This is a genomic window from Collinsella tanakaei YIT 12063 (assembly GCF_000225705.1).
In the GTDB taxonomy this organism is placed as follows: domain Bacteria; phylum Actinomycetota; class Coriobacteriia; order Coriobacteriales; family Coriobacteriaceae; genus Collinsella; species Collinsella tanakaei.
This window is the reverse complement of sequence record NZ_JH126468.1, coordinates 56,166-169,360: the sequence shown is the minus strand read 5'-3', so window position 1 is coordinate 169,360 and position 113,195 is coordinate 56,166. Positions and strand designations below refer to the sequence as shown.

110 protein-coding genes, 1 tRNA gene and 1 pseudogene are annotated in these 113,195 nt (G+C 59.4%); 96 read left to right on the top strand and 16 right to left on the bottom strand.

Annotation, left to right across the window (positions count from 1 at the left end; translation table 11 throughout):
• Positions 1-70 precede the first annotated feature (70 nt).
• The 3 genes from HMPREF9452_RS04145 (at position 71) to moaC (ending at position 3,068) form a co-directional block, all read left to right on the top strand.
• The gene (locus HMPREF9452_RS04145; RefSeq protein ID WP_147568224.1) at positions 71-640 is read left to right on the top strand and encodes a hypothetical protein; all 570 of its coding nucleotides are present in this window, start codon (positions 71-73) and stop codon (positions 638-640) included.
• Positions 641-876: 236 nt separating this feature from the next.
• The gene (locus tag HMPREF9452_RS04140) at positions 877-1,845 is read left to right on the top strand and encodes a GTP 3',8-cyclase MoaA (RefSeq protein WP_147568231.1); all 969 of its coding nucleotides are present in this window, start codon (positions 877-879) and stop codon (positions 1,843-1,845) included.
• A gap of 95 nt (positions 1,846-1,940) precedes the next feature.
• Complete coding sequence (moaC, locus tag HMPREF9452_RS12330) at positions 1,941-3,068, top strand: cyclic pyranopterin monophosphate synthase MoaC (RefSeq protein ID WP_009140857.1); 1,128 nt, start codon at positions 1,941-1,943, stop codon at positions 3,066-3,068.
• Between the two features lie 53 nt (positions 3,069-3,121).
• On the opposite strand, the gene HMPREF9452_RS04130 is transcribed toward moaC, so the two are convergent.
• Together HMPREF9452_RS04130 and HMPREF9452_RS04125 are read right to left on the bottom strand one after the other, a co-directional pair.
• Positions 3,122-4,360, bottom strand: a complete 1,239-nt coding sequence (locus tag HMPREF9452_RS04130; protein ID WP_009140856.1) for an MFS transporter — start codon at positions 4,358-4,360, stop codon at positions 3,122-3,124.
• 95 nt (positions 4,361-4,455) lie between these two features.
• A complete protein-coding gene (locus HMPREF9452_RS04125) occupies positions 4,456-5,304 on the bottom strand; it encodes a histidinol-phosphatase HisJ family protein (protein ID WP_009140855.1) in 849 nt (282 codons plus the stop codon).
• 186 nt (positions 5,305-5,490) lie between these two features.
• On the opposite strand from HMPREF9452_RS04125, the gene HMPREF9452_RS04120 reads away from it, so the two are divergent.
• The 13 genes from HMPREF9452_RS04120 (at position 5,491) to hypB (ending at position 15,814) form a co-directional block, all read left to right on the top strand.
• Positions 5,491-6,435, top strand: a complete 945-nt coding sequence (locus HMPREF9452_RS04120) for a DHH family phosphoesterase (RefSeq protein ID WP_009140854.1) — start codon at positions 5,491-5,493, stop codon at positions 6,433-6,435.
• Positions 6,436-6,779: 344 nt separating this feature from the next.
• On the top strand, positions 6,780-8,192 hold the full coding sequence (nhaA, locus tag HMPREF9452_RS04115; RefSeq protein WP_009140853.1) for a Na+/H+ antiporter NhaA: 1,413 nt from the start codon (positions 6,780-6,782) through the stop codon (positions 8,190-8,192).
• A gap of 289 nt (positions 8,193-8,481) precedes the next feature.
• Positions 8,482-8,736 (top strand): hypothetical protein, encoded by a 255-nt coding sequence (locus tag HMPREF9452_RS04110; protein ID WP_009140852.1) that lies wholly within the window; start codon positions 8,482-8,484, stop codon positions 8,734-8,736.
• 9 nt (positions 8,737-8,745) lie between these two features.
• Complete coding sequence (locus HMPREF9452_RS04105) at positions 8,746-9,162, top strand: hypothetical protein (protein ID WP_009140851.1); 417 nt, start codon at positions 8,746-8,748, stop codon at positions 9,160-9,162.
• 189 nt (positions 9,163-9,351) lie between these two features.
• Complete coding sequence (locus tag HMPREF9452_RS04100; RefSeq protein ID WP_009140850.1) at positions 9,352-10,653, top strand: aminotransferase class I/II-fold pyridoxal phosphate-dependent enzyme; 1,302 nt, start codon at positions 9,352-9,354, stop codon at positions 10,651-10,653.
• A complete protein-coding gene (locus tag HMPREF9452_RS04095) occupies positions 10,654-11,358 on the top strand; it encodes a ubiquinone/menaquinone biosynthesis methyltransferase (RefSeq protein ID WP_009140849.1) in 705 nt (234 codons plus the stop codon).
• Between the two features lie 142 nt (positions 11,359-11,500).
• Positions 11,501-11,980 carry a hypothetical protein gene (locus HMPREF9452_RS04090; RefSeq protein ID WP_009140848.1) on the top strand — a complete coding sequence of 160 codons (480 nt, stop codon included), beginning with the start codon at positions 11,501-11,503 and terminating at the stop codon, positions 11,978-11,980.
• Between the two features lie 6 nt (positions 11,981-11,986).
• Complete coding sequence (locus tag HMPREF9452_RS04085) at positions 11,987-12,700, top strand: tetratricopeptide repeat protein (protein ID WP_009140847.1); 714 nt, start codon at positions 11,987-11,989, stop codon at positions 12,698-12,700.
• 54 nt (positions 12,701-12,754) lie between these two features.
• Entirely contained in the window at positions 12,755-13,069 is a 315-nt protein-coding gene (locus tag HMPREF9452_RS04080) for an STAS domain-containing protein (RefSeq protein WP_009140846.1), read from the top strand.
• 141 nt (positions 13,070-13,210) lie between these two features.
• On the top strand, positions 13,211-13,861 hold the full coding sequence (locus HMPREF9452_RS04075) for a Sec-independent protein translocase subunit TatA/TatB (protein WP_009140845.1): 651 nt from the start codon (positions 13,211-13,213) through the stop codon (positions 13,859-13,861).
• On the top strand, positions 13,861-14,646 hold the full coding sequence (gene tatC, locus HMPREF9452_RS04070) for a twin-arginine translocase subunit TatC (protein WP_009140844.1): 786 nt from the start codon (positions 13,861-13,863) through the stop codon (positions 14,644-14,646). The genes HMPREF9452_RS04075 and tatC overlap by 1 nt, the downstream gene beginning before the upstream one ends.
• A gap of 9 nt (positions 14,647-14,655) precedes the next feature.
• Entirely contained in the window at positions 14,656-15,126 is a 471-nt protein-coding gene (locus tag HMPREF9452_RS04065) for a hydrogenase maturation nickel metallochaperone HypA/HybF (protein WP_009140843.1), read from the top strand.
• Between the two features lie 13 nt (positions 15,127-15,139).
• Positions 15,140-15,814, top strand: coding sequence for a hydrogenase nickel incorporation protein HypB (gene hypB, locus HMPREF9452_RS04060; protein WP_009140842.1), 675 nt, complete (start codon positions 15,140-15,142; stop codon positions 15,812-15,814).
• Positions 15,815-16,106: 292 nt separating this feature from the next.
• Here hypB and HMPREF9452_RS04055 read toward each other — a convergent pair whose 3' ends face one another.
• Positions 16,107-16,541: a hypothetical protein gene (locus tag HMPREF9452_RS04055; RefSeq protein WP_009140841.1), complete on the bottom strand. Its 435-nt coding sequence runs from the start codon at positions 16,539-16,541 to the stop codon at positions 16,107-16,109.
• Positions 16,542-17,391: 850 nt separating this feature from the next.
• On the opposite strand from HMPREF9452_RS04055, the gene HMPREF9452_RS04050 reads away from it, so the two are divergent.
• A complete protein-coding gene (locus tag HMPREF9452_RS04050) occupies positions 17,392-19,980 on the top strand; it encodes a DNA topoisomerase I (protein ID WP_009140840.1) in 2,589 nt (862 codons plus the stop codon).
• A gap of 141 nt (positions 19,981-20,121) precedes the next feature.
• Here the strand turns inward: HMPREF9452_RS04050 and HMPREF9452_RS04045 are convergent, their stop codons facing one another.
• Positions 20,122-21,057, bottom strand: coding sequence for an HAD hydrolase family protein (locus tag HMPREF9452_RS04045; RefSeq protein ID WP_009140839.1), 936 nt, complete (start codon positions 21,055-21,057; stop codon positions 20,122-20,124).
• A gap of 177 nt (positions 21,058-21,234) precedes the next feature.
• Between HMPREF9452_RS04045 and tmk the strand changes: the two genes are divergently transcribed.
• The 15 genes from tmk (at position 21,235) to HMPREF9452_RS03970 (ending at position 35,278) form a co-directional block, all read left to right on the top strand.
• Positions 21,235-22,011 carry a dTMP kinase gene (tmk, locus tag HMPREF9452_RS04040; RefSeq protein WP_009140838.1) on the top strand — a complete coding sequence of 259 codons (777 nt, stop codon included), beginning with the start codon at positions 21,235-21,237 and terminating at the stop codon, positions 22,009-22,011.
• A complete protein-coding gene (locus tag HMPREF9452_RS04035; RefSeq protein ID WP_009140837.1) occupies positions 22,008-23,177 on the top strand; it encodes a DNA polymerase III subunit in 1,170 nt (389 codons plus the stop codon). The genes tmk and HMPREF9452_RS04035 overlap by 4 nt, the downstream gene beginning before the upstream one ends.
• Positions 23,168-24,820, top strand: coding sequence for a PSP1 domain-containing protein (locus HMPREF9452_RS04030; protein ID WP_009140836.1), 1,653 nt, complete (start codon positions 23,168-23,170; stop codon positions 24,818-24,820). The genes HMPREF9452_RS04035 and HMPREF9452_RS04030 overlap by 10 nt, the downstream gene beginning before the upstream one ends.
• A gap of 85 nt (positions 24,821-24,905) precedes the next feature.
• A complete protein-coding gene (locus HMPREF9452_RS04025) occupies positions 24,906-25,676 on the top strand; it encodes a ComF family protein (RefSeq protein WP_009140835.1) in 771 nt (256 codons plus the stop codon).
• 486 nt (positions 25,677-26,162) lie between these two features.
• Positions 26,163-27,197 (top strand): substrate-binding periplasmic protein, encoded by a 1,035-nt coding sequence (locus HMPREF9452_RS04020; protein WP_009140834.1) that lies wholly within the window; start codon positions 26,163-26,165, stop codon positions 27,195-27,197.
• 148 nt (positions 27,198-27,345) lie between these two features.
• A complete protein-coding gene (hpf, locus tag HMPREF9452_RS04015) occupies positions 27,346-27,933 on the top strand; it encodes a ribosome hibernation-promoting factor, HPF/YfiA family (protein WP_009140833.1) in 588 nt (195 codons plus the stop codon).
• 76 nt (positions 27,934-28,009) lie between these two features.
• Positions 28,010-28,966, top strand: coding sequence for a DegV family protein (locus tag HMPREF9452_RS04010; protein WP_009140832.1), 957 nt, complete (start codon positions 28,010-28,012; stop codon positions 28,964-28,966).
• A gap of 40 nt (positions 28,967-29,006) precedes the next feature.
• Positions 29,007-30,089: an NAD(P)-dependent oxidoreductase gene (locus HMPREF9452_RS04005; protein WP_009140831.1), complete on the top strand. Its 1,083-nt coding sequence runs from the start codon at positions 29,007-29,009 to the stop codon at positions 30,087-30,089.
• Positions 30,090-30,095: 6 nt separating this feature from the next.
• Positions 30,096-30,509 (top strand): hypothetical protein, encoded by a 414-nt coding sequence (locus tag HMPREF9452_RS04000; RefSeq protein ID WP_009140830.1) that lies wholly within the window; start codon positions 30,096-30,098, stop codon positions 30,507-30,509.
• 4 nt (positions 30,510-30,513) lie between these two features.
• Entirely contained in the window at positions 30,514-31,209 is a 696-nt protein-coding gene (locus HMPREF9452_RS03995; RefSeq protein WP_009140829.1) for a hypothetical protein, read from the top strand.
• A 6-nt stretch (positions 31,210-31,215) separates the two neighbouring features.
• Positions 31,216-32,310: an isocitrate/isopropylmalate dehydrogenase family protein gene (locus HMPREF9452_RS03990; protein WP_009140828.1), complete on the top strand. Its 1,095-nt coding sequence runs from the start codon at positions 31,216-31,218 to the stop codon at positions 32,308-32,310.
• A gap of 83 nt (positions 32,311-32,393) precedes the next feature.
• Positions 32,394-33,602 carry a SurA N-terminal domain-containing protein gene (locus HMPREF9452_RS03985; RefSeq protein WP_009140827.1) on the top strand — a complete coding sequence of 403 codons (1,209 nt, stop codon included), beginning with the start codon at positions 32,394-32,396 and terminating at the stop codon, positions 33,600-33,602.
• Positions 33,603-33,766: 164 nt separating this feature from the next.
• Positions 33,767-34,240, top strand: a complete 474-nt coding sequence (locus HMPREF9452_RS03980; protein WP_009140826.1) for a YhcH/YjgK/YiaL family protein — start codon at positions 33,767-33,769, stop codon at positions 34,238-34,240.
• Positions 34,241-34,274: 34 nt separating this feature from the next.
• The gene (locus HMPREF9452_RS03975; RefSeq protein ID WP_009140825.1) at positions 34,275-35,093 is read left to right on the top strand and encodes a purine-nucleoside phosphorylase; all 819 of its coding nucleotides are present in this window, start codon (positions 34,275-34,277) and stop codon (positions 35,091-35,093) included.
• A 109-nt stretch (positions 35,094-35,202) separates the two neighbouring features.
• Positions 35,203-35,278 (top strand) — tRNA-Thr (locus HMPREF9452_RS03970).
• 1,112 nt (positions 35,279-36,390) lie between these two features.
• Here the strand turns inward: HMPREF9452_RS03970 and HMPREF9452_RS03965 are convergent.
• Positions 36,391-38,310 (bottom strand): BglG family transcription antiterminator, encoded by a 1,920-nt coding sequence (locus tag HMPREF9452_RS03965; protein ID WP_009140824.1) that lies wholly within the window; start codon positions 38,308-38,310, stop codon positions 36,391-36,393.
• Between the two features lie 191 nt (positions 38,311-38,501).
• Between HMPREF9452_RS03965 and HMPREF9452_RS03960 the strand changes: the two genes are divergently transcribed.
• The 5 genes and pseudogenes from HMPREF9452_RS03960 to HMPREF9452_RS11530 all read left to right on the top strand — a co-directional run.
• A complete protein-coding gene (locus tag HMPREF9452_RS03960) occupies positions 38,502-38,831 on the top strand; it encodes a PTS sugar transporter subunit IIB (RefSeq protein ID WP_009140823.1) in 330 nt (109 codons plus the stop codon).
• 3 nt (positions 38,832-38,834) lie between these two features.
• Complete coding sequence (locus tag HMPREF9452_RS03955) at positions 38,835-40,136, top strand: PTS sugar transporter subunit IIC (protein WP_009140822.1); 1,302 nt, start codon at positions 38,835-38,837, stop codon at positions 40,134-40,136.
• A gap of 9 nt (positions 40,137-40,145) precedes the next feature.
• Positions 40,146-40,496 carry a PTS lactose/cellobiose transporter subunit IIA gene (locus tag HMPREF9452_RS03950; RefSeq protein WP_009140821.1) on the top strand — a complete coding sequence of 117 codons (351 nt, stop codon included), beginning with the start codon at positions 40,146-40,148 and terminating at the stop codon, positions 40,494-40,496.
• Entirely contained in the window at positions 40,483-41,946 is a 1,464-nt protein-coding gene (locus tag HMPREF9452_RS03945) for a glycoside hydrolase family 1 protein (RefSeq protein ID WP_050797619.1), read from the top strand. Before HMPREF9452_RS03950 ends, HMPREF9452_RS03945 begins: the two co-directional genes overlap by 14 nt.
• A 398-nt stretch (positions 41,947-42,344) precedes the next feature.
• Positions 42,345-42,437 (top strand): annotated as a pseudogene (locus tag HMPREF9452_RS11530) (hypothetical protein); the annotation flags it as partial.
• An 833-nt stretch (positions 42,438-43,270) separates the two neighbouring features.
• On the opposite strand, the gene HMPREF9452_RS03940 reads toward HMPREF9452_RS11530, so the two are convergent.
• The gene (locus tag HMPREF9452_RS03940; protein ID WP_009140818.1) at positions 43,271-44,140 is read right to left on the bottom strand and encodes a MurR/RpiR family transcriptional regulator; all 870 of its coding nucleotides are present in this window, start codon (positions 44,138-44,140) and stop codon (positions 43,271-43,273) included.
• 243 nt (positions 44,141-44,383) lie between these two features.
• Between HMPREF9452_RS03940 and HMPREF9452_RS03935 the strand changes: the two genes are divergently transcribed.
• The 6 genes from HMPREF9452_RS03935 (at position 44,384) to dagF (ending at position 48,942) form a co-directional block, all read left to right on the top strand.
• The gene (locus HMPREF9452_RS03935; RefSeq protein WP_009140817.1) at positions 44,384-44,794 is read left to right on the top strand and encodes a PTS sugar transporter subunit IIA; all 411 of its coding nucleotides are present in this window, start codon (positions 44,384-44,386) and stop codon (positions 44,792-44,794) included.
• 91 nt (positions 44,795-44,885) lie between these two features.
• Entirely contained in the window at positions 44,886-45,377 is a 492-nt protein-coding gene (locus tag HMPREF9452_RS03930; RefSeq protein ID WP_040362359.1) for a PTS system mannose/fructose/N-acetylgalactosamine-transporter subunit IIB, read from the top strand.
• Between the two features lie 10 nt (positions 45,378-45,387).
• Positions 45,388-46,155: a PTS mannose/fructose/sorbose/N-acetylgalactosamine transporter subunit IIC gene (locus HMPREF9452_RS03925; RefSeq protein ID WP_009140815.1), complete on the top strand. Its 768-nt coding sequence runs from the start codon at positions 45,388-45,390 to the stop codon at positions 46,153-46,155.
• A complete protein-coding gene (locus HMPREF9452_RS03920; protein ID WP_009140814.1) occupies positions 46,148-47,014 on the top strand; it encodes a PTS system mannose/fructose/sorbose family transporter subunit IID in 867 nt (288 codons plus the stop codon). The genes HMPREF9452_RS03925 and HMPREF9452_RS03920 overlap by 8 nt, the downstream gene beginning before the upstream one ends.
• Before the next feature lie 66 nt (positions 47,015-47,080).
• A complete protein-coding gene (locus tag HMPREF9452_RS03915) occupies positions 47,081-48,199 on the top strand; it encodes a DgaE family pyridoxal phosphate-dependent ammonia lyase (RefSeq protein WP_009140813.1) in 1,119 nt (372 codons plus the stop codon).
• A gap of 5 nt (positions 48,200-48,204) precedes the next feature.
• Positions 48,205-48,942: a 2-dehydro-3-deoxy-phosphogluconate aldolase gene (gene dagF / locus HMPREF9452_RS03910; RefSeq protein ID WP_009140812.1), complete on the top strand. Its 738-nt coding sequence runs from the start codon at positions 48,205-48,207 to the stop codon at positions 48,940-48,942.
• 209 nt (positions 48,943-49,151) lie between these two features.
• On the opposite strand, the gene HMPREF9452_RS12290 is transcribed toward dagF, so the two are convergent.
• A complete protein-coding gene (locus HMPREF9452_RS12290) occupies positions 49,152-49,487 on the bottom strand; it encodes a tyrosine-type recombinase/integrase (protein WP_332247766.1) in 336 nt (111 codons plus the stop codon).
• Positions 49,488-51,265: 1,778 nt separating this feature from the next.
• Between HMPREF9452_RS12290 and HMPREF9452_RS03900 the strand changes: the two genes are divergently transcribed.
• The 10 genes from HMPREF9452_RS03900 to HMPREF9452_RS03855 all read left to right on the top strand — a co-directional run bounded on the left by HMPREF9452_RS03900 (position 51,266) and on the right by HMPREF9452_RS03855 (position 60,148).
• Complete coding sequence (locus tag HMPREF9452_RS03900; protein ID WP_009140810.1) at positions 51,266-51,712, top strand: PTS sugar transporter subunit IIA domain-containing protein; 447 nt, start codon at positions 51,266-51,268, stop codon at positions 51,710-51,712.
• On the top strand, positions 51,712-51,996 hold the full coding sequence (gene yajC / locus HMPREF9452_RS03895; protein ID WP_009140809.1) for a preprotein translocase subunit YajC: 285 nt from the start codon (positions 51,712-51,714) through the stop codon (positions 51,994-51,996). The genes HMPREF9452_RS03900 and yajC overlap by 1 nt, the downstream gene beginning before the upstream one ends.
• A gap of 75 nt (positions 51,997-52,071) precedes the next feature.
• On the top strand, positions 52,072-52,554 hold the full coding sequence (agaV, locus tag HMPREF9452_RS03890) for a PTS N-acetylgalactosamine transporter subunit IIB (protein WP_009140808.1): 483 nt from the start codon (positions 52,072-52,074) through the stop codon (positions 52,552-52,554).
• 92 nt (positions 52,555-52,646) lie between these two features.
• On the top strand, positions 52,647-53,444 hold the full coding sequence (locus HMPREF9452_RS03885; RefSeq protein WP_009140807.1) for a PTS mannose/fructose/sorbose/N-acetylgalactosamine transporter subunit IIC: 798 nt from the start codon (positions 52,647-52,649) through the stop codon (positions 53,442-53,444).
• The gene (locus HMPREF9452_RS03880; RefSeq protein ID WP_009140806.1) at positions 53,434-54,516 is read left to right on the top strand and encodes a PTS system mannose/fructose/sorbose family transporter subunit IID; all 1,083 of its coding nucleotides are present in this window, start codon (positions 53,434-53,436) and stop codon (positions 54,514-54,516) included. Before HMPREF9452_RS03885 ends, HMPREF9452_RS03880 begins: the two co-directional genes overlap by 11 nt.
• Positions 54,517-54,663: 147 nt before the next feature.
• Positions 54,664-55,395 carry a GntR family transcriptional regulator gene (locus HMPREF9452_RS03875; protein WP_009140805.1) on the top strand — a complete coding sequence of 244 codons (732 nt, stop codon included), beginning with the start codon at positions 54,664-54,666 and terminating at the stop codon, positions 55,393-55,395.
• Between the two features lie 112 nt (positions 55,396-55,507).
• Positions 55,508-56,674, top strand: coding sequence for an SIS domain-containing protein (gene agaS, locus HMPREF9452_RS03870; protein ID WP_009140804.1), 1,167 nt, complete (start codon positions 55,508-55,510; stop codon positions 56,672-56,674).
• 208 nt (positions 56,675-56,882) lie between these two features.
• Positions 56,883-58,043, top strand: coding sequence for an N-acetylglucosamine-6-phosphate deacetylase (gene nagA, locus HMPREF9452_RS03865; RefSeq protein WP_009140803.1), 1,161 nt, complete (start codon positions 56,883-56,885; stop codon positions 58,041-58,043).
• Between the two features lie 218 nt (positions 58,044-58,261).
• Positions 58,262-59,137 (top strand): aldose 1-epimerase family protein, encoded by an 876-nt coding sequence (locus HMPREF9452_RS03860; protein WP_009140802.1) that lies wholly within the window; start codon positions 58,262-58,264, stop codon positions 59,135-59,137.
• A 75-nt stretch (positions 59,138-59,212) separates the two neighbouring features.
• The gene (locus HMPREF9452_RS03855; RefSeq protein WP_009140801.1) at positions 59,213-60,148 is read left to right on the top strand and encodes a hexose kinase; all 936 of its coding nucleotides are present in this window, start codon (positions 59,213-59,215) and stop codon (positions 60,146-60,148) included.
• A gap of 214 nt (positions 60,149-60,362) precedes the next feature.
• On the opposite strand, the gene lacG (HMPREF9452_RS03850) is transcribed toward HMPREF9452_RS03855, so the two are convergent.
• The 3 genes from lacG (HMPREF9452_RS03850) to HMPREF9452_RS03840 form a co-directional block, all read right to left on the bottom strand.
• Positions 60,363-61,793 carry a 6-phospho-beta-galactosidase gene (lacG, locus tag HMPREF9452_RS03850; RefSeq protein ID WP_009140800.1) on the bottom strand — a complete coding sequence of 477 codons (1,431 nt, stop codon included), beginning with the start codon at positions 61,791-61,793 and terminating at the stop codon, positions 60,363-60,365.
• Between the two features lie 139 nt (positions 61,794-61,932).
• Positions 61,933-63,819 carry a lactose/cellobiose PTS transporter subunit IIB gene (locus HMPREF9452_RS03845; RefSeq protein WP_009140799.1) on the bottom strand — a complete coding sequence of 629 codons (1,887 nt, stop codon included), beginning with the start codon at positions 63,817-63,819 and terminating at the stop codon, positions 61,933-61,935.
• Positions 63,820-64,436: 617 nt separating this feature from the next.
• The gene (locus HMPREF9452_RS03840; protein ID WP_009140798.1) at positions 64,437-64,622 is read right to left on the bottom strand and encodes a hypothetical protein; all 186 of its coding nucleotides are present in this window, start codon (positions 64,620-64,622) and stop codon (positions 64,437-64,439) included.
• Between the two features lie 816 nt (positions 64,623-65,438).
• Here HMPREF9452_RS03840 and HMPREF9452_RS03835 point away from each other — a divergent pair.
• The gene (locus tag HMPREF9452_RS03835; RefSeq protein ID WP_009140797.1) at positions 65,439-66,482 is read left to right on the top strand and encodes a LacI family DNA-binding transcriptional regulator; all 1,044 of its coding nucleotides are present in this window, start codon (positions 65,439-65,441) and stop codon (positions 66,480-66,482) included.
• A 153-nt stretch (positions 66,483-66,635) separates the two neighbouring features.
• On the opposite strand, the gene lacG (HMPREF9452_RS03830) is transcribed toward HMPREF9452_RS03835, so the two are convergent.
• Positions 66,636-68,045 (bottom strand): 6-phospho-beta-galactosidase, encoded by a 1,410-nt coding sequence (gene lacG, locus HMPREF9452_RS03830; RefSeq protein ID WP_009140796.1) that lies wholly within the window; start codon positions 68,043-68,045, stop codon positions 66,636-66,638.
• Between the two features lie 127 nt (positions 68,046-68,172).
• Positions 68,173-69,933: a lactose/cellobiose PTS transporter subunit IIB gene (locus tag HMPREF9452_RS03825; protein ID WP_009140795.1), complete on the bottom strand. Its 1,761-nt coding sequence runs from the start codon at positions 69,931-69,933 to the stop codon at positions 68,173-68,175.
• A 344-nt stretch (positions 69,934-70,277) separates the two neighbouring features.
• Between HMPREF9452_RS03825 and HMPREF9452_RS03820 the strand changes: the two genes are divergently transcribed.
• A complete protein-coding gene (locus HMPREF9452_RS03820; RefSeq protein ID WP_009140794.1) occupies positions 70,278-71,291 on the top strand; it encodes a LacI family DNA-binding transcriptional regulator in 1,014 nt (337 codons plus the stop codon).
• A gap of 166 nt (positions 71,292-71,457) precedes the next feature.
• Here HMPREF9452_RS03820 and HMPREF9452_RS03815 read toward each other — a convergent pair whose 3' ends face one another.
• Complete coding sequence (locus HMPREF9452_RS03815) at positions 71,458-71,796, bottom strand: PTS lactose/cellobiose transporter subunit IIA (protein WP_009140793.1); 339 nt, start codon at positions 71,794-71,796, stop codon at positions 71,458-71,460.
• A 267-nt stretch (positions 71,797-72,063) separates the two neighbouring features.
• Here HMPREF9452_RS03815 and HMPREF9452_RS03810 point away from each other — a divergent pair, with 267 nt between their 5' ends.
• The 27 genes from HMPREF9452_RS03810 (at position 72,064) to HMPREF9452_RS03680 (ending at position 92,671) form a co-directional block, all read left to right on the top strand.
• On the top strand, positions 72,064-72,828 hold the full coding sequence (locus HMPREF9452_RS03810; RefSeq protein ID WP_040362308.1) for a DeoR/GlpR family DNA-binding transcription regulator: 765 nt from the start codon (positions 72,064-72,066) through the stop codon (positions 72,826-72,828).
• Between the two features lie 79 nt (positions 72,829-72,907).
• Complete coding sequence (gene lacA / locus HMPREF9452_RS03805) at positions 72,908-73,336, top strand: galactose-6-phosphate isomerase subunit LacA (protein ID WP_009140791.1); 429 nt, start codon at positions 72,908-72,910, stop codon at positions 73,334-73,336.
• A 12-nt stretch (positions 73,337-73,348) separates the two neighbouring features.
• Complete coding sequence (gene lacB, locus HMPREF9452_RS03800; protein ID WP_009140790.1) at positions 73,349-73,867, top strand: galactose-6-phosphate isomerase subunit LacB; 519 nt, start codon at positions 73,349-73,351, stop codon at positions 73,865-73,867.
• Between the two features lie 619 nt (positions 73,868-74,486).
• Positions 74,487-75,578 (top strand): membrane protein, encoded by a 1,092-nt coding sequence (locus tag HMPREF9452_RS03795; protein ID WP_009140789.1) that lies wholly within the window; start codon positions 74,487-74,489, stop codon positions 75,576-75,578.
• A 1-nt stretch (position 75,579) separates the two neighbouring features.
• Positions 75,580-75,846, top strand: coding sequence for a hypothetical protein (locus HMPREF9452_RS03790; protein ID WP_009140788.1), 267 nt, complete (start codon positions 75,580-75,582; stop codon positions 75,844-75,846).
• A 15-nt stretch (positions 75,847-75,861) separates the two neighbouring features.
• Entirely contained in the window at positions 75,862-76,158 is a 297-nt protein-coding gene (locus HMPREF9452_RS03785) for a BMC domain-containing protein (RefSeq protein ID WP_009140787.1), read from the top strand.
• Between the two features lie 9 nt (positions 76,159-76,167).
• Positions 76,168-76,479 (top strand): BMC domain-containing protein, encoded by a 312-nt coding sequence (locus HMPREF9452_RS03780; RefSeq protein ID WP_009140786.1) that lies wholly within the window; start codon positions 76,168-76,170, stop codon positions 76,477-76,479.
• A 15-nt stretch (positions 76,480-76,494) separates the two neighbouring features.
• A complete protein-coding gene (locus tag HMPREF9452_RS03775) occupies positions 76,495-78,027 on the top strand; it encodes an aldehyde dehydrogenase family protein (protein WP_009140785.1) in 1,533 nt (510 codons plus the stop codon).
• A gap of 14 nt (positions 78,028-78,041) precedes the next feature.
• The gene (cutC, locus tag HMPREF9452_RS03770; protein WP_009140784.1) at positions 78,042-80,579 is read left to right on the top strand and encodes a choline trimethylamine-lyase; all 2,538 of its coding nucleotides are present in this window, start codon (positions 78,042-78,044) and stop codon (positions 80,577-80,579) included.
• Between the two features lie 63 nt (positions 80,580-80,642).
• Entirely contained in the window at positions 80,643-81,587 is a 945-nt protein-coding gene (cutD, locus tag HMPREF9452_RS03765; protein ID WP_009140783.1) for a choline TMA-lyase-activating enzyme, read from the top strand.
• Positions 81,588-81,599: 12 nt separating this feature from the next.
• A complete protein-coding gene (locus tag HMPREF9452_RS03760; RefSeq protein WP_009140782.1) occupies positions 81,600-81,938 on the top strand; it encodes a BMC domain-containing protein in 339 nt (112 codons plus the stop codon).
• Positions 81,935-82,375 (top strand): EutP/PduV family microcompartment system protein, encoded by a 441-nt coding sequence (locus HMPREF9452_RS03755; RefSeq protein ID WP_009140781.1) that lies wholly within the window; start codon positions 81,935-81,937, stop codon positions 82,373-82,375. Before HMPREF9452_RS03760 ends, HMPREF9452_RS03755 begins: the two co-directional genes overlap by 4 nt.
• Positions 82,376-82,422: 47 nt before the next feature.
• A complete protein-coding gene (locus HMPREF9452_RS03750; protein ID WP_009140780.1) occupies positions 82,423-83,013 on the top strand; it encodes a hypothetical protein in 591 nt (196 codons plus the stop codon).
• Complete coding sequence (eutJ, locus tag HMPREF9452_RS03745) at positions 83,006-83,851, top strand: ethanolamine utilization protein EutJ (RefSeq protein ID WP_009140779.1); 846 nt, start codon at positions 83,006-83,008, stop codon at positions 83,849-83,851. The genes HMPREF9452_RS03750 and eutJ overlap by 8 nt, the downstream gene beginning before the upstream one ends.
• Positions 83,852-84,157, top strand: coding sequence for a BMC domain-containing protein (locus tag HMPREF9452_RS03740; RefSeq protein ID WP_009140778.1), 306 nt, complete (start codon positions 83,852-83,854; stop codon positions 84,155-84,157).
• Positions 84,144-84,413 (top strand): EutN/CcmL family microcompartment protein, encoded by a 270-nt coding sequence (locus tag HMPREF9452_RS03735; RefSeq protein WP_009140777.1) that lies wholly within the window; start codon positions 84,144-84,146, stop codon positions 84,411-84,413. The genes HMPREF9452_RS03740 and HMPREF9452_RS03735 overlap by 14 nt, the downstream gene beginning before the upstream one ends.
• 14 nt (positions 84,414-84,427) lie before the next feature.
• Positions 84,428-84,826 (top strand): hypothetical protein, encoded by a 399-nt coding sequence (locus HMPREF9452_RS03730; protein ID WP_009140776.1) that lies wholly within the window; start codon positions 84,428-84,430, stop codon positions 84,824-84,826.
• Entirely contained in the window at positions 84,819-85,454 is a 636-nt protein-coding gene (locus tag HMPREF9452_RS03725) for a phosphate propanoyltransferase (protein ID WP_009140775.1), read from the top strand. The genes HMPREF9452_RS03730 and HMPREF9452_RS03725 overlap by 8 nt, the downstream gene beginning before the upstream one ends.
• A gap of 34 nt (positions 85,455-85,488) precedes the next feature.
• A complete protein-coding gene (locus HMPREF9452_RS03720) occupies positions 85,489-85,776 on the top strand; it encodes a BMC domain-containing protein (protein ID WP_009140774.1) in 288 nt (95 codons plus the stop codon).
• Between the two features lie 168 nt (positions 85,777-85,944).
• Positions 85,945-86,229: a BMC domain-containing protein gene (locus HMPREF9452_RS03715; protein WP_040362354.1), complete on the top strand. Its 285-nt coding sequence runs from the start codon at positions 85,945-85,947 to the stop codon at positions 86,227-86,229.
• 47 nt (positions 86,230-86,276) lie between these two features.
• Entirely contained in the window at positions 86,277-87,890 is a 1,614-nt protein-coding gene (locus HMPREF9452_RS03710; protein WP_009140772.1) for an acetaldehyde dehydrogenase (acetylating), read from the top strand.
• 54 nt (positions 87,891-87,944) lie between these two features.
• A complete protein-coding gene (locus HMPREF9452_RS03705; RefSeq protein WP_009140771.1) occupies positions 87,945-88,211 on the top strand; it encodes a BMC domain-containing protein in 267 nt (88 codons plus the stop codon).
• A gap of 2 nt (positions 88,212-88,213) precedes the next feature.
• The gene (locus tag HMPREF9452_RS03700) at positions 88,214-89,026 is read left to right on the top strand and encodes a tetratricopeptide repeat protein (protein ID WP_009140770.1); all 813 of its coding nucleotides are present in this window, start codon (positions 88,214-88,216) and stop codon (positions 89,024-89,026) included.
• Between the two features lie 12 nt (positions 89,027-89,038).
• The gene (locus HMPREF9452_RS03695) at positions 89,039-89,971 is read left to right on the top strand and encodes a DUF4037 domain-containing protein (RefSeq protein WP_009140769.1); all 933 of its coding nucleotides are present in this window, start codon (positions 89,039-89,041) and stop codon (positions 89,969-89,971) included.
• 19 nt (positions 89,972-89,990) lie between these two features.
• A complete protein-coding gene (locus tag HMPREF9452_RS11240) occupies positions 89,991-90,677 on the top strand; it encodes a DUF4125 family protein (RefSeq protein WP_009140768.1) in 687 nt (228 codons plus the stop codon).
• A 2-nt stretch (positions 90,678-90,679) separates the two neighbouring features.
• Positions 90,680-91,540, top strand: coding sequence for a MerR family transcriptional regulator (locus tag HMPREF9452_RS03685; RefSeq protein ID WP_009140767.1), 861 nt, complete (start codon positions 90,680-90,682; stop codon positions 91,538-91,540).
• Between the two features lie 30 nt (positions 91,541-91,570).
• Positions 91,571-92,671: a 1-propanol dehydrogenase PduQ gene (locus tag HMPREF9452_RS03680; RefSeq protein WP_009140766.1), complete on the top strand. Its 1,101-nt coding sequence runs from the start codon at positions 91,571-91,573 to the stop codon at positions 92,669-92,671.
• 624 nt (positions 92,672-93,295) lie between these two features.
• On the opposite strand, the gene HMPREF9452_RS03675 is transcribed toward HMPREF9452_RS03680, so the two are convergent.
• A complete protein-coding gene (locus tag HMPREF9452_RS03675; protein ID WP_009140765.1) occupies positions 93,296-94,096 on the bottom strand; it encodes a DeoR/GlpR family DNA-binding transcription regulator in 801 nt (266 codons plus the stop codon).
• 391 nt (positions 94,097-94,487) lie between these two features.
• Here HMPREF9452_RS03675 and HMPREF9452_RS03670 point away from each other — a divergent pair, with 391 nt between their 5' ends.
• From HMPREF9452_RS03670 to HMPREF9452_RS03650, 6 genes are all read left to right on the top strand, one after another.
• The gene (locus HMPREF9452_RS03670) at positions 94,488-95,336 is read left to right on the top strand and encodes a class II fructose-bisphosphate aldolase (RefSeq protein ID WP_009140764.1); all 849 of its coding nucleotides are present in this window, start codon (positions 94,488-94,490) and stop codon (positions 95,334-95,336) included.
• Positions 95,337-95,552: 216 nt separating this feature from the next.
• Complete coding sequence (locus tag HMPREF9452_RS03665) at positions 95,553-96,707, top strand: aminotransferase (RefSeq protein ID WP_009140763.1); 1,155 nt, start codon at positions 95,553-95,555, stop codon at positions 96,705-96,707.
• A gap of 199 nt (positions 96,708-96,906) precedes the next feature.
• On the top strand, positions 96,907-97,032 hold the full coding sequence (locus HMPREF9452_RS12260) for a hypothetical protein (protein ID WP_009140762.1): 126 nt from the start codon (positions 96,907-96,909) through the stop codon (positions 97,030-97,032).
• Between the two features lie 426 nt (positions 97,033-97,458).
• Positions 97,459-98,682: a DMT family transporter gene (locus HMPREF9452_RS03660; protein WP_009140761.1), complete on the top strand. Its 1,224-nt coding sequence runs from the start codon at positions 97,459-97,461 to the stop codon at positions 98,680-98,682.
• Positions 98,683-98,827: 145 nt separating this feature from the next.
• Positions 98,828-99,634, top strand: coding sequence for a 4Fe-4S binding protein (locus tag HMPREF9452_RS03655; RefSeq protein ID WP_009140760.1), 807 nt, complete (start codon positions 98,828-98,830; stop codon positions 99,632-99,634).
• A 50-nt stretch (positions 99,635-99,684) separates the two neighbouring features.
• Entirely contained in the window at positions 99,685-100,305 is a 621-nt protein-coding gene (locus HMPREF9452_RS03650; RefSeq protein ID WP_009140759.1) for a flavodoxin family protein, read from the top strand.
• 457 nt (positions 100,306-100,762) lie between these two features.
• Here HMPREF9452_RS03650 and HMPREF9452_RS03645 read toward each other — a convergent pair whose 3' ends face one another.
• On the bottom strand, positions 100,763-101,839 hold the full coding sequence (locus HMPREF9452_RS03645; RefSeq protein WP_009140758.1) for a threonine aldolase family protein: 1,077 nt from the start codon (positions 101,837-101,839) through the stop codon (positions 100,763-100,765).
• A 228-nt stretch (positions 101,840-102,067) separates the two neighbouring features.
• Between HMPREF9452_RS03645 and hisS the strand changes: the two genes are divergently transcribed.
• The 3 genes from hisS (at position 102,068) to HMPREF9452_RS03630 (ending at position 107,757) form a co-directional block, all read left to right on the top strand.
• Positions 102,068-103,381, top strand: a complete 1,314-nt coding sequence (gene hisS / locus HMPREF9452_RS03640) for a histidine--tRNA ligase (protein WP_009140757.1) — start codon at positions 102,068-102,070, stop codon at positions 103,379-103,381.
• Between the two features lie 316 nt (positions 103,382-103,697).
• Positions 103,698-106,436 carry a phosphoenolpyruvate carboxylase gene (locus HMPREF9452_RS03635; RefSeq protein WP_187116496.1) on the top strand — a complete coding sequence of 913 codons (2,739 nt, stop codon included), beginning with the start codon at positions 103,698-103,700 and terminating at the stop codon, positions 106,434-106,436.
• A gap of 331 nt (positions 106,437-106,767) precedes the next feature.
• Entirely contained in the window at positions 106,768-107,757 is a 990-nt protein-coding gene (locus HMPREF9452_RS03630) for an ATP-binding protein (RefSeq protein WP_009140755.1), read from the top strand.
• 270 nt (positions 107,758-108,027) lie between these two features.
• On the opposite strand, the gene HMPREF9452_RS11525 is transcribed toward HMPREF9452_RS03630, so the two are convergent.
• A complete protein-coding gene (locus HMPREF9452_RS11525) occupies positions 108,028-108,597 on the bottom strand; it encodes a TraX family protein (RefSeq protein ID WP_083821737.1) in 570 nt (189 codons plus the stop codon).
• Here HMPREF9452_RS11525 and lpdD point away from each other — a divergent pair.
• The 5 genes from lpdD (at position 108,484) to HMPREF9452_RS03600 (ending at position 113,133) form a co-directional block, all read left to right on the top strand.
• Positions 108,484-108,876: a prenylated flavin chaperone LpdD gene (gene lpdD, locus HMPREF9452_RS12325; protein WP_009140753.1), complete on the top strand. Its 393-nt coding sequence runs from the start codon at positions 108,484-108,486 to the stop codon at positions 108,874-108,876. The genes HMPREF9452_RS11525 and lpdD overlap by 114 nt on opposite strands.
• Before the next feature lie 168 nt (positions 108,877-109,044).
• Positions 109,045-110,526: a UbiD family decarboxylase gene (locus tag HMPREF9452_RS03615; RefSeq protein WP_009140752.1), complete on the top strand. Its 1,482-nt coding sequence runs from the start codon at positions 109,045-109,047 to the stop codon at positions 110,524-110,526.
• Between the two features lie 93 nt (positions 110,527-110,619).
• On the top strand, positions 110,620-111,366 hold the full coding sequence (locus tag HMPREF9452_RS03610) for a DUF554 domain-containing protein (protein WP_009140751.1): 747 nt from the start codon (positions 110,620-110,622) through the stop codon (positions 111,364-111,366).
• Positions 111,367-111,512: 146 nt separating this feature from the next.
• Positions 111,513-112,085, top strand: coding sequence for a UbiX family flavin prenyltransferase (locus tag HMPREF9452_RS03605; RefSeq protein ID WP_009140750.1), 573 nt, complete (start codon positions 111,513-111,515; stop codon positions 112,083-112,085).
• A gap of 211 nt (positions 112,086-112,296) precedes the next feature.
• The gene (locus tag HMPREF9452_RS03600; protein WP_009140749.1) at positions 112,297-113,133 is read left to right on the top strand and encodes a MerR family transcriptional regulator; all 837 of its coding nucleotides are present in this window, start codon (positions 112,297-112,299) and stop codon (positions 113,131-113,133) included.
• Positions 113,134-113,195 lie beyond the last annotated feature (62 nt).

Below are 113,195 nucleotides of genomic sequence, written 5' to 3'. Positions count from 1 at the left end.
ATCCTTTGGCATGGTTCCGCCCGTTATGACTGGTCGTACTCGACCCGTTCGAGAGGGGTATAGCGTCGCTTTGGTTATGGCGGGACTGCCTTCTGATGTTGCGGATCTTATTGCTGGCGAGCGCGTAACGTCTTTAAGCCGCGCACGCCAGCAGTATATAGGGCGTATCGAAGATGGCGAGGTGAAACTTGCGCTGCGTCGCACTGTCGAAGCGGTCGGCAAAACGATTGAGCGCGAGGCCCTTGAACTTTCCGCAGCTTCTATTGGTGGCTTTGCGTATATGTTGCAGCTTGTCGGCTACTTCATGTGGGAAGAGGCGTGGACGTCGCAGGTGATTACGGCTGAGGATGCACGGCGTGGCATCGCTGAAGCGCGTGAGGATTTTAGGCGTGGCGTTCTCGAGGCAACGGTGCGTGAGATGTCGGAAAAAGACCTGGCATTTGCACTGGCGATGTTGGATGATTCCGACGGCAGTCGGCTTGTTGACATAGCTGCTCGTATGGATGTGACAAACGGGTACGCGTCAACCTATAAGCGACGCCTGCTCAAGCAAGGCGTTGCTCGTGAGCGTCCCGGCGGGCGCTTGGATTTCGATACTTCCCTTTTACGTGAGTATCTGGACGAGTTCTATACGGAGTGAGTTTTCACCAGTACGTTTCAGATAGGCACAACGCGATCGCAGCGCCGCCAACCCATCTTCTGGTTGACGCCGCAACTCAAATATGGGTTATGATTCCAGACGGAGAATAATGACCTGTGTTGCGGCGAACGGGGGTTCACGTGGTAAAACATGCGCTTCAAGATGGCTTTGATAGAAAGATAAGCTACCTGCGCATCGCCGTTACGGATAAATGCAACTTTCGCTGCGTGTACTGCATGCCCGCCGACGGCGTGCCTCCGCGCGCGCATGGCGAGTTGTTGAGTGCCGAGGAAATAGCCCGCTTTGTGCGTCTGGTCGCGGGCGAGGGCATTACGCGCGTGCGCTTAACCGGTGGCGAGCCGCTGGTAAGCCATCGCATCATTCCGTTGATTGAAGAAATCCGTGCAATTCCGCAGATAGAGGACATATCGCTTACTACCAATGGCGTGCTTCTGCCGCGTTTTGTATCGCAGCTCAAAGAGGCGGGGCTTGATCGCGTCAACATCTCGCTGGATACATTAGATCCCGTCCAGTTTTCTAAGATCACCCGCTTGGGACGCCTGGAGCAGACCCTTGCGGGCATAGATGCGGCGCTGGAGTACGGGTTTGATCCCGTGAAGGTGAACTGCGTGGTGGTTCGCAGACTCAATCAAGACGTGTTTGGCATGGCGAGGCTTTCGATCGATCGTCCCGTACACGTGCGCTTTATTGAGTACATGCCCATTGGAAGCGATGAAAATCGCGGGTTTTGCGCAGCGGATGCTGGGGAAAACCCGGATGGCGAGCTTTGTCCCGAGCAATGGGACGCCAGCGATACCGTGCCCTCTAGCGAGCTGCGCCAGATTATCGACGCCGCTGCCAGCGCTGCGGGGGTAGGTGGGCTTGAGCCGGTGGATAACGCGCTTTTGCCCGACGGGGCTGGGCCGGCTCGCTATTGGCGTTTTCCGGGCGCTGCGGGCACGGTGGGATTCATCTCTGCCATGTCGAACCATTTCTGCAGCAGCTGCAACCGCATGAGGCTTACCGCGGACGGCTCTATTCGCCCATGTTTGTTTTCCGATGCGGAGTATCACGTGCGAGAGGCTTTGCGCTCGGGCGATGACGCGCGCGTTGTCGAGATTTTCCGCGACGCCGTCGCGCATAAGCCGCAAGAGCATGAGGTGATCGAAGGCACGGAGCGTTTCATGTCGCAGATCGGCGGTTGAGAAGGCGCGTCTTGCGCGGCAGTTGCGCAGCGGCGCGCTGGGTAGAATGGATGCACATCAAGACGGGCCCCGCCCGGGTTCTAGGGAGAACGCACATGACTCAGAACAATCCCCGCGATGCATATCGTGACGAGCTGACGCACGTTGACGAGTCCGGTGACGTCCGCATGGTCGATGTGGGCGATAAGGCCGTGACCCGCCGCATCGCCGTGGCGGAGGGCAGCATCCTCATGCATCCGGAGACCCAGGCCATGGTGCTCGAGGACCGCGCAAAGAAGGGCGACGTACTCGCCTGCGCGCGCGTGGCCGGAATCATGGCGTCCAAACGGGCCAGCGACCTCATACCCATGTGCCATCCCCTCAACATCACTAAAAGCAAGGTGGAGATCGAGCCCATCCCCGCTATGGGCGAGGGCGCGCGCAAAGACGGTCGTGTGGGCTTTCACGTGCTGGCAACCTGCGGCGTCACGGGCGTGACCGGCATCGAGATGGAGGCGCTGACCGCGGCGAGCACGGCCTGCCTCACCATCTACGATATGTGCAAGGCGGTCGATCGCGGCATGGAGATCGTCGACGTGCGCCTGCTGCTAAAAGAGGGGGGACGCTCCGGCGTGTGGGAGCGCGAGGGCGCCAGTGCCGCGGCGGTTGAGGGCAAGGACGGCGCGGACGCTACCGCTTCTGACTCCAGTGAAGATGCCCCCGCCGCTCCCGCCCCTGCAGTTGCATTTATCGGTTACCAGAATTCTGGAAAGACCACGCTGGTAGAGAAGGTTATTGCCGTGCTAACGGCGCGCGGGCTGCGCGTGGGGTCCATCAAGCACCACGGGCACCACCGCTTCGACATCGATGTGCCGGGCAAGGATTCCTGGCGTCACGCGGAGGCGGGCAGCCGCCATGTGGGCCTCATCTGCGCCAATCGATACGCGGAGTACGCGGATACGGACCAGGAGTTTCCGCTTGATGACTTGTTGGCGCGTTACACCGATGTGGACGTGGTCATTGTGGAGGGGTACAAGACCGCCGGCCTGCCCAACGTGGTAGTGGCTCGTTCCGGCGTCGACCGCCTGCGCGGTTCGAGCTCGCTGGATTTAGTGGACGATGCGACGCTGGCGATTGCCTGTAACGACACCCTGGCAAACCATATCCACATCAATCTGCCGGTTGCCGACATTAACGATGCGGCGACGGTCGCCAACGTGGTGGAAGGTTATCTGGCCCGCTAAGGGTTCCCAAAAGCCCGGCGCGCATGCCGACAGGTACACGCGCCGGCAAAATCCTATGACTGGTTTTCGCGCTTGTCGGTGGTCTGGCGGCCGGATTCCGCGCATCGGCGAACGGCGACCTCAGCCAATACAACGTCGGCAGCAAGCAGGCCGGCGATCATAAACGGGATAAGCTCCGGATGGCTTGATCCCGCGACCATGCCAAAAAGGGGCGGTACAACCATAGCGCCCGTATATGCGCACGCCATCTGCAGGCTGACCATGCCTTGCGATGCGCGCTCGCCAAAGCGCCCAGGCGTAAGCGCGACAATGCTGGGGTAGATGGGCGCGCAGCCAAGGCCGATGACGGCAAGGCTTGCCCAGAGCACGGGGACGGCGTCAAAGAAGATGAGGGTGACAAGGCCGCCGCCAATAAGAAGCTGACCCAAGCGGACCTGCTGTTCGCTGCTCATCCATTGCGCAGCGAATCCAGAGAGCAAGCGACCGGCGGTAATACCGATGTAGAACAGCGAGACCATGGATGCCGCGGTTGCCGTATCGACGCCGCGCGCCATGACCAGGTAGGTTGCGCTCCAAAGGCCGGTCGCGCCTTCAAGCGCGCAATAGAACCCAAAAGAGCCTATGGAAGCGGCCGCGCCCGGGAGCGCAAGAAGCTGACGATTGGTAAGGGGTTGCTCCTGGTTAGCGGAAGCTTCGCTGGAATCTGGCAGTTTGCCGTCGCTTGCGGCGGATGCGTCCTCGTCCACGCCGCGCTTCCACAAAGGCAGGGAAAAGAACAGAGCAAGGGTGATAAGGGTTTGGATCGCGCCTATGGCGAGATAGCCGCCGTGCCAGCTTAGCGGCCCCGCAAGGGCCCAGCCCATTACAATGGGGCCCGCGCTGGCGCCAACACCCCAGCAGCAGTGCAGCCAACTCATGTGCTTGGCTCCGTAGTTAAGCGCGACGTAGTTGTTGAGCGCGGAGTCAATAGCGCCTGCGCCCAGGCCGTAGGGGATCGAGATCAGGCAGAGTTGCCAAAAGGAGCCCGTAAACGCAAAAGCGAGGATAGCGGCGGCGGTAAGGCCAACTGAGAGGGCGCACAGCCTGCCCGTGCCCAGCTTGCGCACCAGCCGCGCTGTCATGAGCGAGGATACGATGGTGCAGCACGAGATGATGATCGAGATCGCGCTTTGGGCTGCGACGGGTGCGCCCAGGTCGAGATGCATGACCGGCCAGGCCGTGCCCAACAAAGAATCGGGCAGGCCAAGCGAGATAAAGGTGAGGTAGATGATGGGGATGAGAAGAGAGGCCATGGGGTACCTGTTCAAAATCTAAGGGATATCGGCGATTTGTTTGATGGGGGCGCGTCCGCCGGTTGTCGTCTGGCGTGCGGGGGCGCCGCAGTTTCCTAAAGGGCGTGAAACACGGGCTGCATGCGGCGGTACGTGCAAAACTCGGTAAAGCCAAGATTGCGCAGGCGCTCCCGTACCTCTGGAATATGAGCGCCCAGATGCTCGGGTTTGTGCGAGTCGCTGCCAAAAGTGATCACGCGTCCGCCCGACTCGCGATAGAGCTTGAGGATCTGGGTGCAGGGTTGCAGGTCCGGTAGACCATAGCGGAACGAGGAAGTGTTGACCTCGATGCCCCTGCCCTTCTCGATGGTGCGGACAAGGATTTGGCGCACAAGCTCCTCGCTTTTCTCGTGCGGCCAAATACCTGCGGGATCGTAGCGCTTGATAAGGTCAAGGTGCCCCAGTACGCTCCAGTTATCAAACGTATCGACCACGTGAAGCATTTCTTGGTAGTACGCGGTGTTGTACTCGTCCTGCGTGCGCCCCCGCTGAAACTCGCCCGTCCAAAACTCCTTGTTGCCCACCTGGTGGATGGACAAGATGATGAAGTCGAGCGAGCTCGAGAGGCGGTCGAACAAGGCGTTGTAGCGGTCCTGCGTGTGCGACTGCACGCCAAATTCCAGACCGCAGCGCACTTCAAGCCTGCCGGCGTAGCGCTCGCGTGCCTGCATGATGGCGGGGATGTAGCGCTCGTAGTCCACATTGGTGGTGGGTATGCCTTCGACTACGGGCGCCAGCGACGGGTCGCGGCGGAACTCGTCCACATCCGGCTTGATGCCGTAATCGACGTGATCGGTGATGCAGATCTCATCGAAGCCGCGGTCTATGGCGTCGCGGCAGACCGTGTCGAGCGGATAGACGGAATCGTCAGAAAACTCGGTATGGACATGGTAGTCGGCAAGCATATGATCCCCCCCCTTAAAACAATGCAGCATAGAGAAGGATACCGATTGCATGAACAGGGCGCGGACGAGAAGGATTAAAAAGCAAAAGGTTCCCGACATTAAGATGGGGCGATGCAGCGGGTGGCCCTGCTGTAACGTGCTAGGATAATGAGCATCCGAGTACCATCTGTTTAACGGAGGGAACCAATGAGCAACGTTCTAGTTTTTGGTCACCAGAACCCCGATAACGACGCCATCATGTCGTCCGTCGTGCTGTCCCAGCTGCTGAACCAGGTTGAGTTCGATGGCAACACCTACCAGGCTTGCTGCCTGGGGCCGCTGCCCGCCGAGTCCGCTAAGCTGCTTGAGGACAACGGCGTCGCCGCTCCCACGCTGATCGACGCTATCGAGCCCGCCGCCGAGGGCGAAGAGGCCCAGCTGGTGGTTCTGTGCGATCACAACGAGCCCGGCCAGTCCGTCACCGGCCTTGAGAACGCCGTGATCGCCGGTGTTGTCGACCACCATCGTTTTGGCAATTTCACCACTGCCGCCCCGCTGCACATCGTCGCGCTGCCCTGGGGTTCCTCTTGCTCCATCGTCGCCAAGCTGTTCGAGGTTCTTGGCGTCGATCCCACGGACGTTCAGGCCAAGCTCCTGCTCTCCGCTATGATGACCGACACCCTCATGCTCAAGAGCCCCACCGCCACCGCCATCGACGCCGCCATCGCTAAGAAGCTGGGCGACCAGATTGGCGTCGACCCGGTCAAGTTCGGTATGGAGGTCTTCCTCACCCGTCCGTCCGGCTCCTTCACCGCCGAGCAGATGGTCGGCAACGACATCAAGATGTTCGAGGTTGCCGGCAAGAGCCTGCTCATCGGCCAGTACGAGACCGTCGACAAGACCCGCGCCCTTGGCATGATTCCGGAGATCCGCGAGGCCATGCGCGCCTATCAGGCCGAGAAGGGCGCCGACGGTATCGTGCTCTGCCTCACCGACATCATGGAGGAGGGTTCCCAGGTGCTGCTGGAGGGCGATACCGCTGCTGCCCAGAAGGGCCTTGGTATTGCGGACGAGTCCGACGGCGTGTGGATGCCCGGCGTGCTTTCCCGCAAGAAGCAGGTTGCCGCTCCCATCCTGGCTGCTGCCGAGTAGCTTCTGCTCGCTATAAAACTGTTTAGCCCCGGATACCTTTGAGGCCGACGCGTGGTCTCGCTGGGTATCCGGGGCTTTGTACCCGGGGTGGAAACCTTATGGCACATGCGCCCGCCTCAGACTAGGTCTCTTCATAGATAATCGTCAAAAACGCGTTATCTGTGGAGCGAATTTTGTAATCGCTCTGTAGTCGCTTTTGAGGGCGCGGGTCGCCTATGGGTGGGATGGGTACCATAGATTGGTCAAGCGATTGACGCCGATGCCTCGCGCGATGCGGGGCTTTTTGTTTTTTATCCCGTAGCGCGCGGTGACGCGGGATAGCGTCCAACAAGATGGGAGCCGCCATGGCAGCAAGCCCGCACCTGTTCAACGAGACTCAGCGCAAGCGTATCAAGCGCCGCTACGCATACGAGGTCATCACGGAAAACGGCACCGTTTCCGCCGCCGTCATGGTTATCGCTGCGATCGCGGCGGTGATCTGCGCCAACACGGATGCCTATGAGCCCATCCATCAATTCTTGTCCGAGCCCATAGGTATAGGCATCGGTCATTTCTCGGCTTCGATGTCCGTTGAGTTGTTTGTGAACGACTTTCTCATGGCGATCTTCTTCCTCTTGGTTGGCATCGAGCTCAAATATGAAATGACGGTGGGCGAACTCAAGAAGCCCCGTCAAGCCCTGCTGCCCATGTTGGCGGCCGTGGGCGGCGTGGTGGTGCCCGCGTGCATCTACTCGTTTCTCAACAAGGGCGGTATGACCCAGGGCTGGGCGATTCCCATGGCGACCGACATCGCGTTTGCGCTGGGCGTGCTCTCGCTGCTGGGCAACCGGGTTCCTGCCGGCGTGCGCGTGTTCTTCACCACGCTTGCCATTGCAGATGACCTGATCTCTATCTTGGCGATCGCTATTTTCTACGGGCACACGCCGGATCTTTTCTGGCTTGCCATGGCCGTGCTGGTGACGGTGCTTTTGGTCTTGCTGAATATACGCCAGTACTTTCGCCTTGCCCCCTATATGGTGCTTGGCCTTGTGCTGTGGTTCTGCCTGTTTAAATCTGGCATCCATGCAACCCTTGCAGGCGTTATCGTGGCGTTCGCCGTTCCGGCGCGCTCAGGCGTTCAGCTGAGCAACCTGTCCAACTGGTTGCAAGAGAGCCTGCCGGATTTGGCGGATAAGTATGATGATGACGCGCACGTGTTGGGTCAGCATGATTTTACCCGCGCGGCCGTGGGCGTCGAGCGCATCATGCATCGCGTGTCGCCTCCGCTGGTTCGCTTGGAGCGCGCCATCTCTACGCCGGTGAATTTCTTGATTCTGCCCATCTTCGCTTTTGTGAACGCGCAGGTGCGCTTGGTGGGCGTTGACCTGGTCGCTCTGGCGACCGACCCCGTTGCGCTGGGAACCTACTTTGGCATGCTGCTGGGCAAGCCCATCGGTATTGTGGGCGTAACGTTCATCCTGGTGAAGAGCGGCATCGCCGAGCTGCCGCGCCGCGTCACCTGGGGCCACATCGCCGGCGTGGGCGTGTTGGGCGGCATCGGCTTCACCATGTCCATCCTCATCTCCGGCCTGGCGTTTCCCTCAGAGCCCTTCGAGCTGCTGGCGGCAAAGGCCGCTATCCTGTGCGGGTCGGTGACCGCCGCCGTGCTGGGAATGCTCGTGATGAGCAGGGTTACTCGTCCAAAGCTTCGCGCGCCGCAGCCTACCTCCAAGGATGCTCCCAAACCCCAGCAGGTGCATGTCGAGGCTGCGGAATAGGCTTCGATCGCACGGGCAAAACGAGCGGGTTTTCGTTGACCGGCTCATGGGTATAGCGATATATGCAAACGGTCCGGTTGCCTCGACGGTTGCCGGACCGTTTATATTTGAACGAGGAACAGCCGTTTTCTTGGGCTGACGATACCGCGGCGGGGCTGGTCGCGTCTGCATGGTAGATTATGCTGCGAGCGCGATCGCGGCCTTCTGCAGGGAGGCGTCAGGCGTGGTCGCGCATTCAGATGGGTGCGCCCGTGGATGATGGCGACTGTCGATAAAGGAGGAAGCGCGTATGGATATCGGGTCGTTTCAGGCCGAGGAGTTCGGTGAGCTGCAGCGTTTGGTAGATGGCCTGTACGCGGGACGCCAGACGGTCGACCGTCTGGATATGGTGGTCCAGGGCGAGATATTGGATCTGTCCTCTGACCTTATGGAGATTATCAACCTGCTTCCCCCCGGGGTATACGAGCGCCAGCGCCTGTGCGACCAGCTCAATTCGGCGCTTGCGGCCCACGGCTGGGGCGGTATGTACGGAACGGTCGAGTAGGAGAGTGCCATGAAGACACCTCAACAGCAACGCGACGAGGCCGTCGCCGCCGCGGACGCAGCGCTGGGCCATCTTGAAAGCGCCTATGACACGCTGAGGTCCGCCGGCAGATGGAGTATTTTCGACATTTTGGGTGGAGACCTGTTCGCGGCTTTGGTCAAGCACGGCAAGATCGACAAGGTCAATACCGAGCTTGATGCTGCGCGGGATGCGCTGCGCGCGTTTGTCCAAGAGGTCCAGGACGTGGATCTGGGATCCGCGCTTCGCGTCGAGCTGGACGACTTCCTTACATTCGCGGACTTCTTCTTCGATGATCCCTTTAGCGACCTTATGGTCCATGCGCGTATCAACGACCTCAAGGGCGAGATCGAAAACGCGATTGTGCAGGTGCGCTCCGTGCGCGAGCGGCTACTGCGGTTGGCGTAGGGTTTTGGTCGCGGACGCTTCTGCGGCCCCTCGCCCTGGGCGCCCCGTGTTCATGTTGAAGACGTTACGCGTGCGCGTGTGCGGTGACGCCGACGCGCGAGGCGGGTATACTGCGACAAGGTGTTATGTATTGGCGCCGGGGCGGGTGCAGTGCGCATGCCCGCCCCGCGCTCTGTCGAAAGGCTCATCATGCAGACGATGTATCAGCAGATGGATGCGGACGCCCTGGCTCAGGCCATCGAGGCCCTGCGTGCCCAGGTTGAAGAGGTCAAGGCCCGCGGCCTCGCCCTGGATATGGCGCGCGGTAAGCCGTCGCCCCAGCAGGTGGACATTTCTCGTCCCATGCTCGACATCTTGAGTTCGGACGCGGACCTGCACGATGGCAACGTGGACTGCTCCAACTACGGCTTCTTCGAGGGAATCCCCTCTGCTCGCGCGCTCGCAAGCGAGATGCTGGGCGTGCCTGCCGAGCAGACCCTGGTGCTGGGCTCTTCCAGCCTGCTGCTCGAGCATGATATCTGCGGCCAATTCTGGCGCTGCGGCAGCCTGGGCAGCGAGCCCTGGGCGGATTATTCGGCCAAGCATAACGGCGAGACCGTCAAGTTCCTGTGCCCCGCTCCCGGCTACGACCGCCATTTTGGCATCACGGCCGACCTTGGCATCGAAAACGTTCCCGTTCCCATGACCGGCGAGGGCCCGGATATGGACGTGGTCGAGGCCATGGTTGCAAGCGACGCCAGCATCAAGGGCATGTGGTGCGTTCCCAAGTATTCCAATCCCACGGGCGAGACCTACTCCGAGAAGACCGTCCGCCGTCTTGCGACCATGAAGACGGCCGCTCCGGATTTCCGTATCTTCTGGGATAACGCCTATTGCGTGCACGACCTCTATGACGAGACCGATGACCTCGCCAACATCTTCGATTACACCCGCGGCACCGAGAACGAGGACCGTGTGGTTGCCTTTGTCTCCACTTCCAAGATCACCTTCCCTGGTTCCGGCGTTGCTTTCGTCGGTGCGTCGCCTGCGGTCATCGCCGAGGTCTCCGCGTTCCTCAAGATGGGCCTTATCAGCGCCGATAAGATGAACCAGCTGCGTCATGTGCGCTTCCTGCCCAACCTGGACGCGGTTCGCTCCCACATGAAGAAGCATGCGGAGTTCATGCGCCCGCGCTTCGAGGCCGTAGAGCGCAAGCTTGCCGAGGGCCTTGGCGGCACCGGCTGCGCCACGTGGACCCATCCGCGCGGCGGCTACTTTGTCTCCTTCGATGGTCCCGATGGCTCTGCTAAGCGCGTCGCCGCCCTGTGCGCCCAGATGGGCGTCAAGCTCACCCCGGCTGGCGCTACGTGGCCCGGCGAGGATCCGCGCGATACCAACATTCGCATCGCCCCAAGCTATCCCAGCGTAGAGGAGCTCGAGGCGGCTCTCGACGTGCTGGTGCTCGCCGTCAAGCTGGTCGCGGCCGAGCTCGCAGCGGAAGAGCGCGCGTAGATGGCTGACGCCCACGCGGAGCGAGTAAAGGGCATTTTTTCCGAGATCGCCCGTCGATATGATCTGTTTAACGCGTTGTCCAGCTTTGGTATCTACCGAAGCTGGCTTCGCCGTGTCGCTCGTACTGCCGCCTGCACGGACGCCGATTGCGTTTTGGATGTTGCGGGCGGCACGGGCGACGTCGCCTTCGCCTTGTGCGAAGCGTGCCCCCCGGCTTCCATCGAGCTTACGGACTTCACGCCCGAGATGCTCGAGGTCGCAGCCGAGCGCATAACGGCTGGCGCCAACCTTGGCGTGCCATGTGGCCTCAACGTGGTCGATGCCCATAATCTCCCGTATGGGGACGAGGAATTCACGGTAGTCACGTGCGCCTATGGCCTGCGCAACTTCTCTGATCGCCGCCGCGCGATGCGCGAGGCCGCGCGCGTGCTGGCACCCGGCGGGCGCTACGTGGTCCTGGAGTTTGGTACGCCGCCTAACGCGGTGTGGCGCGCGTTGTATCGCTTCTACCTCACCCATATGATCCCGTTTATTGGCGGAGTGGTGACGGGCGACCGCTCGGGTTTCGACTACCTGCGCGACTCCATCAAGGCTTTTCCGCCGCAAGACGCTATTGCCCAAGAGCTTTGTGATGCGGGGTTCTCGCAGGTGGAGTATAAGAACTGCACCGGCGGCATCGTCGCGGTCTATGCCGCGGTGAAGTAGCGGCGAAGTATCGCTGGGGGGTTGGGCCTTTTTGCCAGGCCGTGCAGAACTGCTGCAAATCGCACGCCGTCATAGGGCTTATGCCACGGGGCAGCTACAATAATCCAGGTATGTACCCGAGATAACTGACTGGATTCAAAGCATGACCGATGATTTCTTCGATGACGAGCAAGAGCTGATAGAGGCAGACGCCGCTGCGGCTTCGTCTGATGCGGATATGGTCGAGCAGGAGGCTGCGGCCGTATCTAACGCAAGCGATTCCGATGATGCGGCGGACCAAAAGCCCGCTTCTGGCAATGCCGCTCGTCGCAATGACGCACCGCCCTTCTGGATGGTGCTGGCGATTGCCGCCATCGCGCTTATCCTGGGCGTGGTGATTGGCTACATGATCGGCACCTCCGCAACCTTGGCAGAGCTTGGTAGCTCTAGCGAGCAGATGGCCCAGCAACAAGACCAGTCTGCTGGCGAGCTCGATTCCACCCAGCTGCCCGAGGGCCACCCGCAGCTGTCCGTCGATCAGGATGGCAACGCGACCGTGGTGGACTCCGGTTCCTCGTCCGCAAACGACGCTTCCGCAGACTCCTCGTCCGCAAACGCGAACGCCGACGCGAGCCAGGAGTAGAGTGCCATGGCATTCAACGCAGAGCAGACCAAGCGCACCCGCGCCGTTATAGTGATCTTGCTACTGGTGGCGGTTATCGCCCTTGCCGTTGTGGTGCTGTCCGGCGCCCTGACTCCTGCGGGGTCCCAGGGCCAGCAGACATCGCAGCAAAGCGAGCAGACGGGCGGCAACGCGTCTTCTAGCAGCCAGGCTGCATCTGATGACGCCCATACCATGGACGATGTCGACGCCACGTACGGTACCGCGGCCAAGCAGCTTAAAGCCAAGTACGAGGCCAACCCCGCCGACCCGTCGACCCTGCTGAACCTGGCCAACGGCTACTTTGATTGGGGCACCGCCGCCATGAGCCATGCTCAAGGGGACGAGGATCAGCAGCACGCCATCGACCTCTTTAAGCAGGCGATCAGCTACTACGACACCTATATCGAGCGCAATCCCGGCTCTAAGTCCGCCGAGGTCGACCGCGCGATCTGCGTCTTCTACTCGGGCGACCATACCGCGGCCATCGCGGCGCTTGAGGATTTTGTGGCAGCCGATTCCACGTTTGGACCCGCTTGGGCCAACCTTGGTATGTTCTACGAGAACGAGGGCCGCATCGATGACGCCAAGGACGCCTACAACAAGGCGATCGAGGCTGATCCCGAGGACACCTACCAGGTCAAGACGTATGCCCAGCAGCGTCTGACTAACCTTGAATCCACTCAAAGCGACGCTGCGTAGCGCGGCTTTGGAGCCCGGTATCTTACTAACACTTCGAGTGCAAGGAGCATCAACATGGAGCTGGTAATTACCACCAATCCCACCCCTGAGTGCTATCTCATCTCCGTGACCGGCGAGGTCGACATCTCCAACGCGTCCAAGCTGCGCGACGCCATCGACTTTGCCCTTGAGCAGCCCACCGAGGAGGTCAAGCTGGACTTTGCCGAGGTCTCCTACATCGACTCCACCGGCATTGGCGTGCTGGTTGGCGCGGCTCATCACGCGGAAGAGCACGGTAAGCGCTTTGTCGCCGTCAACGCCCAACCCGGCGTCTTGCGCGTGGCGCAGCTGCTTGGTCTTGACAAGGAGATCGGCATCACCGCTGCGTAAGGTTCGCCTCCGCGCAGCGTAAAGCTTGCGTAAGTCCATGCTCGGAAGCGTAAGCGTTGGTTATACTAATAAAGTTGTCTATTTTCGAGGCCCGGCGCCCTTGCGACGGGTCTTGGTGTACCGAGAATTCTTGGAGGCGCCGTGTTTGGAATCAGTTCCACGGAGCTGATGATCATTGTGATCTTTGGTTTCCTGCTATTTGGACCCGACAAGCTCCCGCAGATTGGCCGCACGCTTGGCCGTGCCCTTCGCCAGTTCCGCGAGACGCAGGAGAAGATGACCTCTGTGGTTCAGTCCGAGGTCATCGATCCCATGACCGCAGCTGCAGCGGCTCCGGTCAAGCCGAAGAAGAGCGGATCCTCGTCCACCTCTTCCACGGCAGAAGACGATAGCGACCTTGATTCCGTGGGCGAGCCCATGCCGCGCCGCAAGGAAACGTTCGCCGAGCGCCGCGCCCGCCTCGCCGCCGAGAAGGCCGAGAAGGAAGCTGCTGCCGCCCAGGCGGAGGCCGCCGAGTCCGGGGACGCAAACGGCGCCGCCTCGATCGATGCCGCTTCTGCAGCAGGTGACGCTGGCGATGCTAACGTTTCCGCTCCGACTGCGACCGCCGGTCAGTCCGTCGATGCTGCCGACCAGCCTGAGCCCGCTGAGGAGGAACCCGCGGTCCGCACCACCGAGGATCTCTACGCCCGCCGTCCCCGCAAGCGCAAGGCCGCTGCCGATGCGCCTGCGACCGATGACGCCGCCGATTCCTCGTCCGCCGACGCCTCTGCAGAAGGGGGTGAGCAGTAATGCCCATCGGACCCGCGCGAATGCCGCTGTTTGACCACTTGGGTGAGCTGCGTCGCCGCCTGACCATTGTGGTGGTCTCCGTTCTTTCCGCCTCCCTTGTTCTGTACTTCGCCACGCCTACCGTGATCGATATCCTGCAGGATCCCATCCGCGAGTTCGCGGACGAGTTCTACGTCATGACGGCGCTGGGCGGCTTCAGCCTGCGATTCTCCATCGCGTTCAAGCTTGCCCTTGTTATGTGCACGCCCATGATTATCTGGCAGATCCTCGCGTTCTTTTTGCCCGCGCTCAAGCCCAACGAGCGCCGTTGGGTGGTTCCCACCATCGTGAGCGCCACCGCGCTGTTCTTCCTGGGCGTCATCTTCTGCTACTTTGTGATCATCAACCCCGCCTTTGGTTTCCTTATCGGTGAATCCGAGGCGATCGGCACGGCCATGCCCATGCTGGAGGACTACATCAATATCGAGCTTCTCCTCATGATCGGCTTTGGCGTTGCGTTCGAGTTGCCGCTTATCGTCTTCTACCTTGCGGTGTTCCACATCGTCCCGTATGTCAAGTTCCGTGAGGCATGGCGTTACGTCTACGTTGTGCTGCTGGTTGTTGCCGGCTGCGTCACGCCCGACGCTTCGCCTGTCACCATGGCGTATATGTACGCGGCAATGCTGGCGCTGTACGAGATCGCGCTTGCCGTGACCCGCATCGTCATTGTTAAGCGCGAAGGCAAAGCCGGCCTCAAAGAGGGCCGCTTGAGCCTGTTTGATGATGACGAGGACGAAGAGGAGTAATAAAGACGCATGCATGAACTCGGAATTGTTTCCGGAATTCTAGATGTGGCTTGCAAGACGGCGCGTGAGGCGGGAGCTTCGCGCGTCGTTTCCGTTACCGTGCGAATCGGCGACATGTGCGAGACCGTTCCGGAGGCCATGGATTTTGCTTGGGAGGCCTTGCGCGAGGAGGACCCCCTTACCCTTGAGAGCGAGATGATCGTGGAGCGGGTGCACCCTCGCAGTGCCTGCGTGCAATGCGGCGAGGAGTTCGACCACGACCGCTTCCATTGCCGGTGCCCTAAGTGCGGCAGCGGGCAGACCATGTTGCTGCGCGGCCGCGAGTTGGATATTGTGTCGCTTGAGATAGAGACTCCGGACGAGGATGAACCGTCCGCGGGCGACGCGGCTGCGGGCGACGTCGATTCCGCGTGCGTCGCCGCGCCGAGCGATGCCGCGCCGAGCGATGCCGCCGATCCTCGTCCACAAGCCAATCTGTAAGAAAGAAGGATCCATGTCCGAGAAGACCATAGGTATCGAGAGCCCTATCCTGTCGCGCAATGAGCGCCTGGCGACCCAGCTGCGCGAGCGCTTTGCCAAGCACCAGATCTTTGTGGTGAACGTGCTTTCCAGCCCTGGCTCCGGCAAGACATCGACCATCCTGGCGACCAACGAGCGCCTGCGCGACCGCTACCGCTGCGCCGTGATCGAGGGCGACATCGCCTCCGACGTCGACGCCATCACCATGAAGGAAGCGGGCATGCCTGCCATCCAGATCAACACGGGTGGGCTGTGCCATCTTGAGGGTAACATGATCAACCAGGCCGTCGATGCATTCGAGGCAGGCGTTGGCCTGGACAACATCGACGTCATCTTTATCGAGAACGTGGGCAACCTGGTGTGCCCCGTGGACTTTGATTTGGGGGAGAACCTGTCCATCATGATTCTCTCCGTGCCGGAGGGCGACGATAAACCGTTGAAGTATCCCGGTATCTTCCAGCACGCGGGCGCGCTGCTGCTCAACAAGGTCGACGTCGCCCCCGCGTTCGATTTCGATATGGACGAGTACAACCACACGCTCGACAACCTCAACCCGCAGGCGCCGCGCTTCAGCGTGAGCGCGGTGCGCGGACAGGGTATGGACGAGTGGTGCGCCTGGCTGGCTGAGCAGATCGAGGCCGCGAAGTAGACTCCGTGTATTACTTCTGACCACAATGAACCGCTTCAAATGGTTCCATTTAATACCGATCAAAAAGTTGGTATTAAAAGGAACCGTTTGTTTGGAAAAAAGTGGCACAAAGTAATACAAATTTCAGAATCGGTATTACTTTGAACCATTTGAGACGTTAAAAATGGTCTCTTTTAATACCTGAGGAATTACCGTGCTGAGGAGCCAGCGCGTGACCCGTAACGGCATGTGAGCGGTCCGCGCGCGACTTCATGCCTGCGGGCGAAGCGTCGCGACGCCCTAGGCGATCTCCTTAAGAAGATATGGGTGTAGTTTCCTGCACGCTGGAGAGCAGGAGTAGCTTTTGGAAGTAGTCCGTTGTGGACGAAGTAGAGCTGGCTTGATCGAGGACAATGCAGTGCTCGTCCATAAACGGGCTGCCCGTAGAGTTCAGATTGAAGAAGGTGTCCTGGCCGTACCAGGGCTCAAAGTCGGAAAGGTTAAGGTCGCTGGTGCAATCTGCAAGCTGGTCGCCGGAAGCGTAGGCGTATTGGATGGTGCAGATTTTTTCCGAGAGAGAAGAGTCCTCATTAAGCAGCGTTGCGAAGGGCTTGCAGCTATCTAGATCACCAACCTGCGTGTTTGCTTGGGTCTTGGTTGGGCTTTGCATGGTGTGGGCGTAGCCAAGCTGGCCAAAGTAATTCATTGTAGGATTGGCCTCGCGGATGAAGGCGAATGCCTTGGCCATCCATTGATCTCTCAACCCAGTTTCTAGTTGACTAGAGTCCGACATTGCGTGGTATTCGACTGCGCGCTCGTGGCTGGTGCAGAGCATTTAACTGTCGAAAGGTCGTCTCCAAAAAACTTGCCACAAGCTTGAGGTTGCTCATCCAGAGCGAACCGTAGATTGCTAAAGGCGGCTGAGCTGAGCGGGTCTTTGGGGGACTCGGTGCTGGTATGGCCTTTCAGCTGGTCGAAATCGACGAGATGGCTTCAGCAATCGCGTCTGGCGCGGCGCCATGCTGCTCGACTAGTTGATCGTGCTGTTCTGGTCGAGATACTGCGAGGGAGTAAGGTTGGAATCGAGCTGCGCGCACCCACTGAGCTGAGGACAAATGCAGGAGACGGCTGCAAGGCAAAGGGATGATAATAGAGTCCGTCGAGTTACTACATGGTACATAAGGTGGTCCATATCCTTTGGCTGCGCGGTGAAGAGGGCGCACACAAATAGTAGTCCTGGCATTGGGCGCGCGTCTTGTGGCGCCAACATATTAAGCATCCCTTAATGAGAGCGCATGATGAGATTTGCGTCGCCGGTGTAAAGGGAATTTACGTTACGGTGCGTGGCATGCTGGACCCCATATGCATCCAGGTTCTTGTCTAGCTGCCATCCCGAGCGGGGACGGTTTGTATCAAGGCTTGGAAACGCCCTGGCAACTGGTCTGCGAGGCCCCATGGTCGGCGATCGAACGCCTCGTGGGCAGCGCGCGGGCTTGCCGCGGGCGGCCGCTTGCTTCATAACTTCATGCGTGTTTCGCGAACTCGCGTTTAGTCGCTATACTGCTGACCATACATGAACGTATATCGAAGGAGCCCCGTTGAAGCTCGTCATTGCAGAGAAAAACATCGCTGCGCAGAAAATTGCGCAGCTTCTAGCTACCGGCAAGCCTAAAAACGACAAGGTTTACAACACGCCCGTCTATCGTTTCGACGTGGAGGGCGAGGAGTGGGTGTCCATGGGCCTTGCCGGCCATATCCTGGCGCCGGACTTTCCAGATGAGATCCTCTTCGATAAGAAGGAGGGGTGGTACTCGCTGACCGAAGACGGCGAGGTGCTGAACGCCCAGGTACCGGACGGTCTTGCCCGCCCGCCGTACGACACCAAGCGTAAGCCGTTCCTTGCCAACGGCATCAACATCAAGGGTTGGAAGGTCGAGAGCCTGCCCTACCTTACGTGGGCGCCCATCATCAAGAATCCTGCGGAGAAAGAGATCATCCGCGTTCTCAAGAATCTGGCGAAGAAAGCCGACTCTGTGGTGATCGCGACGGACTTCGACCGCGAGGGTGAGCTCATTGGATCGGACGCCTTGTCTTGCGTGCGCGAGGTGGCGCCCGATGTGCCCGTGAGCCGCGCCCGTTACTCCGCGCTTATTAAGGGCGAGGTGACCGAGGCGTTCAACAATTTGGTTGAGCTCGATCAGAACCTGGCGGATGCGGGCGAGAGCCGTCAATACATCGACCTTATCTGGGGCGCGGTGCTGACCCGCTACCTTACGCTCGCCAAGTTCGGCGGTTTTGGCAACGTTCGATCCGCTGGCCGCGTGCAGACGCCCACGCTTGCCCTGGTGGTAGAGCGCGAGCGCGAGCGCATGGCGTTTGTGCCAGAGGATTACTGGCAGATTCGCGGCATGGCGGCAGCCAAGGGTGCGGACTTCAAGATCAACCACGCAACGGCGCGCTTTACGGACAAAGATGCCGCTCAAACCGCTTTTGGCCATGTGGACGGCGTCGTAGCCGGAACCGTTACCGATGTCGCCAAGCGCTCGCGCAAGCAGCAACCCCCGGTGCCGTTCAACACCACCTCCTTGCAGGCGGCGGCGGCCGCAGAGGGAATCAGCCCCGCTCGCACCATGCGAATCGCCGAGAGCCTCTATATGAGCGGTCTTATCTCCTACCCGCGCGTCGACAACACCGTCTACCCGCGCTCACTCGACCTCGAGGGCATCGTGAAGGGCTTGGCGGCGAATTCGCCGGCTCTGGCACCCGTGTGCAAGAAGGTCTTGGCCGGCCCCATGAAGCCCACGCGCGGCAAGACGGAGACCACCGATCACCCGCCCATTCACCCTACGGGCCAGGGCGACCCCACCACGCTCGATAGCGGTCAGCTCAAACTCTACAACCTCATCGCCCGCCGCTTCCTGGCTACGCTTATGGGTCCCGCGACCATCGAGAACACCAAGGTGTCCATCGATGTTGCCGGCGAACCCTTCACTGCCTCCGGTGACGTGCTGGTGGATGCCGGATTCCGCGAAGCCTACCCGTATGGCCTCAAGCGCGACGAGCAGCTGCCCGCGCTGGACGCCGGCGATGTGGTGGACGTGCACGACGTCAACCTGGAGGCCAAGCAGACCGAGCCGCCCGCACGCTACAGCCAGGGCAAGCTGGTCCAGGAGATGGAGAAGCGCGGCCTGGGCACCAAGTCCACGCGCGCGAGCATCATCGAGCGCCTGTACCAGGTTCGCTACCTCAAGAACGATCCCATCGAGCCCAGCCAGCTGGGTATGGCCATCGTCGATGCGCTCTCGCAGTTCGCGCCTCGTATCACCACGCCGGAAATGACGGCGGAGCTGGACGAGGACATGACGCATGTGGCAGAGGGCCAGGACACGCAGACCCATGTGGTCGACCACTCCCGCGCGCTGCTGGCGGGCATGCTCGACAACCTTATCGAGCATAAGGACGATCTGGGCGAGGCCATCAGCGACGCCGTCACGGCAGACGCCCGCGTGGGCGCATGTCCCAAGTGCGGCAAGGACCTGGTGATGAAGCAGAGCGCCAAGACCCGCGGCAGCTTTATCGGTTGCATGGGCTGGCCGGATTGCGACGTCACCTATCCCGTGCCCAGCGGCGTCAAGGTGAGCCCGCTTGAGGGCGACGCGGCGGTGTGTCCGGAGTGCGGCGCCCCTCGCATCAAGTGCCAGCCGTTCCGCCAAAAGGCCTATGAGCAGTGCGTGAACCCCAAGTGCCCCACCAACTACGAACCCGACCTCAAGGTTGGCGAGTGCTCCGTGTGCGCCGAGGCGGGCCGTCATGGCGACCTGATCGCGCATAAGAGCGAAAAGAGCGGCAAGCGCTTTATCCGCTGCTCCAACTACGAGGAGTGCGGCGTGTCCTATCCGCTGCCCGCTCGCGGCAAGCTTGAGGCGACTGGCGAGGTCTGCGAGCACTGCGGCGCGCCCGTGGTTGTGGTAGAGACCGCTCGCGGTCCGTGGCGCATCTGCGTCAACATGGACTGCCCAGGCAAGGAGAAGAAGGAAAAGCCCGCCCGCGGTGCCAAGGGCGCTGCAGCCAAGGGGTCTACAGCCAAGAAGACCCCGGCAAAGAAGGCCTCCTCGTCCAAAAAGACAACGGCGAAAAAGCCCGCCGCTAAAAAGACGACGTCCAAGAAGTCCTCGTCCGCTCAATAGCCTCGTTAGAATGCGGGCCGTCCAATCAGGGCGATTTGCAGCAAGAAGAAAGCCCGCCGGGTCCAAATAGTCCGGCGGGCTTTCTTGTGAGCGTCTTTTGGCGGTTCGCGTATGGACGAGAAATGGCCGCCGTACGCAGAGTTAGTTCAGCAGATTCTTCTCGATCCATGCCGCGACGCCGTCTTCTTGCACCGTTGCGGTGATCTCATCGGCGCGCTCTTTGATGAATCCGTCCGCATTGCCCATGGCGACAAAGTGGTTGGAACGGCCCGTCAGGGAAATGTCGTTGCCGGAATCGCCAAAGGCAACCGCGCGAGCGGAATCTATGCCAAGCTTCCAGCACAGGAGCTCGAGGGCCGACCCCTTGTTGACGCCGACCCCGGTAATCTCGAGTTCCGTGGCGTTGAGGATGGCGATATCGAGGTCCTTGTGAACGCGCGTGAGCTCGGAGAAAGCGGCATCGGTGTCTTCGGCGGAGTCGAAGGCGCATCCGAACTTCTGCACCTTGGATGTCTTGGGCAGGTCTTCTACCAGCTTGTAGATGGAGGGGACGATATTCATATCGGTGCGGGACGCGAACGCCTCGATGGGGTTGAAGCCAAAGCGCTCCATCACGCTCTTGCCCTCGCCGGTATCCGTATCGCTCGCATCGGCGGCGGCCGACGTCACGCCGGGGTCGGAGAAGGCCCCCAATCCCATCTCTGCCATGTGAAGGACCTTTTTCTCCTCCACATAGGGGGTGTCATCGATAAATGTGCTCCAAGAGACCTTGTCGCCAAGTTCACGCATTAGCTTGAGCGCCAGCTGCTTGTCGATTGGCCGGCAAAGCGAGGGCTGATCGCCCTGCATGTCGACGATCTGGGCGCCGTTGACCGTGATGCCCCAATCGAGCCACGGCGCGCTTTTAAGCTGATCGCCCAGCATGGCGACGGGACGGCCCGTGGCGACGGCGATGGTGATGCCGCGATCATGCGCGGCTTGAAATGCGCGGTAGACGCGCTGGGTGATCTTTTGCTTGAATGGGATACCAAAGACGGTTCCATCGAGATCGAACGCGATGAGGTCAAATGCAGCCATAGTTCCCCCTGCTTAATTCCCCTGGCAGACACAATCCATGCAATGGTACTCTGCGAAGCGGCGCGGGCGGCGCACAATTGGCGTAACCCATGAGAATGCCCATAGCTTGCGTTGCGTGTCCGCTCATCGCGTATCATGGATACATGACTGAAAGCAAGCGAGATTGATTGGAGCCCCATGTCCTCGCTTTCGCATATACAAGACGGCGCGCATGCCCCCTTGCGTCTGCGCGATGCAGCGGGCGAGCGCGAGCTGCCACCATTTATAACCCTTGAGGGCGTAGACGGCGTGGGTAAGTCCACGCAGGCGCGGCTTTTGGTGCTGGCGCTCGAGCACGCCGGCATCGACGTGCTGCATCTGCGCGAGCCGGGCGGTGCGGCGATTTCTGAGAAGATCCGCGCGTTGTTGCTCGATCCCGCTAACAGCGAGATGGGCGATGTGTGCGAGCTTTTGCTGTACGAGGCCGCTCGCGCGCAGCTGGTGCACCAGGTGATAGAGCCCGCTTTGGCGGCGGGCACGTTGGTGGTGTGCGACCGCTTTTATGATTCGACCACGGCCTACCAGGCGCATGCCGCCGGCCTTGATGCGGCTATGGTCGAGCAGGCGAACAGTTTAGCCGTCAACGGGTGCCATCCCGCGCTGACGCTCGTCTTCGATCTGGACCCCGTTGCCGCGCAGCGCCGGTCCGCGCGAACCGATGCAGACCGCATGGAGGCCAAGGGCATGGTCTATCAGCAGCGCGTGGCAGGTGGGTTTAGGAAAATCGCCAAGCAGGATCCCCAACGCGTGAAGATCATCGATGCCTCGGGCGATATCAAGTGCGTATTTGCCCAGGTGCGCGCCCAGCTTGGTGCCGCGGGCATTGATTTGGACGAGGAAGACGTGGCCTATGCCCTAGATAGCTTTGGGGATTCGGCCGCCTTGGGCAGGGCGGGGGAGGCTGATCGCGCATGACCACGGTCCCCGATCACTCGCTGCTTGCCCGTCTTGACACCCAGCCCCGCGTGCGCGATTTCATCTCCCGCGCGGTGGCATCGGGCAGGGCGAGTCATGCCTACCTCTTTTTGGGCGCCCCCGGTTCTGGAAAGCTCGATGCCGCTTGGGCTCTTGCCCAGGCCCTGCTGTGCGAGCGGGCGGGGGAGGACGGCGATGCATCGTCCACATTAGCGGGCGCTGCGTGCGGCAGTTGCGACGCGTGCGTTCGCGTGGCGCGCCATACGCATCCGGACGTTCATCTGCTGGCGCCTGAATCCGCGACCGGCTACTTGATCAACCAGACCCGTGAGCTGCTGGAGGACGTTGCCCTGGCGCCCATCCGCGCCCGCGGCAAGGTCTACATCATCGACCGTGCCGAACAGCTGCGCGCCAACACGGCCAACGCGCTGCTTAAAACGCTTGAGGAGCCGCCGGCGGGCGTGACGTTTATTTTGCTGGGAACAAGCACAGAGGTGATTTTGCCCACCATTGTGTCGCGCTGCCAGTGCGTGCCGTTTCGCACGGTCTCGCCGGTGCGCGCCGCGGAGGCGGTCGAGCGCGCTACAGGCACGTCCCCGGAGCGCTGCCGCATGGCGGTGTCCGTTGCCGGCAGCCCCGCGCGCGCTATCGAGTTTCTCAAGAACGCGGAGAGACAGGAGGCCCGTCGTCAGATGGTGAGGGCGATAGATTCGCTGCGCCATGCGGACGAGGCGGACGTTCTTTTGATTGCTAAAGACCTTATGGTTGCCATCAACGCGCCGCTCGCAGAAGTGAAGTCGACCCAGCAGGCGATTTTGGAGCAAAATGCCGATTATCTCTCACGTGGAGCTATGAAGCAGCTTGAGGACCGCAATAAGCGCGAGCTGTCCGCCCGTGAGCGTTCGGGTATCATGGAAGCGCTGGCGAGTGCTCGCTCGCTTCTTCGAGACGTGCTCATGCGGTTGCAGGGCGTTCCCGCTCCGGCTATGAACGGAGACGTGGAGGACATCATCGACCGCTTGTGCTCGGCCGCAACCGTAACCGGCGCGACCGCTGCCTTGGACGCCGTCGCCTCTGCCGAGAGATGCATCGCCCGCAACGTAACCCCCCAGCTGGCCATCGAGGTCATGCTTTTCGATATCAGGAAGGCTCTCACATGCCCGTAGTTGTTCCCGTTAAGTTCGCGTTCGCGTCGCGCGACCTATGGTTCGACCCGCAGGGGATCGATGTCCTGGCCGGCGATCATGCGATCTGTTCAACTGAGCGCGGAACCGAGATAGGTTTGGTTACCGCCGATCCCTTCGACGTTCCCGCATCTGAGCTCGCAGCTCCCTTAAAACCCGTTTTGCGCGTTGCGTCGGACGAGGACCTTGATCATGCCGACGATCTTGCTCGCATGGGCGAGGACGCCATGTATGATTTCCGCCGCTTGGTGGAGCAAAACGAGCTCGATATGAAGCCCGTGGGCGTTGAATACCTGTTTGGCGGTGAGAAGGCGGTCTTCTACTTTGCCGCTGAGGACCGCGTCGATTTTCGCCAGCTGGTCCGCGACCTGTCCGCTTTCTTCCATATTCGTGTCGACATGCGCCAGATTGGCGTGCGCGACGAGACCCGCCTTATTGGTGGGTATGCCACGTGCGGTCAGGAATTGTGCTGCGCGCGTTTTGGCGGTCAGTTTGAGCCCGTCTCCATCCGTATGGCGAAGGAGCAGGACCTGCCGCTGAACTCGTCCAAAATCTCTGGTGTGTGCGGCCGCCTCATGTGCTGCCTGCGTTATGAGTTTGAGGCGTACAAGGACTTTAAGAGCCGTGCTCCCAAAAAGAAGGCGATCATCGATACGCCGCTGGGCAAGGCGCGCGTGCAAGAATACAACACCCCGCGCGAGGAGCTGATCTTGCGCCTTGAGAGCGGCAAGGTCTTCCGCGTGAGCCTGGCGGACATGACATGCTCGGACTCCTGCAAGAAGAAGTCCGCGGAATCCGGCTGTTCTTCTTGCCGTCCGGATTGTGTGACGCGCGACGTGCTCGAGAAGATCGAGTCTCCCGACATTGCCCTGGCGCTGCTGGAGCTTGATCGCGAGCGCGGCGTGGACGTGGGCGACGGCCTGGATCGCGCCGATCGCATTGTGGCTAGCGGTCCCACGCCTCGCCGCCGTCGCATGCGCGAGGAGGAAGCTGCCAAATTTGGCGGCGGTGCCGCCGCGGACAAGCCCAAGGCCGCTAAATCCGCCAAGGCAAAGCAGGCAAAAGCCGTCGAGTCAGCGCCGGAGGGCGCCACGCCGCGCCGCCGCCGTCGCCGTAACGCGGGCGAGGCCGCGGAGCAGGCCGCGCAGCAGGGCCAGCAGCGTACATCCACGCAGGGTCAGCGCGGTCCGGCGCGCTCCCAGGCGTCCGATCAGCAGGCACAGCCCTCGCGCCGTCGCCGTCGCCATCTATCCGGCGAGGAGCGAGACGACGCGTTCCGCGCGGCAGCGATGCGCGATGAGGTCAAGCGCGCAAGCAAGGCATCCGAGGATAAGGGCGAGGGCGCTTCCACGAAGAGCCGCCGCAAGCATACCGCTCAGAAGCCCGATGTGCCTTCCGTTGCCGAGCAGCTTTCTTCTGGCAAAGTCAAGGTGACGCGCAGGCGTCCCGGTGATGGTGGCGGCGTGGCCGCGGAGAAGAAGTCTCCCGCTCCTCAGGACGGTTCGCGCCAGGATGCGGCGCCCGACCAGCAGGCGCAGAAGCGTCGTCGCCGCCGTCGTTCGCGCAAGCCAAAGCAAGATGGCGGTGCGTCGAACGGGGACGGTGCTTCTTCAAGCGCGGAATAGCACCTTTGAATAACCCCTTTGCCGCCGGGGTACATGAACATGCAACGACCTCTCCCGCACCTGTGTACGGGGGAGGTCTGTTTGTATGGATACCAGCTGGCTGCGTTCGTCATTCGAGGAGTTGAAGGCCTGTTCTGGAGCATCGCGCGAAGCGTTGTTGGAGACACTGTCGCCCACGCGGTGCGCCGGCTGCGAAAGGCCCGGCGTGCTATTGTGCGATGATTGCCTAAATAAGCTTGTTCTTATAGATCCGGAAGAGTCTTGCGCGCTGTGCGGCGCCCCCTATGGGCGCGTTTTGTGCACGGAATGTCGCGGCGTGGCTTCATCGCTCGATCGCTGTTTGGCTTGCGCGCTTTTTAGCGGCGCCCTGCCGCGGGTGATTCGCGCGTATAAGGATGGTGGCGAGCGCCGGCTTGCCCGCGTGATCGCGGAGCTCTTGCTTGATACGGCGCTGCACGCGCAGGCTGCGGCGCCCGATCGCTACGGGGGCATTCTCGCAGATGCGGACTTCATCACGTTTGTCCCTGCGACCAAAAGCGCGTATCGCCGCCGCGGGTTTGACCACATGGAGGCCATCGCGCGCTCGCTGGGCTCCATGGCGGGCGTTGCCGTGTGCGACTGCATAATCAAACACGGCAGCTCTGACCAGAGAAAGATGGGGAGAGAAGGGCGCTTGGCAACGGCGCGTAGTATCTACGAGGTGCCGGATATCGTCCAAAAAAACGTGTACGGCGCGAGGCTTCTGCTGATAGATGACGTCATTACCACCGGCGCCACCATGACGGCAGCGGCGGCGGTGCTCAAAGGGGCGGGGGCGGCCCATGTCGACGGGCTCGCCGCGGCGCGCGTGCTCTGATGCGATGCCCCAGCGCTTGCCGTCCTGCGCGCAGGCCCGCGTGTGCGGTGGGCGTGGAAAAGATTACACACCCCTTCTACCTGCGATAATTGAACAAAACCTGTTATAATTGCCCCTTGTTCCTCCCAGGCTGTGGTTGCGGACGGATGCCGACGGCGCCGTCTTAGTCCATGACAGACGCGGTCAAAGGGATCCACGTAAGCGTCCGCGTGCGCGCGGAAGCGATCATGGCGCGTCCTAGAAGTAAGCCGTACCGTCCGTTTTATTCTTATGGGGCAATAGGTGCCTCGCGGGCGAGCGGGCTAGTAGTGATGCCGTCGCGGCGGTTGAGCGAACGTTCCGGTGCGCAAGTGTGGGGTCAAAGATCAGGTCAGCTGGGAGGACGCTTTGCAAGCATGCCGCGCCCGCGCTGCTGTCCGTCGATTGCCTTGCGGCTGCGCGGAAGGGTCCGTCGGGCGCGAAGAAGGACATAAAGGAGCGGGCGAGATGTCGCATGGCTGGGTTGGAACGAGTAAGACGGGTGCCCGCAAGGGGTCGCGCGGGATGGCGCGCGCCGTTGCCGTCGCGATGACATGCGGTTGCATCGCCGGTATGTCTGGCTGCACGTTTCTCATCCCAAGTCGCGCGGAGGTTGCCCCCAAAGAGGTGCTTGTGCGCGTGACCACGCCGGCCGTCTCGACCGAAGGCGTGCTGGCCGTCGCCCTGGACGATGCCAACGCCCCGCTTGGTATGAACGACGCCAAGGGCGATCTGACTGGATATTTGACAGATGTTGCGTACGCGCTCGGCCAGCGCCTGGGCGTGAGCGTTGAGTTTGTTACGGACGAGACCCCGTCTGACATGGCATCTTCAAGCGACGCCGACTTGTATATAGGCGCTGCAAGCGATAGCGACGCGGATAAGGTTACGGTTGTTGGCAGCGTGCTGCATGATGCCCCCGCGCTGTTTGCCAAGGGCGCGGCAAGCGCACCCATCGATTCGTCCGCCCTTGCCGGGACGACCGTGGGCGTGCAGTCCTCTTCTGCCGCGCAGGACATTTTGACCGCGTGCGGCATAGGCGCGGAGCAAAAGACCTTTAGCAACGCCAACGAGCTGTTTGAGGCCTTGGACGCGGGCGAGGTGGACTACGTGGCGTGTGATTCCGCCATTGGCGGATATCTGTCGCGCGCGTACCCGGACATCTCTTTTGCCGGCGCGCTCGACGAGCCCGATTCCTTTGGTATCGCGCTGCGCTCCACTAATGATGACCTGCAGGAAAAGATTACCGAGGTGCTGGACGAGCTCCAGGCGGACGGCACGCTCGACGCGGTATATCGCAGCTGGTTTGGCGGACTGCCCGTTGACCTGTCCGATATGCTGCTGGACGGTATCACCACCTCAGCCGAGCGCGAGCAGCAAGAAGAGCAGCGTCGCGCTCAAGAGGAGGCTCAGGACGAGGACCAGGGTGCGGACGATACGGATTCCAATGGCTCCGCCACCCTGGAGGACCCTGTCGTCGATAGCGAGGCGGAGGCCCTCTAATCCAACGGCGCGCCTTTCCAATCGAACAATCGGCGTCTGGCTGGATATGTTTCGCAAATGGACAAGCGAATATTTCTGGTTGAGCCTTGCATGAATGTGGGTACAACGAGAGTACGAAGTCATATCCCCGGATAGATTGGAGTCACGTATGGATATCAAGGTTTCTGGGCGTAAAACCACAGTTACCGATGCTCTGCGTGCTCACGTCGATGAGAAGATCGGCGAGGCTTGCAAGGTGTTTGACATCGAACCCATGACGGTCGATGTTGTTCTTCGTTATGAGAAAAACCCTTCAAACCCCAATCCCGCCATCGTCGAAGCTACCGTTCGCGCTCGCGGTTCCGTCATTCGCGTTGCCGAGCACGGTGCAGATATGTATGCCGCTATCGATCTGGCAGCTGATAAGGTGACCCGCCAGCTCCGTAAGTTCAAGACCAAGGTTGTCGACAACCGCCAGCAGGGTCTGTCCGCCGCAGAGGTCGCTCCCGTCCCGCGCGTTACCGACCTCGCCGACCTGCTTATTCCCGAGGACGAGGAAGACGGCCAGCTTGTTCGCGAGAAGTACATCGAGCTCACGCCCATGACCGAGGAGCAGGCGTTGGTCCAGATCGACCTGCTGGGCCATGACTTCTACGTCTTTGAGGACGCCGTTACCGGTTTGACGAATGTGGTGTATCACCGTAAGAATGGTGGATACGGCATCATCAAGCCCAAGTATGAGGTTCCTACCGAGTAGAATGCCATTACGTGCATGAATAGGGTGGCGGTCATCCCGTGCGGGGTGGCCGCCATTTTTAGCTTGGAAGGACTGCATGAACACTACGCATCAGAGCAGCGGCCACGAGCATAGGTGCCGAATCGTTGTCGATACCTGTTCGGACATCGCCCCCCAGGTTGCCGGGGCGCTGGAAGTTGATATTTTGGGATTCCCCTATATTCTCGACGGCGTTGAGTATACGGACGATATCTGGACGTCTATCTCGCCCAAGGAATTCTATGACAAGCTGCGCGATGGAGCCCGCGCCACCACGTCCGCCGTATCCCTCGGTCGCTACCTGGAATTCTTTAACCAGTGCGCCGAGGAGGGCACGCCGACGGTGTACCTGTGCTTCACGAGCGCTCTTTCGTCCAGCTACAACTCTGCTGTCAACGCCGCCGAGCAGGTGCGCCGCGAGCATCCTGATTTCGAGCTCTACGTGGTCGACAACTCGCTTCCATGCGCATGCGGCGAGCTGCTCGCCATCGAAGCCGTTCGCCAGCGCGCCGCGGGCCTTAGCGCAAAGCAGTTGGCGCAGTGGGCGAATGAGGCGAAGACGTGCGTTCACGGATATTTTACGCTGGACAACCTCGATGCCCTCGCTGCGGGCGGACGCATCCCTCCCGCTGCCGCCCAGCTGTCGAGCAAGCTCGATATCAAGCCGGAGCTCTCCTTTGACCTGTCGGGGTCGCTGTCCCTTTTGGGCGTCAACCGCGGTCGCAAGAAGGCGCTCAAGGCGCTGGTCAAGTCTTTTAGGGAGAATTACGTCCATGACCCCATCATGCCCATAGTCATTATGTCGACGGATGCCGAGAAGGACGCGGATTGGCTGGAGGCGGCTATCCGCAAGGAGGACGGCTGCTTGGATATCACCGTCATCCGCGGCTCCGTGGGCCCCAGCATTGGTTCGCATGTTGGCCCCGGTATGGTTGGCGTTGGCTTTTGGGGTATAAACCGCGCGGACAAGATCTCCCTGTCCGATCGCATTGCCAAGCGCGTGCGTGCGTCGTAGTCACATTTCATCTATAGGTCGTATTGAGATAGGAGCCAGTATGGCAGACAAGAACCTTTCTGTTGCATTCATTGGAACCGGCATCATGGGCGCGCCCATTGCCGGCCATATTCTGGACGCGGGCTATTCCGTGCGCGTCTTCACCCGCACCAAGTCCAAGGCCGCGGGCCTTATCGAACGCGGTGCCGCGTGGGCGGAGAGCGCCGAGGCCGCGGTTGAGGATGCCGACGTTGTCTTCACTATGGTGGGCTACCCGCAGGAGGTTGAGGAGATCTATCTGGCGGGTGACGGCCTGCTGGCAACCTCTAAGCCCGGCGCGTACCTGATCGACCTCACCACTAGCTCCCCGGAGCTTGCCCGCGACATTGCCGAGGCTGCCGAGGTTTCCGGCCGCCACGCGTTTGATTGCCCGGTTACCGGCGGCGAGTCCGGCGCCATTGCCGGCACGCTGACGTTGATCGCGGGCGCTACCGAGCGAGATATCGAGCCGGTCCGTGAGGTTCTCGAGTGCTTCTCGTCCAACATCTTCTGCTTTGGCGGCGCCGGCAAGGGTCAGGCTGCCAAGCTTGCTAACCAGGTGGCGCTTGCCTCTTCCATGGTGGGCATGGCGGATGCCATGGCGTTTGCCCAGCAGAGCGGCCTTGACCTTGAGCAGACCCGCCAGATGATCTGCGGCGGCACGGGCAAGTCCGGCGCTATGGAGCAGCTGGCGCCCAAGGCTCTCGACGGCGATTACAAGCCGGGCTTCATGGTGCAGCATTTCCTGAAGGACCTTGGTTTGGCCCTGCAGGTTGCCGAGGAGAAGGAAATCGCCCTGCCCGGTTGCGACACCGCGTTTACCCTGTACGACATGCTGGACGCCATCGGCGGTGCTCGACTGGGCACGCAGGCTATCACCTTGCTGTACCAGGAGGAGGCAGATTCCGTCGCCGCCGGCCTGGATTGGTCTTTGTACACCTCCCAGCATGAGGAGGACGAGGAGTGCGGTTGCGGTTGCGGCCACGATCACGGCCACGATCACGAGTGCGGCTGCGGCCACGATCACGGTGAGGACCACGAGTGCTGCGGCGGCCACGGCCATGGCGAGGACCACGAGTGCTGCTGCGGCAACCATGGAGCGTAGCGCGGCATGACGGGTTTTTCGTTTATTGTTCTTTCCGTCCTGCTGTTTCTGTTCAGCGTGTATCTGGGTTTTCAGATTGGCTGCTGGGCGGGCGATCAGGCCGTGACATCCCGTGATTACTGGAAGATGAACATTGCCGCCGTGGTCATCGGCGTGGTGGGTTCCGTGATAATCTCGCCCTTACCGTTGCTGTACTCTGCGGTGATCGGTCTTTTGGCCGGCTGTATCGTGGGCATGAAGATGGCTTTTGGCGAGTCTACGGGTCCGTGGCGCTTCCTGGACCGCGCCCTGAATATCAACCGTTCTCACCGCGAGACCGCAAAGCGAGGCACCGGTGATGCCCGCCGTGCACGCAAGAAGACGGGCGAAAAGGTCCCCGACCTTATTTCGGTTGAGGGCGATAAGAAGGATTCGAGGTAGTTTTATGGCAGACACGTTGGAGCATGAGCTCACGCCCGAGGAGATGGAGCAGCTTACATTGGTCGAAGAGAGTCGCGATGCGCTTTCCGCGATGGTCGAGGACCTTTCTAGCCATAGTCGCCGCAAGCGACAGACGGCGGCGCGCGTGATCAAGTTGCTTGCGGAGCGCGATGCGGCCAAGCTGGTTCCCTTTGCTGAAGAGCTGGTCGACGCGCTGTACAGGCCCGAGGCCCAGACGCGCTGGGAGATTCTCGATGCGCTTACCCTGCTGATGCCCGCCGCCGGCGATGTCGACTTTGACGCTGCCTACGACGGTGCCGAGGACGCTTTGTTCGATGAGCTTTCCGCAACGTTGCGCCTGTCCGCATTCCGCTTTATGGCGGCTTGGGGCGCCGTAACGCCCGCACGCTCCACCAAGGTGTGGCCCGTAATCGACGAGGCCATCCAGTGCTATCACGGCGATCTTGAGTATCGCGATATGCTGGGCAGCCTGTACGAGTTCGCCCGCGGCGATATCGATGCCCAGGTGGCAGCCGAGCTCGCCGGCCGCATTCGCTTCGATGCCGAAAACGGTAAGGGCGCCTACCTTAAGGCGCGGTCGTCCGAGATCTACGGAACCCTTCTTGAGCGTTTTAAGCTTGAAAAGCCCCAAAAGCGCACGCGTGCAGCAGCGAAAGCGGATGACGAGGACGAGGAGTAAGGCTACATGGCACACAAGGTCGCACTTATACCCGGCGATGGCATTGGCCCGGAGATCACGGCGGCGATGCGTCGCGTTGTCGACGCCACGGGAGTCGAGATCGAATGGAACACGGTGGATGCCGGCGCCGGCGTAATCGAGGAGTATGGCACCCCGTTGCCCCAGCACGTGCTCGATGCGGTCGAGGACGCGAAGGTAGCGATCAAGGGCCCCATCACCACGCCGGTTGGAACGGGCTTTCGCAGCGTCAACGTGGCGCTGCGCAAGCACTTCGACCTGTATTCGTGCGTCCGACCCTGCCTTTCGCAGCCGGGCGACGGCTCGCGCTACGAGGACGTCGACCTTGTCATCGTCCGTGAAAACACCGAAGACTTGTACGCGGGCATCGAGTTTGACGAGGGGGATCCCCGCGTCGCGGAGATCTCTCGCATCGTGGAGGAGTCTGGCCGCAAGACGTTCCGCGCTGATTCCGCTCTTTCGCTCAAGCCGATCTCCATCACCGGTTCGCAGCGCATTGTCGAGTACGCGTTTGAGTACGCCCGTCGCTGCGGTCGCCGCAAGGTGACCGCCGTGCACAAGGCCAACATCATGAAAGCGACTGACGGCATGTACCTGCGCATCGCCCGCGAGGTGGCCGAGCGTTATCCGGACATCGAGTTCAACGACAAGATTGTCGATGCAACGTGCATGGGCCTGGTGCAAAACCCCGCCGACTTCGATGTGATGGTGCTGCCCAACCTGTACGGCGACATTGTTTCCGACCTGTGCGCCGGTTTGGTGGGCGGCTTGGGCATGGCGCCGGGCGCCAACATCGGCCGTGACATCGCCGTCTTCGAGGCCACGCATGGCTCTGCGCCGGATATCGCCGGCAAGAACATCGCCAACCCCACCGCAGAGATTCTTTCCGCGGCCATGATGCTCGACCATCTGGGCGAGAACGTCGCCGCCGCCGCGATTCGCGATGCGGTTCGCGCCACGTTGGCGGAGGGTGCGCAGGTGACGGGCGATGTTCGCCGCGCACTGACCGGTAGCGCAGAGGGCGCCGTGGGCACGCAGGAATATGCGGATGCGGTGATCGAGCACCTCGCTCGCGTTCATTAAGCCAAACATAAGAGTAGAAACGGGCCGCCAAGGGGTATCCTGAGACGGCTCGTATTATGTATCGACTGAAAGGACCGATTTCAATGGGTCTTATCTTGAAGAAGGAGGAGCTTGGCTCTGAGGATGATTTCGACATCATCGAGCGCTCCGATACGCCCGAGGACCTGCCCCGCGCCGAGTACGATCTAATTGCCGGCGAATCTGCCGAGGACATCGCTGCTCGCAATGAGGAGAAGCCCGACCCGGAGGCGGAGCTCGCGCCCGACCCGGAGCTGCTTGGCGATACCGTGGAGACCGCTGTTGCCGCAGCGGCAGCGTCTTCCTCGTCCAAGGAAAAGGATGAAAAGGCATCCAAGAAGCACGGAAAGAAGGACGCTTCTGCCAAGAAGGATGCCCGCAATGGCGGCGGAGACGGTAACGGTGGAAACGGCAACGGCGGCAAGAAGATGCGCCGCCCGCCTAAGAACCACGGCGCCATTGGCATCGCCATCGCGGTTGTGCTGATTATCGTCGCTGGTATTGGCGGCTACTTCATTGGCAACGGCGGCTTTGCGGGCAAGGGTCCCGGCGCTTCTGCGGTCGAGGAGTCCCAGCTCGATTCCGTGCTTGCCCGTTGGAGCTACAACGGTAAGACCACTAACCTTACGGTTCGCGAGGCGATCGAGAGCCAGTACTCGCTTGACAACGCCAAGGATGATGACGGTAAGTACACGGTTCCCACCGCCGAGGTGGTTGTCGCCTACATTCGCAACCAGATTCTGCTCGCCGATGCGGAGTCTCGCGGTATTACCGTAGATGATGACGAGATGAGCGCGTTTGCCGAGGACCAGCTGGGCACGTCTGATTATTCGACCATCGCATCGCAGTATGGCGTGAGCGAGGACCAGGCAAAGCAGGTGGTTAAGGAGAACGCCACCCTTAAGAAGCTGACAGAAGAGGTTGTGCCCGATGCGCCCACCGATTCCGTTCCCGAGGCACCTACCGAGCCCGAGGACGGCAACACCGAGACCGCATCCAAGGACTATGCGGACTACATCATCAATCTCGCCGGCGATGAATGGGATGCCGAGAAGGGTACCTGGGCTTCCGAGGACGGCGACTACTACAGCGCCTTGAGCAGCTCCACAACCTTCTCTAAAGACAGCGCCACGTATGCGGATGCCCAGACGGCTTATTACGTTGCCTACCAGCAGTACGCCCAGAAGAGCCAGGAGGCCAGCACCGCCTGGAGGGCTTACGTCAACAACCTGTACGCCAGCGCGGATGTGTCGCTTTACGGGCTGTATATCTAACGCCCACCTATCTATGGGGCATCGACCCCAGCCAAACGGGTACCATTAACGCCGTAGCCGCGCGCTGCGGCGTTTTTGTTTGCGCGCGGGAATAAACGTGTTCGCGGCATAAGCGGTCAAAATCTCCGTGCGTTATCGCCGCCAATCAAGAAAGGGGAGAGCAGATGATCTACGGTGCTCTCGAGGACCTGCCTCGCTATCGCGGTTTCTGCCGCTCGCTGGATGTTTTGATCGATTGGCTTGCGGAGAATGATCCCGCATCGCTCGATGTGGGCAGCCACGCCATTTTGGGCGACAAGGTGTTCGCGAACGTTATGGCACCCACTACTCGTCCAGAAGAGGGAGCGCATTACGAAACGCACCGCCGCTATCATGATCTGCAGATTGATGTCGAGGGTCGCGAGTCCTTCAAAGTTTCTCAGGGCGAGACCACGCTGGTGGAACCCTTTAACGAGGCGGATGACTTCGAGTTGGTAGATGCCGTGAACGGCATCGCCGGCGATTTGGACAAGGGCCGCTTTGCGATCTTTGTAGCTAACGAGCCCCATATGCCCACGCTGGAGTTTCCCGGCGACGGTGCCGCTCCCGTAAAGAAGATCTGCTTCAAGCTTATCGCGGACGAGTTTTTCGACGAGTAACTAATAGCGAATGGATGAATCGGAGGTAGAACCGATGTCTAAGGAAGACCTGGTTGAATACTGCGCTCCCAGCATGGAGCATCCCGTCGCCATTGTTCTGGGCAGCGGTCTGGGAGCGCTGGCCGATCGCGTGAAGGTTGTTCGTCGCATTCCCTATGAGGATATCGACGGCTTTCCGCAGGAGGCGCTTCCCATCGAGGGTCATCGCTTCGAGGTGCTGGTGGGCACCATTGACGGTGTTCCGGTGGTTGTGTATCCCGGCCGCGTGCACTTGTACCAGGGATATAACGCGCTTCAGGTAACGTCGCTGGTGCGTCATGCTCATCGTCTGGGTTGCCGCGACATTATTCTTACCTGCGCTTCCGGCGCGGTGCGCGATGCAAAGCCGGGTACCTTTGGCCTTATTACAGACCAGATGAACCTTACCGGCCATAATCCGCTTTCTACTCCCGAAGGTGCTGCGCATTCCCTGTTCGACACGCCGTTTGTACCCATGACCGGGGCGTATTCCAACTATCTGACCACGTTTGCCCGCGAGGCGGCTGCAGAGGTGGGCGTTGAATGCTCGGAGGGCACGTATGTTGGTATGCTTGGCCCTTCGTTTGAGACGGATGCCGAGGTAAAGGCGCTGGGTATCCTTGGCGCCGATTACGTTGGCTGCTCCACGGTGTGCGAGGCTATCATGGCGCGTGCGCTCAAGATGCAGGTACTGGGCCTGACTCTTGTGACCAACAAGGCCGGTGCGGCGGATAATAGCCATGAGGCGGAACTCGCTGCTGGTAATGCGGCGGCCGATGACACCACGGGCGTACTGCTGGGCGTTTTGCGCAGGCTCGGTGGTCTCCAGGCGTAAAGCCCGTGCGCAAAAGTGTGGATTGAAGAAAAAGACGTCCACACACCTTGCGCGAAGGTTGTTTTGCACGTAATATATTCATTCGTTGGCGTTAATGCCGCATATGCGTGCCAGCATAGCTCAGTTGGTAGAGCACCGCTCTCGTAAAGCGGGGGTCACCAGTTCAAGCCTGGTTGCTGGCTCCATTAAAAACAACAGGTCAGAGACTATAAAGCCTCTGACCTGTTTTTTATTTACAGAGTAGCAAAAGATAAAAAGGGGTGAAAAAAGGGTGAAAGAATATTCTATGGGGATAGAAAGGAAGCTCTTTTTATCAATTGCGCGGTCAAGGAAAGGTTCGATGACTCGCTTTGCTCACCATAGAACCCTGATTAAGCATGGACGTGATTTGACCGGCGCTTCAATTGCGCATTCGGCGAACGAGGGCTCGCGCCCCCGTGGTCGCCGAATGCTACATTGACGCGTCTATCTTTCAGTCATTCATGAGGGTCATTGCTGCCTTAAGCATTTATTATCTTGCTGGGATGAAAGCTCGAGGATGGGGGCGTAGGTTTAACACGGCCAAGAGATGATCGCTCCTAACAAAGAGACGTGCTCGACCCCCTCGGCCTCCGTCACGGTGTCCTCGGTGTTGCCCCGCTCGTGCGGGAGCAGGGTGATTCTGTAACGCGCCTTGAGGCGCGAGGCGCTCGGGACGGCGATCTATGCTCCCTGCTTCTTAACGAGCCTGAAGACGGCGTACGCGGCGGCATTGCAGCTGTCGTAGGATTCCATTCTGCCGCCCCCCAACATCGAGAGGACGAAATGGGGGCTCTCTGCCGAGGTCTTCCTCTATATCAAGCTACGAAGACTCGCTGCGATGCTAGGGGGGCGTCGACGCGCTGCGAGAGACGGCGAAGCTCCGACGCCGCCGTGCCCCGCCCTCGCGGAGTCGGACGAGCGGCCTCTGTTCCCCGTACAGCCTCCTGGACGCGGTTTTGTCTGATATTCGCTTCCCGGGGTCCTCGGGCGCTGTCGCCGGCATTGTGGTGGATAGATTGTAGATGTGATCGCGGTTATCAAGAAGCGTTTTCCACAAGGTTCGAGGTCTCGTGACCGGGGCCTTTGCCTCGGCAACGTTCGCGCCGCGGCGCGCTTGGAATAGAAGCGAAGAGAGCAAAGGCTATTCGAATCGAAAATGGCTAGTATTAGGGCGACCGGTTGTACCTATTTATGTATGCAACAACGTCGTGTAGCGAGAGTGATGCAATCGCCAGAGATTGCTTGACGCTACTTGAGCGCAGCGCACTCGCTGACATCATGTAATCGTTGTTGCAAGGACAAGCTGGTGAAACTCGTCGAAAGTATGCACGGAGCACAGCCGCTGAATGAATTCGCTATCGCTAAAGAGTAGCGTTAGCGCTTCATGGACACTGCGAAAAGTGTCCATCTCAATCCCGCTCATGGCGACCAGCAGAACAGCAGTAACACGATCGTTGCCCCAAGTAATGCCGTGTGGGCTGACTGCGATTGCGATGCATGATTCAATGGCGTCTGCCTGAACTGAGTGCGGGATGGCAATATTGCCAAACGCTGTGCTAGACATCTCCTCTCTTCGCTTGACTCCGTAGCGGAATTCGGGTGTGGTGCACGCCGAGTTTTCAAGTGCGTTGCAAAGTTCATCGAGGAGAGCGTCGCGTTCTAGCAGGGTCGGGGGCAGATCAACAAAGAAGTGGTCTGCCCTAAAATAACGATTGAAAGAATCGCGCAGTAGACGGGTCTTTCGCTCAAGAACAATCTGGTCAAGTATGCTGGAAATCAAGGTTTGGCTTTGTTGCCATGAGAGCGGATTAACGACAATGGAATGGCATTCGTGCGGATGATTGAGATGCACGGTAGATAGGATCAGGTCAATCCCGTTGCAATCAACTTCATCTTCGAACGAGACGGCTCGTACAATGGTGATTCGGTTGCCAAACTGGATGAGCAACTTGTTGTAGAGGTTTTCGGCCATGCCACGATATTTAGGGCAGACCAATGCACACGTCACTTTATCTGAGCTTAACTTCTGGCGCTCGATTTCAGCGCCCACGTGCAATGCAATGTAAGCTATCTCGTCATCGGAAAACTGCGAGTGCGCATATGGTTGCAGCTTAATTGCAATGCATGCAGCGATATCAAAGGTCAGGGGACATTCGCGTTTGATAGTTTCGAGCATGGGGCAAGGCGCGACGGTTCCCCTGTCAACGCGTTGCATCATACTTTTAAGGTGCATGGTAAAGGCTACGAGAAAGTCTTCACTCGCCAAATCAATAGCGTAGCTGTCGCGTACAGCAGCCACGATCTCCAGCGTAAGATTGACCGCACGGTCGCCAGCGGTTTGCCGCAACTCGGCAAAATTTCCCGTAGCTATAAAATACGCGTTCGCACTTACGAGGGAGCGTACGTTGCGTCGCTCATTATCATTGAGCTTGATGGAAAACTCCCGTTCAAGCGCATCGCATAGTGCCGCGCAAGCAAGATCGCCTTTCTTGTTGTCGGGAGCGTTGGAATCAAGCGCGTCCGCTGACTCGTCCGATCGAATGCGTGCCACCAAGATGAGTACATGAAGCACAAGATTCATATATGAAAAGTCGTTGAGATAATAGCCACTTTCGGAAAACACGTGACGTACTATGCGCGTCACGGCATCAACTTGAGAGCCGGGAAAGCTGCGTTTAAGGATGGAAGGTGTAATTATAGAACCACTTGACTCGGTAAAAATGATTTTAGAGATGAGCTTGCGCTTGTCGGGCTCGTTGCCTACAAGTATGAGCTTGCCATTTTCTACGTTAAGATGTATACCCGACGCGCCGTATTCGCGGTTCATCTTTGAGATATCGTTTTTGAGCGTTGAATAACTCACGCACAGTTCGCTGCATAACTCGTATAGATCTAGAGAATCGCAGTTCTCAACAGTTAGCCTTCTCAGGATGGTGACTGCACGATCTCGGTACGTTCGTGGTATCTCGCCGTTCTCGTCACCCATGAGCGCTACGGCGCGACTTCGCTCGACATGATAGCCAGATGCGCTGGAGAACACCACTCGAGATGGTGCGGCATCGTTGATAGCGGCGGCGTAATTCTTAACGGTTCGAACCGAAACGCCCAATTTCGCAGAGATATTTTTAGCAGTGACGGGCGTTCCCTGCTGCAACAGGTACCGTAAAAAGGCGATATGTGACTCATTATGCAGCATGATTCCTCCTTCATTCTATTGTAACGGGCAGAAGAAACCCGACAATCACCGTTTTGCCCGTTCCGGTGCAAATGCTCGTGCGCGCCGATTGCACCGATAAGGGAAGAACTTTAGTTGAGCGGCTGAAGTCCGGTGCGGTTTAATCCATGGCGTCGATAGAGGCGATGGCGCCGAGATGAAAGGAAGGAATCATGAGCGGTTACGCAATCTACCTGTGCTGTGGAGGCGGGCTATCATCTGGGTTTTTGGCGCAGCAGGCGCGCAAAGCTGCGAAGAAGCGCGGTATTACCGCTACGGTTGAGGCAAAGAGTGAGAGCGAGGTTACGCAGTACTTGCCCAAGATGGATATTCTCTGCATTGGACCGCATTATGCCTTTCGTCTCGATGCATTTAAGGAAATGGCAAAGGAGTTCGGTGTCCCCGTGGTGGTTATTCCCGAGGATACTTATTCGATGCTCGATGGCAGTGCCCTTATCGACTTGGCCATATCTACAATTGATTTAAATCGCAAGGGGGAATAACGCATGAAAGGCATTATGGATTGGTTCAGCAATACGTTGGCGCCGGGTATGCAAAAACTATTCGGTAACCCATGGGTCAGCGCCGTTGCCTCTGCGATGCAAAAGATTCTGCCGTTTATCTTGGTTGGTTCTGTCGTATCCATCTACAACGTGTTTGTGCGGTATATTCCGGGCCTGCCTGACCTGAGTTTTGTCAACACGTTTAGTTTTGGCATGATGTCGGTCATCGTGGCCTTTATGGTCGCGTACTTCGGTATGGTTGAGCTTGATCACCCTAAGTATCAGGTGACGGCTGGCTTGACCTCTCTAACCGTGTTCCTGATGGCGTTGTGTCCCACGGTGGCAACGTTGGCGAAGAATGCTGAAACGGGCAATACCGAGCTTGTAGTTACGAACATCAACTATCTGGGTGGCAGCGGCCTGTTCGTGGCGATTATCGTGGCATTGATCATCATGCTTGTGTTTCACCTGTATGCGAAGCTACATGTGCTTGAGGGCAGCGATAGCGTGCCGGATTTCGTTATCGAGTGGGTAAATAACATCATTCCGATGACCTTAATTTATTTGGTGTTTGGCGCCATCGTATTCATTGCTGAATTTGATATTGTCGGATTTATCAATATCATCTTTAACCCCATCAATTCAATTGGTCAGTCCCTGCCGGGGTTCCTGATTATTAATTTCCTGTATGTACTGCTGTATTCGGTGGGTATCTCCGCTTGGTCTCTCAATGCAATCGTTAAGCCAATTCTTATGGCTGGCATCGCTGCCAACGCTGAGCTTGTGCTTGCCGGCGGAGCGGCAGTGAACATCGTGACTACGGAGACGATTTTCACCACTGCACTTGTGGCAATGGGTGGATTGGGCGCCACGCTGCCGCTAAACTTGCTCATGTTCAGGTGCAAGTCCAAGAAGCTGCGTACCATGGCAAAGATTTGCGTCGGTCCGTCGATCTTCAATATTAACGAGCCGCTGGTTTACGGTGCTCCTATTGTGTTCAACCCGCTGCTCATGATTCCTATGTGGGCGAATTCCATTGTGGGTCCGTTGATTGTCTGGTTTGTGATGAGGGGTGGATTACTGAACATCCCTGCGGGAATCAACAATATTTCACGTATCCCGGCGCCAATCTGCACCTGGCTCACTACTGATGATACCCGTGCGTTTATCTGGTTTTTCGTACTGCTGGTGGTTTACACGTTGATTTGGTACCCGTTCCTGAAGAAATATGACAATCAGGTTGTTGAGGAAGAGGCGGATCGCGCGGAAGCGACTGGAAAAGCAGTTGCAGACGCAGTTGCGTAAGGGGGGATCATGGAAGAGCTAGAGGACAGCGTTGTTATTCAGACGGCGCTCAAAATAATCCTTGCCGCTGGTGATGCACGCACCAAGGCGAACGAGGCGCTTGATGCTTTGGCCGATCGAAATTACAGTTCTGCCCACGAGCTGATCGGTTTGGCCCGCCAGCACATCCTAAAGGCTCACGAGGCTCAGACGGGTATTATCCAAGCTGAAGCTGCTGGAGAGCATTTCGAGCCATGTCTAATGTTTAACCACGCGCAGGATACACTCATGACGATTATGTCTGAAGTCAATTTTGCTGAACGTCTAATCGGCTTGTTCGAGGCTTTTTTCAATGATGGGAAGATCCATGAAGTTAAATGACGTAGCTGAGGTCCCACCAAGAGGAGGATTTCCAGAAGACTTCTTGTGGGGTGTGGCCATGAGCGCTAAGCAGGCCGAAGGGGCTGCGACTGAGGACGGACGTGGTCTCACCGTCGCAGATCTGCAAGATTACAACCCGCAAGACACCATGAAGGTCAAAGGGGACTTTACTCGCGATCAAATCCTTGAGCGTCTAGAGCATCCCGAGCACTATTGGTTCCCGAAAAAGCAGGGTATCGATTTCAGGCATACCTATCGCGAGGACTTGGCGTTGTTGGCGGAGCTTGGTATCAAGGCATTTCGCACTTCGATTTGCTGGTCGCGCGTGTTTCCCAATGGCGATGACGAGAAACCGTCGGACGAAGGGATTGCCTTCTATGAGGACTTATTCAGCGAAGTGCGTCGACTTGGGTTGGAGCCGATTGTGACCATCTATCATGACGATATGCCGGTCTCTTTGGCGCTTCGTTTTAACGGCTTCCTCAGTAGGCATGTGGTCGACGCGTATGTGTGGTATGCAACGTTGATGATGGATCGCCTGCGTATGCTAGTTCGCTATTGGATTCCGGTCAATCAGATCAATTTGACGCGGGTGGGCTTGAGTTCGCTTGGCATCGTGCGGGATACGGTTGATAATCTTGAAGCGGCTAAGTTCCAAGCAGTCCACAATAAGTTCGTTGCATGTGCTCGGGTGGCTGAAGCGGGGCGTACCATCTGTCCGGATTTCAAGTTCGGCTCAATGCTCGCAGACTTTTATCAGGCTCCTGCCACATGCTGCCCAGCAGATATGGTGCTTTCCACCGAGAAGAACCAGATGACGATGTTTTTCTTTTCGGACGTGCAGTTCCGTGGGGAGTACCCTGGGTACGCGTTGCGTTATTTTGAGGATAACGGTATCGAGATCCAGGTTGAACCTGGAGACCTAGAAGTCATTGCTGACAATACGATGGATTACCTGGCGTTGAGTTATTACAACTCGAACGTGGTGAGTGCAGATAAGAATTCGATGGCAATCGGAGACTATACGCTAAATCCGTATCTCAAGGCGAATCCTTGGGGTTGGACGGTGAATCCCGATGGTCTGTATGATTGCTTGACGCATTACTGGGATCGTTGGCGCAAGCCGATTCTGATTGCCGAGAACGGATTCGGCCAAGTTGAGCAACTTGATGCGAATGACACGGTGGAGGATGATTATAGGGTTGATTATATCCGCGAGCATCTGAAGGCGTTGAGAAAAGCAATCGCCCATGGCGTCAAAGTGTTTTCGTATTGCGCTTGGTCTCCATTGGATATGGTTTCATCCGGTACGAGCGAGATGCGCAAACGCTACGGCTTTGTCTATGTTGACCTTGACGACATGGGCGGAGGGACGGGCGAGCGCTATAAGAAGAAGTCGTTTGATTGGTATCGCCGGGTTTGTGCGTCAAATGGAGAAGAAGGGCTCTGAGCCGCAGCATTTTCTTCTTATGTGAATGATGGGTTATAGGACAAAAAGTGTGCCCAAAATCGGGTCGTCTGCGCAGGTAGGCGGCCCTTTCTCGTGTCTTTATAACTCGACGGCCCTTATAAGCACTTGGACGAAAAGTGTGTCTGCTAGACAGGTGAATCGCAGGTAGATATTCTCTTTTAGACGGCCTAAAAACCGTCTGCGGGAGGTTCGCCGTGAAGTCCGTGAAATGCCTGTCCTGCGGGTTGAAGATGAAGAGGAACGGGAAGACGTCTGCGGGCAGGCAGCGTTGAGGTGCCCGTCCTGCGGGGCGTCCTCCACGGTCCACAGGGACGGCGACGCCCGAGCGCTCCGAGTGGGACCGCCGGGGCTTCACGGACGAGGGGATGGTGGAGCTCGAGGCGTTCGAGTCCAAACGGTCTCGCGTGTTCCAGCAAGCGGAAAACCGCATGCACACTATCAAGGCCGTCATGTACGCGACCCTTAAATAGGCTGCGTTCTGCTTATGTGTAGCGGACCGGTTGGCCATCGCGCCAGCCGGTCCGTTTTCACTATCCCTTTCCCTTCAGAGTAAAAGCCCGAGGCCGACGCGCTTGGGCAAGACATAGATTCAAGTTCGATTTTTGCGGGCACCGTTACGGCTACGGTTGTGGAGGTTGACGCTGGATCGTCGGTGCTTGCCGTTGCCTCCAGTATCGCCGTTCGCTTGGTTGCGCGCGAACGCTACTTCGCGCGTCACGGCGAATGCGGGCGCCTTGGCGGCCTGTTGTGCTCTCTGCTTTGCGAGGGCGCGACCGCTTAAAGACGAAAACTCAGCTCGTCGGCTTGGCCGGCGAGCTGTTTTGTAATGATTGACCTGCGGGATTTGTTGCAGCCATCTCATGATGGTGAAAGCCATGTGCACTGGCATCTCGCACGCGATTATCGGACGTGGTAAAGGCGCGCACGCGGAGTGCCGAGAGAGCGGCCTTGACTTTTCGCGCTAGGAAAGTGGGGTTTCTCATGGCGCAGCTCATTATTATATGGGTGCTTTTCAGACGATTCGGCACCTCGCTTTTGGTCATGGCTTCTTGAGTCATATATATGGAAGCCGGGTTCGTATGGTAATTCGTCTAGAGGAAGCATAGTTTTTGAAGAAATAGTGACTCCGACGGCCTCCTGAATGAGGGCGGCGAACTTATACCAGGCTGCATGGGGATGTTCTCATTGAGAACAGCAAGGCTAAGATTATTGTCAGATTGCTTATTATGGTCGCCCACTTTTTTGTTACTGATCTTTAGTGGCAATCACAGCACGAAGGTGGCTTGGAGATACCGATTCATTTTTAGAAAGCAAGGACGCTTGGGCTGCTATTTTTGGAAGACGACATGCCGAGAGAGCTGACGAATCCACTCGTCTTCTTAACCAAGTCATAGTAATCATCGTGTCGGGAACGCAGCAAAGCACCAAAAAGGAGGTCCCATATAACCAGAACCATTGTTTCAGAGCTGATGGAGTAGCTCTGATTCGGCCCCGACGAAGGAGGTAAAAAGAAGTAGCAGTTGGAAAGGTCGCGCAGACTTGACTCGTGATGATGGCTAAGAGTGATCAGTTTTGAATTGTGCGTACACGCGATTGTTGCACAACGTTCCATGCGGTTGGTGTTTTCTGTTAGGTCGAGGAAGATGAAAAGAGTGTCGCTTTTGGAGGTTTCTGCCTGCACGCTCATTATGTCAGGATCCGTGATGGCGACCGCCCTCATGCCAAGAAGCATGAGCTTGTTCGTCAAGATGGAGGCGAGATTCGCCGCTCGACCAATACCGGTGATAAGGATAGAATCGCAGGCGTCTGCCAGGCGTGCGAATTCATCAACGGATGATGATTCGATTCCGTCGAAGAGCTTCGCGATTGATTCGACAAGCGGAGCCTGCAGGGTGGCTGCTTCGATTGATGGATTGCTTTGACGAGTGGCGGAAAGCTCTCGCTTAAACTTGCTCCTGAGTTCCTGGAAACCATCGAAGCCGATCTTTTGGGCAAAGCGAATAACGCTTGCGTCAGACACCCCTGCCTGCCGAGCGATCTCTGCTGCAGTCATCGAGCAGAAATCATCGGGATGGCTTGCGATGAACTGGCTGATCTTCCAGTCCACGTTGGTGAACTGGTTAGACATGGCGTCTATGATGTCGACAACGGTCATGGATTCAATAAGGGACACGGGTGCGGCCTCTCTGGATAGGTTAAATGAAATAAGTAGCTACATCTATTATCACCGTTTGTAGTAAATCTTATCGTTCGCTACATTGCAAGACAGAAAAATAACTAGTCAATAAACGTTTACGGGGAAAAACCTACCGTTTGTCTGTAGCGCGCTACATAATCTGCAGCCATTATGAATGTAGTGCACTACAATAAAATCAGTTCATCACTACATGGCTACAAAAATAGGAAGGAGGTTAGGATGGATAAGAAAACCGAAATCGTCATTCTGACCCACGGAGGATGGGGTACGAAGCTTGTCGAGAGCTTGAAAATGGTTTTTGGGGAAATAACCTGCGTTCACGAGATCCCCCTTCTGCCCCAGTACACCTTTGCCGAGTATTACCAAATGGTGGAGGAGTATCTGGCGGATCTTTCCAACGAATCTGTTGTATTGACAGATATCTTCGGTGGAACCACTTCAAATGTCGCAGCGAAGATCGGGCATGCTTCTGGCATGCGCGTTATCAGCGGATTGTCGGCACCGCTTCTCTTGGAGGCTTGCTCCCAGCTGCAGTATCAAGGAGCGCTTGACGCCGACAAGCTTCTCGAAGTCGGCAGGGGGGCCGCAAAGGACGTCGTGAAAGAAATCCTTTCCAATATGGGGAAATAGAGCCCGAAGCCATCATGTACCTAAAACCAACCCTTTATAAGGCCCCGATTTCCGGGGCATGGAATTCGTTGTCTTGAAAGGTGTGAAAGACGTGGCGGATATTGCATTGTGCCGAATCGACTCGCGACTGATCCACGGTCAGGTGATGACCAAATGGGTCAATCAGTCCCAGGCAAATCGGATTATCGTGGTCAGCGACGATCTTGCGAACGACGACTTTATGCGTAGCATATACCTCATGAGCGCCCCGGAGGGAATCAAAGTAGATTGCTTCACGAAGCGGCAGACCATCGATTCGTTCGCGGATGGGCGCTTCGGCGCCGGACGGGTCCTGCTCCTGCTCCCCGATCTTGCCTCCATGAAGGAGCTGGTGGATTGCGGCGTGAACGTTACGTCTATTCAGGTCGGCGGCCTTGGCGGCGCACCCAACCGAAAGGTAGTGTTCCAGAACATCACGCTCGATGATGCCGATGCTGCCGTGCTGGACGACCTGTCTTCAAGGGGAATCGAGATCTACTTCCAGACGATTCCGGAGGACGCCCCTCAGGGCGTGGAGTCCATCCTTAAGAAATACCGTAGTTAGGAGGAGAATCGTGAACGTATTGGCGATTTCAATTTTCATGGGCGTGTACTACTGGTTTTGCCGCCTGCGCTTTGGTTACACCTTCTCGAGCGCGCTCCTGCAGCCAACGGTAATCGCCGTTTTCGTCGGTCTCATCACCGGGGAGATGGTCCTCTCAATGCAGATCGGCGCGGCATTGCAGCTCGTCTACCTCGGCGTCACGTCTACTCCGGGCGGCAACGTTCCCTCGGACCCCGCCCTCGCTGGATGCATCGCGATCCCTCTCGGCGTTATGGCGAATATGAGCCCCGAGGTCGCAGTCGCCCTGGCAATCCCCTTCGGCGTCGCGGGCGTTTTCGTCGACCAGCTCCGCCGCTCAACGAACTCCATTTGGGTTCACCTGGCGGACAAGTATGCAGAGGACGCGAACTGCAACGGCATCATGCGCTGCGCCTTCCTGTACCCCGCCCTCATGGGCTTTCTCATCCGCTTCCCCCTCGTGTTCGCCATCAACTATCTTGGCGCGTCCGCGGCGGCGGACCTGCTCGCGGTCATCCCCGATTGGCTCATGCATTCGTTTGAAATCATGGGCGGAATCCTCCCGGCTCTTGGTTTCGCAATCACCATAATGGTCATCGGCAAGAAGAGCATGATCCCCTTCTTCCTTATTGGCTATTTCGCAATGGTTTACTTCGGCGATGCCGGCTTAACCACCATGGCCATGGCAATCTTTGGAACCTGCTTCGCCCTTATTCTCCGCATGATTATGTTCAGGAAGGAAGGTGTTCTGAATGAGTAACCTCGACACCTCTTCGGCAAATGCTGGTGCGACCGCGACGTCCGAGCCCGCCAAGGTCCTTTCCAAGAAGGACGTTACCAAATCCATGTGGATCTACTACGCTGGCGCAGAGCTCTCGAATTCTTACGAGCGCCTGCAGTCCCTGGTTTTCTGTGCCTCGATGACTCCGGTTCTGAAGAAGCTCTACACCAAGAAAGAAGACCTCTCCGAGGCGCTCAAGCGCCACTTGATCTTCTTCAACACCGAAGGAACGCTCGGCTCCATCATCCAGGGCATCACCATTGCCATGGAGGAGGAGAAGGCCACCGGCGGAGACGTGTCGGACTCGGCAATCACGGGTGTGAAGACCGGCTTGATGGGTCCTGTTGCGGGCATGGGAGATGCTATTATTTGGGCGGCTTTGATGCCCATCATCCTTGGCATCTTCCTTCCTTTCGCATCGGACGGAATGGCCCTCGGCGGCATCGGGCCCCTGATTCTGTATCCCGCTTCCACTATGGCGATCTCGTACCTCCTCATCCATAAGGGATATAAGCTGGGAAAGAAATCCATCGTCGGCATCATGCAGGGCGGCATGATGAAGTCCATCATCTTTACCGCCAATGTGATCGGCCTGATCATGATGGGCGCGCTGTCCGCTTCCTATGTGACCATAACCACGCCGCTTTCGTTCACGGTCTCTGAAGGCACGACCATCGTGGTGCAGGATATCTTGAACCAGATTGTTCCGGGCCTCCTCCCGCTGCTCGCGGTCTTCGGAATCTACTTCTACCTGACCAAAAAAGGACCCCGCTATAACGTGATCCTTATCTCGGTCGTCGTCTTCTCCGTTGTCTGCTCGCTTCTGGGCATCCTGTAAAACTCTAATTGGCGGCGGGGCTCCAGCGAATGAGCCCCGCCGCGCTCTATTAAGTTTGGATGAGAAATGGTGCATAACATTTATCAAGGTATGGGGTTGTCGCGAGTCGTCAACGCTAGCGGCCGCGTGACGAAGCTCGGCGTGTCGACGATCTCGGACAGGGTCGCCAGCGCCGCGGTCGCTGGGGCCCAGTCCTACGTCGTCATCGACGACCTCATCGACCGGGCGGGCAAAATGATCGCCACCCATACGGGGGCGGAAGACGCCTGCCCAACCAGCTGCGCGTCAGCCGCCATTGCCATGTCGGTTGCCGGGTTGATCACAAAGGGCAAATGGACCGCCGTCGCACGAATGCCCGATTCAACGGGAATGGCGAACGAAATCGTCCTCCAGAAGGGGCATTCAATCGATTATGGAGCCCCCATGCCCACAATGATTAGGCTGGGTGGCGGAGTCCCCGTGGAGGTGGGAACCGCAAACGAGGTCCATCCTGAAGACATCGAGGAGGCGATTACCGATAAAACGGTTGCCCTTCTTTATGTAAAGAGCCATCATTGCGTGCAAAAGGGCATGGTGGGCATCGAGGCGATGAGAGACATCGCTCACCGGCACGGGCTTCCGTTCGTAGTCGACGCAGCGGCCGAAGAGGACTTCCGAAAATACATCGCCCTGGGAGCCGATCTCGTCTGCTATTCCGGGGCAAAGGCGCTGGAGGCAACCACCTCGGGATTCGTATGCGGTAAGGAAGAGCTTATCGGCTACGTGAAGAAGCAGTATCGGGGCATCGGCCGCGCCATGAAGGTCGGCAAGGAGCAGATTACGGGGCTTCTGGAGGCGTTGGGCCAGTACGAGGAAATCGACCACGAAGCCCGGGCGGAGATAAACAAAGAGGCGGCGGGCTACCTGGTCGAGAAGATAGAAGCCATTTCGGGCCTTAGGGCGACGCTCATTCAAGACGAGGCGGGTCGCGCAATCTGGCGCTGTAGGGTGGCCATCGATCAGGCGGCGCCGAACGTTCGTAAAACAATGTACCAAGTAAACGAGGAGCTTCGAAAGGGCGACCCTACCATTTGGGCGCGCACCGAGTTCCTCAACCTCGGGATGATCGATTTTGATCCCCGCCCCCTGGTTCAAGGGGACAAGGAGCTGATCGTCGGCAAGTTGGAAAAGATAATGGGGGAGTAGCCTACATGACAAACATTAATTACTATAACGACCGTGTCTGCCTTAACGTGCTGGCGGGATGCCTCGAAAACGCTCGCGATATTTATAAAGCAGCAGAAGGGCATGTCGAGGTGGGCGTTCTTACTGCGAATTATCCCGACGTCGAGACGTGCGTCGAGGACATGGCGAAGTACATGGAAGTCCTTGAGGGCAATCTGTCCGTGGGTCTCGGCGGCGGCAATCCGGCCCAGTGGCGTGCGGTGGCAGATGTTGCAAAGACGATTAAGGCAAACCATTTCAATCAGGTATTTTCTGCAGTGGGTTGGACCAGGGCAAACGTCGGGAATGACGAGAGCCATATTAATGCCCTGGTTTCTCCGACGGGGACTCCTGGCAAAGTGAAGATCTCCACCGGTCCCCTTTCAAAGGACTGCGCGGACCCTGCAACCGTATCCGTCGATACCGCGATCACGATGATTAAGGAGATGGGCGGAAACTCTCTCAAGTTCTTCCCGATGGGCGGGCTAAAGGTTAGGGACGAGCTCAAGGCGGTTGCCGAAGCATGCGCCAGAGAGGACTTCTGTCTCGAGCCTACCGGCGGAATTGACCTGGATAACTTCGAAGAAATCATGAGGATCATCATCGACGCAGGGGTTAAGCGGATCATCCCTCACGTTTATAGCTCAATTATCGATAAAAGCACTGGATGCACCAAGATCGAGTGTGTGGAGCAGCTGCTGAACATGGTTAAAACGTTGGTCTAGAGGATCGCAGAAGCGATTGCCAGATGGGATGGAATGCTTTTCATCCCGCGTTCTTCACTCGTAGCGACTCAGAAAACGGCATGCTGCGCCTGGAAAGAGCAATGTCCAGGCGCAGCGCATTGCTCAATTTCATTGATGATTTCTTCAGAGGTGGAGTAACTATATAGGGCAATCATCGGATGATGGGTGGATAGATTCAGTTAAATGTTTCAAGATACGAGGCTATCAAAAGCCTCGGCTGCCTCCCTATCCTTTGATTCTATTGCATGCGAATAGATGGAGAGCGTGGTGCTGGGTGACGCGTGCCCAAGTCTCGCCTGGACAGTCTTAATATCCGCTCCCTCGCCGATTAGCAACGTTGCTTGCGTGTGCCTTAGCGCATGAGGAACAAGTCCGCTGTACCCAGTGCCTCGTATGTGCTTCTTTCCGTTTTTGGTAAACTCCTTTTTGATTACAGAGTAAGCCCCAAAATCATTGTCAACGCAGAAATTGCGAAACCATCGATCAAAATTATGACCATCTAGATTTCCAGCGATTGAGACCATCGAGCCCTTTTTATTGCGACGCGAAGCTATCAGGGAATGAACAATTGGAGTGTCGTCATTTTGGATGCAGCCGGCTAGGGCGAGTTCTTCTTGGATCTTTTTCCAGGAGTCGAGATGCTGGGACAACTGAGTACTGATGGCAATTGTTCTATTGCTCATTTTAGACTTTGGTGCCCGGGGGACCTTATCATTGGTATAATGCCGACATATACGAAGCGTCTTGTTGATGGGGTCATAATCATCCCAGACCAAGCCGAGCATCTCGCCTCGTCTAAGACCGCAAAGCAGAAGAATAAGGGCGCCCGTTATCTTTGAGGACGGAGGCTCGTCAATAAGGCAGTGAAGAAAGCGGGAGGCTTCTTCAGCGCTAAGCGCCTCTCGCTCTTTATATATTGGTTTGGGAAGCTTGATCGCATTACATGGATTGCGATCTAAAAGTTCATTGCAACGGCATCGTTTAGTATTTGGCGCAGCTTAACATGGGTGCCGTAAAGCCCTGCTTCCGACATTCCGTTTTCTAGGGCAAGAGAGTAGGCGCGTTTAACATCGTCTAAGCGAAGGCTGGCAAGAGGGGTATTCCCAAACATCTCTTTAATATGTTTGATGTATCCGGACTCCCGATCGAAAGCAGGGGGGGGGATTTAAGGATCGTTTTCCTCAAAGTATGAAAGTCGGTGGCGTACTCAGCTAGAGTCTGGGCTGAGTTGGGCATTTCATTAATGCCCTCAAGCTCCTTACGGTATTCCGCCGGCCAGTTCTTGAGTTTTTTGGACCTACAATGGAAGGTGCGCATTTTGCTTCTACGGTATTTCCCGGTCGAGGGATCTTTGTCAAGCGAGAAGCAGAGTCTAAAGGAACCTGGCTTGCCTTTTATAGGTTCCGCGGTATCCTTTGGCATTCTTTCCAATTCGAGAATCCATTAGTAATTAGCTTCAAAGCAAAGTAGATCTATCATCTGGGTGACCAACCCAATTGGTCACCCAGATGATGGATCTACTTTTTCACCCTTGAAAATCCTCAAGGGGTGAAATAGGGGTGAAAAGCAAAACTAATGATGGGTTATCGAAACGTAAAAAACAGCAATCTACCTGTGATTATATTAAATCTGAATTACATAGAATAATAGCAGGAAATGAGTGTGTGCAAGACTTCGTAAAGCGGGGGTCACCAGTTCAAGCCCGGTTGCTGGCTCCATTGAACAAAACAGGCCGAAGGCGAATGTCTTCGGCCTGTTTTGTTTTCTAGCGAATCCACTGGGAGCATCACGGAAGAGGCGAAGTGGGCCAGAAGCGATCTGCTCTCTAGGAGATGCGATGGCGACTGAGAAATCTGACCGGTAGGGAATAGCAATTTCTAAGTCAAATTGGGATGAAAAATGACCGTTGAACGTCGGTGAGCGGTATATGAACACCGTTCACATAATCGTTGGTAAAATATTGAAATTCACAATCCTGTTCATACCAGTTCATAGAAATGAACCGCTCTCCACAACTGACCAGCGGGATTGATGTAGAGCATATCATGCGGCGATATGTTCGTTTTCATACCCTGTAGATGGGTGGAAATTAAAAACAGGTGTTCCCAATCAATAAAAATAGGCAGGTAAGCGGGTGTACTATTACTGTAAACGGTAGAAAATCGCCAACAAACGGTGTGAGACCGTTCACGGAGCCTATGCAAATTGACGAATGGTTGAGCGGTGCTAATATAGGCACCACTTATCACGTGGTTACAACCAGTTGCGCACCTTAGCGTACACATTGAAAAGGAGTCGGTGGATGATCGGATTTATCCTGACGGGTCACGGAGAGTTCTCCTGCGGCCTTAAGAGCGCCCTCGATATGGTTGCCGGCGACCAGCCCGCATTCCAGATCGTTCCCTTTGAGGGCTCTGAGGCTGCTACCTATGGAGATGATCTTCGTTCCGCCATCACCTCCATGCGTGCCGAGTGCGAGGAGGGCGTTATCGTCTTCGTCGACCTTCTTGGCGGCACCCCGTTTAACCAGTCGATGATGATCGCCAACGACGTCGACAAGATCGAGATCATCACCGGTACCAATCTGCCGATGATCATCGAGCTCCTGTTCGCTCGCAACGGCGCCACCGACGTGACCGCTCTTGCCGAGCAGGCCGTCACCGTTGGCCAGGCCGCCGTCACCCGTCAGTCCCTCGCCTCCGTTATGGGCGGCGACGACGCTGACGAGCTCGACGAGGACGGCATCTAATGGCCGACTTTGGAGCGAACGTCCTTGCTTCCTCCGTCGCCCTGATCATTCTTCTCGCAGTCATGGGCCTGGTCTACTACTTCTGGTCCAAGGCCAACATCAAGAAGAAGAGCAAGTACTTCGAGCAGATCCACACCGAACTTGCCCCCGGCCAGGAAGTAATGTTTGCCGGCGGCATCTTTGGAACCGTTAAGAGCGTCAACGGCGATAAGGTCGAGATCAAGGTTCGCTCCGGCGCAATCCTCGACGTCTCTCGTTATGCAATCCAGGAGATCAGCAAGTAAGACACCTCAAGGGATAAAGCATCAACCCTTTGGATGTAATAAGCCAGATCGCGTACACGAAAGGAACGGATCACCATGGCAGAGCCCAACATTCTTCTCACCCGTATCGATAACCGCCTGATTCATGGTCAGGTTGCGACCCAGTGGAACTCCACCCTGGGTTCCAACCTCATCCTCGTCGCCAACGACGAGGTTTCCGGCAACACCATGCGTCAGAACCTCATGAAGATGGCGGCCCCGGCCGGCGTCGCCACCCGTTTCTTCTCGCTGCAGCACACCATCGACATCATCGCGAAGGCGTCGCCCAAGCAGAAGATCTTTATCGTGGCCGAAACTCCGCAGGACGTGCTTACGCTCGTCAAGGGCGGAGTGCCTATACGTAAGGTCAACATCGGCAACATGCACATGTCGGAAGGAAAGCGGCAGGTAGCCACCTCTGTGGCCGTCGACGACGCCGATGTAGCTGCTTTCAAGGAGCTTCAGGAACTGGGGGTGGAGCTTGAGATCAGGCGTGTTCCGAGCACGCCGGTCGAGGATATCAACAAGCTGTTCTCGTAACCGCTCGTTAGTATCCGCCGCGTAAGGCTTAACAGTCTTCCGCACAATCGTTAGTTTTCTTTGCAAAAGAATTTTGAAAGGAGGAGCATAAGATGGACGTCTCGTTTGTTCAGGTCGCACTTATCTTCGTGGTCACGTTTATCGCGGCTATCGACCAGTTCGACTTCCTCGAGTCCCTGTACCAGCCCATCGTCACCGGCGCTATCGTTGGCGCAATCCTCGGCGACGTGCAGACCGGTCTTGTCGTCGGCGGTACCTACCAGCTGATGACCATCGGTAACATGCCGATTGGTGGTGCTCAGCCGCCTAACGCCGTCATCGGTGGCATCATGGCTGCTGTCTTCGCTTGCTCTCTCAACATGGACGTTAACGTTGCAGTTGCTGCTGCTATCCCGTTCGCGCTCCTCGGTCAGTACGGCGTGACCCTGTTCTTCACGCTTCGTGCTCCCATGCTTGAGTCCTTCCGCGCTGCTGCCGTCAAGGCTGACACCAAGGCGATCACCCGCCTGACCGTCATCTCCGAGTGCATCCTCGGCCTCATCTTCGCCGCTATCGTCACCCTGTTCTTCATCGGTGGCCAGGCCTTCGGCAACGCTGTTGTCGAGGCAATCCCCGAGTGGGTCAACACCGGCCTTTCCGCTGGTGGCGGCATGATGAAGTTCGTCGGCTTCGCAATCCTGCTGAAGATTATGATGAACCGCGACATGTGGGGCTTCTTCTTCATGGGCTTTGGCCTCGCCCTCATCGCGGTCAACATCCCGGCTATCGCCGGCCCTGCCCTGCTTATCCTGACCTTTATCGGCTTCGGCATCGCTTTCTGGGACTTCCAGCAGCAGACCGAGCTCAAGGGCGCTGCTTTTGACGGAGGTGACATGAGCGATGGCATCTAATGAGTTTGTTGTACCTGCACAGTATGAGGATCTTACTCCCGCTCCGCAGGTTGATTCGAAGACGCTGAACCGCATGGCTCTTCGTTCCTACTGGCTGCAGTCCTCGTTCAACTATGAGACCATGCAGTCCGGCGGCTGGCTGTTCGCTATGATCCCCGGCCTCGAGAAGGTTCACACCAACAAGAACGACCTCGCTGCGTCGATGTACCACAACCTGGACTTCATCAACACGCACCCGTTCCTGGTCACCTTCGTTATGGGTATCGTTCTCTCCCTCGAGCAGAACAAGCTTGATACCCAGACCATCCGCGCCGTCCGCATCTCCGCTGCTTCGCCTCTGGGCGGCATCGGCGACGCCCTGTTCTGGCTGACGCTCGTGCCCATCACCGCCGGTATCACCTCGAACATGGCTATCGAGGGCAACATCGCGGCTCCGTTCATCTTCCTTCTCATCTTCAACCTGGCCCAGGCTGCTTGCCGCTTCGGCCTCATGAAGTGGGCTTATAAGGTTGGTACCGGCGCTATCGATGCTCTGACCGCCAACATGCAGGCGTTCACCCGCGCCGCTTCCATCCTCGGCGTTTTCGTCGTCGGCGCTCTGACCGTCACCATGGGTGGCACCCAGATTAACCTCACCATCCCCAACGGCACCACCCGTGGCCTCGCTGCCAACACCGTGATCGTGTCCAACGAGGATGCTGAGAACTTCGCCGGCCTCGAGGGCATCGACACCGAGACCGCTGAGCCCGGCACCATGGCTCTCACCGACGTCGACGGCAACCCCCTGAAGGCCGCTGACGCCGATGGCAACGCTGTTGATTGCGGCGTTGTCGACCTGGGCAACGGCATGAGCTCCGTTACCTACGGTACCGTCACCGAGACCGAGGTTAGCTACTCCGTGGCTTCCACCCTCGACACGGTTCTCCCCAAGCTGGTTCCGCTGGCTCTCGTGCTTATGCTTTACTTCCTGTTCGCTAAGCACAACTTCACGCCGATCAAGGGCATCGTCCTGCTGCTCATCATCGGCCTGCTTGGCGCTGGCCCCTTCGGCCTGTGGCCCAGCATCTGGTAAGGCTCTATGGCCCGGTGCGCTCATAGAGATGTGGGCGCACCGCCCCTTACTACATGTGTGTGTATGTAGGCCGTAACTCGTACGTATCGGGTTACGGCCTTTTTATTCCCCTGCGGGAACGATTACTGGAAAAGGAGGCGAAGACTCATGGCAATCGGCGCGCGCAAGCAGCCTTTGTACGATCAGCTAGTTGACATTTTGTCCGAGAAGATTGACCACGAGTATCGTCCCGGCGATCTTATGCCATCCGAGCGCGAGCTGTCTGAGCGCTATGGTCTTTCCCGTACTACGGTGCGCTTGGCTCTTCAAGAGCTTGAGCGCCTTGGCCTGGTGATTCGCCAGCATGGGCGCGGCACGTTCGTCGCCGACCGCTCTGCGCAGACCACCAACCTCATGCAGTCCTATAGCTTTACGGAGCAGATGCGTGAACTCGGGCGCGTTCCCGAGACCACCATCTTGGAGTTCTGCGAGTTCGAGGCTGATAAAAACCTCGCCGAGCATATGGGCACCCGCATCGGCGAAAAGCTTTTCAAACTCAAGCGTCTTCGCTCGGCAGACGGCATGCCCATGATGATCGAGCGCTCTTATCTTCCGGTTAGGAAGTTTCTTTCCCTCAAGCGCCCCATGCTTGAGAAGAAGCCCCTCTACGATGTTATCGAGCAGGATTTTCGCGAGAAGATCCGCGTGGCAGAGGAGGAGTTCTTCGCAAGCATCGCTCGTCCCGCGGATGCTCGCCTGCTGGATATCAGCGAGGGCGCGCCGGTGCTGGATCTTGTTCGCACCACGTATAACGTCAGCAACGAGATCGTGGAATACACGCTTTCCGTTGCTCGAGCGGATCAATTCAAATACAAGGTCTTCCATCATAGGAATGACTAGATATATGGCGGTTTCGTTAGGTTTATCTTTTGGTTAACTGGTTACAACCAGCAAACCATTTAAGGCATATACTACAAGGTAGTGAGCCTTCTAGGAAAGAGAGGTATTGTTAATGTTCGAGAAGGATATTGAGAGCCTGAAGGCGCTTGGTGCCGATATCACCACCGGCGAGATCAAGCAGCAGCCCGAGCTGTGGCTGGACACCCTCAACATCTACAAGGACAACAAGGACGCTATCGACGCCCTGCTTGCCGACGCTCGCGCCATGGGCGAGGGTCGCTTGTCCGTCATCTTCACCGGTGCCGGTACTTCTGACTACGTCGGCGATACCTGCGCCCCCTACCTTCGCCACGCTGGCGATACCAACCTCTATGATTTCAAGCCCATCGCGACTACCGATATCGTTTCGGCTCCCCGCGACTTCCTGCGCGCCGAGGATCCCACCCTGCTGGTATCCTTCGCCCGCTCCGGCAACAGCCCCGAGTCTCTTGCGGCCGTCGAGGTTGCCCGCAAATTCGTGAAGAACATCAAGTTCCTCAACATCACCTGCGCTCCCGAGGGCAAGCTCGCCGTTCAGTCCGCCGACGACCCCGATGCCCTGACCCTGCTGATTCCCCGTGCCAATGACAAGGGCTTTGCCATGACTGGCTCCTACAGCTGCATGACGCTGCTCTCCACCTTGATCTTCGACTCCGCCGATCTCGCTACCAAGGAGGCCTGGGTTAAGCAGGCTGCCGAGATGGGCGAGGAGGTCGTTGCTCGCGAGGAGGAGATCTCCTCCATGCTGGCCGGCGATTTCAACCGCGTTACCTATCTTGGCTCCGGCTCCTTCGTGGGCCTGGCTCAGGAGTCCCAGCTCAAGATTCTCGAGCTCGCTCACGGCCTGGTCGCAACCTCTTGGGATTCCTGCATGGGTTATCGCCACGGACCCAAGTCCTTTGTCGACGACAAGACCCTGGTCTTCGTCTTCATGAACAACGACGAGTACACCCGTCAGTACGACCTCGATATCCTGAACGAGATCAACGGTGACGAGATCGCTCAGAAGACCGTCGCCATCCAGCAGGACCTCACCCCTGCTTTCGAGGGCGAGTCCTTCACCTTTGCTGGCCGCGAGGCTCTGCCCGAGGGTTACCTGGCGCTTCCCTTTGTCATGTTCGCCCAGGTGATCTCCCTGCTGAACTCCGTCCGCGTTGGCAACACCCCCGACACCCCGTCTCCCACCGGCACCGTTAACCGCGTGGTCAAGGGCGTCACCATCCACCCCTTCGAGGCCTAAGCGCTATCGACCACGCAAGCTTAGCCTTACCTTGAGGTTTTGAGCACTACGTGCGCGACCGCATCATGCGGTAATGATTCTGCGCCCGCCCAGTCATCAGGACGGGCGGGCGCTCTTTTTAGGTTAATGCACTGCCGTCCATACCTTTCAGGCAAACTGGGGTATAGCTGCAGATATACGCTCATCTTACGTGTGTTAGGAGACAAGAATGAGCACCTATGCAATCAAGGCAGACGCCTTCTATCTTCCCACCCGCGTAGCCCGCGGTGGCTACCTCATGGTTGAGGACGGCGTTTTTGGCGAGCACGTGACCGAGGCTCCGGACTGCGAGGTTCTGGACTACTCCGGGCACGAGATCGCCCCCGGATTCGTCGATACGCATATCCACGGCTTCGATAACCACGACATCATGGATTGCAAGGCCGAGAGCGTCGCCGCCGTTTCTCGCGGCATCCTGCGCAACGGCGTCACCAGCTATCTGCCCACCACGCTCACCGCGAGCACCGAGCAGCTTGAGAGCGCCTGCGCCAGCGTCGCCGAGTACGTCGAGGCCGGCGACGACCGGCCGCACGCCCGCATCCAGGGCATCTTCCTCGAGGGTCCCTTCTTTACTGAGAAGTACAAGGGCGCCCAGAACCCCGCTTACCTGTCCGCTCCCACTATGGAGAAGCTGAATGCCTGGCAGGAGGCCGCTCACGGCCTGGTAAAGAAGATCGCCGTTGCTCCCGAGTATGAGGGCGCCGCCGAGTTCACCGCAGATGCCGTCGCCTCCGGCGTCGTGGTCGCCCTCGGTCACTCCGCGGCAACTTGCGAGCAGGCCCAGGCTTGCCTCGATGCCGGTGCCAAGGTCTTTGTCCACACCTACAACGGTATGAGCGGCCTGCACCATCGCGAGCCCGGCATGGTGGGCGCCGCGCTGTCCAGCCAGGACAAGTCTTTCTCCGAGCTCATCTGCGACGGTCATCACGTCAACCCCATCTCCGCCGGCATCGTCATGCACGCTAAGGGTCACGAGCACGTCGCCCTGATCACCGACTGCATGTGCGCCGGCGGCATGCCCGATGGCGATTACTTCCTGGGCGAGCTGCCCGTCGTGGTCGCCGGCGGTACCGCCCGCCTGAAGGACGGCGGCTCTCTCGCTGGTTCCATCCTTAACATGAAGGACGCCGTCAAGAACGTTGCGGATTGGGGCATCGCCACCAAGGCCGAGGCGATCTACATGGCGACCCAGGCGCCTGCTGAGGCCAACGATATCGACGATGTGTGCGGCTCCATCCGTCCCGGCCGCGATGCGGACTTTGTTGTTCTGGGCAAGGACCTGACGCTTGCCGAGACCTACTTGGGCGGCGTTTCCGTCTATAAGGCATAAACTGAATTCAATATGGCGCCGCGATGGGAACCGTCCGTCGCGGCGTCAATATCTTGCATGAGGCATGGGCGAGATCCTGTGCCGCTTCTGCGCGGCGCAAATCTGGGCTATGCTACATGGGTACTTGGGGGCAAGCTATCGATAAGCCGGGGCGAAAGGTTCCGGCGCCGTACGTGGCTCGGGCACGCGCCCGTAGCCAAGAAAGGTAGAGCAGAGCTTTGGAGCACATTCTCAAGAACGATCAGCTTACCGTTGCGCTTACCAGCGCCGGCGGTTCCTTCACCTCCATTGCGGCAAATGGCCGCGAGTATCTCTGGCAGGGCGATCCTGCCGTTTGGAGCGGGCAGGCGCCTATTTGCTTTCCCATCTGCGGCGGCCTTCGCGATAACCATGCGGTGACCGCGTCCGGTAAAGAGGTCAACCTGGCGCGCCACGGATTCGCCCGCAAGCAGGAATTCGAGTTCGCCGGCGGCGATGAGACTACCGCCGCGTTCGTACTCAAGAGCACGCCGGAGCTGCTCGAGCAGTATCCCTATCCCTTTGAGCTCACCGCCCGCTACGCCATCGATGGCGCAAAGCTCACCGTATCCTATGAGGTCGCCAACACGGGGCATGAGGACATGCCGTTCTTTATCGGCGGCCACCCCGGCTTTGCCTGCCCTCTGGACGAAGGCGAGCAGTATAGCGATTACAAGCTGCGCTTCGAGAGCGATGAGGCCGAGAAGCTCTGCTGCGCCGTGCCCTCCACCGGCTTGATCGACGTGGAGAACCGCGTGGAAAACCCCATGGATGGCCGAGACCTTCCGTTGACGCACGAGCTGTTCGATTTCGCCGAGACCATCTTCGACGTTCTTTCAAGCCGCGTTGTGGAGCTGGTCAAGAAGGACGAGGAAAAGGGCGTTCGCGTGAGCTTCCCCGACATGCCCTATCTGATTGTCTGGAGCAAGCCCGAGGGCGATTTTGTCGCGATCGAGCCCTGGGGAGGCCTCTCCACTTGCTCCGACGAGGATGACGTGTTCGAGAACAAGCGCGGCTGCTTGGTCGCGAAGCCCGGTGAGACCGTGGTGCGCAGCTTTACCGTCGAAGTTTTCTAGCGCGCCCGTTCGCCTCAACAACCATGCCCTCGGCTTGGATCCAAGCCGCTTGATTCCACCTGAAAGGAACCGACAATGATTCTTACCGTCACCATGAACCCCGCGATCGATACCGCGTATCATCTCGACCACCTTATCATCGACGACGTGAACCGCGTTGTTCCCAAGAAGACCGCCGGCGGCAAGGGCCTTAACGTCTCCCGCGTGCTGTGCCAGCTTGGCGACGACGTTGTCGCGACCGGCCTTATGGGCGGCCACATGGGCGCTTACATGGGCGAGCTTATGGACGCCGACGGCATCAAGCATGATTTTGCCCCCATCGCCGGCGAGACCCGCATCTGCCTGAATATCCTGCACGAGGGCAACCAGACCGAGCTGCTGGAGAGCGGCCCGGAGGTTTCGGCCGACGAGCTCGCCACCTTCACCGCCAAGTTCGCCGAGCTTGTCGAGAAGGCCGATTGCGTCACCATTTCCGGCAGCCTGCCCAAGGGTGTTCCCGCCGACTACTATGTCGAGCTGGTCGCTAAGTGCAACGAGGCGGGCGTTCCCGTCTTGCTGGATACCTCAGGTGCCTCCCTCAACGCCGCGCTCGAGTCCGATGTCACCCCAACCCTGGTGAAGCCGAATCTTACCGAGATCAACGCGCTTCTGGGAACCAGCTATACCCCCGACCAGGTTTCCGAGCTGGCAGCCGCCCTTCAGGCCGACGAGCGCTTCCAGGGCATCCCCTGGGTCGTCGTTTCCATGGGCGCCGCGGGCTCCTTCGGCTTCAACGGCGGCAAGATCTACCGCGCCGTCACCCCGCCCATCCCTGCGGTCAACGCGACCGGCTCCGGTGACTCCACCATCGCCGGCTTCGCCCATGCCATCGCCGCGGGCGCCGACGCCGCCACCGTTCTTAAGACCGGCAACACCTGCGGTAAGCTCAACGCCATGGATCCGCAGACCGGCCACCTGGTCATCAATCGTTGGGACGAGGTCTACAACGCCGTCGAGGTGACCGAGCTCTAGGCCTTTGCCCCAAGGGGCTTTGCCTTAAGCATGTCGTTGTAGATGCGGACAGCTTGCTACAAAGGGAGGGGAGCCCGGTGGGGTTTCCCTCCTTTTTTCCGTTATAAAAGGCGACGACGTCGGCAGACGCAAATGCGCCCCCTGCGGCAGCGGTGCTGGCAGGGGGCGCATGCGGTTGGTGATGGTTGTTTGGGGCTAACGGATGCCGCGCTGCTTACAGGCGTTTGGTCTGGGCGACGCGTTTGAACCAGTACGCGCTGGCCTTGGGCGTGCGCTGCTGGGTTTCAAAGTCAACGTAGAAGAAGCCGTAGCGCTTGTTATAGCCGTTGGTCCAGCTGAACTGGTCCTGCAGGCTCCACATAAAGTAGCCGCCAACGTCGACGCCGCATTCGATGGCCTTAAGGATCCAGCGCAGGTGGTCTTCGACGTATGCAATGCGCTCGGAATCGTCCACGGTGCCATCGACAAGCTGGTCTTTGCGACCCATGCCGTTTTCCGTAATAAACAGCTGCTTGTAATTGGGATAGCACAATGAAATATCCATCATAAGGTCGAACAGGCCCTTGGGATAGATAATCCAATCCCAGTCCGTGGTGGGAACGCCGGGGCGTACGGCGCGCTCGCCCACGCCCGCCACGCGCCAGCGGCCGGTGCCCTTGTCGCCCGTGCCGTTATGATGAAGGTCGGTCTCACCGTCGAACGCCTTAAGAAAACGGCTTTGGTAATAGTTGATGCCCAGGCAGTCGTTGAGCTGCGCGGCGCGGCGCATAATCGAGAGGTCATCGTCCAAAAACTCGACGGAGCCGTTGCTCGCTTGGCAGAGGTGGTCGATGATCTGCAGCGTGTCGGGGGCGTAGTCGCCGCGGAAGGTGGCGTCGAGCAGCAGGCGGTTTTGCAAAACGTCGTCGTTTTTGGCTGCCTGGACGTCGCCGGGGCAGGCGGGATCATAGGGGTATTTGTATTCCAATGCGTGGATGACGCCGATTGTTCCGGGGTAGCCGCCCTGCTTGTAGGCCAAGACGGCGCGGGCGTGGGCGAGCATCATGTTGTGCTGGGCCTGCAGGCACTCGTGCAGGCAGCCCTTCTTGCCCTGCGGCCAAGTGCCCTCGACGTAGCGGTTGAGCGTGGCCGCCGCGATCTCGTTGAACGTGAACCAGCGGGTTACCTCGGGGTATTCGTCAAAGCAGAAGCGGGCGTACGCCTCAAAGGCGTCGATGGTGTCGCGGTTGAGGAAGTCGCCGTTGGCGTAGAGCGCGGCGGGGGAGTCGAAGTGATGCAGGGTCACGTATGGCTCGACTCCGCGCGCGCGGCAGCTGGCGAACAGGTTGTGGTAGAAGGCAATGCCCTCTGGGTTGGGCTCGCCCACGCCGCCATTGGGAAAGATGCGGCTCCAGGCGATCGACACGCGGATGCCGTTCATGCCGAAGCGCTCGCACAGCTCGAGGTCGCTATCGTAGCGGTTGTAGAAGTCGCAGGCGGGCTCGGGCGAAAAGCGGCCTTGCTGGGCGAGGTAGTCGTCCCATGCGACCTTGCCCTTGCCATGGGTCTGGCAGGCGCCTTCTACCTGGTAGGCGGCGGTGGCGCCACCAAAAACAAAGTTGTCCGGAAAGCGCTGGGGGGTATCGGCGGAAAAGATGGGGCTCATGGCGAATCCAATCTTGTTTGAAGGACTGTTAGGGCTGAAAGGGGTTGGGGGCGGTCCGGGAGAAGGCGGCGAAGCGTGCTGCTCCCGGACCGCGGGAATGGGGGGCTCTATTCGAGCGTGCTGTCGCGCGCGTAGGGATCTAGATGCCCAGTTGCTGGGCTACGAATGCCAGCGATGCCTCGCCGTCGCGGGTGAGGTCGATGTACTGCTTGCCGCGGGTGACGCAGCAGGCGACGCCCATACGCTCGCCGTCGGCCTTGAGGTCGTCGAAGTATGACGCCGCTTGGGGTGCCAAGATAACCAGGTCGAAGTCGGCCATGATGTCGATGTGGCTGCCGTAGGCATCTGCTGCGGTCTCAAGGTCGATGCCGTGCTCGCGGGCGGCTTTGGCCAGCGCGTTGGCGAGCAGGCCGGAGGTTCCTCCTCCCTGGCACAAGACCAGGACGCGACGGCCGTTGAGCGCTGCATAGGGGTCGCCCGCCGCGGCGATGGTGCTGGACGAGGCACTGGAGGCTGCGTCATCAGATGCAGCGGGGGATACGGCAGGGGTGGCATTGCTCGCAGATTCCTCGTCCATAGACTGGCCGGCGGCGCGCTTTTTCTCCGCTGCCATGCTTGCGGCGGCCTGGGCGACGGCACCGGTGGCGACGCTTGCGGTGTCGGCCTTGCCCTGGAATGCGGCGTTCATGGCTGCTTGCTTCTGGGCGGCGCGCTGGGCGACCTCAGCCTGGTCCGCGGCTGCCTCTTCGGCGCATTTCTCGCGGTCGTATACCTTGAAGAAGGGGAAATAGATGAGGAAATCGACAATCAGCAGGACGGGGATGAGCAGGAACGCAAGGGGCTGAAGTCCCAGACCCATGGCGATGCCCAAGGGCGCGGGGGTGGTCCAGGGAAGGCTGAACATGAAGCCGTTCATACCCAAGACGTCGATGAAGAACTTGGTGATCCAGATATTGGCGATGGGCGCGAAGATGAAGGGGATGAAGAAGATGGGGTTCAAGACCATGGGAGCGCCGAAGAGGAACGGCTCGTTGACGCCAAAGCAAACCGGCACGGCTGAGGCACGGCCCACGGCGCGCATCTCTTTGGACTTGGCGAGGAAGGCGAACATGAAGCAGACCACCAACGTGGCGCCGGTGCCGCCCATGGCGACGACGAAATCCTGAAGCGGCTTGGTGAGGACGGCGGTTGCGTGCTCACCGGCCTGGTACATGGCCATGTTGAGCTCGAGGTTGGAGATGAGGGCGGCGGAGATGGCGGGCTCGACGATGGAGGGGCCGTGGACGCCTACAAACCAGAAGAGGGACATGGCGCCGTAGATGATGGCAAGGCCCAGATAGCCGTCTGCCGCGGAGAAGAGCGGCTGGAACACCTGGATAACGCCTTGGGCGAAGCAGAAGCCAAAGATGTTGCGGAATGCAAAGTCAAAGCCCCAGAAGAAGACCAGGCAGACGCCAAAGGGGATGATGTCCTTGAAGGTCTGGGAGATATTGGGCGGCACTTGCTCGGGCATCTTGATGGTGATGTTGCGCTTGATAAAGAACTTGTAGATGATGCCGGTGGCGAACGCGCATATAAAGGCGGTTAGCAGGCCCTTGGATCCCATGTAGCCATTGGCGAGGCCGGAGATGGAGACGCCGTTATCCGTGAAGCTGATGGCGTCGCTGGAGAGCAGCAGAAAACCGATGAGCGATGCGATCATGACCGAGATGAAGTTGATCTGGTTGTTCTTGGGCAGGTCGCGGTTCTGCGCATCGCAGAAGTGCTTGGCCGTGGTAGCCGCAGCGCAGATGCCGACGATGCCCATGGAGTAGTTGTAGGCCTTCATGAGAACGTCGTTGATCTCTGCCGGCCAGTAGAAGCCCCAGACATTGGGGACGGCGCTGACCAAAAGGAAGATGCTGGAGACGATGATGATGGGCATGACGGAGATGAAGCCGTCGCGAATTGCCTTGAGGTACTTGTTGCGCGCGATGGCGTTGAAGAAAGGCTTGCCTTTCTCGATGAGCGCTATGAGCTTTTCCATGAACCCTCCGTTTGCATGGGTTTGCTTTGGCAGCCGCTAAGCGTGCTGGTAGAGATGGCTGCCAGGGCGAGCTTGTGCTGCTTACGAGTATGTTTTGCCCGGATGTTACTCGTTATGAGCACGTGCTCATTTCTACAATGAGCACGTTAACATGAGTTGATGGCGGTGCAACGGGTGTTCGGGGGTAAAGGGATGCGAGCGGTCGAATATTGGCGGCAAGCGGCAGGATAGATGTAGGCAGAGGTGCGCGGAGAAGGCGATCGCTTGATTTGACGAGATGGGCCCACGGTAAATGATTGGCTGTACGCCGATTGTATTATGATGTGCAGGAAAACAAGTTCGGGGGAAATGGCATTGGGTCAAGCTCTAAGACCCTCTGCAGGGGCATTTAGCAAGTCAAGAAGTCGATTGCACCGTGCTCGAAGACATTTTGCGGTTCCGTATCGACTCGCAGTGACGTCTTGGCTGGTTGCCAAGCATGAACCTTCATCATTGCGTGTGAGGTTCATGCTTGAGCTTCAAATGATAGGAGCGCCGGGATATCTGAGGACGGGGTGGTGCGGAAAGGTGGATACCTCTTGCGGTGGGCGCGGGGTTCGATGAAGCAGAGGTTTTTATCAGCTCGTTACGGGCGTTGTCCCGTCGTTTGGTTCAACGATTTCAAATTCCTCAGGTGGGTATAAGTAGTCCTCATCGGTGTCATCGACGATGCGGTACCAGTCCTTTTCGACAGAAAGGACCTTGTAAATCTTATCGTGGGTGAGCTCGAGGAAGGAGGTTTCGCCTAGGTATTTAACTTTCACTATAACCACTCCTTGATCTTGAACTTTACCTTTGGCTGACCCGCTGCTTTTAATCGGTGAACCTCGGCATCCTTTGCATGGCACTTGTAATCGAAGGTGCCGATTCCCTTGAGATGCTTCCAGTCGCGCGGTCTGCCACCGATTTGCTCGCTAAGACCCTTGGCGACTTTAGGGTTCAGCTTTTTCCTAACGCCCTTGCTAGCAAAGATATCGACGTTTCTGATAGTCGAGCCTCCGAAAAACCGGTATGACTTACCAGTTTTTGGATTCTTTACGTCATAGTTTAATGCCTTGGCGCCCAGTGGTATCTAGGACTCAGAGGGAGGTCGATGGGCTGGCTTTTCAAGAGAAATGGGCTCATTTTTACTCAGGTGCTGCGGGTGTTCTATAGGCGACCCAACGGAGCCAATCGAATAAAAAAAGATGGTTCCAAAACCCCGAGCCGAGCCCAGGGCGGAGCCATCAAGCACGTTAAGCTTAGCACTTTGGGTCTCATTGCAAAGACAGGTGGCCGCCTCAGGAGGTCACGGGGTTTGGAACGGTGCCGTCCAAGCAGATTGCCAAACAAAGGTGCGTCTAATAATTCGGTGGCGAGAATATAGAGCGTTGGACGAATAAGGAATATGGCAAGACTTATCACGGCGCCGCTCTGGTCCTCAATAGGGCTGCCGCAAGGCTATAAGGCGATGGTCCTCGTCCAATGTGCACGTGCTCTTCAGCTTGCGCTCAGTTGATGCTACATTTACCAGAGCAGCATTTTAAACAGCAATTTGAGCATCAATCTGAGAGCATGCGCAATGCGAGGGGAGCCGTTGGATGGAACGGGATAACAAGATGGCGGCAGATTCCGCGGTTCACAAGCCTGGCAGGGCGGTGTCCATGGCAGATGTCGCCAAGCTCGCCGGCGTCTCTCGGCAGACGGTGTCGCGCGTGGTCAATGGGCGGGCGTGCGTGGTCGAGGAGACTCGAAAGCGCGTTATGGACGCCATGGACCAGCTTGGCTTCTACCCCAGCTTTGCTGGCAGGTCGCTGCGCGGCGGCAAGTACGGCTGCATCGGCCTGTGCATGTTCGATATCACCCATACGGGTAACGTCGCTACGCTGGAGGGGCTTATGTCCGCCGCCCGCGAGTACGGTTACGCCGTCACCTTGATCGAGTTTGATGAGAGCGAGTCCGTGCGCCTGCGGGACACCGCGCGTCGCCTGGCGGAGCTTCCCGTGGACGGCATGGTGTTCAACACCAACAGGACCATCGAGGATTTTGACGAGTTCGAGCCGCTCAACGGCCTGCCCACCATCATCATCTCCATGAAGGAGCACCCGCGCTGCACCACTATCGACTCCGATCAATACGGCTGCTCGCAGCTTGTGGTCGACTACCTTTGCTCGCGCGGCCATACGCAGATCAGGCACCTGGCCGGTCCCAAAGACTCGATCACGGCGGATTTCAGGACGCGCGGTTGGCGAGACGCGCTGGAGCGCGCGGGGCTCGAAGTTGTTAAGCCCCTACACGGGGATTGGACCGCGGATAGCGGCTATGAGCTGGGCGAGAAGCTCGTCCAAGACACTGAGATGACGGCGCTGTACGCGGCCAACGATCAAATGGCCATGGGCGCCATCATGGCGCTGCGCGCCCACGGCAGGCGCGTGCCGGAAGACGTGAGCGTTATAGGCGTGGACGATTCCATGCAGGGTATGGTGCCCCACAATGACCTGACTACGGTGCGCTTCGACATGCGCGAGCGCGGCCGCAAGACATTTGACTACTTCTTCGCCCAGCTATCGGGAGAATCAAAGGTCGAGGCGGTGCGCCTGCCGGGCGAGCTGGTCGAGCGCGGCACCGTGACGGACGCCCGCTAGGTTTTTTTGCGGCGCCGCGCCGTACTGAAAAAGCCCTGGTCCAGATGGCTTGGTCTGGAACAGGGCTTGTGCGTGGGTGTGGCTGCGGCCAGCGGTGCGACTAGCGGTGCGACGGCAGGTGCGGACGATGCTGCTGCGTGGTGAAAGATGGGTTTACAGACAGTGGGTCTGTGCAACGCGCTTAAACCAGTAGGCGCTGGCTTTAGGCGTGCGCTCCTGGGTCTCGTAATCCACGTAGAAGAATCCGTAGCGCTTGTTGTAGCCGTTGGTCCAGCTGAACTGGTCCTGCAGGCTCCACATAAAGTAGCCGCCTACGTTGACGCCCGCCTCGATGGCTCGCAGCACGGCGGCGAGATGCTTCTCGACGTAGTCGATGCGGGGGGCATCGTCCACAAAGCCGTCGACAAAGGGATCTTTGTAGCCCATACCGTTCTCGGTGATGAAGATCTCCTTGTAGTTGGGGTACTGCAGGCGAATACGGACAAGGAGGTCAAAGAGGCCTTCTGGGTAGATGATCCAGTCCCAATCCGTGGTGGGGATTCCGGGCTTGTTTACGCGCTCGCCAACGCCTGCTAGGCGGAAGCGGTCCGTTCCCTTTTCTCCCGTGCCGTTGTGGTGCAGATCATTTTCACCTTCGTAGGCGCGCAGGAAGCGGCTTTGGTAATAGTTGACTCCCAAGTAGTCGTTGAGCGCTGCGGCTTCGCGCATAATGACAAGATCGTCTTCGCGAATCTCGATGCTGCCGCCGGAAACCGCAGCGAGGCGGTTGGCAACCTCGAGCGTGTCCGCGGCGTAGTCGCCTCTAAACGTGGCGTCGAGAAGGAATTGGTTTTGCAGTACGTCTTCGTTTTTAGCGGCGTTGATGTCTGCGGCAGAATTCTCGTCCAAAGGATACTTGTACTCAAGCGACTGGATAACGCCGATCTTGCCGGAGAACCCACCGTGCTTGAAGGCGAGGACGGCTCGGGCATGGGCGAGCATCATGTTGTGCTCGCACTGGAAGCACTTTGCCAGGTTAGCTTTTTCACCGCCGGGGAAGGTTCCCTCGATGAAGGTGTTGGTGGCGTCTGCCCAAATTTCATTGAACGTGAACCAATAGGTGACGTCGTCGGCAAACTCTTTAAAGCAGAACGTAGCGTAGTCGACAAATGCGTCTATGGTTTCACGGTTGAGGAAATCGCCTTTTTCAAACAGGGCGAGGGGCGTGTCGAAGTGGTGAAGCGTGACGTAGGGCTCAACGCCGTGCGCGCGGCAGCACTTGAAGAGGTCGTGGTAGTACTGGATACCCTCGGGGTTGACCTTGCCGGTTCCCGAGGGGAAGATGCGGCTCCAAGCGATGGACAGGCGGATGCCGTTCATGCCAAAGCGCTCGCAAAGTTCAAGATCGCGCGGGTACTGGTTGTAGAAGTCGCTTGCGGGGTCGGGGGAGAATCGACCTTGGTCCTTGAGGAAATCATCCCAAGCGACTTTTCCTTTTCCATGCGTTTGGGTTTCGCCTTCAACCTGATAGGCTGCTGTGGCGCCTCCGAATACAAAATTGGCAGGGAACTGATTAGAGCTCATGATACGGTCCTTGTTAATGCTCGATGTGCTGTTTGATTGGGCGAATTGCCCGGTGGATGAATAGGGACGCCCAGCCGTCGATTGAAGGGGACGACGGCTGGGCTATGCGTTTCACGCGAAGCTTTGGCTACAAGTTGAGCTGTTCGGCAACAAAACGCAGGGAAGCTTCTCCATCGCGGGTGAGGTCGATGTACTGCTTGCCGCGGGTGACGCAGCATGCGATGCCCATGCGCTCGCAGTCTGCTTTAAGGTCATCAAAGTAGGAGGCTGCTTGCGGGGCGAGGATAACCAGGTCGAAGTCTTTCATCATGTCGATGTGGTTTCCGTAGGCGTCTGCGCCGGTCTCAAGGTCGATGCTGTGCTCTTTGGCCGCCTTGGCGAGGGCGTTTGCCAGCAGGCCGGAGGTGCCGCCACCTTGGCAGAGCACCAGCACGCGGTGACCGTTGAGCTTTGCAAGGCAATCGGAGTTGGCGGTGTTTGCGGTCTTGGGCTTGGATTCATCGTCCGCGACTGAAGAGGCGTTGATTTTGCCCTGGAAGGCTGCGGCCATGGCGTCGCCCTTGGCGGCCGCCTTTGCAGCGAGCTCTTCCTCGAGCATAGCGGCCTCTTCCGCACACTTCTCGCGATCGTAAACCTTGAAGAAGGGATAGTAGACCAAGAAGTCGATGGCGAGTACAGCGGCGAGGAACACGAACGCGAGGGGCTGGAAGCCAAGACCCATGATGATGCCGACGGGGCCGGGGACCGTCCAGGGAAGCGTGTAGAGGAATCCGTCCATGCCGATGAGGTCGACAAAGATCTTAAGAGCCCAGATGTTGCAGATGGGGGCAAAGACAAAGGGGACAAAGAAGATGGGGTTCAAGACCATGGGGGCGCCGAACAGGAACGGCTCGTTAACGTTGAAGAGCGTGGGGATTATGGAGGCGCGTCCGATCGCCTTCATCTCTTTAGACTTGGCGAGGAAGGCGAACATGAAGCAGATAACCAGGGTGGCGCCGGTGCCGCCAAGGCAGACGACGAAGTACTGGGAAGAAAGGGAGAGCACGTGGGTTGCCTGCTCGCCCGCCTGGTAGGCGGTGAGGTTGGCGGACATGTTGGCGACAAGTGCAGCGGAGATTGCAGGCTCGACAATAGAGGGGCCGTGGACGCCGACAAACCAGAACAGGCTCATTGCGCCGTAGATGATAGCGAGGCCTACGTAGCTATCGGCAGCGGAGAACAGGGGCTGGAAAACCTGGATGACGCCCTGGGCAAAGCAAAAGCAAAATGCATTGCGGAAGATGAGGTCGAAGAGCCAGAAGACGGAAATAGACACAGAGAAGGGGATGAGATCCTTGAACGTTTGGGAGATGTTGGGCGGAACCTGATCGGGCAGCTTGATGGTGATGTTGCGGGATACGAAGAACTTGTAGACAATGCCTACCACGAATGCGGAGATAAAGGCGGTAAGCAGGCCCTTTGATCCGAGGAAGCCGTTGGCGAAGCCGGAGTAGGAGACGGAATCAACTTCAACGTTGATGGCGTCGCTTGAAAGGATCAGGAAGCCGACCACGGAGGCGATCATGACCGAGAGGAAGTTGATCTGGTTGTTTTTGGGCATGTCGCGGTTCTGCGCGTCGCAGAAGTGCTTGGCCGTAGTTGCAGCGGCGGCGAGCGCCAGGATGCCCATGGAGTAGTTGTAGGCCTTCATAAGAATGGCGTCGATTTCCGCAGGCCAGTAGAAGCCCCAGACGTTGGGCACGGCATCAATCAGGATGAAGATGCTCGAGAAAATGATGATGGGGATAACCGAGATGAAGCCATCGCGGATTGCTTTGAGGTACTTGTTGCGGGCGATGGCGTTGAAAAACGGCTTGCCCTTTTCAATGGTTGTAATGAGCTGTTCCATTTTCCTCTCCTTTCAGGAGGATGCTAAACCAGAATGCCTTGTTTTGTGCCCAATGTTGCAGATGGCGCTGCGCTACGGCACTGCAGGTTGATCGATGTTTGCGACAAGGGGGACAAAGCCCGGTAATAATCTCCCCTTGCACGCGTCCACTGGCAACCAGCATGCTTGACCGTGATGGCGGTGCTGTCAGCAATCAAAATGGCGACGTCAACATTTCAATGATGACGTTAACATTTTGAATTGAGATGCTGGTTTCTTTTAGGCTAAGCGGTTCTTTTTATGCGGTGAGCGGATTATCCAGTATGCTCAAGAGGAGTGCGCATGCTAAAGGGAAGGTGGGTGCAATGGCTGATCGAAAGCCTGCATCGATAAAGGATGTCGCGCGTCTTGCGGGTGTGTCGGAACAGACTGTTTCGCGTACTGTACATGACTCTCCCGCGGTGAGACCTGCTACAAAGGAGAAGGTGAGGCGGGCGATTGCCGAGCTTGGGTATCGTCCGAGTAATGCCGGGCGCGCGCTGCGGCGGGGTCGTTACATGGCCCTTGGCATCGCGATGGGCAATATCTCCGAGACGGGCAACCGAGACCGTCTTGAGATGTTTGTCGATGCCGCCGCTGCGCAGGGCTATACCATTGCGTTGTTAAAAATGGATCGCGAAGAGCCGCTGAGTCTTGGCCAGGCGGCTGACCGCATGTCGAGCCTGTCGATTGACGGCATGATTTACGTTCTCAACCGCACGCCGGAGGATTTTGACACGTTTGTGCCTCGTGCAGGCCTCCCAGAAGTGATCATTTCCATGCACGATCACCCTGTATGTCCTACCGTTGATTCCGATCAGGAAGCAAGCGCCCGTGCGGTGGTGAACTACCTGGTGGAGCGAGGTCATACAAAGATTTGGCACATCAGCGGCCCATCGCGATCGCTCGCAAGCGTTGCGCGCGAGAGCGGCTGGCGCTCGGCCATGCTTGACAACGGGATTGAGCCGCCACGGGTTATCGCGGGCGACTGGAGTCCGGAAAGCGGATATGCGGCCGGAGTGCTGTTGGCCGATAAAGTGCGTAGCGGCGCCTGCACCGCCGTGTTTGCATCCGACGACGCAATGGTATATGGATGTATGTGCGCACTGTCCGATGCGGGTATTTCGGTGCCAGACGATGTGAGCTTGGTTGGCGCCGACGATATCTCGTCCACATTTGTTCCCAATTCCCGGCTGACGTCGCTGCATTTTGATAACTCCGCCATTGCCGAGTGGGCAATTGGCAAGCTGGTGATTCCAGAGCGCATGGAAGATGGGTGCAACCATAAGCTGTTCCCAGGCCATCTGGTCGAGCGCGGATCTGTTCGCGACCTTAGGTAACGTTGGCCTTTTGCCTGTATCTAGATAGCAGGACGGAGCCGGGCGCAAGTGCGCTTTTCGGCTCCGTCTTTTCATGCGGCAGATGAACGAAAAAGGGTGCAGCAAAAAGGGGGACGCTGCACCCGGGGAAACAAGCTGTCGCGGGTATTTCCTGTGTAGGGCCTCTTTAGGCGAGTTTGGCCTCAAGTTGGCCGATGCGCTCATACGCATCGATGATGAACTTGGTCTGCTTCTCAAGTAGCATGGTGGTCATCAGCGTGTCTTGCGCGTGCACCATAATGAAGGTCACGTCCATTTCGCCGCCGCCTGCCTCCTGGGAAAGAAGCTTGGTCTGAACATCATGGGCGTCGATCAGCGCTTGCTTCGCAGATTCATGAAGGGAGCGCGCGCCTTCGATATCGCCTTTGCCCGCCTTTTCGCAAGCGGCGATAAGATCGGTCTGGGCGTCTCCGGCATATGCGACGATCTCAAAACCAATCATCGAGATTTCTTCTTTAGTTGCCATGGTTCCTCCGTAAGGAATGAGCACGTGCTCAAATAGTTTGACACGCACACAGTGGACTGGAATATCCGGGCTATTCGCACAATATCATCTCAACAAAAGCAAACAGATATTCTCGTAATAAAACACCGTAAACGGTAGATATCTAGCGATAAACGGTAAAACAGTAGGAAAACAATGGTGTTCGACTTATATTGAATGCATCTTTAGAAAAGTTCTTGCATGTTGAAAGATGTTTGATTATGTTGGAAACTGTGAAAGGAGGACGTGGTGATCAAAGCTGAACGACAGGATAGGCTCATGCGCCTTATCGAGAGCCAGGGCACCGTTTCCGTCAAGGAGATCGTGGACGCCCTTGGTGTGTCGGACATGACTGTTCGCCGCGATTTGGAGGAGCTGGCGGGCGCCGGCGAGGTGATTCGCGTCCACGGGGGAGCCCGTAGCGCGTCTTCGCAGCACCGCTCGATGATCCGCCACGAGTACAGCCATATCGAGAAGCGCGCCCGCCATGCGAGCGAGAAGATCGATATAGCGCGTACGGCCGCAGGCTTGGTCGAGGAGGATTCAACGATCTTTTTGGGCACGGGAACCACCATCGAGCAGATGGGTCCGCTGCTGCCCTCGTGCCACCTGCGCATCATCACCAACTCGCAGTCCATCTTCACCCTGCTGGAGCCCAACGAGAACTACGAGCTCTGCCTTATCGGCGGCATGTACCGCAGGCGCACTACCGCGTTTGTGGGCCCCGTGGCGGAGGACGCCATCTCGACTCTGGGTATAGACGTCGCCTTTATCGGCGCCAACGGCATCTGCTTTGACGCGGTCTCGACCTCCAATATGGACGAGGGACGCTTTCAGCAGCTCGCGTTCGACCAGGCGGATACCCGGTATCTGGTGGCGGATTCCAGCAAGATCGGCCAGCGGGACTTCTACACGTTCTACAGGCTTTCAAACATCGACGCGCTTATCTGCGAAGGTTCGATTTCGGACGAGAAGCGCCAGCAGGTCGAGGATTTCACCAAGGTGATCTGCTAGCTTCTTCGCGGGTGGCGTCGGTGCCTGGACAAGGTAACCAAGCGCGCATATCGGGTGCGCGCATGTAAAGGAGGACAGCATGAGGGTTGTCATCGGTTCTGACGCGGCGGGCATGCCGCTCAAGGAGCTCATCAAGGAGACGCTGCTCGAGGATGGTCACGAGGTTGTCGACCTCTCCGTCGAGCCCGCTGCGGATTTTGTCGATTCCGCTGTGGCGGTGGCGCATGACCTGCTGGAGAACGAGGATTCCCAGGGCATCGTCTTTGACGAGTACGGCGTGGGCAGCTACATGGCCGCGACCCGCGTGAAGGGCATGGTCGCTGCGAACATCTCTGACGAGCGCAGCGCCTACATGACTCGCGAGCACAACAACGCTCGCATGATCTGCCTGGGTTCCGGCGTCATCGGCAACGATGTCGCGAAGAAGATCGCCCGCGAGTTCCTCAAGGCCGACTACGCCGCTGGTCGCCATCAGATTCGCGTCGACATGCTCAACAAGATGGCGTAAAGGAGACCTCAGATGATCATTGCACTTGGCTGCGACCACATTGTTACCGACGAGAAGACCTATCTGCACGACCGCCTTGAGGAGGCCGGTTACGAGGTACTGGACTGCGGCCCCTACAGCCACACCCGTACCCACTACCCCATCTACGGCAAGGCCGTGGGCGAGGCTGTAGCCTCCGGTAAGGCCGACCTCGGCGTTGTCCTTTGCGGCACCGGCATCGGCATCACCAACTCCGTTAACAAGGTTCCCGGCGCCCGCTGCGCCCTGGTTCGCGACATGACCAGCGCCCTGTACGCCCGCCGCGAGCTCAACGCCAACGTCATCGGTTTCGGTGGCAAGATCACCGGCGAGTTCCTCATGGCCGACATCATGCTCGCCTTCATCAAGGAGAGCTACGAGCAGACTCCCGAGCACGACGCCCTGGTCGCCAAGATCGACGCCGTCAACCAGGCTGATCCCGCGGCGCAGGCAGATCCGCATTTCTTTGACGAGTTCCTGGAGAAGTGGGACCGCGGCGAGTACCATGACTAATTCGCTGCGCTAAACCTATCAAGCCGTAACGATTGCAGGCGGGCGTGTATCCCTTCGCGTTTGCCCGAATCGTCCATAGCGGTAGCATCGAGCCGCGGCAACTGCCAGCGGTGAGAAGGCGCCGGTTCCGTATGAATTACGGGGCCGGCGCTTTTTGTTTGCGGCTAAGGTGCCATTCGCTCGTTGGTAACAATTTGGAAACATTGCCGTAGCGGAAAGGTTCATGAACGCCCATTATCTGTGCAATGAGGTGAAAAAGGACGCTATCTTGCGCTTAGTTGCGTGTACTGGAGCGTATCGATGCGTGGACTGGCGAGGTAAAAGCCTAAATCCATAACTGTCACGGGTATTGGGGCTAAAGGCTTCTAGCGATGTTTCGGGTTGAATGAAGGCTCGTTTGGCAACGCAAACCGCTCGCGTGTGAATAACGACCGTTCACTTTCTAGCGTTCGTCCTAAAAACCAAATAACGCCTTATTCGCTCGCTTGGGCAAGCGCTCGCATGGCCTTTTCAACCGCCTGCCGCTTGTCGCGGGCGCTTGGGTAGACCCTGCCGCTACGTCAATTTCTAGAGTTTCGAAGTACAGGACTTATGCAACCCCCATAGATTGGAGGAAGGTATGCAAGGAGCGGCAACCGCAGACGCGCGCCATGAACTTGCCCTTGAGAAGAAGAGGAAGCTCGACCAGAGCTTCCTGAAGAAGGGCCTCATGATCGCGCTGTATTCCGGCATCACCTACGGTTTGTACTCGGCGTTCATCATGGCTGCCCAGACGCAGGGCGTATGGGCCGATTGGATGGGCACCCTCGAGGCGAGCAGCTTCTTGGTGGTATTTATTCTCCCCACCATCGCCACCGCGCTCAACGATCTGTTCAGCGCCGTTTGGGCCCTTCTGCTTACCGCGAAGCAGGGCAAGCTGGGCGACTTCATCCAGACCTTCCGCTCCAAGCCCGGCATCATCATGGTCGCCGCGGCGCTGGTGGGCGGTCCCATCGCGGGCGCTGCCTACGTTATCGCGCTTTCCATGGCGGGCCCCATCGTGACCCCCATCGCCGCGCTCTGCCCGGCTATCGGCGCCATCCTTTCCCGTTTCCTCTTCAAGCAGCCCATGGGCCCGCGCGTTATTCTGGGCATCCTGATCTGCGTCTTCGCGAGCGGCATGATCGGCTTCACCGGCCTTACCGGCGCCCTTGGCCCGGGTGTTGTCCCCGGCCTGCTGCTCGCCTTCATCGCCGCCCTCGGCTGGGGCATCGAGGGTTGCATCGGCGGCTTTGGCACGTCGATGATCGACCCGCAGATCGGCATCACCATCCGCCAGGTTACCTCCGGTTCCGTGAACCTGATCATCATCCTGCCCCTGCTCACCCTCTTTGGCGGCGGCGACCTCGCCATCACCTACCAGTGCGTCGGCCAGGCCTTCGCCGATATCCCGTCGGTGTTCTTCTTCGTTGCCTCCGGCTTCTTCGCCTACACCTCGTTCTCCAACTGGTACCGCGGCAACAGCATGTGCGGCACCGCTCTGGGAATGGCCTGCAACGGCACCTATTCGTTCTTTGTCCCGCTGTGCAGCTGGATCATCATCGGCCTGATCATGGGCATCGAGGGCTTCGCCCTGCCCGCGATCGCGTGGATCGCAGCCCTCGTCATGGTCGCTGGCATCACCGTCATCGCCGTGAACCCGCTGGACTTCCTAAAGAAGAAGGGGGAGTAGCATGTCGCGCCCGCTGAACTACGCAATGCTCAAGTACTTCACCACGGTTGACGAGGCTTGCGTCGACGACGTCATGGAGGCCCTGAAGGGCGAGTACGCTTCCCGCCGCGCCTTCACCCGCGACGAGATGACCTCCGCGCTTATGACTGCCGAGAAGAACGGCCTCATCGAGGAGTCCCGAATCGATCTGGATTCTCACGACGACTTGCTGGTGTATTACCGCGCCACCGAGGAGCAGAAGCAGTCCATCAACTCGTACATCAAGTAGGAAGGGGAGGTTCCCATGCGCTATCAGGGAGAACAGGCTATCGGCCTTATCGAGACCATCGGCATGGTCCCCGCTCTCCTCGCCGCCGACGCCATGCTCAAGGCCGGCGACACGGAGCTCATCAGCTACGAGAACGTTGGCTCCACGCTGGTAACCGTCATTGTCCGCGGCGACGTGGCGGCCTGCGAGGCGGCCGTCAAGGCCGGCGCCGAGGCAGCCAAGTCCATCGGCAAGCTGACGGCCCAGAACGTTATGAAGCGACCCGTGCCCGCTGTGGGCGACGTGGTCTCCGTCCACGACGTCGATTTCTAGGAGGAAGCCATGACACAGGGTTATTCCGGAGCGCTTGGCGCCATCGAGACCTTTGGCCTGGTCTTTGTCCTCGAGGCAGCCGACGCCATGTGCAAGGCCGGCGACGTGACGCTTATCGGTTACGAGAACACTGCATCGGGCTACATCTCGATTCTGGTCGAGGGCGACGTCGCGGCGGTCGAGGCTGCGGTCGAGGCCGGCGTGGCCGCGGTGGGCGAGATGGGCGCGGAGGTCTACAGCTCCGTTGTCATTCCTCGTCCGCATCCCGATCTTAAAAAGATCACCCAGCGCTACTGCGTTGAGAACCTGCTGCCGTACTAAGGGGGCGCATGTTCAATGCCGCTGATCGATAACGATCTTCTATCCATTCAGGAAGCGCGCATCCTGTTGGAGCATGCCGAGGAATCCCAAGGCGTGCTCGAGGGCCTGGGCGACGGTTTGGTCCGTGGCTTTCTGCAGCAGCTTCGAGAGAGGCTGCTGCCGCAGGCGGGCGACCTCGCCAAGCAGGCCTGTCGCGAGAGCGATTACGGCAACCCGGAAGACGAGCGCGCTCTGACCGAGTGGGTTCTCACCGAGATGCTCGATGAGGTCTCCTCGCAGCTCGAGGTACAGCAGATCTACCGCGATGGCTGGACCCATGGCATCGAGACGGGACTGCCCAAGGGCGTGGTCGTCTCGTTTTTGCCCGATTGGCTGACGGTTCCCACCCTGTTAAGCCAGCTTCTGTGCGCGGTCAAGGCAAAGACCCCCGTGATCTTCTCTGCCCGCGTTCGCACGCACGCGACTTGCGAGTCGCTGATGGCTGAGGTGGCCGATGTAGCCGCCGCCTGCCATTACCCGCTCGAGGCGCTGGGCTTTCTGCACCAGTACTCCGAGGAGGGCGACGCTTGGCTCGCCTGCCAACCCGCCGTTCGCATGGTGATCGATTCGCGCGAATACGAGCGCGTGGTCGCCAGCGACTTGGGCGGCAAGGACGTCTACCACGCATCGATCGGCAACAACCCGGTCTTTGTCGAGGAGACCGCCGACCTGGCTCATTGCGCCGAAGAGGTGGTCGCGGGCAAGAGCTTCTGCTACGGCATGATGCCCGGAGCCGAGCAATCCCTTGTGGTCGAGCGGGCGGTGGACGAGAAGTTCAGGGCTCAGCTCAAGGCGCGCGGGTGCTATTTCCTGAGCGATGAAGAGGCCGAGTCCCTGGCTAAGACGCTCTTCAAGCCGTGCGGCAAGCCGTATCGCGAGCTGATCGGCAAGTCCGCCTTCGACATGGCGCGCCGCGCCGGGTTGGTGGTCCCGGAGAGCACCAAGGTGCTTGTGGTCGAGAAGCCCTATGTTTCCGAGCACAGCGTCTTCTCAAAGGCCAAGTACGGCCCGGTGCTGTCCTACTACGTCGAGGAGAGTTGGCGCGGTGCCTGCGAGAAGTGCATCGAGCTCATCCTCAACAGCGGGGACGGCAACGCGCTTTCGATCTTCTCCCGCGACGGCGAGGTGGTGAGGCAATTCGTCCTCAAAAAGCCCGTCGGTCGCATCTTGGTCAACGTGGGAACGGGAATGGGCGCGACCGGTTGTCATTCCACGCTACCCAAGACGCTGACCATTACCGGATGGGATAACGCCTGCTCATCTGATATGGGCGTGACCTATCGAGACTTCATCCGCCGCCGCCAGGTTGGCGTGGGTGCCTCCCATGGCGACTGCGAGCTGTTGAAGGATGCGGGCCTCATGGATCCCGATGAGGCTGCGGCGCCGACCGCCTGCGAAAGCGCATGCGAGAAGGAGCCGGATCGCCTTGAGGAATGCCGGGAGAAGCCCGCTTCCGAGTCAATGTCCAATTGGTTCTCCAGCTTGCTGGAAGACGTTAAAACGTACTGAGAAAAGAGGTAAGGATGGATATCAGGGAGTTTGCAAAGGAGCTGTCCGACGCCACCAAGGAGATGAGCGACGAGCAGCGCGACACCGTCCGCAAGATGTTCGAGCAGGTGTACGACCAGCTCGACCGCCCGCTGACCACCAAGGTCGCCGCTACCGCCGATCCCACCGAGATCCCCGACGGCCCCACCGAGCGCCACGTTCGCCTCAAGCAGAATTTCTTGAAGCAGGTGCCCACCATCACCACGTACCGCGCCCGCGCCGTCACCGAGTTCACCAAGAAGAACCCGGGCATGCCCAAGATCCTTCTGCGCGCCAAGTGCTTCCGCTATTGCTGCGAGACCGCCCCGCTGGTCATCCAGGACGACGAGCTGATCGTCGGTTCCCCCTGCGGCGCTCCTCGCGCCGGCGCGTTCTCTCCCGACATCGCCTGGCGTTGGCTGCGCGACGAGATCGACACCATCGGCACCCGTCCGCAGGATCCCTTCTTCATCTCCGAAGAGGATAAGAAGTACATGCGCGAGGAGCTCTTCCCGTTCTGGGAGGGCAAGTCTTTGGACGAGTACTGCGAGGACCAGTATCGCGAGGCGGGCGTCTGGGAGCTCTCCGGCGAGTCCTTTGTTTCCGATTGCTCCTATCACCAGGTCAACGGCGGCGGCGACTCCAACCCGGGCTACGACGTCATCCTGATGAAGAAGGGCATGCAGGACATCCAGGACGAGGCCAAGGAGTACCTGGCCCATCTGGATTACGAGAATCCCGACGACCTCGATAAGATCTACTTCTACAAGTCCATCGTCGAGACCACCGAGGGCGTCATGATCTACGCCCGTCGCCTGTCCGACTACGCGCTGGAGAAGGCCCGTAGCGAGCAGAATCCCCGCCGTCGCGCCGAGCTGGAGCAGATTGCCGCTAACCTGCGCAACGTTCCCGCCCACAAGCCCACCACCTTCTGGGAGGCGATCCAGTCCGTCTGGGTCATCGAGTCCCTGCTCCCCGTCGAGGAGAACCAGACCGGCATGTCCATCGGCCGCGTCGACCAGTACATGTATCCGTTCTACAAGGCCGATATCGAGTCCGGTCGCCTCAACAACTACCAGGCATTCGACCTGGCTGGCTGCATGCTCATCAAGATGAGCGAGATGATGTGGGTCACCAGCGAGGCCTCTTCCAAGTTCTTCGCCGGCTACCAGCCCTTTGTCAACATGACCCTGGGCGGCGTGACCCGCGCCGGCGCTGACGCCACCAACGACCTCACCTACCTGCTGATGGACGCGGTGCGCCACGTCAAGATCTACCAGCCCTCGCTGGCTTGCCGCATCCACAACAAGTCTCCCGAGAAGTACCTGCGCAAGATCGTCGACGTCGTTCGCTCCGGCATGGGCTTCCCCGCATGCCACTTCGACGACTCCCATATCAAGATGATGCTTGCCAAGGGCATCTCCGTTGAGGATTCGCGCGACTACTGCATGATGGGCTGCGTCGAGCCCCAGAAGTCCGGCCGCCTGTATCAGTGGACCTCCACCTCCTACACCCAGTGGCCCATTGCCATCGAGCTCACGCTCAATCACGGCGTGCCCCTGTGGTACGGCAAGCAGGTCACTCCGGACCTGGGCCCGCTGTCCCAGTACTCCACCTACGAGGAGTTCGAGCACGCGGTCAAGGAGACCATCTACTACATGACCAAGTGGACCTCCGTGGCTACCGTCATCTCCCAGCGCGTCCATCGCGATATGGCTCCCAAGCCCCTGATGTCCATCATGTTCGAGGGCTGCATGGAGCACGGTCGCGACGTCTCCGCCGGCGGCGCCATGTACAACTTCGGTCCCGGCGTGGTGTGGAGCGGCCTTGCGACCTACGCAGACTCCATGGCCGCTATCAAGAAGCTGGTCTTCGACGACCACAAGTACACGCTTGAGGAGCTCAACGAAGGCCTCAAGGCGGACTTCGAGGGCTATGAGCAGATGCGCCAGGACTGCCTGAAGGCTCCCAAGTACGGTAACGACGACGACTACGCGGACAGCATCTGCGCCGACATCGTCCACTACACCGAGCACATCCACAGCCAGTTCAAGACGCTGTACTCGCGCCTGTCCCACGGCACGCTGTCCATCTCCAACAACACGCCCTTCGGTCAGCTGACCGGTGCGTCCGCAAACGGCCGCCGCGCCTGGACCCCGCTTTCCGACGGCATCAGCCCCACCCAGGGTGCGGACTTCAACGGCCCCACGGCCATCATCAAGTCCGTTTCCAAGATGGCCAACGACAGCATGAACATCGGCATGGTCCACAACTTCAAGCTGATGGCCGGCCTGCTGGACACCCCCGAGGGCGAGAACGGCCTGGTGACCCTGCTCCGCACCGCCTGCATGTACGGCAACGGCGAGATGCAGTTCAACTACCTGGACAACAAGACCCTTCTTGATGCCCAGGAGCACCCCGAGGAGCATCGCGACCTGGTGGTCCGCGTCGCCGGCTACAGCGCGTTCTTTGTCGAGCTGTGCAAGGACGTTCAGGACGAGATCATCAGCCGCACCATGCTCACCAAGTTTTAGCGAGAGATTGCCTTTTAGCAAGAAGAACCGACCGGGCGCCGGAATACACAAGGAGGTAGGGCGTTGAGTCTTGAGCAAGCGAATGTAGAGCGTAAAGCTCGTATATTCAACCTTCAGAAGTACAACATGTACGACGGCCCCGGCGTTCGGTCGATGGCGTTTTTCAAGGGTTGCCCGCTGCGGTGCGCATGGTGCTCCAATCCCGAGAGCCAGCATCGCGGGCACGAGGTCATGTTCAAGGCCTCGGCATGCGTCAACTGCGGCGCATGCGTGGACGTATGCCCCGTCGACATCCACCAGATGGTGGCGGGCGAGCACAGGGTCCGTCGCGACGTCCAGTGCATGGGATGCCATTTGTGCGAGGAGGCTTGCCTGCACAACGCCCTGAAGATCATGGGCGAGGACAAGTCGATCGACGAGCTTCTGGCCTTCTTCGATCAGGACGCGGACTTCTACCGCATGTCCGGCGGCGGCATCACGCTCTCCGGCGGCGAAGCCCTGGCACAGCCCGAGGCAGCCTTGAGCCTGCTGGTCGCCTGCCATAAGCGCGGCTACCACACCGCCGTCGAGACCTGCGGCTACGTTCCCACCAAGACGCTTTTGAAGGTCGCCGAGCACGTCGATTTGTTCCTCTTCGATATCAAGCACATGGACCCGGTCAAGCACAAGCAGTGGACCGGCGCCAACAACGAGCTGATCTTGGAGAATGTTCGCACGCTGCTTGAGAACGGCTTCAACGTGCGCGTGCGCATGCCCCTGCTCAAGGGGGTCAACGACAGCAAGGAGGAGATCGATGCGGTGATCGCCTTCTTCACGCCCTATCGCTACCAGAAGAACTTCGACGGCGTCGACCTGCTTCCGTACCACAAGCTCGGCGTGGGCAAGTACGGCCAGCTGGACCTTGATTACGCCATCAAGGACGATCCCTCGCTCACCGAGGCCGACCTTAAGCGCATCAAGTCCTGGATAGGCGACGCCGACTTCACCGTCAACCTCGTGAGCCATTAAGGGGAGGGGAGCATGGAGAAGCTTTCGCGCATCATCCAGGAATCCGTCCCCGGCAAGCAGGTGACGATCGCCCACGTCATCGCCAGCCCGGGCCCTGAGATCCACGAGCGGATCGGCGTGCCCAGCGGCGAGTCGATAGGCATCCTCACGCTCTCGCCCGAGGAGACCGCGATCATCGCGGCGGACGTCGCGTCAAAGGCGGCGTCGGTCTCGATCGGATTTCTCGACCGCTTCACCGGATCGGTGGTGGTTTTGGGCGACGTCCAGAGCGTCGAGACCGCTATCGGCGAGGTCGTCCGGTTCCTTCACGACCAAATGGGCTTCTGCTGCGCGGAGGTGACCAGGTCGTGAGCACCAAGCGCCTCATGGTGATCGGTCTCGACGGTTCGGGAAAGTCCACGCTGGCGGACCTTGTGGAGGGCGGGGAATCCAACCACGCCCACCGCGAGGATTGCTATTACCGCGAGCGCTGCTTCGAGGTTCCCGGCCGTTATATCGAGAACCATTGGATGCACAGCATCATCATCATGTTGGCGCAAAACCAGGCCTCCTCGATGCTGATGCTTCTGGACGGCAGTACCTGCGAGTCCTTTTACTCAAGCGGGTACGCGCGGGCTTTCACGTGCCCGTGTTTGGGAGTTCTCACCAAGGCTCCCGCAGACGCCGACGCGCGCGCGAAGGGCATCGCCAAGCTCGAGGCGGCGGGGTGCACGGAAATCCTGTGCGTCTCGACCGAGACGGGCGAGGGCGTTGGCGAATTGTTGGATTGGGTCGCCGCACGCATGTGATGCGAGGCGGGGACCGTGGGATTTGAACGAGACCGAGAGGAGGAAGCATGCGCTACGTGACGGAGAGCGAGCTGCGCGATGAATACGCCGCCTGCCCGTTCGACACCTACCGTCTTGCGCCCGATACGCGCTTGACGCCGGGTGCTCGCCAGTTCCTGGTCGATTTCCGCATCACGTTCGATGCCGGAACGGCTCTGCCCCGTGCGGAGACGGGGGCGCCCAAGCCCGATGACCAGCGGCTGTGCGACTCCTTCCTCGACGACGTCCGCGTGCTCGGCGCAAAGCTCTGCTTGCTCGCGCGCCGCAGCTGCGGCATCAGCCGGGGGTTGTCTCGCGCCTGCTACGCCGCGGGAGCGGCTTGGAGGCAGGGGGACCCCGGCGGGGTCGTCTTGGATGCGGAGGACGACGAGCCGGCATGCGTGCCGACGCCGGCGTCCGACTTGCATCCGATCTACTTCGAGGCGGCGTTGCTCGACGCCGAGCTCGTCCGGACCATGCATTTCTGGACGAGCGCCAAGGCCGATTTGGCCGAGGAGACTCGAGACCGCATGGAAACCTGGGTCCACGAGGCCCGACGCGTCCGATACGAGATCGCCCGAGCGATCGCCAAGGCCCAGGAGGAGGTCGACCATGGTTGATTTGAAGGAAACCAATCGTCTGCTCGACGTCCTGATGGCCACGGTCGATTCTCCCGAGCCGGTCGCCGAGGGCGCGGAACTCTACTGCGGGCTCGACGTGGGCACCGCGTTCATCGTCCTTGTGGTGGTGGACGCTGCCGGGGAGCCCGTCGCCTGCGCTTACCAGTTCGCCGATGTCGTCCGCGACGGCATGGTGGTGGATTACATGGGCGCCTGCGACATCGCCCGTTCCCTTAAGGAGCAGCTCGAGGGCCGCCTTGGCTGCGAGCTTTTCCAGGCGGCCGTGGCGATCCCTCCGGGAACGGAGAACCTGGACGGCGGCGTGGTGAGAAACGTCGCCGAGAGCGCCGGGTTCGACGTGGTGGCGGTCTTTGACGAGCCCACCGCCGCAAACATGGTGATGGGAATCGAGAACGGCGCCGTGGTCGATATCGGCGGTGGCACCACCGGCATCTCCGTGCTTTGCGACGGGCGGGTGGTGCAGTGCGTGGACGAGTCCACGGGAGGAACCCATTTCTCGCTGGTGCTCGCCGGCGCGAAGGGCGTGGGTTTCGATGAGGCGGAGAGCTACAAGCGCGATTCCGCCAACCACGCCGAGGTGCTCAGGATCGTGCGTCCCACCGTGGATAAGGTCGCGAGCATCGTGGAGCGTTCCTGCAGGGGCTTTGAGGTGCCCGAGGTCATCTTGGTGGGCGGCACAGCAGAGCTCACCGGCATCGAGGACCGCATGGAGCACCAGCTTGGCATGCCCGTGGTGAAGCCGAGCCGACCCATGTTTGTTACGCCCTTGGGAATCGCCTGCGGTTGCAGGGCCAAGGTCCAAGGAGAGGGGCGCTAGATGATCGATATCCGCATCATCAAGGCTCCCTCCGCCGGGACGATGAACATCATCAGGTCCCGTAGCGGGGCGCGATGGGGAGAGGACTTCTCCCCGGCGGCGGTCGGTTTGGTCCAGGGCAAGCTGATCGACATGGTGGTCGCGAGCGACATCGCCGAGAAGACGGCGGGCGTGAGGGTCACCGACGTGCGGGGAAGCTGCCCGCAGAACATGGTTCTCCTGGCCATCGCCGGCGATACGGCGGAGGTCGTTGAATGTCTTGGCCGCATAGAGAGGGAAGGAGGCGAGGCCAATGGTTATCGGTAGGCTCATCGGTTCGATCTGGGCGACCAACAAGTACGAGGAGCTCGATGGCATGAAGCTCATGCGCGTCGAGGTTCTCACCGGCATCGACGCCGGCAAGCAAATCGTCTGCATCGACACCATCAGCGCCGGAATGGGCGAGCGCGTACTGGTGACCACGGGGTCGAGCGCCTACCAGTTCGTGAGGGAGAGGTTCCAAAAAAACGCTCCCGTCGACGCGGTCATTGTAGGAATCATCGACGAAGACGTGAGTCTATAGGAAAGGAGGAGGCAATGAAACGACTGATCAGCGCGAAAGACGTGGAAGACGCCGCCGCTAAGGGCGAGAGCCTGCTGGTCGACGACAACACCATCGTCACCGCACAGGCGCGCGATATCGCTCGCGAGCGCGGGGTTCTTCTCCAGTGCGCGCACGAGGTAGCGGCCGAGCCCGCGCCCGCCAAGGCGGCAGAGCCCGCACAGCCGTGCCGGGGCGCTATGAGCGAGCAGGCGGCGACGCCCGCACAAGCATGCGCCGCCGAGCATTTCGCATGCTGCGACCATCGAGAGCCGGCGCTGAGCGCCGAGGAGATGGAGAAGGTCATCCGCGCGGCCGTCGACCGCGGCATCTGGACCGAGCAAGAGCTCGCCTGCATGCTGAGCGGCGTGAAATCGGGGGCGTGCCATGGCTAGTTCCCTCGAAGACCTCACTGGTCTTTTGGCGTCTTTCCTGGGCGAGCGGTCGGAGCAGAGCTTGACCGCGACGGTCGGCGTCTCCGGGCGCCACGTGCACTTGAGCCAGGGCGACCTCGAGGTATTGTTCGGAGCGGGCTACGAGCTCACGCCGATCAAGAACCTCTCCCAGCCCGGTCAGTTCGCGTCGAAGGAGACCGTCACGCTGGTGGGTCCCAAGGGCGTTATCGAGCGCGTCCGCGTGCTCGGTCCCGTGCGCTCCCAGACCCAGGTGGAGATCCTTGCCGGAGATTCGTTCAAGCTCGGCGTGCCGGCTATGGTGCGCATGAGCGGAAAGCTCGAGGGCACCCCGGGAATCACCCTGGCGGGACCCAAGGGAACGGTCGCCATTCCCAGCGGCGTCATGGTCGCCGCGCGCCACATCCACATGTCGTTGGCGCAGGCGGCCTCGATGGGCCTTCGCGACGGGCAGATCGTCTCGATCGCCTTTGGCGGGGAACGCGGTGGCCGCTTGGATAACGTGGCTATCCGAGCGAACGATTCCAGTGAGCTCGACTGCCACATCGATACGGAAGAAGCGAACGCGCTGCGCATCTCAAACGGCTCGGTCGTTCGAATCATCAAGTAGGTAGTAGGAAACCTGCAACAAGAAGGAGATCAAGATGGCAAACATGACTCAGGCCCTCGGCATGATCGAGACCAAGGGGCTCGTAGGCGCGGTCGAGGCCGCTGACGCCATGGTCAAGGCGGCCAACGTCACCCTCGTCGGCAAGGAGCAGGTCGGCGGCGGCCTCGTCACCGTGTTCGTCCGCGGCGACGTGGGAGCAGTCAAGGCCGCTACCGACGCCGGCGCCGCCGCCGCTCAGCGCGTGGGCGAGCTCCTCTCCGTCCACGTCATCCCTCGCCCCGACGGCTCCGTCGAGACCATCCTGCCCGGCACCCAGGCCTAAAGGCTCGCCATGGCAGAGAAGAAGCCTGCGGCCGCCGGCGAGCAGGAGGCTCCGGTAGAGGCCCCCAAGAAGGCTCCCGCAGCGCACGCCGCAAAGGAACCCAAGCAAGAAGCACCCGCGACGGCTGAACCCAAGCAGCCCGAGCAGACCCCCAAGAAGGAGATCAAGATGGCAAACATGACTCAGGCCCTCGGCATGATCGAGACCAAGGGACTCGTAGGCGCGGTCGAGGCCGCTGACGCCATGGTCAAGGCGGCCAACGTCACCCTCGTCGGCAAGGAGCAGGTCGGCGGCGGCCTCGTCACCGTGTTCGTCCGCGGCGACGTGGGAGCAGTCAAGGCCGCTACCGACGCCGGCGCCGCCGCCGCGCAGCGCGTAGGCGAGCTCCTATCCGTCCACGTCATCCCTCGCCCCGACGGCTCCGTCGAGACCATCCTGCCCGCCGCCAAGTAAGAACGCTTTCATCGCCATCAGGCATCGCGTGATTGAAAGGAGGCACGATGCAGGAGTTTGATTTCGATCTTCAGAGCATCCAGGCCGCTCGCGAGCTGGCTCGCCGCGGCAAGGTTGCTGCTAACCAGATCGCGCATTACAGCGAGGAGCAGATTGACCGCATCCTGCGCAACATGGTCGAGGCTGCAGAGGCAAACGCCGAGGTCCTGGCCCAGATGGCCGTCGAGGAGACCGGTTTTGGCGTGGTGTGCGACAAGGTTTACAAGAACCACATGGCCTCGGGCCTGCTCTACGAGCAGATCCGCGACAAGAAGACCATCGGCATCATCGAGGTCGACGAGAAGAAGCAGACCATCGTCTTGGCCGAGCCCGTGGGCCTGCTGATGGGTATCGTCCCGTCCACCAACCCCACGTCCACGGTACTCTACAAGTCCATGATCGCCATCAAGGCGCGCAACTCCATCGTCTTCTCGCCCCATCCGGCGGCCGCCAAGTGCACCGCCATGGCGATCAAGATCATGAACGACGCCGCCGTCGAGGCGGGCGCTCCCGAGAACGTCATCCAGGGCATCTCGCTGTCCACCATGGCCGCCACCAACGAGCTCATGCACTCGCCCGAGGTCGCCATGATCATCGCGACCGGCGGTCCCGGCATGGTCAAGGCCGCCTATAGCTCCGGCAAGCCCGCTTTGGGCGTCGGCGCCGGCAACTCGCCCGCCTACATCGAGCGCACCGCCGACGTGCCCGCCGCCGTCCGCCGCATCATGGCCTCCAAGACCTTCGATAACGGCACCATCTGCGCCTCCGAGCAGAGCGTCATCTGCGAGACCTGCAACCGCGACGCCGTCGTCGCCGAGTTCACCCGCCAGGGAGCCTATTTCCTCAACGAAGAGGAGTGCCGCAAGGTCTGCACCCTGCTGTTCCGCAACGGCCACGCCATGAGCCCCAAGTTCGTGGGCCGTTCCGCCCAGGTCATCGCCGACGCCGCCGGCATCTCCGTTCCCGCCGGCACCCGCGTGCTCATCGGCGAGCAGCACGGCGTGGGCGACGCCTGGCCGCTGTCCTACGAGAAGCTCACCAGCGTGCTCGCCTTCTATACCGTCGATAACTGGGAGGAGGCCTGCGATCTGTCCATCGCCCTGCTCCAGAACGGCATCGGCCACACCATGAGCATCCATACGGAGAGCAAGGACATAGTCCGCAAGTTCTCCATCAAGCCCGCGTCCCGCATCCTCATCAACACGGGAGGCACCCAGGGCGGCACCGGCCTTTCCACCGGCCTGGACATCGCGCTCACGCTGGGCTGCGGCACCTGGGGCGGCAGCTCCATTTCCGAGAACGTCGGTCCCGAGCACCTGATCAACGTCAAGCGCGTCGCCAACGGCCTCATCGAGCCCGTCGAGCTGGTCGCCCATGACGAGCTCTTCGCTAAGTACCACCCCGAGCTCGCCAAGAAGCACGGCGCTTGCGCACCCGTATCCGCCGCTGCTCCCAGCGAGCCCAAGGGCGTGTCCGGCATCACCTATTCCGCCGGCTGCGGCTGCTGCGCCCCCAACGCGTCCGCTCCGGTATCTGACGGCGAGCGCAAGTCCGACGTCATCGACGCAGAAGAGCTAAAGCGCATGGTCGAAGAGCTCGTTAACGCATTCAAGGGCGTCTAACGCCGACATACAGCACCTACGCGCCTTCATGAGGCGCACTGAGGAGGAACAAAGATGAACGAGGCATTGGGAATGGTCGAGACCTACGGCGCCGTGGGCGTTGTCGAGGCTAGCGACGCTATGGTCAAGGCGGCCGACGTCCGCCTGGTGGGCAAGGTCAACGTTGGCGCCGGCATCGTTACCACGTTCGTTCGCGGCGACGTGGCCGCCGTCAAGGCAGCTACCGACGCCGGCGCCGCTGCGGCGCAGCGCGTGGGTGAGCTTCGCTCCGTTCACGTGATTCCGCGTCCCGCTTCCGAGATCGAGAAGATCCTGCCCTAGCGATGGCTGCGGGAGCTTTCGACCTCAAGGCGTTCTACGCCCGGGTCGACGGGCTCTATAGGGATGGCCGCGGCGACAAGGTCTACCGCTATCTAGCGGATTCGCTTGCCGCCGCGCGCCGCTCCGGCGATCCGCTGGCGATCGTCGCGGTCGCCAGCGAGCTGGGCGGCGTGGAGCGCGTGCGCGGGAACCTCCGCCAGGCGGAGGCCCTGTACGACGAGGCTCTGCTTGTCCACGGGCGCATGTCCTCACCGGATGCCGCCTCGAGCGCGAACCTGCTTATCAACAAGGGAGACGTGCTGGTGGCCCAGGGACGCTACGCTGCGGCGGTCGACCTGTTCGACCGTGCCGAGGCTTTGCTGGGAGACGGAATCAAGACCGCCTACCAGCGCTCGGCGATTTGCAACAACCGCAGCGCCGCCTACCGCGAGATGGGGGAGTACGCCCTTGCCCGCCGCGACTTGCGACGGGCCGTATCCCTGCTCGACTTGGTTGACGGGGCGCAGGACAAGCGCGCGGTCGCCCAGGTCTCCCTTGCCCAGACCTTGGTGAAGGAGGGGCGCCTGGATGAGGCCCGTCGAGAGATCGACGCGGCCCTGCGTGCATACGAGACCATCTCGCATGGGCGCGACATACATCGTCCCAACGCCTTTGCGTGCTCGGGCCAAATCGCCTACCTCATGGGCGATTATCGCCTTGCGGCGGATCATATGCACCGAGCCGCCGAATCGCTGCGGGACAAAGTGGGTGCTTCACCTATGGTGGAGCGTCTTCAAGAGGAATGCCGGCGCATGCAGCGCCTGGCCGATGCGTAAAGGAGGTCGCATATGAAGGGCATGGACCTGTCGCGTGCATATTGCGAGCGATATGCGGCCTCCCTTTTCGCGGGCAGCCTCGAGGGGCTTCGCCAACGCTGCGCCCTGGGCCTGGTGGGCCCCGGCTCGGAGTGCTTGGGATTCGATGACCAGATCTCGCGCGACCATGACTTTGGCCCCGGTTTCTGCATCTGGCTCGAGCCCGCCGACTTCGCCGCCTTTGGAGCGGAGCTTCAGCGCCGCTACGACGAGCTGCCCCGTGAGTTCATGGGGTATCGTCGCGTCTCGACCCCGTTGAGCGGCAAGCGTACCGGTGTGTTCGATGCGGACGAATTCCGTATGCGCTACACCGGCCTGGCATCCGCCCCGTCCTCGTCCAAAGAATGGCTTTTTATACCGCAGCAGCTGCTTGCCGAGTTCACCGCCGGCGAGATCTTTTCCGATCCCGCGGGGGTCATGGCCCGTCGCCGCGCCCCGTACCTGGCGTTCTATCCCCAAGCCGTTCTTCAAAAGAAGGTTGCAGCCGAACTCGCCGGCATGGCGCAGGCCGGTCAATACAATTTGCCACGCTGCGTTCGCCGCCACGACCTTGTTGCGGCGAACGCAGCGCGTGCAGAATTTATCACGTCGCTTATGGTTGTAATGCACCTTATTAGTGGGGTATACATGCCATTCTACAAGTGGTCGTTCCGTTCCTTGAAGGAGCGCGCCGCCGCGCCCGCCGCACTGGTCGACAGCATCGGCTATCTCGCGTCCGCCCCTGTCGATTCGATGCCGCAAGAGCTTGTCGAGTCCTTGTGCTCGCTGGTCGCGCAGGTGGTCCGCCGTCTTGGTTGGGCGCAGACGGACGACGACTTCTTGTTGACGGTCGCAATGGAGATCTGCCGCGGGATCCCGGATGCCTACCTGGCGTCGCTTCCCGTCGACGCGGGCTCCTATCGGTAGGATTAAGGAGGGTTGGGAGATGAGGTTTGGCGATGGCTTGTGCCCGTGCGCCGAGCGATTTGTCATCGAGGCGTATTTCGACGTGCCGTCCGTGCGCGAGCTGCTCGCTCGCTGCGGTGCATGCGCGTCCGATATGGCGGCGATCAAAGAGGTTGTCGCTCTCGAGTGGGCGTTCTTCGATAGGGTCGAGGGTCTTGAAGGGCGCGCGGCCTGCCAGGATGACGCCCGGTCGTTCTTCATATACCGCCTCGCCCAGTACCTGGCGTTTTCCTTTGCGTTTGTCCATCTGGTCCTCGACGATCTCAAGGGTTTGGACGCCGCCGGCAGGAATCCGGTTGCCGAGAAGTACGCGCGCATGATGGCCGTGACCGACCCCGAGCGCTTCCGTGCGGACTGGTCCCACGTGCTTCCCGCCGTATCGCCGGTTAGGGCATGCGCGTTGCACGAGGTCGAGCGTGCCCTTGCCGCTTTTGCCCGCAAAGCGGCAGAGACCTCTCCCAAGGCCGCAGCGCACGCCCGCGCCGAGACTTCGCTGCCGCAGCGCGTGTCCGCGGTGGACTACATGCTCGCCGAGGTGGCGCCGTATTCGCTGCGCACCGTCTGGTTCCTGCGCGACGCGTTGGACGATATGGCGAGATCAGATGTTAATCCCATTCTCGATGCGTACGCCTATGCTTGCGCCATCGACCGCTTGCCGGGGGTGTAGATATGAGTTGCACGCACAACAGCGCGGAGGCCTCCTGCCATGACGACCTGTATCGCATCGGCGAGGTGAGCCAGATCGGCGGGCTGTCCCAGCGCGCGCTGAGGCACTACGACGATATGAAGCTCATCGAGCCGGATGTGATTGGCGAGAACAGCTATCGCTACTATTCGCGCCGCACCATGCTCAAGATACCGGTGATCAACTACCTCAAGAAGATGGGGTTGTCGCTGGAAGAGATCGCCGACGTCTTCGACTGCACGGATTTCAGCCATATCCGGCGCAGTTTCCGCGAGCAGCGGGCTGAGTGCGCCCGCGCGGTCCGCGAGCTCAACGAGCGTCTGGAGATCATCGACGACTGGAACGAGCTGGTCGAAGAGGCGAGCTTTGTGCTCAACTCCTGTCCGCTGGCGGTTAACACCAAGTTTCTGTCTTGCGAAGAGCTTCTGCGCATGCCGTATCGCTTCACGGGCGATTACGCCGAAGCGACCATCAACCTCGAGTTCACCGCGTTTGTCGACAAGGTCGAGAACGTCATCTCCGGTCCGGTGATCATGAAGCGAGAGTTCGGCGACGCCGAGCCGGAGACCTTCACTGCGCCGTGCGACGCCGCGATCCTCCAAAAGGCGCTGCGGCCCATCGATCCCAAGTACGCCTACGTTCGCCCGCGCGGGCTCTACCTCTCCACCTACCACTCCGGCGCCTTCGAGAACATCGATGTGGCGTACCGGCGCCTCTTTGCGTTCGCCAAGCAGAACGGACACCAAGTGTGCGGCTGCTCCTACGAGCGCTTTGTTACCGATTACTGGACCACCTACGATTCCGACCTGTTTGTTACCGAGATCCTCGTCCCCATCAAGGGCTAGGTTCCGCGCGACGTTGAAAGGACGAGTGCGATGAACGATTTCAAGCTGAAGACCGAGCTGTTCTTTGGGTCCCGTGCCCTCGAGCGCCTTGAGCAGATGCCCTATCGCGACATCTTCATCATCACCGACGGCTTTTTGGAGTCATCCGGCATGGTCGCCAAGATGGCCCAGCACCTGCCGGCGGGCGCGCGCTACCAGACCTATTCCAACGTCAAGCCCGATCCCAGCCAGGAGCTGGTGGACGAGGGCGTCGCGGCGGTCGAGGCGGCTCGTCCCGACATGGTGATCGCGTTTGGCGGCGGCTCCTGCATCGATGCCGCCAAGGCGGTTCTGTACACCTGCTGCGGCCGCGGTATGGCCAAGCCCTATTTCCTGGCCATTCCCACAACGGCCGGCACCGGCTCCGAGGTCACCAACTTCGCGGTCATCACGCGCGGCGAGAACAAGGTTGTTTTGATCGACGACCTGCTCGCTCCCGACGGCGCCCTGCTTGAGGCCGACTTTACCCGCAGCGTCCCGGCGCGCATCACCGCCGACACGGGCATGGACGTGCTGACCCACGCCATCGAGGCCTACGTTTCGCAGGACGCCACCGCGTTCACCGACGCAATGGCGGTCAAGGCCGTTCGCACCGTGCTTTCCGACCTGCCTGCGGTCTATCGCGACGGCATGTCCATGCGTAGCCGCGCCCGCATGATCGAGGCTTCTTGCATCGCCGGCGTGGCGTTCACCAATGCAGGTCTGGGCATCAACCACTCCCTGGCGCACGCCCTGGGCGGTCGCTTCCACGTTGCCCATGGTCGCCTCAACGCGGTGCTGCTGCCCTACGTGATGGCGTTTCACATGGCGGAGCAGAAGTATCGCGGGCCCTACGAGCGCCTTGCCGGCGAGCTGGGCATGGCGGGTGCCGACGAGCTGCTTCGCGCCGTTTTGGACCTGCGCCAGACGTTGGACATCGAGCACTCTCTCTCCGGTATCGAGCGCATCGACGCCCTGGAGTTCGAGCGGGCTATCAGCGACATGGCGGAGGCGGCGATGCACGACCGCTGCACGCTTCCCAACGTGCGCCCCGTTTCCAAGCAGGACCTGGTGAACCTCTATCGCGACGCCTTCCGTGGGCTCAGCTTCTAGATCTCCTTCTTTGCCGCGCGCTAGAGAAGCCCCTATGCCATCTGGGCTATTCCCGCGCGCGGCGTCTCGCATATCCCTGGCAGCGCCCGCATCACTGCGTTAACCGTGCCTCCACGCGGTCGCGCGTGCGCCTGCATCCTCTCTCTTACCGCCGTTGGCTTTGCAGCCAGCGGCGGTTTGCGTTTGATGGGCGTCTTTTGATGGGTGGCTATCGGAGCATGCGGGATTGCGCGCGATCAGCATGGAGCCGTGAGTGCCAAATAGTCGCTTGCTGCGGAATTCTGGCTGGACCAAAAATGCAGTTAGTGCGGGACTTGGACCAAATAATCACTTAGTGCGGTAAATATCGTGACAAATAATGCGTTAGTGCGGTACGGACGAGATATAGTGCGGGTACCTTGTGAATATAGGATTCTTATTTTATAAGGTAAATGAATTGGACGAGATTAACTTATGCATAAAGCAACTTGGTCAGAGCGCTTCTAGCCCGCACTAACGCATTATTTGACCAAACTTCCGCACCAAGGCACTTTTTGACACACTCGCCTCGCCGCAGCAGGGGACGCGCCGGGCCCACAGCTGGGAATGCGGCGAGGAACGCGGCGCGGCAGACCTGCTCCAGGCCTACGCCAGCAGCAATCGCGGCGTTCGGGCGCCCTCGGGTAGCTCAGCGATGGCGGCGGCGACCACCCCGTCAGGGTCCTCGTCCATAACAATGGCCTCGACGTCTTCGATGCCCGCAAAGCGCATAAGGCCGTCCGCGGACGTCTTGCTGGCGTCCATCAGCGCGCAGACGGATGATGCGGCGCCAATAAACGCCTGCTTGAGTTGAGCCATCTGCGGGTAGTCTGTCATGAACCCGCGGTTGGGCACAAAGGCGCCGGGGCAGAGCACCGCCAGGTTGGCATGAAGCACCTCGAGCGAGCGCAGCGCCAACATGCCGTGCAGGTAGCGGTGGCCCTTGCGCAGCGCGCCTCCAAGTAAGATCACGTCGACGGTGGGCATGCTCTCGTCGATGAAGTCCGCGATGGTGATGTCCGCTGTGATGACGGTGACGCCGGAGCGCATGTCGAGCATGCGGACAAATTCCAGCGCGGTGGTTCCGGAGTCCACCAGCACCGTGTCCCCATCGCGGACCAACTCGATCGCGCGGCGGGCGATGGCTTGCTTGGCCTCGGCGTTGACGTTGATGCGACGGTCCTGTACGGAGACCGTGAGCGCCTTATGCAGCGAGACCGCCCCGCCGTGCGTGCGGCGAAGCTTGCCGTCGGACTCCAGCGCGTCCAGGTCCGCGCGGACGGTCACCACGGAGACGCCAAAAGTGCGAGCCAGCTCGGTTACCTGCACGGATGCGCTGTGGTCGAGCATGGACATGATTGCCGCGCGCCGTTCTTCGGCAAACGAGTGCGAATTGGTGGTTGCCATGGCGAGTCTCCTTTTGCAAGCGGATGCTTCTCTTCTAATGATTGCGCTGCCGGCTCTTTGGATGGGTTCCTCTGAAAGTGTAGCGCCTTTATGGAGATTCTAGTTTTCATTTCTTTCTATTTAAGAAAGAAAACGCCTTTGTATCACTTTCTTTTATAGCGATTAGAAGATGTGGACGAGGAAATTTCAAGCGCCGCGTCGCGATAGGGTGGAGCGCGGGCTTTCGTTCCCTTTTCTTGCCATATGCGCGCCGGCAGCGTTGCCTGCGTGTCGCTCGCCTACCTATCTGCGCGGATTCCGTACAATATCAAACAAGGAGCGCCGGTCTATAGGGGGTCGGCGATGTAGGTGCCCGCAAAACCCAGCGGAGCACAGGAGGGAGCGCACGCTCATGCTCGTTACCACCAAGGAGATGCTGCTCGACGCGCAGAAGAACCACTACGCCGTCGGCGCCTTCAACGTCGAGAACCTCGAGTTCGTCATGGCTGTCCTGGCCGCTGCCGAGGAGACCAAGTCCCCCGTCATCATGCAGACCACCTCTGGCACCATCAAGAAGACCGGTCTGGATTACTTCTACGGCATGGTCAAGGCCGCTGCCGAGCGCGCCTCCGTGCCTGTGGCCCTGCACCTGGACCACGGCGACGGCTATGATCGCTGCATGAAGGCCCTGCGTACCGGCTACACCTCCGTCATGATCGACGGTTCCCACGAGACCTTCGAGGACAACATCGCCCTCACCAAGCTGGTCGCCGACGCCGGCGCCGCTATGGGTATCCCCGTCGAGGCCGAGCTCGGCAAGGTCGGCGGCAAGGAGGACGACGTCGAGGTCGAGGGCGAGTCCCCCTACACCGATCCCGTTGAGGCCAAGGAGTTCGTCGAGCGTACCGGCTGCACCAGCCTCGCCATCGGCGTTGGCACCGCTCACGGCGTGTACACCGAGGAGCCCCACATCGACCAGGACGTTGTGAAAGCCATCCGCGCCGCCGTCGACGTGCCGCTGGTCCTGCACGGCACCTCCGGAGTGCCCGATGAGCAGGTTGCCGAGGCTGTCAAGAACGGCATCTGCAAGGTCAACTACGCTACCGAGCTGCGTCAGGCCTACACCAAGGGCTACATGGCGTATATGGCCGAGAATCCCAACAACTTCGATCCCAAGAACCCGGGCAAGGCCGGTGCCGAGGAGATCACCAAGATCGTCAAGATCCGCATGGAGAACCTGGGTTCCGTGGGCCGCGCCTAATCGCGCAGACCGAATAAGTGAATAGAAGGCGCCCGTCTGGCAATTGTCAGGCGGGCGCTTTTTACTTCTAAGTAGATCTAAGTAACTCTAAGTAACTTGCCGCCATAGCGCGAAGCTTGATGCTCGCCGCTGGTCGAGTCGATGCGCTCAAGCGCCTTCAAGTTTGGTAGGGTCTAGGCGGGTACAGGCTGGCTGCGGTTATAAAGGCTAGCGTCTATGAACATCAAGCCCATTGAGGTCGAGGAGTGGCTCAACGAGCTGGAGACGTCCGCTACGCTGGATATCGCCCAATCCACCATCGCCTCGCTGACGACGGATGAAATACTTGCGCTTGCGGACGATGAGCAGGGTGGCCCCGGCATGGGTGCTCGCGCCTTCTATGATGAACTGGGTTCAAAGAAGCAAAACTACGGTTGGATAGAGGGTTCGCCGGATTTCAAGCAAGAGGTGGCCGCACTTTACCAGGGTGTGGACGGGCGCGGCATCGATCCCCATAACGTGTTGCAGATGAACGGAGCCACGGGCGCCAACCTGGCCGTGCTCTACACGCTAGTGAACCCCGGCGACCATGTGGTGGTAGAATACCCCACCTACCAGCCGCTTTACGAGATTCCGCGCACACTGGGGGCGAAGGTGGACCTGTGGCGTATCCATGAGGAGGATGGCTGGCAGCCGCGCATCGAAGAGTTGGAGCGCCTGGTTACCCCGGACACCAAGCTGATCTGCATCAACAACGCCAGCAATCCCACGGGCACGGTCCTGTCGCGTGAGCAGCTGGAGGCAATCGCCCAGATAGTCCGCAGCGTTGGCGCCTATGTGCTTTCGGACGAGGTGTATCTGCCGCTCGAGGATAGAGACTCCTACTGCAGCATCGTCGACGTGTACGAGCGCGGTATAGCGACCAACAGCCTTTCCAAGACCTATTCCGTGCCGGGCATCCGCATTGGCTGGACCGTGTGCGACGCAGAGCTTGCCGATCGCCTGCGCACGTGCCGGGATTACAGCCTTATTTGCGCCGGGGTCTTCAACGACGCCATGGCCGTCCACGTCTTGCGTCATCGCGACCAGTTTTTGGCGCGTAACCGCGACATTATGCTCCGCAACCGCGCCATCGTGCAGGAATGGAACGCTGGCGAGCCGCGCGCGAGCTGGGTGCCGCCACGCGGCGTGTCCACGTCGTTTATCCGCCTGGATCTTTCCATGGACGATGAGACGTTTTGCAGAAAGCTGCTCGCGTCCCGTGGTGTGCTGCTGGTCCCCGGTAGTCGCTTCGAGCTGCCGTGCGGCGCTCGCTTGGGCTATTGCGCGCAAGAGGAGGCACTGCGCTGCTGTCTGGACGAGCTTTCCTGCGCGCTGCGCGAGCTAGATTAGCGCTCTGATTATCACGGGCTTTTGCTTAACCGCTTAAGGCGCTTCAGATAGGGCTAGCTGGGTGGGAGCCGGCCGGCTGGTCATGAGCTGTACGGTAGAAAATGAATGGCAGCCAAAATTGCTATTGCCAAGGTGTTATAGTATCGCCACCGGCGGAGTCCGCGTGCGGGCGGCGCTTCTCACGAGAGGAGCAAAGCCTATGGATACAATCCTGCAAGTCATTCGCGCCCTTGGGGCGCTTTCAAGCATCGCAAGGCTGCTCTTTGAGCTGTCCGAACGATGGAATCGACGTAAGCACATCGCGGAAGACGAAAGGCAAAAGTAAGGGCCCGGATAGCCGCCGAGCCCTTAAGAAAGAACACCTTGCGTCGCCCGCGCACTGTTAATCTAGAACGGGTTCCGCTGGTATTTATTTGATTCTACCCCTTAATGGTTATATTGTGCCACTTCATACAAAACGTTCACGTGCAATATATGCGAGCTTGTCGCAGGGCTATCTTGCCGGCTTTCACGTTTAAGCGTCTTTTGATTCGCGCTATCAGCTAGAAGGGCCGTCAGGATGAGAAAAGCTAGCTAAAAGATAATCAAACCCGCCGCTGACGCTTTAGCGTGGTGCGTTGAGCTGGGCATTAGGCGTATGGTACAGTTTTTTGAATGCCGGGGGGCCGGCGTTTCATGATGTTGCCGAGTGGCACCTGCGCATGCGCGCGAGTGCGGACACCACGCTCGGAGTGCGCGGGGGGAGCCGGATATGGCCGACGACATTCGCGGGCGTGTAGAAGACGACATTTGTTCGGTGCGCACTATCGAAGATGTGCGCGCGATGAAGAAGGCGCATAAGGGAGGGACCTGGAAGTACGCGTGCGCGTGCAGGTCCGGCGTGCGCTACGAGGGGGAAGGCGAGGCGTGGAGATCGTTGAAGACGATGATTGACGAGAAAAAGGATAGCGTGCAGCCGGGTAGCGCTGCTGCCGCCGCCATGGCGAAAGAGTCCGAGCGCGACCTGTTTGGCGACGGTGACGGCGTCGAGGTCGCACCCGAGGACCGTGGGCCGGGCGCCCTGCGCGGCGCGGGCGCGCGCTCGCCGCTGTTTTGGAAGATCATGCTGGTGTCCATGGCGCTTATCTGGGGATATTCGTTCCTCACCATGAAGACCGTGCTGGACACCATTCCCACTTTCACTCTTTTGGCATCGCGATTTCTTCCCAGCGCGGCCATCATGTTCGTTCTCTTCCATAAGAGGATTCGCGCTCACCTCAACTTTGAGTACGTGGGGCTGGGCTTTATGATGGGCTGCGTCATATGGTCGGCATACGGCGCCCAGACGCTGGGCCTGGTCGATACCACGCCGGGCAAGAACGCCTTTTTGACCGGTACGTACTGTATCCTCGTCCCCTTTATCGCGTTTATCCTGTTCCGTGAGCGCATCACAAAATGGCACGTCAGCTCAGCGGTCCTGTGCCTGGTGGGCGTTGGTTTTGTAGCTCTGGACAACTTCTCGATTCAAATGGGCGACCTGCTTACGTTGGTTGGCGCCGGGTTCTTTGCCTTGGATATGGCGGTTGTCGGGCACATCGGCCGCACGCGCGACGTGAGCGTGCTCACCAGCTGGATGTTCCTGTTTGTGGGCCTCTTCTCGCTGATCACCTCCTTTGTGGCGGAGCCCCGCGTTCCCGCCGAGGCCTGGACGCCCACGGTTGTGGGGCAGCTGGCGTTTCTGGCGGTCATGTGCACCACGGTGGGCCTGCTGCTGCAGAACCAGGCGCTCAGCCACGTGCCGCCCGCGACCGGTTCGCTGCTCCTTAGCCTTGAGAGCCCGTTTGGCGTGCTGTTCTCCGTTATCATGGCGGGCGAGGTCCTTACGGCGAAGCTGGTCTTGGGCTTTGTTCTCATCTTCTTGTCCATCGTGCTGTCAGAGACGCATTTCAGCTTTTTGGCCAAGCTGCTTCCCGACCGCAGGAAAGGACGCGTATAGCGAAGAGCGCGTGGGCGGCGTTTTAGGGCGGCGTTTGCAATGCAGCGCAATCGCGGCGGCGCGGTTTCCCATGATGCGAGCGAAAGAAGTACTATTGAAGAGCTCTGGTTGTCCGGGGCTCTTTTCTTTATCTAAGGAGGAGAACATGCAGATAACGCGCGTACATGCTTTGGTATTCACCGGCGCGGGGACAACCATGACGGTGGCCCGCCGCTTTTGCGATTCTTTTGCCGGGGAATGCGGACGGCAGGGGATGCAGGTTGAGGTCGCGGTGGACGATATCACGCCGGCGTCGTCCGCCGTGCCGTCCATCGGCGATGACGAGTTGGCGGTTGTCGCGGTGCCTTCGTACGGCGGTCGCATCCCTCTACCCGTGGCGGCGCGACTGAGCAAGGTCGAGCACGTAGACGCTCCCGCCGTCATGTTGGTAACGTACGGCAACCGTGCGGTGGACGATACGTTTATCGAGCTGGCGGACATGCTCGAGTCCAAGGGGATGGCACCCGTGGGCGCCGCCGCCGTGGTCGCGCACCATTCGCTTATGACCAACGTCGCGCAGGGTAGGCCCGATCAAGATGACCTCTCCGTGGTGGACGAGCTCGCGCGCCAAGCCTCGTCCAAACTTGCTCATGCCGCATGCGCGAGGGATGCTCGGTTAGGGAGCGTGCCGGGTGGCCGTCCTTATAGGGAGTTTGGCGGTGTTCCGTTCAAGCCGCAGGTAGACGAGGAGCTCTGCGTGCGTTGCGGGGCCTGCGTGGTCCAGTGCCCGGTTTGCGCGATCGACGCGGAGGATCCCGCCAAGACCGATGCGGATACGTGCATATCCTGCATGCGCTGCATCGACGTGTGTCCGCGCGGGGCGCGTGAGATTGGCGGCGGCCTGGCGCTGGGCGCCGCGCGCAAGGCGTTTGCGGTCAAGTGCGCAAAACGGCAAAAGTCTTACTTGCTGTAGCGCTTGCTGCTACAGAGCAAAGAGTATGCAAGAAGATTTGGGAGGCAACCATGAAGGCATTGCTTATTAACGGAAGCCCGCATAGGCAGGGGTGCACCAACCTGGCGCTGGAGTACGTGGCGAAGGGCCTTGCCGAGGGTGGCGTCGACGCGCAGATAGTGTGGTTGGGCTCAAAGCCTCTGGCGGGCTGCATGGCGTGCAACGCATGCCGTAAGACGGGACGCTGTGTCCACGATGACGTGGTGAACGAACTGATCCCGCTCGCTAACGAGGCAGACGGTATCGTGATCGGTTCGCCGGTCCACTACGCCGCCGCATCGGGTCAGGTGACATCGGCCATGCACCGTCTGTTCTATACGGGTGCGGTCGATTGGTCCGGCAAGGCGGGCGCCAGCGTTGTAAGCTGCCGCCGCGGCGGTGCCAGCGCGGCGTTCGACCAGCTCAACAAGTATTTCACCATTACGGGCATGCCCATTGTCTCGTCCTATTATTGGAACCAGATCCACGGCAATACGCCGGAAGAGGCGATGAGGGATGAGGAAGGTCTGGCTACCATGCAGCAGCTGGGCCTCAATATGGCGTGGCTGATTCGCTGCATCAAGGCGGGCCGGGATGCCGGCTTCGCCTATCCCGGTCGCGTACATAACGCCAAGACCAACTTTATTCGTTAGTACCTGTTTCCTGGCGTTTGATATCTGGTATGAAGGCCCCGTTTATAGCGTGGGGTGCATGCGGCGTGGTTGCGCCTCAGTGCATCCCGCGCTATTACGGGGCATTATTATGGCCTTGCGTGAGGCATAGGCGTGCTGTCCGTGCAAAAGTGAAGGAGAATTGCATCGATTTTAAAAAGTGCCGAGTAGCTGCCGCTAAACGCCAACAAAATCGCAGGTGAATAATTGCTACTTGCAATGTATATAAAGCGGGCAGCCATTTTCAATGCAATCATCCGCCACAACCTCGAAAATGTGTCGATTCGGGCGGGCGAAAGGCGCGCTCTGCAAGGTGAAAAAGGACCAAAGAGGCGATCTGCCCCCTTGGTCCAAGGAATGTCGCATGCTTTAAGGGCCCTCTAATGCCAAAAGGGTATTCGGGGCAACGGAAAGACAAACGGGCTCGGTCGAAAAGACGCTACAGCGTGCGTGCAAACTCGATGAGTTCCTCGCAGTCATCCATGCAAGTCGCCCAGCTGGTGACAAAGCGCACCACCACGCGATCGGCGCCGGTAGGATCTTCGGCAACCATGGTTTCGGCGCCGCAAGCCTCGGCGAAACGTGCAGCCTGCTCGCGCGTGGCCCAGACGAACTGCTGGTTGCCGGTGACGTCGAGGTAGAGCTCGAAGCCAGCGTTCTGCAAGCCGCTTGCGAGGGCGGCGGCGCAGGCGTTGGACTGGGCTGCGTAGCGCCAGTAAGGGGCGTCCATGGTGCCGCCGCCGGCGGGAGCGGTGAAGGCGGCCTGGTATTGCACGCCCATCAGGCGGCCCTTGGCGTTGAGAAGGCCGGCGCGCTTGGTGAGGTAGGGGATGCGGTCGATAGCGCGTTTCGCGCGGTCGCTACGCGGGTTTACCACCAGTGCCTCGCCAAACAGCATGCCCGCCTTGGTGCCGCCCAGGGTGAAGGCGTCGGCGCGTGCGGCAAGGTGCTCAAGGGTGAGATCGCAGCCCGGCGAGGTGAGGGCGCTAGCCATGCGGGCACCATCGACGTAGACGGCGAGATCATGGGACTGCGCCCAGTCGCACAGCGCGTCAAACTCCGCTTGGGTATATGCGTGGCCAAACTCGGTGGTGTTGGAGAAGTAGATCATGCCCGGGCGGGTGGTATGGCAGCCGCCGGACGTCATGTCGCGCCAGACGCGCTCGGCCTCCTGAGGGGTGAGGATGCCAAAGGGGTCGCGGGTGGCCAGCAGGCGGCGTCCGGTGCCTTCGATAGCGCCCGTCTCGTGGATGGTGGGGTGCGCGTCTGCAGCGAGAACGGGCCCCTCGAACTCGTCCGTAAGCGCGGAGATGGCAAGGATGTTTGCCGCGGTGCCGCCGGGGATGAACTTCACAAAGGCATCCGGCTGCCCGCAGATGGCGCGGATGAGGTCGGCTGCGGCGGCGCAGAATTCATCCTCGCCGTACCCTGGCGTCTGCTGGGCATTGGTGCGGACCAGCGCGTCGAGAATCTCCGGCGCGGCACCCTCGCTGTAATCGTTCCTGAACTGACGCATTGCTTCTCCCTTGTAAAACGGACCCGCTCGCAGAGACGTAGGCGCGAGTTAAATCTGGCGGCTTGCTATGGCTGCGGCGGGGTCGTGTAGTATTGGAGCGTATGATACCGCAGGCAGGGCAACGGGCCTTGGCAAGCACATATAATGGTGCAGTTGGAAATACTCGTCCGTTAACCATATCTTGGGCGAAGAAATAGTTGGCAGCAAGCTGCAAGGAAGGATGGTCGCATGCAGGCACAGAGGGCTGAGGGCACCAAGGACCTTATCGGGCGCGACATGCGCGCATGGCAGAAGATGCAGGACGTGGCGGCGGAGGTATTTGGCCCCTTTGGTTTCGAGGCCGTCGAGACTCCGGCGATCGAGCAGCTGGACGTCTTTGTCCACGGAATCGGCCAGTCCACCGACGTGGTCCGCAAGGAGATGTTCCGCGTCTTTTCCGGTGCCAACTTCGAGCGCGTGCTGCAGGAGGGCACCGACGCAAAGCTCAAGGCCAAGCAGCGCCTGGCTCTTCGTCCCGAGGGTACGGCCGGCGTGGTGCGCGCGGTGGTCGAGAACAACCTGGTGCCGCAGGGCGCCGCTCCCGTGAAGCTGTACTATGCCGAGGCGATGTTCCGCGGCGAGCGCCCGCAGAAGGGACGCCTGCGCCAGTTCCACCAGGTGGGCATCGAGTGGCTGGGCGCTCCGGACCCGGCGGCGGACGCCGAGTGCATCATCATGCTCATGCGCTTCTACGAGCGTCTGGGCTTCGACCTTTCTAAGCTGCGCCTGCTGATCAACTCCATGGGAGACCCCGCGTGCCGCCCCGCCTATCGCGATAAGGTGCGCCAGTTCATCCTGGACCATGCGGACGAGATGTGCGACGAGTGCCGCGAGCGCGCCGAGCTCAACCCTCTGCGCGCCTTTGATTGCAAAAACGAGCACTGTCACCAGGTCATGGCGGACGCCCCGCTCATGCCCGAGCACCTGTGCGACGAGTGCCGCGACCATTATGCCAAGGTCAAGCAGTACCTGGACGAGGCAGGCATCGCTTACGTCGAGGACCCCACGCTGGTGCGCGGCCTCGACTACTACACCCGCACCGTCTTCGAGGTCGAGGCCCCCGGCGCGGGCGTTGGCTCCATTGGCGGCGGCGGCCGATACGACGGCCTGGTCGAGCTGGAGGGCGGCAAGCCCACGCCGGGCGTCGGTTTCGCCGTGGGTTTCGAGCGCGCCATGCTCGCCCTGGAGGCGTTTGGCGGAGAGATGGCCGATGACGTCGAGCGCTGCGTCTACGTGGCTAACGCCGGTGCCGAGCTGCGCGGCGAGGTGTTCTCCCTTGCGAACCTGCTGCGCTCTGCCGGCATCCGTACCGAGTGCGATTACCAGGGCCGCTCGCTGAAGAGCCAGTTCAAGCAGGCAGATAAGGTTGGCGCCGCATATATGGTGGTCATTGGCGGGGATGAGCTCGCCTCCGGCAACGTTCGCCTGCGCGATATGGGCACGGGCGATGAGAAGCTGGTCGCCCGCACGGAGCTTGTGGACGAGCTTTTGGGCCGCCTGTAACTGCATCCCGATTCCGGCTGCGAGCCATGCGCCCGCGGCCGGTTCTTGTTTTTGCCTTCAACGGCTTGCGGCGAAAGCGGCATGCGGTTACTGTTTTTATCGGCCGCTTGCCGGACAAAGCGACTCGTCCGCCGATTTTAGAGAAACGTTAAAGATTGCTTTCGCTAACTAAAGCGTCGTCTCTGTAAACCAATGCGGGCATATAATCGTTTCGGCATTGTCCAACCTTTGTTTTGTTAGTCACGTTCCCAATGATGGAAGGGGAGGCACCGTGGCAGAACATCTAGAAACCCAGGCGCCCGTAAGGGTAAGTCGCATCGACATCGATGAGGCGCGCGCCGCCGTGGAAGCTTTGGGCGAGATCAATATCCCCGCCGAGCTCCGCGACCACCTGGCGCTGTTCGTACGCCTGGAGCGCAAGGTCCTGCGCGAGTATGACGAGGACATCTGCAACATCTTCGATAAGCTGCTTGCCAGCGTCATCGCCGCCAACGAGGGAAACCCCGGCGAGGAGGCGGCGGGCGACCCCACCAACGAGCAGGGCATCCCTACCACTCAGAGCGCTACCGCCGATGCGTTCCGCGACGCCATCGAGCTGATCGACTCGCTGTCTCTCGACCGCGCCCAGATCATCGTCCGCGCCTTCACCACGTTCTTCCATCTGGCGAACCTCTCTGAGGAAAACTACCGCGTCGAGACCCTGCGCAAGCGCGAGAGCCGCGTGTCCATCGATTCCGCGGTCGATCCGGTCAACGAGCTCACCGTTGCCTACCGCCAGATGATCGATGAGGTGGGCGAGGATAAGGCCAACGAGCTGTTGGCCCGCCTCGAGTTCCATCCCGTCTTCACGGCGCATCCCACCGAGGCCCGTCGCAAGGCGGTCGAGGGCAAGATCCGCCGCATCTCCCGTTTGCTGGCGGAGCGCCCGCGCCTGGGCGGCTCCGACCTTATGGAGAACGAGCGTCATCTTCTGCAGGAGATCGACGCGCTGCTTCGTACCTCGCCCGTGGCGCCCAAGAAGCCCACGCCGGTAGAGGAAGCCGACACGATCATCGACATCTTCGACAACACGCTGTTCGACACCATCCCCATGGTCTATCGTCGTTTCGATGACTGGATCTTGGGTGACAAGGCGGGCACGGTGCCGCCCGTTTGCCCCGCATTCTTCCATCCGGGTAGCTGGATTGGCACCGACCGCGACGGCAACCCCAACGTCACCGCCAAGGTGAGCCGTCAGGTTGCCGCCAAGTTCGCTACGCACATGGTGTCCACCCTTGCCAACAAGTGCCGTCGCGTGGGCCGCAACCTCACCCTCGAGGCCAAGTACACCAAGCCCACCGACGAGCTGCTCAACCTGTGGAACCATCAGGTGGAGATGAGCGAGGTCCTCACCGATCGCGCCATGACCATCTCCGCGTCAGAGCCCCATCGCGCCGTCATGCTGGTCATGGCCGCGCGCCTGGATGCCACCGTTGCCCGCAACGCGGACACCATGTACAACAGCGCCGAGGAGTTCTTGGGCGACCTGCGCGTGGTCCAGCGCTCTCTCGCCGCGTCCGGTGCGGTCCGCGCGGCATACGGGCCGGTGCAGACCATCATCTGGCAGACGGAGACCTTTGGCTTCCATATGGTCGAGACCGAGTTCCGCCAGCATTCCGTGGTTCACACCAGAGCCCTGGACGATATCCGCGAGCACGGAATCCATGGCGAGCTCGCCCCTATGACCCGCGAGGTGCTCGATACCTTCCGCGCGCTGGGCAGCATCCAGAAGCGCTTTGGCATCAAGGCCGCCCGCCGCTACATCATCTCGTTCACCAAGAGCGCGCAGAACGTCGCCGACGTCTACGAGCTGGCGCAGCTGGCATTCGCCCATCCGGAGGACGTGCCCGTGGTGGACGTTATTCCGCTGTTCGAGCAGCTTGAAGACCTTGAGAACTGCGTCGATGTTCTGGACGACATGCTCGCGATCCCCGCGGTCCAGCGCCGTCTGGAGCAGAGCGGCCGCCGCCTCGAGGTCATGCTGGGCTACTCCGACTCGTCCAAAGACGCCGGCCCCACCACGGCTACGCTGGCCCTGCATTCCGCGCAGGCCCGCATCGCCGCATGGGCGGAGCGCAATGACATCGACCTGGTGCTGATGCACGGCCGCGGCGGTGCCGTGGGTCGTGGTGGCGGTCCTGCCAACCGCGCCGTCCTGGCTCAGCCCGCGGGTTCGGTCAACTGCTTCTTCAAGCCAACCGAGCAGGGCGAGGTCATCTTCGCTCGCTACGGCAACCCGGCGCTGGCACAGCGCCACGTGGAGAGCGTCGCGGCGGCAACGCTGCTCAACTCCGCGCCGTCCGTTGAGCGCACCAACACCCAGACCACCGAGCGCTTCGCCGATATGGCGGCGCGTCTGAACGATGTGGCGCACAACACCTATCTGGATCTGCTGAACACCCCGGACTTCACTCCGTGGTTCTCCACCGTGACCCCGCTGACCGAGGTTGGCCTGCTGCCCATTGGTAGCCGTCCGGCCAAGCGCGGCCTGGGCGCTAAATCGCTGGATGACCTGCGCACCATTCCCTGGGTCTTCTCTTGGAGCCAGGCGCGCATCAACTTGGCCGCGTGGTACGGTCTGGGCAGTGCATGCGAGGCCCTGGGCGACCTGGAGCTGCTGCAGCAGGCATATGCCGAGTGGCCCCTTTTCAGCACGTTCATCGATAACATCGAGATGTCCATCGCAAAGACCGATTTCCGCATCGCCAAGATGTACCTGGCCCTAGGCGACCGCGACGACTTGGCGACCAAGGTGTTCGAGGAGATGCAGCTCACTCGCAAGTGGACGCTCGCCATCACCGGTAGCACCTGGCCGCTTGAGAAGCGCCGCGTGCTGGGTCGCGCCGTCCGCGTGCGCAATCCGTTTGTCGATGCCCTGTCGCTGGCGCAGGTCCGCGCTCTGCGCGAGGTCCGCATGAACCAGGACGAGCTGTCCGAGGAGGCTAAGGCCGAGTACATGAGCCTGATCCTCGCCACCGTGACCGGTGTCTCCGCAGGTCTCCAGAACACGGGGTAATACCCTCGTCCCTCGTCCGCATGTGGATCACGTGCGACTTGAACGTCAAATTGTACGCTTGCGCAATTGAGCCCGGGTGCCTTTGGAGGCGTCCGGGCTCTTTTTGTTTGCAATGCCGATGAACGATATGGGCATCGAGTTGGGTGATGGGAGTGGGGCATGAGCATGCGCGTCAGAGGGAGAGGCGTCGTTTTTGTCGCATTGCGGTCTGACAAGGCGGAGCGGCGGGAGGCCGTAAAGTAGCCTAATGTCGAATTCTGGAATTCTCTAATGTAATATTATGGAAATAACTAATGCATAATCCTGGAGAAAGGCACTGGTGAGGATACGTATGATTAATCGAATCATGGCGGATCAGATGCGGGCGCAAGCGCAGTGGTTTCCAGTCCTTTCGGTAACCGGTCCTCGTCAGAGCGGCAAGTCGACATTGGTCAAGAGTGTTTTTGATGCTTACGCTTATGCCAATCTTGAAGACCCGCAGCTGCGCCGCGAGGCATTGGAAGATCCTGTGGGGTTCATTCGAACTCGTCCGTCAAAACTAATCATCGATGAGGCGCAATATGCTCCCGAGTTGTTTTCAGTTATTCAGGTAGTGTCGGACGAGCGTGGTGAGGCGGGGCAATATATCTTATCGGGTTCGCAGAACTTTCTGCTCACTAAGCGCATCGGCCAGTCGCTGGCGGGAAGGGTCGGCTTGCTCAAATTGCTTTCTGTTTCGTATGAAGAGTGCCGTGATTATAACCCGGCGTGCAGTCCCGAGAGCTTTATGTTCTCGGGCGGTTATCCGCGCCTATTGAGCACAGGGATGCCCGCCTCGATGTTTTTCTCCAGCTATCTTGATACATATGTTGAAAGAGATGTAGCCGAGTACCTTGACGTAAGGAATCTAGCTGCATTTAGGAGATTTGTTCGACTATGCGCTCTTAGCGCCGGAAACCTTGTGAACTATTCGAGCCTCGCGCGCGATGCGGATATCGATGCGCGCACTGCAAAGGCTTGGCTGTCCATGCTTGACGCGAGCTACATTACATTTACGCTGCAACCGTATTATCGAAATGCTGGCAAGCGACTTACCAAGAGTCCCAAGATCTATTACCATGATACGGGGCTTTTATGCTACTTACTGGGCATTTCTAGCGCTGAACAGCTTGTGTCCAGTGAGTATTTCGGTGCGATTTGCGAGAACTTTATTGTGTCGGAGACTCAAAAAAGACACCTCAATCGCGGCGTTCGGCCAGAACTGTATTTCTATCGCGATGACCGAAAAGTCGAGGTTGACCTCTTGGATTTTACCGATGCGCATGAAAAAAAAGCTCGTTGAGGTGAAGTCGGGGCAAACGTACCGCGATGCGCACGCACGTCATCTTCAAACCGTGGGGGATGAGCTGGGTATTCCCGTGGCGAATCGGTATGTTGTCTCAAGGGTAGAACATGGTTTTAAATCATCGGCTGCGGCAGTTGTCACGTACGATGAATGGCTGCTTGGATAGCGGGTTGATGCCATGGGGCATGGGCTTCGTATTCTGGGGGACGCTCGGGCTTTTTGATTTGATATGACGAAAACTATTGCCGCAGATGTTATGGCGGGGTGCTACATCATGCGGGCGACCGCCATGAGAATCCACAGATGTATGGGATAGAACCAGTAAAAGAGATTCTTCGCGGCGGTTGTGTTGAGGCCGCGTGCACCGTTGTAGAGCAGTGCCAGGGGAACGATCGGGACCATCATCCATTCGCCATCGAAACATAGGGTGCTGAAGAGTGAAATCCCCGTGGCACCATAGCTCCAGCCAAGGTATGCGTTGGCAAATAGGATTGCGCACCACATCGTGACACCCAAGCATGCGATGCCACGGCGGTTGTGGAAGAAATAGAAACAGGCAAGAACGGGGAGCAGGTATATGCCGCCCTCGCATAGCAGCGATAAGCATGCAAGAGCAGCCGCTGCGACAACGTGAACCGCGCGTTTGCCGGCTTGACCGTATAGTTGCAATACGGACCACAATGAATGGCATGAGAAGCGGACTCGGCGTATCGGAGGTACGCGATGGTGTTGGTGGACGAGGTGCGGGTGGACGATGGTCCATATAGCATTGTTGCTCAAATGGTAGTGATGCCGCGCGGCATCACCGTTACGGCGGTGTCGCCGAATTACGCTCACCTAGGGGCGACCGCGCAGGCCATCCCAAGACCGGAGTCAGATAGAACGGCGACAGTGAGTCTCCTTTGTGTCCCCTGTCATAGAGATGAAATTCCCGCTCACGATATCGCCGCGGCGTTGGCGACCCGTTTTAGGGTTCCCTGCGCTGCGAGCGTGGGGCTGCATGTTGAGCGCGCAACGGAAAAAGACCTGCGCCTCATGATGGGGTCTGTGCGAACTCTTATTGACCGTTTGGTTGACTGTGGGGAGCGGGCGTTTAGGGAGATGGGGCAGCGGTGACGGAGCGTGCGCACCTTCTGCCTTATTTGGAAAAACTACCTTGACTGTATAGTCGCTACACGGTCCAAGCTTGGGATAACGAGCTGCCAGATCCTTGCGTAGGTGATGCGCAGCGTATTGCAGGGTTGCCTGCATGGTCGGGCAGCATGAGGCCGAGTTGGAGGAACAATGGCGAATAAGGTCAACGATTTGCGTAGCGCCCTTGAGCTGCTCAAGGGCATTGACGGTCAGCTTATCGAAACCGATGTTGAAGTGGATCCTATGGCGGAGCTTTCCGGTGTATACCGCCACATCGGCGCCGGTGGAACGGTGTCTCGTCCCACTAAAGAGGGTCCCGCGATGGTATTCAACAACGTGAAGGGCCATCCAGGCGCACGCGTGGCGATCGGCTTGCTCGCCAGTCGTCGCCGTGTGGGTTACCTGCTCGATTGCGACCCTAAGCGATTGGGCTTCATGCTCAATGACTCCGTTGCGAACCCCATCGCTCCGCAGGTTATCGCTGAGGGAGAGGCGGCGGCCTGCCAGGAAATTGTATACATGGCGGACGATCCGGGCTTCGACGTGCGCAAGCTGGTGCCCGCTCCCACCAATACCGAAGAGGACGCCGGCCCCTACATCACGATGGGCATGTGCTACGCCCATGACGTCGAGACCGGTGAACACGATGTGACTATTCACCGCCTGTGCCTGCAAGGTCCGGATACCATCTCCATGTTTTTCACCCCGGGCGCCCGTCATCTGGGTGCCTTCCGCGAGAAGGCCGAGGCGCTGGGCAAGCCGCTTCCCATCTCGATTTCTATTGGCGTGGACCCGGCTATCGAGATCGGTGCATGTTTTGAGCCGCCTACCACGCCTATTGGCTACGATGAGCTCTCCGTTGCGGGCGCAATCCGTAAGGAGCCGGTCAAGCTGGCCCGATGCAAGACAATCGACGAGTATTGCATCGCCAACGCCGAGTATGTTATCGAGGGCGAGCTGCTGCCCAACACCTATGTGGAGGAGGATCAAAACTCCGGTACTGGCAAGGCAATGCCAGAGTTCCCTGGTTATACCGGCGTTGCGCCCAAGCAGGTTCCGGTCATAAAGGTTAAGTGCGTCACAACCCGCACCAATCCCATCATGCAGACGGTAATCGGTCCATCCGAGGAACACGTGTCCATGGCGGGTATTCCCACCGAGGCGTCGATCCTATCTATGGTTGACCGCGCCATGCCTGGTCGCGTGCAAAACGTTTACGCGGCTACCCCTGGTGGCGGCAAGTTCATGGCGGTTATTCAGTTCAAGAAGACGGTTCCCTCCGATGAGGGCCGTCAGCGTCAGGCGGCGCTCCTTGCGTTCTCGGCATTCCCCGAGCTCAAGCACGTGTTCTTGGTTGATGAGGACGTTGATCCCTTTGATATGAACGATGTCATCTGGGCAATGAACACCCGTTTTCAGGGCGATGTGGACTGCATCACCATTCCTGGGGTGCGCTGCCATCCGCTTGACCCGTCAAATGATCCCGCGTGCGACCCGTCAATTCGTGACCACGGTATTGCGTGCAAGACCATTTTTGACTGTACCGTACCCTACGATCAAAAGCACCGCTTCCAGCGTTCTAAGTTCAAAGACGTTGACCCCTCCCATTGGGTGCCCGGGTTTATCGACTAGCAGTATTACGTTGTAAGGGCGTGGGCGCGCAATCGCAGTACCTTGCATCCGCGGTGCCCACGCCTTTTTATTCTCGAACAGAATGGAATCGCTATGCCAGCTTACTTCCCTTCGGGCATTATCATCAACGTTTCCGCCGTTATTCTCGGCGGCATCGCGGGCGCCTTGCTTGGGCCCAAGCTGCCCAAGGATCTGCGCACCACCCTTAATCTCATCTTCGGTGCCTGCTCCATGACCATGGGCATTTCTTATATCGTTAAGCTGCAGACGTTGCCGGCGCTCATGCTCGCGATTATCGTGGGGACCGCCGTGGGCCATCTGGTCCACCTCGAAAGCGGCATCTCGGGTGTCGCCGCCAAGCTGCAGGGCCCTGTGTCCGCTTTGGTTAGAAGCGAGCCCTCGGGTGACATGAGCGAGGACGAATGGATGAGCCGCTACATCGCCGCGGTGGTTTTGTTCTGCGCTTCGGGTACCGGCATCTTTGGCGCACTGCAGTCCGGCCTTAATGGCGACCAGTCGATTCTTATTTCCAAGGCGATCCTTGACTTCTTTACCGCCGCCATCTTCGCTGCGGATCTGGGCTTCATGACCCCGCTGATCGGTATTCCCCAAGCGGTTATCATGGCGGTGCTGTTTGTGCTTGCCGGCGTCATCATGCCGCTCACCAATGAGGTCATGATGGGAGACTTCCGCGCGTGCGGCGGTGTTCTCATGCTTTGCACCGGCTTTAGAATTTGCGGAATCAAGTGTTTTCCCATTGCGAACATGCTGCCCGCCATGGTGCTTATCATGCCCTTTAGCTGGATGTTTGCAGATCTTATTTTGCCGCTGATCGGATAAGGGGCAACTTTGGACGCGGGGTGTACTCGGGAGTATTGGGTAGGGTCCCGCCCGGTGTCTCGCCTTGCTAATTGTCCCAACTTGTTTTGCGGAGGGCGTGGTTGCCAATCTGATTTGGCGCGGTGGCTTAGAGGCGGGAGGCATAGATGGATAATTCAGGGTCGAGGCGCATCGTCGTTGGCGTCTCTGGGGCAAGCGGTGCGGCATTGGGCCTTGCGGTTCTTGATGGATTGCGGGCGGCGGGGGTTGAGAGCCATCTAGTGCTCACCCGCGGCGCGGAGCTGACCATCGAGCAAGAGCTGTCTATTGGCGTCGATGGGTTTTGCTCGCATGCGGACGTGGTTTACAACAACCGTAACATCGGAGCCGCGATTGCAAGCGGAACCTTCAAAACCGCTGGCATGATTGTTTCTCCGTGCTCTATGAAAACGCTGGCGGGAGTTGCAAGCGGGTATTCGGAAAACCTGCTGCTTCGTGCGGCAGATGTAACCATGAAAGAGCGCCGTCCGTTGGTGCTCATGGTGCGCGAAACGCCGTTCAATTCCATCCACGTCGATAATATGCAGCGCCTTGTCCGCATTCCCGGGGTGGTGCTTTTACCGCCGTTGCTCACGTTCTACAACGGCGCGCAGACGGTGGACCAGATGGTGCACCATGTCGCGTGCAAGGCATTGGACGCTTTCGGTATTGAGCCCGAGGGTTTTCAGCGTTGGAGTTAACGGTGGCCGGTACCGGTATTCGCTGAAAGAGGCAGATGTTTGGCGCTGCCGGGTATCGGGTCGATGCCACGTGTCATGTCGGCAGCCCATATAGCCTTTTGCACGTGGCTGCGCATGCTGCAAAACGCGTTTGCCGCGCCTCCATGTCCTTATCTACAATAGAGTCCCTGGTGTCCACCGGGGGCTCTGCGCGGTTTTAGGGGGTGACCACGTGAAGGGGAATGCGTATTCCATAAGCGAGATGGCGGCGATGTTTGGTCTTACTCGTCAAACGCTTATCTATTATGACCGCATTGGCCTATTTGCCCCAGCACATGTAAATGAAGAGGGATATCGTCTGTACGAGCCGACGCAGATTCCGTTTTTGCGCCTCATATGCCTTATGAGAGATTTGGGCCTAGAGCTCAAGGAGATTAAAGAGGTACTAAGGCGACCGGACCCGGATAGCCTGGTAAGCTGCCTCGCCCATCAAGTCGAACGCCTTGATGGGGAAATCGATCGTCTCCGGGCAAAGCGCGACGGCGCGCACGAGCGGCTGTGCTTCTACGAAGAGGTGCTCTATTGGAAAGAGCGCTTGGGCGTGCCGCATCTTCGTCATTATCCCGACCGTTATGTTGTGTTTGAGCAGTTTGACGATGGCGCCATCGATAGACGCGTGCTCCATACCACGCTTATGAGGCTGCTTGCGCGCATGCGCGACGAGGGCGGCGCGTCTCCGTTTAGGGGATGGGGGGCCATGCTGCGTTACGATGAGCTTGAAGGCGATGACCCCCTTGCGGGGGCGGGGACCGTCGCCTTTCTTCCCGCTGGCGTTGATCCATCGGCGTTTAGCGGTGTTCGTCTGCTGCCAGAAGGGATTTATCTATGCTGCAGCAGGTGGGGTATGCCCTATGATCCGCAAGGCGCCAGGGAGTTTATTGGGCACGCCAAGAGCCATGGGCTTCGCGTGCTAGACGACGTATGCGACCTTTGCCTCATGGATACCGTCAGTTATAACGAGGAGCATCGCGTGGATTTCTGCTGCTTGCAGGCCCCCGTGGCGTTGTAGAGCGCTGAAGGTAATGTCACATCCCTGTTAAGAGCGGGTGGATGCGCCGGTTCTTTTGGCCG

Excerpts from the sequence above, each read along its gene's own strand:
- HMPREF9452_RS03885 (WP_009140807.1), top strand. The coding sequence starts at position 52,647 with ATGGACGTCTCGTTTGTTCAGGTCGCACTTATCTTCGTGGTCACGTTT.
- hisS (WP_009140757.1), top strand. The coding sequence starts at position 102,068 with ATGCAGGCACAGAGGGCTGAGGGCACCAAGGACCTTATCGGGCGCGAC.
- HMPREF9452_RS03740 (WP_009140778.1), top strand. The coding sequence starts at position 83,852 with ATGATCGATATCCGCATCATCAAGGCTCCCTCCGCCGGGACGATGAAC.
- HMPREF9452_RS04125 (WP_009140855.1), bottom strand. The coding sequence starts at position 5,304 with ATGCTTGCCGACTACCATGTCCATACCGAGTTTTCTGACGATTCCGTC.
- HMPREF9452_RS03680 (WP_009140766.1), top strand. The coding sequence starts at position 91,571 with ATGAACGATTTCAAGCTGAAGACCGAGCTGTTCTTTGGGTCCCGTGCC.
- lpdD (WP_009140753.1), top strand. The coding sequence starts at position 108,484 with ATGGTGTTGGTGGACGAGGTGCGGGTGGACGATGGTCCATATAGCATT.
- HMPREF9452_RS04080 (WP_009140846.1), top strand. The coding sequence starts at position 12,755 with ATGGAGCTGGTAATTACCACCAATCCCACCCCTGAGTGCTATCTCATC.
- HMPREF9452_RS03965 (WP_009140824.1), bottom strand. The coding sequence starts at position 38,310 with ATGCTGCATAATGAGTCACATATCGCCTTTTTACGGTACCTGTTGCAG.
- HMPREF9452_RS03900 (WP_009140810.1), top strand. The coding sequence starts at position 51,266 with ATGATCGGATTTATCCTGACGGGTCACGGAGAGTTCTCCTGCGGCCTT.
- HMPREF9452_RS03705 (WP_009140771.1), top strand. The coding sequence starts at position 87,945 with ATGAACGAGGCATTGGGAATGGTCGAGACCTACGGCGCCGTGGGCGTT.
- hpf (WP_009140833.1), top strand. The coding sequence starts at position 27,346 with ATGGATATCAAGGTTTCTGGGCGTAAAACCACAGTTACCGATGCTCTG.
- HMPREF9452_RS03615 (WP_009140752.1), top strand. The coding sequence starts at position 109,045 with ATGGCGAATAAGGTCAACGATTTGCGTAGCGCCCTTGAGCTGCTCAAG.
- HMPREF9452_RS04045 (WP_009140839.1), bottom strand. The coding sequence starts at position 21,057 with ATGGCTGCATTTGACCTCATCGCGTTCGATCTCGATGGAACCGTCTTT.
- HMPREF9452_RS03975 (WP_009140825.1), top strand. The coding sequence starts at position 34,275 with ATGTCTAAGGAAGACCTGGTTGAATACTGCGCTCCCAGCATGGAGCAT.
- HMPREF9452_RS04085 (WP_009140847.1), top strand. The coding sequence starts at position 11,987 with ATGGCATTCAACGCAGAGCAGACCAAGCGCACCCGCGCCGTTATAGTG.
- agaV (WP_009140808.1), top strand. The coding sequence starts at position 52,072 with ATGGCAGAGCCCAACATTCTTCTCACCCGTATCGATAACCGCCTGATT.
- HMPREF9452_RS03650 (WP_009140759.1), top strand. The coding sequence starts at position 99,685 with ATGAAGGCATTGCTTATTAACGGAAGCCCGCATAGGCAGGGGTGCACC.
- HMPREF9452_RS03920 (WP_009140814.1), top strand. The coding sequence starts at position 46,148 with ATGAGTAACCTCGACACCTCTTCGGCAAATGCTGGTGCGACCGCGACG.
- HMPREF9452_RS03835 (WP_009140797.1), top strand. The coding sequence starts at position 65,439 with ATGGAACGGGATAACAAGATGGCGGCAGATTCCGCGGTTCACAAGCCT.
- HMPREF9452_RS03990 (WP_009140828.1), top strand. The coding sequence starts at position 31,216 with ATGGCACACAAGGTCGCACTTATACCCGGCGATGGCATTGGCCCGGAG.
- HMPREF9452_RS12260 (WP_009140762.1), top strand. The coding sequence starts at position 96,907 with ATGGATACAATCCTGCAAGTCATTCGCGCCCTTGGGGCGCTTTCAAGC.
- HMPREF9452_RS03655 (WP_009140760.1), top strand. The coding sequence starts at position 98,828 with ATGCAGATAACGCGCGTACATGCTTTGGTATTCACCGGCGCGGGGACA.
- HMPREF9452_RS04055 (WP_009140841.1), bottom strand. The coding sequence starts at position 16,541 with ATGGCCAAGGCATTCGCCTTCATCCGCGAGGCCAATCCTACAATGAAT.
- HMPREF9452_RS03720 (WP_009140774.1), top strand. The coding sequence starts at position 85,489 with ATGGCAAACATGACTCAGGCCCTCGGCATGATCGAGACCAAGGGGCTC.
- HMPREF9452_RS04025 (WP_009140835.1), top strand. The coding sequence starts at position 24,906 with ATGGATACCAGCTGGCTGCGTTCGTCATTCGAGGAGTTGAAGGCCTGT.
- HMPREF9452_RS03795 (WP_009140789.1), top strand. The coding sequence starts at position 74,487 with ATGCAAGGAGCGGCAACCGCAGACGCGCGCCATGAACTTGCCCTTGAG.
- HMPREF9452_RS03915 (WP_009140813.1), top strand. The coding sequence starts at position 47,081 with ATGGTGCATAACATTTATCAAGGTATGGGGTTGTCGCGAGTCGTCAAC.
- HMPREF9452_RS03950 (WP_009140821.1), top strand. The coding sequence starts at position 40,146 with ATGGAAGAGCTAGAGGACAGCGTTGTTATTCAGACGGCGCTCAAAATA.
- HMPREF9452_RS03685 (WP_009140767.1), top strand. The coding sequence starts at position 90,680 with ATGAGTTGCACGCACAACAGCGCGGAGGCCTCCTGCCATGACGACCTG.
- lacB (WP_009140790.1), top strand. The coding sequence starts at position 73,349 with ATGATCATTGCACTTGGCTGCGACCACATTGTTACCGACGAGAAGACC.
- yajC (WP_009140809.1), top strand. The coding sequence starts at position 51,712 with ATGGCCGACTTTGGAGCGAACGTCCTTGCTTCCTCCGTCGCCCTGATC.
- eutJ (WP_009140779.1), top strand. The coding sequence starts at position 83,006 with ATGGTTGATTTGAAGGAAACCAATCGTCTGCTCGACGTCCTGATGGCC.
- agaS (WP_009140804.1), top strand. The coding sequence starts at position 55,508 with ATGTTCGAGAAGGATATTGAGAGCCTGAAGGCGCTTGGTGCCGATATC.
- dagF (WP_009140812.1), top strand. The coding sequence starts at position 48,205 with ATGACAAACATTAATTACTATAACGACCGTGTCTGCCTTAACGTGCTG.
- HMPREF9452_RS04105 (WP_009140851.1), top strand. The coding sequence starts at position 8,746 with ATGAAGACACCTCAACAGCAACGCGACGAGGCCGTCGCCGCCGCGGAC.
- HMPREF9452_RS03670 (WP_009140764.1), top strand. The coding sequence starts at position 94,488 with ATGCTCGTTACCACCAAGGAGATGCTGCTCGACGCGCAGAAGAACCAC.
- HMPREF9452_RS04100 (WP_009140850.1), top strand. The coding sequence starts at position 9,352 with ATGCAGACGATGTATCAGCAGATGGATGCGGACGCCCTGGCTCAGGCC.
- HMPREF9452_RS03780 (WP_009140786.1), top strand. The coding sequence starts at position 76,168 with ATGACACAGGGTTATTCCGGAGCGCTTGGCGCCATCGAGACCTTTGGC.
- HMPREF9452_RS03700 (WP_009140770.1), top strand. The coding sequence starts at position 88,214 with ATGGCTGCGGGAGCTTTCGACCTCAAGGCGTTCTACGCCCGGGTCGAC.
- HMPREF9452_RS04090 (WP_009140848.1), top strand. The coding sequence starts at position 11,501 with ATGACCGATGATTTCTTCGATGACGAGCAAGAGCTGATAGAGGCAGAC.
- HMPREF9452_RS03985 (WP_009140827.1), top strand. The coding sequence starts at position 32,394 with ATGGGTCTTATCTTGAAGAAGGAGGAGCTTGGCTCTGAGGATGATTTC.
- HMPREF9452_RS03750 (WP_009140780.1), top strand. The coding sequence starts at position 82,423 with ATGCGCTACGTGACGGAGAGCGAGCTGCGCGATGAATACGCCGCCTGC.
- HMPREF9452_RS04020 (WP_009140834.1), top strand. The coding sequence starts at position 26,163 with ATGTCGCATGGCTGGGTTGGAACGAGTAAGACGGGTGCCCGCAAGGGG.
- tmk (WP_009140838.1), top strand. The coding sequence starts at position 21,235 with ATGTCCTCGCTTTCGCATATACAAGACGGCGCGCATGCCCCCTTGCGT.
- HMPREF9452_RS03610 (WP_009140751.1), top strand. The coding sequence starts at position 110,620 with ATGCCAGCTTACTTCCCTTCGGGCATTATCATCAACGTTTCCGCCGTT.
- HMPREF9452_RS04030 (WP_009140836.1), top strand. The coding sequence starts at position 23,168 with ATGCCCGTAGTTGTTCCCGTTAAGTTCGCGTTCGCGTCGCGCGACCTA.
- HMPREF9452_RS04005 (WP_009140831.1), top strand. The coding sequence starts at position 29,007 with ATGGCAGACAAGAACCTTTCTGTTGCATTCATTGGAACCGGCATCATG.
- hypB (WP_009140842.1), top strand. The coding sequence starts at position 15,140 with ATGTCCGAGAAGACCATAGGTATCGAGAGCCCTATCCTGTCGCGCAAT.
- HMPREF9452_RS03945 (WP_050797619.1), top strand. The coding sequence starts at position 40,483 with ATGAAGTTAAATGACGTAGCTGAGGTCCCACCAAGAGGAGGATTTCCA.
- HMPREF9452_RS03815 (WP_009140793.1), bottom strand. The coding sequence starts at position 71,796 with ATGGCAACTAAAGAAGAAATCTCGATGATTGGTTTTGAGATCGTCGCA.
- HMPREF9452_RS04065 (WP_009140843.1), top strand. The coding sequence starts at position 14,656 with ATGCATGAACTCGGAATTGTTTCCGGAATTCTAGATGTGGCTTGCAAG.
- lacA (WP_009140791.1), top strand. The coding sequence starts at position 72,908 with ATGAGGGTTGTCATCGGTTCTGACGCGGCGGGCATGCCGCTCAAGGAG.
- HMPREF9452_RS03960 (WP_009140823.1), top strand. The coding sequence starts at position 38,502 with ATGAGCGGTTACGCAATCTACCTGTGCTGTGGAGGCGGGCTATCATCT.
- HMPREF9452_RS04130 (WP_009140856.1), bottom strand. The coding sequence starts at position 4,360 with ATGGCCTCTCTTCTCATCCCCATCATCTACCTCACCTTTATCTCGCTT.
- HMPREF9452_RS03845 (WP_009140799.1), bottom strand. The coding sequence starts at position 63,819 with ATGGAAAAGCTCATAGCGCTCATCGAGAAAGGCAAGCCTTTCTTCAAC.
- HMPREF9452_RS04120 (WP_009140854.1), top strand. The coding sequence starts at position 5,491 with ATGAGCAACGTTCTAGTTTTTGGTCACCAGAACCCCGATAACGACGCC.
- HMPREF9452_RS03645 (WP_009140758.1), bottom strand. The coding sequence starts at position 101,839 with ATGCGTCAGTTCAGGAACGATTACAGCGAGGGTGCCGCGCCGGAGATT.
- nhaA (WP_009140853.1), top strand. The coding sequence starts at position 6,780 with ATGGCAGCAAGCCCGCACCTGTTCAACGAGACTCAGCGCAAGCGTATC.
- HMPREF9452_RS03730 (WP_009140776.1), top strand. The coding sequence starts at position 84,428 with ATGAAACGACTGATCAGCGCGAAAGACGTGGAAGACGCCGCCGCTAAG.
- moaC (WP_009140857.1), top strand. The coding sequence starts at position 1,941 with ATGACTCAGAACAATCCCCGCGATGCATATCGTGACGAGCTGACGCAC.
- HMPREF9452_RS03715 (WP_040362354.1), top strand. The coding sequence starts at position 85,945 with ATGGCAAACATGACTCAGGCCCTCGGCATGATCGAGACCAAGGGACTC.
- HMPREF9452_RS11240 (WP_009140768.1), top strand. The coding sequence starts at position 89,991 with ATGAGGTTTGGCGATGGCTTGTGCCCGTGCGCCGAGCGATTTGTCATC.
- HMPREF9452_RS03955 (WP_009140822.1), top strand. The coding sequence starts at position 38,835 with ATGAAAGGCATTATGGATTGGTTCAGCAATACGTTGGCGCCGGGTATG.
- HMPREF9452_RS04095 (WP_009140849.1), top strand. The coding sequence starts at position 10,654 with ATGGCTGACGCCCACGCGGAGCGAGTAAAGGGCATTTTTTCCGAGATC.
- lacG (WP_009140796.1), bottom strand. The coding sequence starts at position 68,045 with ATGAGCTCTAATCAGTTCCCTGCCAATTTTGTATTCGGAGGCGCCACA.
- HMPREF9452_RS12290 (WP_332247766.1), bottom strand. The coding sequence starts at position 49,487 with ATGGTCTCAATCGCTGGAAATCTAGATGGTCATAATTTTGATCGATGG.
- HMPREF9452_RS03725 (WP_009140775.1), top strand. The coding sequence starts at position 84,819 with ATGGCTAGTTCCCTCGAAGACCTCACTGGTCTTTTGGCGTCTTTCCTG.
- HMPREF9452_RS03675 (WP_009140765.1), bottom strand. The coding sequence starts at position 94,096 with ATGGCAACCACCAATTCGCACTCGTTTGCCGAAGAACGGCGCGCGGCA.
- HMPREF9452_RS03790 (WP_009140788.1), top strand. The coding sequence starts at position 75,580 with ATGTCGCGCCCGCTGAACTACGCAATGCTCAAGTACTTCACCACGGTT.
- HMPREF9452_RS03735 (WP_009140777.1), top strand. The coding sequence starts at position 84,144 with ATGGTTATCGGTAGGCTCATCGGTTCGATCTGGGCGACCAACAAGTAC.
- HMPREF9452_RS03980 (WP_009140826.1), top strand. The coding sequence starts at position 33,767 with ATGATCTACGGTGCTCTCGAGGACCTGCCTCGCTATCGCGGTTTCTGC.
- HMPREF9452_RS03695 (WP_009140769.1), top strand. The coding sequence starts at position 89,039 with ATGAAGGGCATGGACCTGTCGCGTGCATATTGCGAGCGATATGCGGCC.
- lacG (WP_009140800.1), bottom strand. The coding sequence starts at position 61,793 with ATGAGCCCCATCTTTTCCGCCGATACCCCCCAGCGCTTTCCGGACAAC.
- HMPREF9452_RS04110 (WP_009140852.1), top strand. The coding sequence starts at position 8,482 with ATGGATATCGGGTCGTTTCAGGCCGAGGAGTTCGGTGAGCTGCAGCGT.
- HMPREF9452_RS03710 (WP_009140772.1), top strand. The coding sequence starts at position 86,277 with ATGCAGGAGTTTGATTTCGATCTTCAGAGCATCCAGGCCGCTCGCGAG.
- HMPREF9452_RS03855 (WP_009140801.1), top strand. The coding sequence starts at position 59,213 with ATGATTCTTACCGTCACCATGAACCCCGCGATCGATACCGCGTATCAT.
- HMPREF9452_RS04035 (WP_009140837.1), top strand. The coding sequence starts at position 22,008 with ATGACCACGGTCCCCGATCACTCGCTGCTTGCCCGTCTTGACACCCAG.
- HMPREF9452_RS03775 (WP_009140785.1), top strand. The coding sequence starts at position 76,495 with ATGCCGCTGATCGATAACGATCTTCTATCCATTCAGGAAGCGCGCATC.
- cutC (WP_009140784.1), top strand. The coding sequence starts at position 78,042 with ATGGATATCAGGGAGTTTGCAAAGGAGCTGTCCGACGCCACCAAGGAG.
- HMPREF9452_RS04140 (WP_147568231.1), top strand. The coding sequence starts at position 877 with ATGCCCGCCGACGGCGTGCCTCCGCGCGCGCATGGCGAGTTGTTGAGT.
- HMPREF9452_RS03630 (WP_009140755.1), top strand. The coding sequence starts at position 106,768 with ATGATTAATCGAATCATGGCGGATCAGATGCGGGCGCAAGCGCAGTGG.
- HMPREF9452_RS03880 (WP_009140806.1), top strand. The coding sequence starts at position 53,434 with ATGGCATCTAATGAGTTTGTTGTACCTGCACAGTATGAGGATCTTACT.
- HMPREF9452_RS04000 (WP_009140830.1), top strand. The coding sequence starts at position 30,096 with ATGACGGGTTTTTCGTTTATTGTTCTTTCCGTCCTGCTGTTTCTGTTC.
- HMPREF9452_RS03995 (WP_009140829.1), top strand. The coding sequence starts at position 30,514 with ATGGCAGACACGTTGGAGCATGAGCTCACGCCCGAGGAGATGGAGCAG.
- nagA (WP_009140803.1), top strand. The coding sequence starts at position 56,883 with ATGAGCACCTATGCAATCAAGGCAGACGCCTTCTATCTTCCCACCCGC.
- HMPREF9452_RS03660 (WP_009140761.1), top strand. The coding sequence starts at position 97,459 with ATGGCCGACGACATTCGCGGGCGTGTAGAAGACGACATTTGTTCGGTG.
- HMPREF9452_RS03820 (WP_009140794.1), top strand. The coding sequence starts at position 70,278 with ATGGCTGATCGAAAGCCTGCATCGATAAAGGATGTCGCGCGTCTTGCG.
- HMPREF9452_RS04010 (WP_009140832.1), top strand. The coding sequence starts at position 28,010 with ATGAACACTACGCATCAGAGCAGCGGCCACGAGCATAGGTGCCGAATC.
- HMPREF9452_RS03825 (WP_009140795.1), bottom strand. The coding sequence starts at position 69,933 with ATGGAACAGCTCATTACAACCATTGAAAAGGGCAAGCCGTTTTTCAAC.
- HMPREF9452_RS03605 (WP_009140750.1), top strand. The coding sequence starts at position 111,513 with ATGGATAATTCAGGGTCGAGGCGCATCGTCGTTGGCGTCTCTGGGGCA.
- HMPREF9452_RS03665 (WP_009140763.1), top strand. The coding sequence starts at position 95,553 with ATGAACATCAAGCCCATTGAGGTCGAGGAGTGGCTCAACGAGCTGGAG.
- HMPREF9452_RS03760 (WP_009140782.1), top strand. The coding sequence starts at position 81,600 with ATGGAGAAGCTTTCGCGCATCATCCAGGAATCCGTCCCCGGCAAGCAG.
- tatC (WP_009140844.1), top strand. The coding sequence starts at position 13,861 with ATGCCCATCGGACCCGCGCGAATGCCGCTGTTTGACCACTTGGGTGAG.
- HMPREF9452_RS03935 (WP_009140817.1), top strand. The coding sequence starts at position 44,384 with ATGGATAAGAAAACCGAAATCGTCATTCTGACCCACGGAGGATGGGGT.
- HMPREF9452_RS03875 (WP_009140805.1), top strand. The coding sequence starts at position 54,664 with ATGGCAATCGGCGCGCGCAAGCAGCCTTTGTACGATCAGCTAGTTGAC.
- HMPREF9452_RS03785 (WP_009140787.1), top strand. The coding sequence starts at position 75,862 with ATGCGCTATCAGGGAGAACAGGCTATCGGCCTTATCGAGACCATCGGC.